A 110331-nucleotide genomic window follows, 5' to 3' on the forward strand; every position below is an offset into this window, starting at 1 on the left:
AGTACCTAGAAGAACCGGTTTCCGGCTGAGCAGGCAGACGCGGCCAGTGGCAGGGGTAGCTTTGCTTGCAAAGCTGCCAACCACCCGATGGAGTATCTGGGTGCCGATCACCCAAGCCATCAGCCACACCGCTGAGCATCTGCGCGCGCCTCCCTCGGGACTTGAACAGGGGCCAGCGGGCGCGGTAAGAGGCGAGCCAGAAAAGAGAGGGGCATGAGCAGATGCGCAGAGTTGTCGTGACAGGTCTTGGACTGGTGACGCCGTTGGCGGACGGGGTCGAGGCAAGCTGGAGCCGTATTCTGGACGGCCAATCGGGTGCTGGTCCAATCACGCAGTTCGATCCAGAGGGCCTGACGACGACATACGCTTGTGAAGTGCCCCGCGGGGACGGCACGGATGGGACGTTCAATGGCGATGCCTATATGGCGCCCAAGGAGCAGCGCAAGGTCGATACATTTATCATGTTTGGTCTGGCCGCAGCTCAGCAGGCGGTCGAGGATGCGGGCTGGATGCCCGAGGACACCGAGAGCCTAGAGCGGACGGGCGTTCTGATCGGCTCGGGGATCGGCGGTTTGAACTCCATTGCCAACACGGCCGTGATGATGGAAGAGAAAGGGCCGCGCCGCGTGTCGCCGTTCTTTGTGCCGGGCGCGCTGATCAACCTGATCTCGGGTCAGGTGAGCATCAAGTACGGCTTCAAGGGGCCGAACCATTCGGTGGTGACGGCTTGTTCCACCGGCGCGCACGCCATTGGTGACGCGAGCCGTTTGATCCAGCATGGCGATGCGGATGTGATGATCGCGGGCGGGGCCGAGGCGGCGATCTGCAAGATCGGGATTGCGGGCTTCAATGCGTGCAAGGCGCTGTCGACGAAACGCGCCGACGACCCGCAATCGGCAAGCCGGCCCTATGATGAGGACCGGGATGGGTTCGTCATGGGCGAGGGTGCCGGTATTGTGGTGCTTGAGGAATATGAGCACGCTGTCGCGCGGGGCGCCAAGATCTATGCCGAGGTTCGGGGTTATGGCCTGTCGGGCGACGCTTACCACATCACGGCGCCATCCGAGGACGGCGAAGGCGGTGAGCGGTCGATGCGCGCGGCGTTGCGCAATGCGGGGCTGGAGCCGTCGGACATCGACTACATCAACGCGCATGGCACCTCGACCATGGCCGACACCATCGAGTTGGGTGCGGTCGAGCGTTTGCTGGGCAATCATGCGGCGAATGTGACCATGTCCTCGACCAAGTCCGCGACCGGGCATTTGCTGGGCGCTGCGGGCGCGATTGAGGCGATATTCTCGATCCTGGCGATCCGGGATCAGGTTTGTCCTCCGACGATCAACCTGGACAATCCGGCCGTGGACACGCCCGTCGATCTGGCGCCCAATGCCAAGCGGGAACGCAAGGTGGATGTGGCCTTGTCCAACAGCTTTGGCTTTGGCGGCACCAACGCCAGCGTCATCTTTGGGAAGGTCAGCTGATGTGGCGATCCATCGCCTCGAACGCGCTGACATTCCTGATCGTTGCCCTGTTCGTGCTGGGTGGGCTGATCCTGTGGGGGCGCGGCCAGTATGAAGGCCCGGGGCCGCTGACCGAAGCCATTTGTGTGCAGGTGGACCGCGGGTCGAATTTTCGCCGGGTGAGCCGCGATCTGGAAGAGCAGGGGGCAGTGGCCCACGGTTGGATTTTCCGGACGGGTGCCGACTATGCGGGCAAGACAGGTGAGCTGAAAGCCGGGAGCTTTCTGGTTGAGCCCGGTGCATCGATGGAAGAGATCGTCGATGTGGTGACCCGCGGGGGTGCCAGCACATGCGGGACCGAAGTGGTCTACCGCGTTGGGGTGAACCGTTTGAGCGCGCAGGTGCGCGAGCTGGATCCGGCCACTAACAGATTTGTCGAGCGCGCCGAGTTTGAACCCGGTGAGGAAGAGGCGCCAGCGGCCTATACCGAGGTGCGCGCCGAGCCGGACACACGCTACCGTGTTGCGGTGGCCGAGGGCGTTACGAGTTGGCAGGTTGTCGATGCGCTGCGCAACATGGATGTATTGGCCGGAGAGGTGACGGAGATTCCGCCTGAAGGGGCGCTGGCCCCCGACAGCTACGAAGTGCGCAGTGGTGATGACCGCGCCGGTGTGCTGGCGCAGATGGCGGAGCAGCAGGAACTGTGGGTGTCAGCCGCTTGGGAGGCGCGGGATGCCGACCTGCCGCTGGAGAGCCCGGAAGAGTTGCTGACCCTCGCCTCCATCATCGAGAAGGAAACCGGTGTGGCCGAGGAGCGGGGGCAGGTGGCGTCCGTCTTTGTGAACCGGTTGAACCGGGGGATGCGGTTGCAGACTGACCCGACGGTCATTTATGGCATCACGCGGGGGCAGGGTGTGCTGGGCCGGGGCCTGCGCCGGTCGGAGCTGCGGGCGGCGACGCCGTGGAACACCTATGTCATTCTTGGGCTGCCGCCGACGCCGATTGCGAATCCCGGACGGGCCAGCCTGATGGCGGCGGCGCAGCCGGATGAGACGCCGTATGTGTTCTTTGTGGCCGACGGGACCGGCGGGCACGCCTTTGCCGAGACGCTGGATGAACACAATCGGAACGTCGCCCGGTGGCGGGAGATTGAAGCCGAGCGGGCCAATCAGAATGATGGTGGGTAAGGGATCCGGTGGTGCTGGGCTGAAGCCCGGCCCACGACCGTCCCGTGCTCAAAAATGCGACTTGAGGGATTTGTCCCCGCGGGGACACGCAAGGGTTGTTTAATGTTCTCAGTCTCTTACTGGTTGTGTTAACCATATTTTAACCAGACGAGTAAGATTTTATTAATCGCACCGTACGCTTAGCGGTCGATCCTCATCTGGATTTCGCTTGACTCTGCGAACGGTCACACGTATAACTTGTGACAAGCTAGAAGAAGTGGGCAAGCGGCCCCGGGGTGACCCGGTGGTCGCTTTTTCGTTTCGCTCGTGCGGAGACAATCCCAACGCATGAGAGGTCATAACACATATGACATTGATTACCCCGGAGGCGGAAGAGGCCCGCAGCGAGGAGCTTGTCTCTTCGATGCAGGACACTCTGAAGACGATGCGAAAGCAGTTCAAAGCCTTCATAGAAGAGGCTGGAGCCGGGGAGGATTTCAAGGAAACCGAGGTCAACAAGCAGCTTGCGGCCATGCTCCGCACAGTTGGCAACCTTGAAGGTATGGAGAAGAAGCTTGACGAGTTTCGACAAGCCCGGAGTGGCATTGCCCAAAACGGATACGCTCTCAACCTTGACTTCGCCCGAGCTGAGGTACGGTGCGCGCTTGGTCGCCTCCGCGCCTGTGGAGGCGCAGGAGCGGTTTCTGAATGAGTTGGGAGAGGGCGCCATTGGCGCCCTCCCTTTTCTGTTCGAGTTCTGGGCCATGGAGCACCAGTTGCCGCCCGAGAGCGATTGGCGGACCTGGGTCATCATGGGCGGACGTGGGGCGGGCAAGACCCGTGCGGGTGCCGAATGGGTGCGATCAATGGTCGAGGGGCCGATGCCGCTGGACAAGGGTCGCGCGCGCCGTGTGGCGCTGGTGGGGGAGACAATCGAGCAGGTCCGGGAGGTGATGGTCTTTGGCGAGAGCGGGATCGTGGCGTGTAGTCCGACGGACAGGCGCCCCAAGTTTCATGCGGGGCGGAAGATGCTGGAGTGGCCCAACGGGGCTGTCGCCACCATTCATACCGCCTTTGACCCGGAAGGTTTGCGGGGGCCGCAGTTCGATTGCGCCTGGGTCGATGAGCTTGCCAAGTGGAAGAAGGGTCAGGAGACCTGGGACATGCTGCAATTCGCGTTGCGGCTGGGCGACGATCCGCGCTGTTGTGTGACGACGACGCCCCGCAACGTGGATGTTTTGAAGGATTTGCTGGCGCAGTCATCCACCGTGATGACCCACGCGCCGACCGAGGCGAATGCCGCCAACCTGGCGGGCTCGTTCTTGAAGGAGGTGCGCCGCCGTTATGCCGGGACGCGGCTGGGGCGGCAGGAGTTGGAAGGGATCCTGCTCACGGACGTCGATGGGGCGTTCTGGTCCACCGCGATGCTGGATGCGGTGCGGCGGAAGCGGAAACCGAAGCTGGATCGCGTTGTGGTCGGGCTGGACCCTGCTGTGAGTGCGGGGCGCTCCTCTGACGCCTGCGGCATCATCGTCGCGGGGGTGTCGATGGACGGGCCGCCGCAGGATTGGCGGGCGCATGTCATTGCCGATTGCACCGTGCAGGGTGTGGGGCCGAGTGGGTGGGCCAAAGCCGCGATTGATGCGATGGACACGTACAAGGCCGACCGGTTGGTGGCCGAGGTGAACCAGGGCGGGCAGTTGGTATCGGAGGTGATCCGGCAGGTGGATCCGCTGGTGTCGTTGAAGACTGTGCATGCCTCTAAGGGCAAGGTGGCGCGGGCGGAGCCGATTGCGGCGCTGTATGAGCAGGATCGGGTGACGCACGCCCTTGGCCTTGGCGATCTTGAGGATCAGATGACGCGGATGACGCGCACCGGGTATGAGGGTGAGGGATCGCCTGACCGGGTCGACGCGCTGGTGTGGGCGTTGCATGAGTTGATGATTGAGCCTGCGAATGCGTATCGGCGGCCGGGGGTGAGGCGTTTGTGAGCCGCGCGCGGTTTGAAACCGACCCTCCGGGGGCGGTTTATTTGGCGAAATGAAGGGCTGGAACGATAGGTTCCGGCGCTGGATAGAAGAGCGACCCTTCGGGGAGAGTTTTTCTGGCAAGATGAAGGAGCAGAGCGGTGCTCTGTTCGGTGAGGCGGTTCCGGTTTGGGCCGCCTTTTTCTTTGGACGGACGGGGGATTGGCCTCTCTCGGGATCATGTGAAGGAGACAGGTGTGTTTGATTTCTTTCGGAGCCGGGCGCAGGCGGATGTGCCGGAACAGAAGGCGAGTGCGACGGGTAAGGTGGTGGCCTGGCAGACGGGAGGCCGTGTGGCATGGTCGCCACGTGATGCTGTGTCGCTGACGCGTGCCGGGTTTTCCGGGAACCCCGTTGGGTTTCGGTCGGTGAAGCTGATTGCCGAAGCCGCTGCCGCGTTGCCGCTGGTCTTGCAGGATATGGAGCAGCGGTTTGAGACGCATCCGATCCTGTCGCTGATCAAGCGGCCCAATCCGGGGCAGGGGCGCGCCGAGTTGCTGGAGGCGCTTTATGCCCAGCTTCTGTTGTCCGGGAATGCTTATGTTGAAGCAGTAGCTGGTGAGAGTGGGGCGCCGCTGGAGCTGCATGTGTTGCGGTCGGATCGGATGTCGGTCGTGCCCGGGTCGGATGGTTGGCCTGTGGCCTATGAATATGCGGTGGGCGGCGCGAAGCATCGCTTTGATGCAGCTGGCGCGGTGAGCCCGATCTGTCATATCAAGAGCTTTCATCCGCAGGACGATCACTACGGGTTTTCGCCGATGCAGGCGGCGGCCATGGCGCTGGATGTCCATACGGCGGCGTCGCGGTGGTCGAAGTCGCTCTTGGACAATGCGGCGCGGCCGTCTGGTGCCATCGTGTATCGTGGGGCGGACGGGCAGTCGCAGCTGTCGGGTGATCAGTACGAGCGGTTGGTGAGTGAGATCGAGACCAACCATTCGGGCGCGCGGAATGCGGGGCGCCCGATGTTGTTGGAAGGTGGTTTGGACTGGAAGCCTATGGGCTTTTCGCCGTCCGACATGGAGTTCCAGAAGACCAAGGAGGCTGCGGCGCGGGAGATTGCGTTGGCCTTTGGCGTGCCGCCGATGCTGTTGGGCATTCAGGGGGATGCGACCTATGCCAATTACCAGGAAGCCAACCGGGCGTTTTACCGGCTGACCGTTTTGCCGTTGGCGACACGGGTGGCGGCCGCGCTGGCCGAGTGGCTGGGGGCGCATACGGGCGAGGATGTGGTCTTGGCACCCGATCTGGATCAGGTGCCTGCCTTGGCGGCTGAGCGGGATGCGCAGTGGGCGCGGGTCGCTGGGGCCGATTTCCTGAGTGTGGCCGAGAAGCGGCGTTTGCTGGGCTTACCTGCTGTGGCCGAGGACGGTGCTGATGGATGATGCCAAGCTGTGGGAGAAGTTCGCCTGTGGGCCGGGGCTGAAGCTGGAGGCCCATGAGCGGCTGACCGAGGTACATTTTGCCAATATTTCCGACCGCTTGCAGCGTCTGGAGACGTTGATGGAGCGGTTGGAGAAGCGGTTGTGGCTGACCGTTTACGGTGTAGTGGCGGTGGTTTTGGCGACCGGGTTTCAATCCATCATGGCGGCGATCCCGCATTGAAAAGGAGTAGGCAGATGCAGGCAGAGACCGGTCTGGAGACGAAATTTGCGCGCTTTGGCGAGGGTGTCGAGGTGCAGGACGGGACGGTGATCGAGGGCTATGCGAGCCTGTTTGGCGCCTGCGATCAGGGCGGCGATGTGGTGACGAAGGGGGCCTATGCGGCGTCTTTGAAGGCCATAGCCGCTGAGGGGCGGTCCGTGAAGATGTTGTGGCAGCACGATCCGGCCTTTCCCATCGGTGTGTGGGACGAGGTGCGCGAGGATGCCAAGGGACTTTGGGTGAAAGGCCGGCTGTTGCCGTCGATTGCCAAGGGCCGCGAGGCGGCGGAGCTGATCGGGGCGGGGGCCATTGATGGCCTCAGCATCGGCTATCGCACCGTGAAAGCCACGAAGAATGACAAGGGCCAGCGGCTCTTGACCGAACTGGAGCTTTGGGAGGTGTCACTGGTGACCTTCCCGATGTTGCCCAGTGCGCGGGTGGCGGCCAAATCCGAGGAGATGACCTCGGATCAGGACGATCATTTGCGCGACATGGCGGCGGCCTTGCGGGCTGCGCGCGCGGAGTTGGCGCAGCGCTAGGGGCGAAATCGTTAGTTCGGAATCAGATTTCCCTGCCTCTCGATCGGCTGATCGCCGACCGAGAACGGGAAATTTGATGATGATCTATGTGGAAAACGATTTCCCCCGAGACGCGCAGGGCCGTTTCACAACCAACCATCAAGGACATGCTGATGAGCAAGACCGAGATCAAGGCTCGGGCCGGGGAAGGTTTGTCCCCAGCCCAGGACGTTGCCGATGCCATGAGTGGTTTCGTCAATGAACTGAAAGGCTTCAAGGCCGACATTCAAACCAAACTTCAACAAACGGAAGAGCGACTGACCATGCTGGATCGGAAAAACATGACGGCTGCACGCACCCCTCTGGCTGGTGCGGTTGAGACGGGTGCCCCCCATCAGAAGGCGTTCAACGCCTATCTGCGTTCGGGCGAAGATGACGGCCTGCGTGGCCTGGAGCTGGAGGGCAAATCGCTGTCCACGGCGGTGAACTCGGATGGCGGCTACCTCGTCGATCCGGCCACGTCGGAGTCGGTGAAATCGGTTCTGAACGCAACCGCGTCGATCCGCTCCATCGCGTCGGTCGTGAATGTCGAGGCGACATCCTATGACGTCCTCGTGGACCACACCGATGTGGGCGCAGGCTGGGCCACCGAGACCGGCACGCAGGCCGAGACCGACACGCCCACCATCGACCGCATCACCATTCCGCTGCACGAGCTGTCGGCTTTGCCCAAGGCGTCGCAGCGTCTGCTGGATGACAGCGCATTCGATATCGAAGGTTGGCTGGCCGGTCGCATCGCCGACAAGTTTGCCCGTGCCGAGGCTGCGGCCTTCATCAACGGCGATGGTGTGGACAAGCCGCATGGTTTCCTGACCCACACGTCTGTCGACAATGATGTCTGGACCTGGGGCAACCTTGGCTACGTGCCGACTGGTGTGGACGGTGACGTGACCGCAGAAGCCATCATCGACGTCGTCTATGCCCTGGGTGCGGAGTACCGTGCCAACGCGACCTTCGTCATGAACTCGAAGACCGCTGGTCTGGTGCGCAAGCTGAAGGACAATGACGGTCGCTTCCTGTGGTCCGACGGTCTGGCCGCCGGTCAGCCCGCAACTCTGATGGGCTACCCGGTTATGATCGCCGAGGACATGCCGGATGCGGGCACAGGTGCCGACGCGATTGCGTTTGGCGACTTCAACGCTGGCTACACCGTGGCTGAGCGCCCCGATCTGCGTGTGCTGCGTGATCCCTTCAGCGCCAAGCCCCACGTTCTGTTCTATGCCACCAAGCGCGTGGGCGGCGACGTGAGCGATTTTGCCGCGATCAAACTGCTGAAATTCGCTGTCGCCTAAGGGCTGATAGCGGATGGCCGGGGGTGGGTGACTGCCCCCGGTTCCCGGGTGCGTGCTGATCAAGTGCGCCGTGTTGTCTAGCTGCTCCCCTCCGTCCGAGCAACGCGGACTGGCGCGCGCCCGGACCTTTTGGAGCCGAGGGGCAGAATTTTCCTGGAGATGTTCCATGATGTTGAACGAGGTGACCACGGTGCCCGATGGCGCGCTGCCGGTCGAAGAATTCAAGGCGCATCTGCGTCTGGGCAGCGGCTTTGGCAATGACAGTGTGCAGGATGCGGTGCTGATCAGCTTTTTGCGGGCTGCTGTGACTGCGATCGAGGCGCGGACAGGCAAGGTGCTGATCGCGCGTGACTTTGTTTTGTCCGTTGGATCGCTGACGGCGGTTGATGCTGTCGCGTTCCCTGTAGCACCTGTCGTTGCCGTGAATGGCGTGGCGCTTGTGGATCGTGCGGGCACCGAGACGCCCGTGTCCAGTGACGCGTTTTGGTTGGAGCGTGATATGCACCGTCCGCGCTTGCGGTCCGTGGGAGCAGCGTTGCCAACGGTGCCAACGGCCGGTGCGGTGAGCGTTTCCCTTACTGCGGGCTACGGCGCCGTTTGGTCCGAGGTGCCGGCGGATCTGGCGCAAGCGGTCATGCTGCTGGCCGCGCATTATTACGAGTTCCGGAACGAGACCAGCCTGAGTGAGGGCTGCATGCCCTTCGGCGTGACCAGCCTGATTGAGCGCTATAAGCCCATTCGTCTGGGCGGGGGTGTCCGGTGAAGACGCCGCGCCTGAACCGGCGCTTGACCCTGGAGAGCCCTGCACGTGTCTCCGATGGCGCTGGCGGCTTTTCCGAGAGCTGGTCACCGCTGGGCGTATTGTGGGCGGAGCTGACGGCGCGGACCGGCCGCGAGACTGTCGCCACAGGCGCGGCGGTGTCCGCAGTGCCTTACGCGATTGTTGTGCGGGGCGCGCCTGTTGGCCACCCGGAGCGGCCCATGGCGGAGCAGCGGTTTCGCGATGGCAATCGTCTGTTCCATGTACGGAGCGTGGCGGAGCGCGACCCTGAGGGCCGATACCTGATTTGCATGGCCGATGAGGAGATTGCGATATGAGCTACGCTGTTTCCGCCGCGCTTCAAAGCGCCGTTTTTGCCGCTGTGGCGTCAGACATCGCAGTCAGCGATGCCGTCGGTGATGCCGTTTATGATGCGCTACCCAGCGGAGCCGTTCCGAGCATCTATGTCGCCATTGGGCCCGAAACCGTGCGTGCCGCCGATGACAAAACCGGCGACGGGGCCGAGCACCGCTTTACCGTGTCCGTCGTGACCGAGGTGCCCGGTTTTTTTGCGGCCAAAGAGGTCGCGGGTCATGTCTGCGATGTGCTGCATGATGCCGATCTGTCGTTGGATCGCGGTCGCCTCGTGTCGCTGCGTTTTGATCGCGCCCGCGCCGTCAAGATCGACAAGGGCCAGGGCCGCCGCATCGACCTGACGTTCCGTGCGCGGACCGAAGACAACCAATCAACCATTTGAACGGAGAAAACCCATGGGTGCTCAGAACGGAAAGGACCTGCTTCTGAAGGTCGACATGACCTCGGACGGGCAGTTCGAAACCATTGCGGGTCTGCGGGCCACGCGCGTCAGCTTTAACGCCGAGACGGTGGATGTGACCAGTCTGGAGAGCCAGGGCGGGTGGCGTGAGCTGTTGGCCGGAGCCGGTGTGCGGTCTGCGGCGATCACCGGTGCGGGTGTGTTCAAGGACGAAGGCACGGATGAGCGGGCGCGCCAGATCTTTTTCGACGGCGAGACGCCAGACTTTCAGGTGATCATCCCGGATTTCGGCATTGTCGAGGGGCCGTTTCAGGTGACGTCGCTGGAGTATTCCGGCAGCCACAATGGCGAGGCCACATATGAGGTGTCGCTGGCATCGGCTGGCGCGCTGACATTTACGGCGCTCGTGGCCTGATGACCAATCCGTGGAGGGGAGAGGTCACGTTGCTGATCGACGGGCAGCCGCAAGTTATGCGGTTGACCCTTGGGGCCTTGGCGGGGCTTGAGGCTGCTTTGGCGGAGCCGTCGCTGGTCGCTTTGGTCGAGCGGTTTGAAAAGGGTCGGTTTTCTGGTGCGGATGTTCTGGCAGTCCTGAAGGCGGGTTTGGTTGGCGGTGGGTCCGGTTTTGATCCGGCTGCTCTGGACCATGCCGAGATCGCGGGTGGCCCGATGGGTGCCGCCCGCGCAGCCGCCGAGCTGATCGCCCGTGCGTTTGTGGTGCCCGAGGCATGACCAAGACACTGGACTGGCCCGCCTTGATGCGGGCCGGGATGCAGGGGCTGCGCCTGACGCCCGAGGCGTTCTGGGCGCTGACCCCTGCCGAATTGCAGATGATGCTGGGCACGCCCGGCCAGGCCGCACCGCTTTTGAGCGAGGGTCTGGACGCGCTGATGGTCGCCTGGCCGGACGAAAAGTCGGAAGGGGATCCCGTATGAGTGACTACAACGACGAGATCGAGAACCTTGAAGAAAACAGTGAAAGCCTGCGGTTTTCACTGAGTGCCACCGCAGACATGGTGACCGGGTTCGACAGTGAGCTGCGCCGAATGCGGGAAAGCCTGGCGGCCACCAACAAGGATGTGGCGACGCTGGAAAAGGGGTTGTCGCGTGGGTTGCGCAAAGCCTTTGACGGGTTGGTGTTTGACGGGATGAGCCTGTCGGATGCCTTGGATGGCTTGGCCAATTCGATGATCAACGCCACGTACAACGCCGCGATGAAGCCGGTTACGGATCATTTTGGCGGTCTGCTTGCGACGGGGGCGGGCAACATCTTTGAAAAGATCCTGCCGTTTGCCGACGGGGCGCCGTTCAGCCAGGGCCGTGTAATGCCCTTTGCCTCGGGCGGCGTTGTCAGTTCCGCAACCCCCTTTGGCATGCGCGGTGGGATGGGTGTGATGGGTGAGGCGGGGCCAGAAGCGATCATGCCGCTTGCGCGTGGGCCGGATGGCAAGCTGGGCGTACGCGGTGGTGGCGGCCAAAGCGGCCCGACAGTCGTGATGAATATCACGACGCCCGACGTGCAGGGTTTTGCCCGGTCACAAAACCAGATCGCAGCACAGATGAACCGCGCGCTGAGCCGCGCGAACCGGAACCGTTGAGGAATTGAAGGGGAGCCAACGCCATGAATTTTCACGAGGTACGATTTCCCGCGTCGCTGAGTTTTGGCTCGGTTGGCGGACCGGAGCGTCGCACAGAGGTTGTGACCCTCGCCAACGGGTTTGAGGAGCGCAACACGCCCTGGGCGCATTCGCGCCGTCGCTATGACGCCGGTCTGGGCATGCGGTCGCTGGATGACGTCGAGACGTTGATTGCGTTTTTCGAAGCCCGGATGGGGCAGATGTATGGGTTCCGCTGGAAGGATTGGGCGGACTTCAAATCCAGTCCTGCCAGCGTGGACCCGGATTATCTGGACCAGACAATTGCCACTGGCGACGGTGTTCAGGCGGCTTTTCCCTTGGTGAAAACGTATCGCTCTGGCGCGTTCTCGTATGCGCGGCCAATTGTGAAGCCCGTCGCGGGATCGGTGCGTGTGGGGCTGGGGCGCGACGAGATGCAGGAGGGCGTGGATTACGACGTCGACCTGGCCACCGGGCTGGTCACTTTTCAGCATCCACCAGAAGAGAATGAGGAAATCACCGCAGGTTTCGAGTTCGACGTGCCGGTGCGCTTTGACACCGACCAGATCCAGACATCGGTTGCCAGTTTTCAGGCCGGTACGGTTCCAAACGTACCCATCATCGAGGTGCGTGTGTAATGAGCGGGCAAAGCGATGCGTTTCTGGCTCATGCGGCGACAGGTATCACAACGCTGTGCCGCGCTTGGGCGATCCTGCGCAAGGATGGCAAAACTTTTGGGTTCACGGATCACGATACCGAACTGACGTTCGATGACATCACGTTCCGGGCAGACACGGGCCTTTCGGCAGCGGCGTTGGCCCAAAGCACTGGTTTGAGCGTCGACAATACAGAGGCGCTGGGCGCACTTACGGATGCCGCGGTCCGAGAAGACGAGATTGAGGCTGGCCGTTTTGACAATGCCGAAGTGCTTGCCTGGATGGTGAACTGGGCCGACACCGATGTGCGGTGGTTGCAGTTTCGGGGCACGATTGGAGAGTTGCGGCGTGCAGGCGGCGCATTTCATGCGGAGTTGCGCGGGCTGACCGAAGCACTCAATCGGCCGCTTGGGCGTATTTATCAAAAGCCATGTACCGCGGTGCTGGGTGACCGTTCCTGTGCCTTCGACCTTGATTTGCCAGGGTACCGGTATGAGGGCGCCGCTGACCGCATCGTCGATGGGCGCATCTTTGAATGGGATGAACTGGGCGGGTTTGAGCCGCAGTGGTTCATGCGCGGTCGGCTTGATGTGGTGTCGGGGTCCGCGGGCGGTCTTTGGGGCATGATCAAGCGTGACGTGTTCGAAGATGGGGTGCGCCGGATCGAGCTGTGGGAAGCGATACGCGGAGAGATCACCACGGAGGATCAGATCCGTCTGACCGTCGGTTGCGACAAACGGTTCGAGACCTGCCGTTTGAAGTTCAACAACCTGATCAACTTCCAGGGTTTCCCCGACCTGCCCAGCGACGACTGGATGATGGCGTATCCGACTTCGGGCGGGTCGAACAGCGGAGGAAGCCTGAGATGACGCGTCAAGCTTTGCTGGTGGTCGAGGAAGCGCGCCGTTGGATCGGCACGCCTTATGTTCACCAAATGGCAGTGTGCGGGGCTGGCACGGATTGCCTTGGCCTTGTGCGTGGTGTTTGGCGCGCTGTGATTGGGCAAGAGCCTGAGCGGCCCCCTGCCTACAGCATGGACTGGTCCGAGCCGCAGGGGCAGGAGTTGCTTTGGGGAGCCGCTCTGCGCCACTTGGAGCCGAAAGATCTTGCTGAGCAAGCGCTGGGCGATGTGATCCTGTTCCGTATGCGCGATGGATCTGTCGCAAAGCACCTGGGCATTCAGTCCGGGGTTGGAGATGCGCCGCGCTTTGTCCATGCGTATAGCGGGCACGGCGTTGTCGAAAGCCCGCTGAGTGCCCCTTGGGTTCGCCGTGTCGTGGCCCGTTTCCAGTTTCCTGATGTGGAGGCCAGCTGATGGCGACCGTTGTACTTTCTGCCGCTGGTGCGGCTATTGGCGGCTCGGTTGGTGGGTCTGTTCTTGGGCTGTCTTCCGTTGCGATTGGACGGGCTGTTGGTGCGACGCTCGGGCGCCTGATTGACCAACGGGTCATGGGCCAAGGCTCGGAAGTTGTGGAACATGGCAAGGTTGATCGCTTTCGTCTGTCCAATTCTGGGGAAGGCGCGGCAATCTCTCAACTCTACGGCCGTATGCGGTTGGGTGGACAGGTCATCTGGACCTCGGACTTTTTGGAAACCGTGACCGTAACTGGTGGAGGTGGCGGCGGCGGTGGCAAAGGGTCACCCTCCACTCCGCCCGAACCGGAGCGGCGTGAATACTCTTACTCGGTGAGCCTTGCGCTGGCGGTGTGTGAAGGCGAAATCACCTCGATTGGACGTGTTTGGGCAGATGGCGAAGAGCTGGCGCTGAATGATCTGAACATTCGCGGCTACACTGGGACAATGGACCAGCTTCCAGATCCGCTGATGGAGGCGATCGAAGGTCAAGGCATGGTTCCGGCCTATCGCGGCACTGCTTACGTCGTGATTGAAAATCTTGCGTTGGGTCGTTTTGGTAACCGCGTTCCGCAGTTTTCCTTTGAGGTCGTGCGACCTGAACAGCCTGAGCAGGACGATGCCGACGAGGAGATGTCACGGGCGATTGAAGCCGTTGCGCTGATGCCTGGGACGGGCGAATACGCGCTGGCAACGACGCCTGTGAATTACGTGGATGCCAATAACGGACGGTGGAGCGCCAACATCAATACGCCTGCCGGGCGACCGGATTTCAGTGTGTCGTTGGATGCGTTGCGGATCGAGTTGCCGAACTGCGATGCCGTATCGCTGATTGTATCCTGGTTTGGGAGCGACTTGCGCTGCGGAAACTGTCGATTGCAGCCGAAAGTTGAACGTTGGAATGTTGAGGGCGAAAACATGCCCTGGTCGGTCAGTGGCTTGCCGCGAACGTCGGCCCAGGCCATTTCGCAGATCAATGGCCGTCCAATTTACGGCGGGACCCCGTCCGACAGATCGGTCATTGAAGCAATCCGCGCGATGGCTTCATTCGGAAAGAAGGTGATGTTTTATCCCTTCATTCTCATGGACCAACTGGAAGGCAATGCGCTTCCAAATCCATACAATCCGGAAGAAAGCCAACCGCATTTGCCGTGGCGTGGTCGGATCACGCTGTCGACTGCGCCCGGGGTAGAAGGATCGCCCGATGGAACCGCAGCCGCTGAAGCGGAAGTCGACGCATTTTTTGGCACGGTGCAAGCCAGCGATTTCTACATCGGCAATGAGATTCAGTATACTGGACCAGCAGAATGGTCGCTGTCGCGCTTTATCTTGCATTACGCGGCTCTGTGCCGTGCCGCCGGTGGTGTCGACTCGTTCTGCATCAGTTCTGAAATGCGCGGACTGACCCAGATACGGGGCGTGGCCAATCGCTTTTACGCAGTCCAGAAGTTGAGATCACTGGCCGCACAGGTGCGTCTTCTTCTTGGGCCTGGTATCAAGATCAGTTACGCGGCTGATTGGACTGAGTATTTTGGGTATCAGCCCCAGGATGGGACCGGAGACCGCTATTTTCACCTGGATCCGCTCTGGGCCGACGACAACATCGACTTCATCGGCATCGACAATTACATGCCGATTTCTGACTGGCGCGACGGCGAGGAGCACGCAGATGCAGATTGGCGCAGCATTTATAACCTAGACTATCTGCGGGCCAACATCGAGGGAGGTGAAGGATACGATTGGTATTACACCTCGGACGAAGCACGCGTCGCGCAGATCAGAACGCCGATCACAGACGGTGCGCATGATGAGCCTTGGGTCTATCGGTTCAAGGACTTGCGGAACTGGTGGAGTCATGCGCACCACGAACGCATTGCTGGTGTGCGCTCCGAAACTCCAACAGCATGGGTGCCCCAATCTAAACCAATATGGTTTACTGAAATGGGCTGTGCCGCAATCGACAAGGGCACGAACCAACCCAACAAGTTCCTCGACCAGAAATCATCCGAAAGCAGTTTGCCGCGATACTCGAATGGTGCGCGCGATGACTTGATCCAGAAACAGTATCTGCGTGCGATGCACACCCATTGGCGTGCGCCGGAGAACAACCCGATGTCCGATGAATACGCTGGGCCGATGGTTGATATGTCGCGGGCATTCGTATGGGCCTGGGATGCGCGGCCCTATCCGTTCTTTCCAAACGCGCTGCGGCTCTGGTCGGATGGAGAGAATTATCCGCGTGGGCATTGGATCAATGGCCGCACGTCGGGTCGTTCGCTGGCGTCCGTTGTGGGAGAGATCTGCGACCGTTCCGGGTTGGTGCACTATGATACGTCCGAGCTGTACGGATTTGTGCGCGGCTATGTTGTCGATGACGTCACGGATGCACGTGGTGCTTTGCAGCCCTTGATGCTGCGCTTTGCGTTCGACGCGGTGGAGCGGGACGGGGTTCTGAAGTTCATCACGCGAACGGGTCGGAACGCTGTTGCGTTGCCACCCGATACATTGGCCCTGCACTCTGATCTGAGCGGAACGCTCGAACAAGCTCGCGAGTCCGACGCCGATCTGGCAGGCCGCGTTCGATTGAGATTTGTGCAGACCGACGGCAACTTTGATGTCTTGTCGGAAGAGGCAGTCCTGACAGATGATGCCACGCACTCGGTGTCCACCAGTGAAGTTCCGATGGCCTTGACCCGTCCTGAAGGGCGGCAAGTGGCTGAACGCTGGCTGACCGAAGCGCGGATTGCGCGGGAGGGCGTCAAGCTGGCCCTGCCGCCCTCGCTCATCGGCGTTGGTGCTGGTGATGTCATCGAAGTTGCGGCGGACAAATCCGAGGGTCCGGGGCTGTACCGGGTCGATCGGGTCGAGCAAGGTGAAATGCAACTGCTTGAAGCTGTCAGGATCGAACCCGAGGTCTACACGCCGTCTGAACTCTCTGACGAATTGGCAGGAGTCCGTGAGTTTGTGCCTCCGGTTCCGCTGACATCTGTGTTTATGGACTTGCCGCTTTTGACCGGTGATGAAGTTGAACACGCACCGCATGTCGCGGTCACAGGAACGCCGTGGCCCGGTGGGGTTGCCGTCTACCAGTCATCTTCGGGCTCGGATTTCCAGCTGAATTCCATCATTGGAGCCCGTTCAAGTATCGGTTTTCTGAACCGCCCGCTTTTGCGTGCAGGAACCGGTCTGATTGACCGCGGAGAACCGCTTGAGGTGAAGATGATCCATGGCACGCTGCAATCTATTCCGGATGCAGGGCTGTTGAACGGTCGCAATCTGGCAGCGATTGGCGATGGTTCGCCCGAGAATTGGGAGCTTATCCAATTCCGGGATGCGGAGTTGATCGCCGAGGACCAATACTTGCTATCTCACAGGTTGCGCGGCCAAGCAGGCACTGATGCTTTCATGCCCGAAGAATGGCCTATTGGCTCTTGGTTTGTCCTGCTGAACGGCGCTCCGTCCCAAATCTCGCTGCAGCGTACGCTACGCCGCATATCTCAGACCTTTCGTATCGGACCATCTCGTCGCAGCTATGATGACCCGTCCTACACCGAGGTTCAGCACGCATTTAACGGCAATGGTTTGCGTCCCTATTCGCCAGTTCATTTGAAGCTGTCGCGTGGATCAGATGGTGTGAACGCGTCGTGGATCAGGCGGACGCGACTTGATGGTGATGATTGGGACTTGCCTGACGTGCCGCTTGCGGAGGAGAGCGAGAGTTATACCGTCCGTGTTTTACAAGCGGGCCAGGTCTTGCGTGAAGCAACGGTTCCTACGCCAAACTGGGTGTACTCGACTGCTATGCAGCAGGCTGATGGCGTGTCGAGAGCGTTCGCAGTCGCTGTCGCGCAGAATTCTGCCCGTTTTGGTCCGGGGCCGTTCACCACTGCAAATTGGGAGGAAGCCAGTGCGTGATTTGCTGGGTGATCGCGCCATCAATCGTGTTTCGGAATACGGGTCATCACGGCTTTGCGTTTGGAGAATTGGCCTTATGTAGGTTAGGGAGAGCGTGAAAGGACGCATCATGGCTGACCTACGTACGAATGTCTCTTCCATTGATCCGGTTTGGGATCAGATCACAGAAGAAGCGCGACAGGCCGTCTCGGACGAGCCCCTTATCGGTGGATTTGTCCACGCGTGCATCCTGCATCACAAGTCGGTTGAAAAGGCACTGTCTTACAGGATTGCCGCGAAACTGGCGTCAAATGAGATGTCGATGGTTGTTGTCCGCGAGATTGTGGAAGAAGCGTACCAAACATCGCCTGCCCTGGTTCAAGCGGCGCGCGCTGATCTGGTCGCGGTTTACGAGCGCGATCCGGCGTGCCATCGTTTGCTGCAGCCTATCCTTTATTTCAAAGGGTACCAGGCGATGCAGGCCTACCGTGTTGGCCATTACCTGTGGACGGAAGGGCATCGGGATCTTGCATATTTCTTTCAGATGCGGGTGTCAGAGATTTTTGGCGTCGACATTCATCCGGCGGCCCGCATTGGCAAAGGCATTATGATTGATCACGCCCATTCCATTGTCATCGGTGAGACTGCGGTTGTAGGTGACAACGTGTCGATGCTGCATTCGGTGACATTGGGCGGGACCGGCAAAGAGGAAGAAGATCGTCATCCCAAAATCGGTAACGGTGTTCTTATTGGTGCGGGCGCAAAAGTTCTCGGCAACATCAAGGTTGGCAACTGCAGCCGCATTGCTGCGGGGTCTGTCGTGTTAGAAGAAGTGCCGCCGTGCAAGACGGTTGCGGGCATCCCGGCCCGGATCGTGGGTGAAGCCGGATGCGATCAGCCGTCGGTTTCAATGAACCACATGCTGGGCAAAGATCACTGAAACGTACGAATGCTTAAAAAAGGCCGGAGCAAAGCTCCGGCCTTTTTTCGTTCGTTTTTCGTTGTTTTACGCCAGCATTGTCAATGGGTTTTCCAGGTTGTCCACGATTGCCTGCAGCAGTTGTGCGCCAAGCGCCCCGTCGATGACGCGGTGATCTACGGACAAGGTGACAGACATCACTGTCGCGACGCCCAATTCCCCGTCCTGGCCCACCACCGGTTTCTTGACGCCTGCGCCAACGGCAAGAATGGCGCCATGAGGTGGGTTGATGACGGCGTCGAAATTGTCGATGCCGAACATGCCGAGGTTCGAGATTGCAAAGCTGCCACCTTGGTATTCCTGCGGCGCCAGTTTTCGGTCGCGGGCGCGGCTCGCCAGATCTTTCATTTCGGCGGACAACGCTGAAAGAGACTTTTGGTGAGCGTCCTGCAACACCGGGGTGAACAGGCCCCCTTCGATAGCGACCGCAACCGCGACGTCAGACGGTGTCAATTTCAAAACCTTATCACCAGCCCAGACGGCATTGGCATCAGGCACCTGTTGTAGAGCCAGCGCGCACGCCTTGATGATAAAGTCGTTCACTGACAGCTTGACGCCGCGATCAGCGAGTTGGCCATTCAACGTGCTACGGAACTCAAGCAGCGCGTCGAGCTTGATGTCGCGGCGCAGATAGAAGTGCGGCACGGTCTGTTTGGCTTCGGTGAGGCGCGCTGCGATGGTTTTGCGCATCCCATCCAGCTTGACCTCTTCGTAGTCGCGGCCTGCATAAATTTTCACAATGGCATCGGTCGAAGGACCGCTGGGAGCTGCAGCCGCTGCTGTGGGTTGGCCCGCGTCAACGTTGGGTTCTGCCGCCGTTGCAGGTGTTGCTTCTGCCTTTTCAACGTCCGCCTTGACGATACGGCCACGTGGGCCCGAGCCCTTTATGGCGCCTAGGTCCAAGCCCTTTTGCGCGGCGATGCGGCGTGCAAGAGGGGAGGCAAAGATGCGCTTGCCGTCACTATCTTTTGGTGCGGCTGGGGCAGGCGTTGTGTCTGTTTCGCCAACACTGTGGTCTTTGGCCGGCGCGGTTGCATCCGACGCTTCGGTAGCGGCTGCAGTGCTGCTTGCCTCTTCCTTAGGGGCAGACGCCGCACCGATGTCATCCGCGCTTTCGCCATCTTCCAAGAGGACCGCGATCGGCGTGTTCACCTTGACGCCTTCAGACCCTTCCGCCACCAGGATCTTACCCACGGTGCCTTCATCGACCGCTTCGAACTCCATGGTCGCTTTGTCTGTCTCGATCTCGGCCAGCAGATCCCCGGACGATACCGTATCCCCCTCTTTCACCAACCACTTCGCGAGCGTGCCTTCCTCCATCGTCGGAGACAGCGCGGGCATGAGAATTTCTGTCGGCATGTCTGCGGCTCCTTAGCGGTAGGTGACTTGCTTGACGGCTTCGATGACCTCAGCCGTTGTGATCAGTGCGTGCTTTTCGAGGTTCGCGGCATAGGGCATTGGCACATCCTTGCCCGTGCAGTTGATCACCGGCGCGTCGAGATAATCGAATGCCTGCTGCATGATGACCGAACTGATGTAGTTGCCGACGGACCCTTGTGGCCAGCCTTCCTCGACCGTCACGCAGCGGTTCGTTTTCATCACTGAGTTGAGGATCGTGCTGGTGTCCATGGGGCGGAGTGTGCGCAGGTCGATGACCTCGGCGCTGATGCCGTCCTCGGCCAGTTTGTCCGCCGCTTCCAGCGCGTATTGCATGCCGATGCCAAAGGATACGATGGTGACGTCATCGCCTTCACGCCAGATGCGGGCTTTGCCAAAGGGCACGGTAAAGTCGTCCATGTCCGGCACGTCGAAGGTGCGGCCATAGAGGATTTCGTTTTCCAGGAAGATGACCGGGTTGGGGTCGCGGATTGCCGTTTTCATCAGCCCTTTGGCGTCCGAGGCCGAGTAGGGCATGACCACCTTGAGGCCCGGCACCTGCATGTACCATGCCGCGTAATCCTGAGAGTGCTGGGCGCCCACGCGGGCGGCCGCACCGTTGGGACCGCGGAACACCATGGGCGCGCCCATCTGACCGCCTGACATATACAGCGTCTTGGCGGCAGAGTTGATGATCTGATCGATCGCCTGCATGGCGAAGTTGAAGGTCATGAACTCGACGATGGGGCGCAGACCGCCGAACGCCGCACCTACACCGATCCCGGCAAAGCCGTGCTCGGTGATAGGGGTGTCGATCACGCGCTTGGCGCCGAACTCGTCCAGCAGCCCTTGGGACACCTTGTAAGCACCCTGATATTCGGCCACTTCCTCACCCATCAGGAACACGGTGTCGTCGGCGCGCATCTCTTCGGCCATGGCGTCGCGCAGTGCCTCGCGGACGGTCTGTTCCTTCATGGCCGTGCCTTCAGGCCAGTCAGGCGTCAGATCCACCTGTGGTGCGGCAGGCGCTGCCGCGACAGCGGTCGGCGCAGGGGCTTCTGCAGCGGGGGCTTCGGCTGCTGGGGCAGGGGTAGCGGATACGTCGCCAACCTCTTCACCTTCCTCAACCAGAATTGCGATAGGCGTGTTGACCTTCACCCCCTCGGTGCCTTCCGCGATCAGGATCTTGCCGACGATCCCCTCATCGACCGCTTCGAACTCCATCGTGGCCTTGTCGGTTTCGATCTCGGCCATGATGTCACCGGACGACACCGTATCGCCCTCTTTCACCAGCCATTTCGCCAGCGTACCTTCCTCCATCGTGGGGGACAAGGCGGGCATCAGAATTTCGGTTGCCATGTCAGTGTCTCCCTTCAGGCGTTCTGCGGCGCCGCGTCGGCGTAAATGTCAGTCCAAAGCTCGTCGAGATGCGGCTCCGGGCTCTCCTTCGCGAACTCGGCGGACGCGTTCACGATTTCCTTGATCTCCTTGTCGATGGCCTTCAGGTCATCTTCGCTGGCGTGCTTGCCGGTCAGCAGCATCGACCGCACCGCCTCGATCGGGTCACGTTCATCGCGCATCTTCTGCACCTCTTCGCGGGTCCGGTACTTGGCCGGATCGGACATGGAGTGGCCGCGATAGCGATAGGTCTTGATCTCCAGGATATACGGGCCCTTGCCAGCCCGGCAGTGGGCAACAGCTTTCTCGCCCGCGGCCTTCACCGCCAGCACATCCATGCCGTCCACTTCTTCACCCGGAATGCCATAGGCGGCACCACGCTCCCAATAGCTTGGGGACTTCGTTGACCGTTTGGTCGACGTGCCCATGGCGTACTGGTTGTTTTCAATGACAAACACGACAGGCAAATCCCACAGCTCAGCCATGTTGTAGGACTCGTAAACCTGCCCCTGGTTTGCCGCGCCATCGCCGAAATAAGTGAAGGTCACGCGCCCGTTCTCAAGATACTTGTCGGCAAAGGCCAAACCCGCACCCAGCGGTACCTGCGCCGCGACAATCCCGTGCCCCCCATAAAAATGCTTCTCTTTCGAGAACATGTGCATCGAGCCGCCCTTGCCCTTGGAATAGCCGCCCTCGCGGCCCGTCAGCTCAGCCATCACGCCATTGGGGTCCATGCCACAGGCCAGCATGTGGCCGTGATCGCGATAAGAGGTGATGCGCTTGTCGCCTTCCTCGGCGGCCGCTTCCAGGCCGACAACCACGGCTTCCTGCCCGATATACAGGTGACAGAACCCGCCAATCAGACCCATACCGTAAAGCTGCCCCGCCTTTTCCTCGAACCGGCGGATCAAAAGCATGTCGCGGTAGTAGCCTTTCAGCTCCTCCGCCGACACGTTCGGTTTACTTGCGGCTTTGCGTGCGGCCATGCGGCAACCTCCCGTAAATGAAATAGTTTAGCGTTAAACTATTCCCTACAGGATTCGGTTCCCATACGCGACAGTCAATTTGCCGCAACGGCAACTGCGCGCATGGCAGCCATGTTTTATTGGTAATTCAGCGAATGACGATCTCGTCGCTGCGGAGCATACCGAGGATCGACCGGGCCTGTTCATCCAGCAGATCAAGGTCCAGAAAGTCATCCGACAGCCGCCGCGTCAGGTTTTCCATCGTGGCGACTTGTGCCTGGACCTCGGCCAGTTGCCGTGACAGGTCGCGCGCCTCTGCCTCGATCTCGGCCCGGCGGAACACGCCGAAATCCCCCTGCACGGCGGCAAATGTGAAGTAGGTCGCCAGCGCGAACGCGACCGAGAAAAAGACGAATGTGCCCAATGCGGGACGTGCGGTACGGGTCATACTACTCTGCCTCTGCGCCGCCTCTCTGGGCGGTTTCCGTCACTATGACACAGGTGATTCGCGCTGTGAATCCCCTTTGTTTTATTTGGTCAAATTAGGCGGATGACGCATCCGCCTTACGGCGTAAGGCACATCCTGATGCGCCAGAGCCCTCAGTGCTTGCCCATCATCTGCGCTGCAATCCGTGTCGTGATCCCCCGCGGGCTGATGCGGGGCAGAAAGGCCATGATCTTGTTCATCACGCCCGGCACCACGATCCGCTTCCCGATCCGTGCCTGAAGCCAGCCGTCCTCGGCCACATCCTTGGCTTTCATGGGCTTGGTCATCTTCAGCAGGCGCACGCCATCCATACCCGCGTCTTCAAAGAAATTCGTGGCGGTCGCACCGGGGCAAAGGGCAGTGACGGTCACCTTTGAGCCGCGCAATTCCTCAGCCACCGCCTCGGACAGCGACAGGACATACGCCTTGGTGGCGTGATACACCGCCATGTTTGGACCGGGGGTAAAGCTCGCCACAGACGCGACGTTCAGAATGCGTCCCTTGGGCAGCGCATTCATATGCGGGATCGCCAGCTTCATCAGCCGCGTCAGCGCCAGCATGTTGACGTTGATTGAGGTCAACTCGCGGGCCCATCCCTGACCCTCGTCAAAGGGGCCATTATAGCCAAGGCCCGCATTGTTCACGAGCACGTCGATCTCGCGCCCGTCCGTGGCCTCAGCCCACAGCCGCTCCACCTCGTCCATGTCCGACAGATCGGCGGGGATGACCACGACGTCGACACCCCGCGCGCGCACCTCGTCCGCGACGGCGTTCAGCTTGTCTTCGGACCGCGCTGTCAGGATCAGGTTGCGCTGTTCCTTGGCTGCGATGCGCGCAAATTCCACGCCCAAGCCTTCGGATGCGCCGGTGATAAGTGTCCAGGCCATGTGATGATCCCCGTATTTACTGCCTCAATATGGGGTCATATGGGGCCGGGGTGTCACGCCGCCAAGCGGCGCGCGCGCTTATTGCATCAATGCCGCAACGCCGGGCAGTTCCTTGCCCTCCATCCATTCCAGGAAGGCCCCCCCGGCGGTGGAGATATAGGTAAAGTCGTCGGCCACGCCCGCCTGGTTCAACGCCGCCACGGTGTCACCGCCGCCGGCAACTGTGACCAGCTTGCCCGCTTTCGTCAGCTCTGCCGCCGCTTTGGCAGCGGCCATGGTTGCGGTGTCGAAGGGCGCAATTTCAAAGGCCCCCAGCGGCCCGTTCCAGATCAAGGTTTCCAAATCGTCAAAGCACCGCGCGATGGCCTCCGCCGCTGCATCGCCCGCATCCAGAACCATTTGATCTTCGGCCAGCGCAGTGTCTTGCCCAAGGGCAATCACCTCATGTGCTGCGCCCGCCTTGAACTCCCGCGCGACACGCCCGTCACTGGGCAGGATCACCTCGCACCCGGCCTCTTTCGCCGCCGCCATGATGTCCCGCGCGGTGTCATGCAAGTCCGCCTCTTGCAGCGACGCCCCAAGGTCCGCACCCTGCGCGGCAATGAACGTGTTGGCCATACCGCCGCCAATGATCAGCACGTCGATCTTCTTCACAAGGTTCTGCAGCAGGTCCAGCTTGGTCGACACCTTGGCTCCGCCGACTACAGCACCAACGGGGCGCTTGGGCGTGGACAGCGCCGCCTCCAACGCCTCCAGTTCGGCCTGCATCAACCGGCCTGCACAATTGGGCAGCAGATGCGCGACCCCAGTGGTCGAGGCATGCGCCCGGTGCGCGGCCGAGAAGGCATCGTTGCAATAGACGTCGCCCAGCGTCGCGAGAAACTGCGCCATCTGCGGATCGTTGGCTTCTTCCATTGCCGAGAAGCGGGTGTTTTCCACGAGGATCACCGCGTCGCTTGGCTGCTGATCAATCCAGTCCCGGCTGGGACGCTCAACGAAAGTGACGGGGCAGCCAAAGGCTGCTTCGAGGGCAGGGACCAAAGGCTGCAAGGACATCTCCGGATTGGGCTTCCCCTTGGGCCGTCCGAAATGCGCCAGCAGCACCGGGCTTCCGCCTTTGGCACGGATGTCGGTGATGGTTGGCACGATCCGTTCGATCCGCGTGGCGTCCGTGACGCGGCCGTTCTCCATGGGGACGTTGATGTCCACACGGGTCAGCACGCGTTTGGACTTGAGGTCCATGTCGTCCAGCGATTTCCAGCCCATCTCGCGCACTCCTCCATTCAGCGGTCGGCCCTTCCATCGCGGCAAATGCCCCTTGGGTCAACCGGGTGACTTGTCCCTCGGCGTCCACAGGCTTAGGTAGGTGCCCAACCTGAACGGAAAGAGGCAGATATGGCCGAGATCAAAGACCCCGAAAACACGATCCTGATGGAGCTGAAGGGCGGCACCGTCACCATCCAGCTGCTGCCCGACGTGGCCCCGCAGCACGTGGAGCGGATGAAGGAACTGGCCCGTGCGGGCGAGTATGACAACGTCGCCTTCCACCGCGTGATCGACGGCTTCATGGCGCAGACGGGCGACGTGCAGCACGGCGACATGGAAGACGGGTTCAACATCCGCATGGCGGGCACCGGTGGCTCGGACAAGCCCGATCTGCCAGCCGAGTTCTCCAAGATCCCGCACGCCCGCGGCTCGCTGGGTGCAGCCCGCTCGGCGAACCCGAACAGTGCCAACTCGCAGTTCTTCATCAACTTCAAGGACAATGATTTCCTGAACGGGCAGTACACAGTCTACGGCCAGGTGATCGAAGGCATGGAACATGTCGACGCCATCACCCGCGGCGAGCCGCCAGCCGAGCCCGACCGGATGATCAGCGTCAAGGTGGCCGCCGATGTGGCGTAACCTGATCGCCGCTGCAGCCCTCGCTGTCCCGGCGGGGACAGCGCTGGCGTCGGGACTTGAGATCGACGTGGCGGGGGAGGCCAATGGCACCATCGCCATTGATCTGCTCGAGGATACGGCGCCGCAACACGTCGCGCGCATCACGGCCTTGGCCGAGGGTGGCGAGTATGATGGTGTGGCCTTTCACCGCGTGATCGACGGGTTCATGGCGCAGACGGGGGACGTGCAATTTGGTGACACGACTGCCGACTATAATGGCCGTCGTGCGGGGACTGGTGGGTCGGATCAACCCGATCTGCCTGCGGAGTTTTCGGACATCACCTTTGACCGTGGTGTCGTGGGCATGGCCCGCTCCCAGAGCCCGAACAGTGCCAACAGCCAGTTCTTTATCATGTTCCAGCCGGGGCCGTTTCTGGACGGGCAATACACCGTGGTGGGCCGCGTGACATCGGGGCTTGAGGTGCTGGATCAGATCAAGCGGGGGCATCCTCGTTCCGGGGCCATTACAGGCGCGCCGGATGTGATGACGAAGGTCACTGTTACCGAATAAAAATCTGTCCCCGCGGGGACAGATTTGGAGGGCGCGAGTTTTTCGCGCCCTTTTTTGCTGTCAGAGCAGACTCTTATCTGGCGATCTTCACCTTACTCGCAAATTAACGAAGGTTAGGATTTGGTTACGCCACGGGTCAGCCAGCCGAGGGCGGAGCTGATCAGGGCGAGCGCAGTGGCGACCCAGGCGAGGCCGGAAAAGGCTGCTGTCATGGCTGCGCCATGCCCGGCCGTATCGCTGTCTATCCCGAAGCTCGCCAACCCACCGGCACCCGTATAAAGCGCGGCCACGACCCCGCCCACAGCCGCGACGGAGATCAGGCCCGCCATGCGGGTAACGGCGTTATTGATGCCTGAGGCTATGCCGGATTGATCCTCTTCCACTGCGCCCATGACGGCGGTGGAGAGGGGGGCGACAACCGCGGCCATGCCGAGGCCCACAAGGCACATGGCGGGCAGCACGTGGGCCCAGAAGTTCTGATACGGCGCGAGGAGGGCCATGGTGGCGTAGCCCATGGCCACGACGAGCGAGCCGCCCATGAGAAGCGGTGCGGGGCCGATGCGGTCGGCGAGTTTGCCCGCGCGTGCAGAGAGCAGGGAGATGAACACGGACATTGGCGCGAAGGCGGCGGCGGTTTCGATCTCGGTCAGGCCCCAACCGGCGATGAAGGTCATGGGCATGAAGAAGAACATGATCGAGAGCGCGGAATAGAGCGTGAAGCTGAGCGCGTTCGCGGCAGAGAAGGAGCGGGACGCGAAAAGCGTGAGCGGCATCATGGGATGGTCGCTGCGGCTTTGGCTCCAGAGGAAGACGAGGAGCATCGTGCCGCCGCCTGCGAGCCAGAGGGTGGCGTCGCCGCCATGGTCGAGCGAGGTGAGGCCCCAGGCAAGGGCGAGGAGGGCGACGGTTGCCGTGAACGCACCCGGAATGTCGACGCGTGCGTCGTTCTTTGTCGGGTCATCGCCCAGATGCCGCCAAAGAAGGTAGAGCGCGAAGCCGCCAAGAGGCAGGTTGATGGCGAAGATCCAGCGCCACATTTCCGGCCCGCCGATGGTCAGGGCAAGCCCTCCGATAATGGGTCCGGCGGCGGTTGTCAGGGCCGAAGCCGCAGCCCAGATGCCGATGGCGCGACCGCGGCTTTCGCGGGGGTAGGCGCGGGCGATCAAGGCCAGTGAGCCCGGCACCATAATGGCGGCCCCGATGCCCTGCACGGCGCGGGCGATGACCATGAACCACGCGCCAGGTGCTACGGCGCAGAAGATGGAGGCCACCACAAAAAGCGCGATCCCGAGGCCAAAGACGCGGCCCAGTCCAAAGCGGTCGCCCATGGCTCCGCCGACCAGGATCAGCGCGGAGAGTGTGAGCATATAGGCGTTGTGGATCCACTGCGCCTGCACCAGATCCGCGCCGAGACTGTCGCGCATGGCAGGCAAGGCGATGGCAACGACAGTGCCGTCGATGAAGCCCAGGGCAGAGGCGAGTATGGCGGCGACAAGGATGTAGGGACGGCTGCGTTCGGCGCAGAACCCCGCATGAAAAACGGGCGCCGCAGAGGTCTGGGGCGCCCGTGTTTCGGTCATGTCGGAGACCTTAGCCGTTGTTTGGCTGCGGGGCCGGTGCCGGTTGGTGCTGTGGCTTGGGCTTGGCGCCGCCCGCGTTCAGCGGATCGTCCTGACGTTGCACGGAGCCTTCGAAATGGGCGCCGGATTCGATGGCGATGGTCTTGTGGATGATGTCGCCTTCGACCCGTGCGGTCGAGGTTAGGCGCACCTTGAGGCCACGCACGCGGCCCACGATGCGGCCGTTGATCACGACATCGTCGGCGACAACTTCGCCCTTGATCGTGGCGCTTTCGCCGATGGTCAGCAGGTGGGCGCGAATGTCGCCTTCGACCGTGCCTTCGACCTGGATGTCGCCGGTGGTTTTCATGTTGCCGGTGATGTGCAGATCAGCCGACAGCAGCGAGGCGGGTGGTTTCGCTTTGGGCGCGCTGGCCTTGAATTCGCTTTGCGGTTTGGAAGCTGCGGGGGCAGGGGCGGCCGGTGCCGCAGGTTTGGCCGCGTCCGTGCTCGGGCCAGGTTCGTTGATTTTGCTCTTAGAAAACATCGTTGGCTGCCTTGATATAGATCATCGGGTTGACGGCTTTTCCGCCGACGCGGACTTCGTAGTGCAGGTGCACGCCAGTGACCCGTCCAGACGCTCCCATATCACCTATCCGGTCCCCGCGCGAGACCTTTTGACCAACTTTCACACGAAGCCGTGAGAGGTGCGCGTAGCGGGTTTCAATCCCGAATTCATGTTGAATTTTGACAAGTCGTCCGTAGCCCGATTGCCAGCCTGCATGGGTGACGACGCCGTCAGCTGTAGCATAAAGCGGGGTGCCGACCGACGCGGCGAAGTCGACGCCGTTGTGCATCCGCCGCCCGCCGGTTTTGGGGTCGCGGCGGAAGCCGAAGCCGGATGTGAAGCGGAAGGAATCCTTGACCGGTGTTGCGAATGGCGCCTTTTGCGCGGCAATCCGGTAGAGGTTGAGCGTGTCCATCTGGTTCAGCAGACGGTTGGCGCGGCGTGTGTCTGGGCTGGGCTCTTCGCCGCGGGTCGAGAACGACAGGGGCGTGAGCGGGCCGCCCTGGCCGGAATAGCCGCGCCGCACCTCTTCGATGATCCGGTCGGTCGGCATGCCTGCGGCGCGGAACATCTTGTCGAGCGGTGCGACCGAGACGGTCATCGCCTCTTCCAGCTGGCGGAAAATCTGGTCGTTCTGCTCTTTCATGAGCGCAATCTCGGTCGCCATCTCGTCGGCGGCGAGCAGGGCGTCTTGCGCGTCTTTCTCGATTTGGTCGCGTTCGGCTGCGGTTTTGGCGAGCGCCTCGGCCACGAAATCTATGGGTGCGCCACCAGAATTTGCGGCCAGCGCTGTGCCGCCCCCTCCGCTTTCGACCTGCTCTTGCAGTTCGGCAAGCTGGTTTCGGGCGGCTTCGCGGTCTTTCATGGTGCCGCGCAGGGTGGACTGGATCACCTCGATCCCCGTCTCAAGTTCGCGACGGCGGGTTTCGGACGCCAGCAGTTCGGACTGCATGACCGAGATCTGTTCGAGGGCTGCGTTGAAGCGGTTCTGGGCGGCGAGCGCTTCTTCGGCGCGGGCGTCACGCTGGCCGGCAAGGTCGTTCAGACGTGCCTCGTAGGTGCGTTGATCGCGCTTGGCCTGTTCGCGGAAATTGCCCGACCCGATGCTGTCCATCAGCAGGATGGCGGTGGCGATGATGGCCCAGGCGACGAGGAAGGAGCTGCCAGTGAATGCGATCAGTTGCGTGCCGGGACGCAGGCGGATGAACCGGGTGTCATTGTCCGATTTCAGGAAAACGCGCCGTTCGGGAAAATAATGTTCCAGCAGGCCGTGCCATTTGATCGCGAGGCGTGTTCGCAAGATCCTCGTCCTTTGTCCCATCCCAATCGCGGCGTTCATATCCCCAAACACGACGCCTTGACGCCTGTGCATAAAGTCACAGCGCATTGGCGGCAAGTCTGACGTGGCGATCTGGCGGAAAGCGGTGCGGAAATGTACCAGATTGGCGGAAATCCGCCCATCTTGCCATACGTTTACGTCTGGTCAGTCGGCAACCGCGAGGGGCCAGTAGAAATCGGGCGGCAAGCCTGCCTCGGCCCTCTTTTCCTCGTTGAAGGGAGGTTTGAGGGGGCTGTGGAAGTAGCGTTGGACGAGGCTGTGAAAGGCGTCCTTGGGGTCGAGGTTGTCGCGGCCGCACAGGAAGTGGAACCATTTTGAGCCGTAGGCGACGTGGGCGACTTCTTCGGCGTAGATGGTTTCGAGTGCGGCGACGGCGCTGTCAGCGCCTGCCTTGCGGAAGATGTCGATCATACCCGGCGTGACGTCGAGGCCGCGGGCTTCGAGCACCATGGGCACGACGGCGAGACGGCCCATGAAGTCCTGCGCTGTGTCTTCGGCGGCACGCCACATGCCCGCGTGGGCGGGCAAGGCGCCGTAGTGGCTGCCCAGCTCTTCGAGGCAGTCGCACATCAGATTGAAGTGCTTGGATTCTTCGTCTGCCGCCTTCACCCAGTCGTCGTAGAAGCCCATGGGCATTGGCACGTGGGTGAAGCGGGCGATGATGTCCCAATGCAGGTCAACCGCATTGAGTTCGATATGCGCCACCGCGTGCAGCAGGGCGATGCGGCCCTGGGGTGAGCCGGGGCGGCGGCGGGGGACGTCGCGAGGGCTGAGCAGCTCGGGCTGATCGGGCCGTGCGGGGTGCAAGGGCGGATCGGCGGTGCCGATGTCGGGCGTCTGACCATCGGCGCGGGCGTCTTTCCATTCGGCTGCGAGTTTGCGCGACAGGGCGGTCTTTTCCCGACCATCCGCGGTGCGCAGCACGGCCTCGGCCATTTGAGCGAGCGGCATCATGGTGCTGGGGTGGGCAGGTTGGCCCTGGACGTTGCGGAGGTGTGTTCGAGCTTTGGCATGTGTCCTGATCCCGGCAATTCCGTCAGCGGTGGCCCGCTCATGACTTTTAGCATAGGCGTCCACGGTTCAACGGTATCCACGGATCGTGGGTGTCCTACAAGGGGGATGGTGTTGTGGGCCCGGTTAGGCTGCTTCTTGAATGCCGTTGTTCGGGGCGCGTCAGATTGGGTGAACTGAGTGCGGAAGGCAGTAGGCGTCGGGCGGTCGCGGCATAGGGATGCGCGGTGTGTCATATTGTTCTTGTGCGCATGCGGTGGATGGCGGGTTGGAGCCTGTTTTTGCCAGTTCCGCGGCTTGGGTGAAGGCCGATCCTTCCAAGATTGAGACGTTTTAGGTCACGCAAACAAACGAAGTTTTTATGTGCGGTGAAGAGGTCCAGGCGACCTCGCGTGAGGCAGCGAGAGCGCTCAATATTTCTCTTTTAAATCAGGGCAGCGTCGCATTGGGAGCGATCAACTAAAGCTGTTTAATCTGTTAAGTCGACGTGATTGGCAAATACTTGAGAACGATTGCGAAAATCTAATTTTTATTCCGTGCCCTGTCAGAAAACCAACTCAAGTTTTGATTGGGCCGACCTGAACCAACTCGACTGACACCAACTGGAGGAAGACTATGACGTTTCTGAAAAAAGTGGGACCTGCGGCACTCTTCGCGACCGTTTTCGCAGCAAGCGGCGCTTTTGCAGCGGATGAAGTGTTCATCTCGGACGCTGACAAAGGGATTGCGATCAACGGGTACGATCCCGTCGCTTACCACACGGATGGGAAGCCGGTGAAAGGCAGTGCCGACTGGAAGTACGAACACGAAGGTGCGGTCTACAAATTCTCCTCGGAAGCAAACAAGAAAGCCTTCAAAGCTGAGCCTGCAAAGTTCGCGCCGGCATTTGGCGGTTGGTGCACAGTAGGCACGAGCAAAGGCAAGAAAATCGCGACCCAGCCTGAGCTTTTCGCGATCGTCGACGGGACGCTTTACCTGAACTCGTCTGACGGCGCGCACAACCTGTTCAAGAAGGACAAGCCCGGCACAATCGACACGGCAGAGTCGAAATGGACCAAAATTGAAAGCACGCCTGCCGCAGAGCTCTGACGATACGGTTTTACCTTTTTTGGGAGCGCGAGTTTTCTGCGCTCCCATAACGAATTGCGATGCGCGGGCAATCTGTAAGTGAAAAATGGTCGGTTTTGATTTCGGGATGGGTCGTCACCGAAACTGGCCATTGCAGTAGCGTTGGCTTTCGCCACTTTTTTCATTGAGATGAGATTTTAGCTGAGAACCCAAGGTCAGCGTCGGGTTGGCCGCAGCTAGGGTTTCCAGTCCATCGCAAGGCAGAAAAATCCGCACATCAGACGCCACCCTCTGGGCGACCCGATGACCAAGAAGCGGACCAGTCCTGAACTTCACCGCTGGTTTGTTCAGTGATACCTAGTGCTGAATGGCCGACGAAGTCACACCAACACTCTACTCAACTGTATCACGCCAGTTCATCGCAGATTGGCTGTCCGCGTTGCGTCCCCTTTGTACGGGCGCCGAATACCGCTCATTCTTGGATCGCGCTGATCTAATGGTGGAGCGCATGCCGTCGCAAGGCCGGGTGACGTTGGATCAAATCGTTTGTCTGTACCAACTTACAGCGATTGAGACCGGCGATGAAATGATGGGGCTTTGGTCGCGCCCCATCCGTCCGCGCGCTTTGCAGCATCTTCTGGCGTCGGTCCGCGAAGCGACATCTTTGGCCTCTGCACTGTTTCGGTTTTCGACGTTCTGGAACCTGCTGCTTGATGACTATCAGTTCGAATTGATTGAAAATGAGGCGGAGTTGGCACTGGCGCTCATGCCAAAAGGTGATCAGACGGCACAGCGTTTTGGGCATATGCTGATCCTTAAGCTGGCACATGGTCTGCTGTCTTGGCTCGCGCGGCATGAGGTGCCTGTAAAACAGGTAGGTTTTGCCTTTGAGCGACCTGAGTTCGAAGAAGACTATGCCGTCGTCTTTCCCGCGCCTGTTCGGTTCAGCCAACCGGCAACTTCGATTTCCTTTTCACACGATGTGTTAGGACAGGTTCAGGCGCGCAGTTCGGCAGATCTGGATCGCTTTCTGGAAAACGCGCCGCGCGATTGGATCTTCACACGGTCCCAGCAGCATACACAGTCTTTGCGTGTCCGGACCTACCTGAGCCAGACAGCGTGGGACAAAGCCAACCTTACGGGCGCTGCAACTGCGATGCACATGACCCCGCGCACGTTGATCCGTAAGTTGGAGGCTGACGGGACGACGTTTCAGTCCATCAAGGATGCCTTGCGTCGCGATATCGCGATTCGCCATCTGCAAATGGGCCAGCACAGCATCGAGGCCATCGCCCATGAGGTCGGGTTTTCGTCGGCTGCCAATTTCCACAAAGCGTTTCAAAGGTGGACTGGAAACACGCCGAGTTCGTATCGGCGCGCTCTTTCACCAGATGGTTGATTTGTCACTTCTCGACAATACTCTGTCACCTCGAGAGAAAGACGCAGTCGATCCAAGTTGCTACAGTGGCAGCAGAAATATCGACCCCAACCTCTTGTACGCACCTTGCGCGCTTCGCGTCGTTTTACCTTAGAACGGCAGAATACGACAGCGTACGCCTCTCAGAAGGATGAATGCCATGTCGGACAAACTAGACGCTATTCTCGCAGCAGCCCGTAGTCACGCCACCAATGTCATCGCGCCCAACGTGGATGCCTGGAACGCCTCAAAGTCATGGCCCCGCGACGCATCGGACAAGGCGGGGGCCGCTGGTCTGACCGGGCTTTATGCCCCCGAGGAATGGGGCGGGCAGGGCTTGTCTTTGTCGGAAGGTATTCAGGTTTACGAACAGCTGGGGCTTGGGGATGGCGCCTATGCCTTCGCCCTTTCGATGCACAATATCTGCACCTTTGCCGGCTGCGGATATGGCACCGAAGCGTTCAAGGAAAAATGGGCGCGCGATTTGACCTCGGGTCGCAAGCTGGCGAATTTTGCACTGACAGAGCCTCAATCCGGCTCGGACCCGATGAAGATGTACACACGTGCCACGATCAATGACGATGCCACCTGGACAATCAGCGGCTCGAAAGCGTGGGTCAGCTTGGCGACCGAGGCGGATGTTTACTTTACCGTCGTCAAGACCAGTGATGCCCCCGGCCACAAAGACATGGCAATGATCGCCATTCCCGCAGACGCGCCAGGGATCAGCTTTGGCCCGCTTTATGACACCCCGTCTTACAACTTCCTGCCGATGTCCGAGATGTACCTCGACAAGGTGGTGGTCAGTGAGGAAAACATCATCCTCTCCATCGGTCAGGGTCTACAAGGATCTCTGATGGCGATCGACATTGCGCGGGTCTCCATCGCGTCCGGCTGCTGTGGTTTGATGCAAGCCGCTCTTGATACTGCGCTGTCTTATTCCAAAAACCGTAAGATGTTTGGGGGTAAAAACCTCGACCTTGATGGAATACAGTGGATGCTGGGCGAAGTAGCAACGGACCTCGAAGCATCCAAGCTGCTCTACCGCAAAGCCGCCGAGGCGCTTGGCACACCAGAGGGCCCTTTGATGGCTGCCCATGCCAAACGCTTTGTCCCCGATGCTGCTGTGAAGGCCGCCAACACCTGCACGCAGGTGCTGGGTGGGATGGGGCTTTTGCAACCCTACGGATTGGACCGTCTTTCCCGGCTAGCTCAGATGCTACGGATTGTTGACGGCACGACCGAGATCAGTCGCGTCGTTATTGGGCGCGCTTTGCAAAAGCGTGCAGCAAGCCTGCCGGATTTGACGGTACCTCGAGGGTTTGGTGAGAAGGCAACAGCTCCTACCGCTGTTGCGGCTGAGTGAACCGCTTTTATTGGCAGAGACTAGTAACGGTCGTTTATAGTTCAGCTTTAAACGGCCGTTTAGCCTTGTAAATCCGCCGTTGGCGAAAACCGGCAAAACGGGGCTCGCCATTGCCCAAGGCTCGGTTTCGGATTGCTGGGAGCTGGCGTTGACAGTGTTCCAGACGGCGAGCTTGGCGGCTGCTTTCGATGTGCGGCGCTCGCGTGACCGCAAGCGCCGCATTGTTCTGTGCGCAGCAGGGAAGGCACGTTCCGCAGCACTCTCCCACACGAATACGCTTGCCGATACGTTGGAACGCATCGGCAGGCTGCAGTGGATCACAAGGCTTTGACCGCGGCCAGAACGGCCTCGGCGTGGCCGGGGACCTTTACCTTGGGCCAGGTCATTGCCACGTTGCCCGCCGCGTCGATCAGGTAGGTGGTGCGTTCGATGCCCATGTACTTTTTGCCGTACATGTTCTTTTCCTTCCACACGCCGTAGTCCTCGCAGACCGAGCCGTGTTCGTCCGACAGAAGCCCCACGGTCAGCTCGCGTTTCTTGGCGAATTTGGCGTGGCTGGCGACGCTGTCCTTGGAGATGCCGAAGATCTTGGCACCGGCGGCCTGGAATTCGGACAGGTGTTCGGAAAAGGCGATGGATTCCTTGGTGCAGCCGGGCGTGTCGTCGCGCGGATAGAAATAGAGGACAACCGGGCCGCCCTGGAGTGCCGAGAGCGTCACGTCGTTGCCGTCCGCGTCGGGCAGCGTGAAATCAGGGGCGGGCGAAGCGATGTCGAGCATGTTTTGGCCTTTTCATTACTCTTGGGAAAGATGTGACTGGCATGATAGGGCTGAGCGGACAAGAATAAAGACATGAGCAGTGCCGACCCCGTAACCGACCCGCCGCCCGCGCGGAAAAAGAGCCTGTGGCGCCGCCTTGGGTTGGGGAGCATGTGTGCCAGCCTGGTGTTTGCCGGGGTGATGGGCGCGTTGATTTACGTGTTGATCGGGCAGCCTGTGATGGCCCCCGGTTGGTTGCGCGACCGGATCGAAACACGGGCGGGTGAGGCGCTGGGGGCGGCATCGCTGCGCTTTGACGCGCTGGATCTGGTGGTTGAGGACAGCACGAAGCCGCGGGTGCGCATGACCAATGTGCAGGTGCTGAACGACGCGGGCGTCGAGATCGTTGGCTTTTCCGAGATGCGGATTGGTCTGTCGGTGGCCGATCTTGTGCAGGGGGAGTTCCGCCCGACGGAAATTGGCATAACGGGCGTGTTTGCCAAGCTGCGCCGGGAGATCGACGGATCGGTGATCCTGTCGGGGGGGCTGGACCTGGGTGCGCCATCGCAACAGGCGGACACATTTGCCAAGCTGATCGAAGGCATAGACGATCTTTTGTCGATCCCCGGTCTGTCTGCGCTGACGCAGGCCGATGTGCAGGCGCTGACCCTGGAGATCGAGGATGTGCGGTCCGCCCGTGCCTGGACTGTCGATGGCGGGCGGATGCGACTGACCCGCGCGGGCGAGATGCTGCGTGTTACGTCGGACCTTGCCTTGCTGAGCGGCGGGCAGGGGGTGGCCACGCTGGAGGCCAATTATGAGAGCCTCGTGGGTGCCTCTGCCGCGACCTTTGGTGTGTTGGTCAACGACGTGGATGCGGGCGACATCGCCGTGCTTGCGCCAGCCTTTGAGTGGCTCGACGTGGTGCGTGCGCCAATCTCTGGCGCGGTGCGTGGTGTGTTTGGCGTCGACGGGACGCTGGCCCCGATCAATGTAGCGCTGAATATCGGCGAGGGCGTTATTCAACCCAACGACGCGGCCCGTCCGGTGCCCTTCCGGTCGGCCCGCAGCTATTTCAGCTATGATCCGCAGGGCACTGTGCTTGTGTTTGACGAGTTGTCGGTGGACAGCGCCTGGATTACCGCGCAGATCGACGGGCAGGCGGTGCTGGGCATTGATGCGCGCGGTGGGCTTGATGATCTGGTGGGGCAGTTCCGCGCCTCGTCCCTGCGGGCGAACCCGGATGATCTTTATCCCGAGCCCATCACGATGGAGGCGGCACAGCTGGATTTTCGGTTGCGCCTGGATCCGTTCCGATTGGACATCGGCGAGGCGCTGTTTCAGGACGAGGGGCAGGATCTGATTGCGCAGGGCGCGTTGCTGGCGGATGCGGACGGGTGGAGCTATGAACTGGACGCCCATATGGCGGGCATGGCGCCCGACCGCCTGCTTGAGTTGTGGCCGGATCGCTACGCGCCGAAGGCCCGCAAGTGGGTGCTTGAGAACCTGCTTGGGGGGCAGATGCGCGACCTTGCGCTTGCGTTGCGCGACACGCCGGGCAGCGATGTCGTCGCCTATACCAGCTTTGCCTACGAAGACGCGACGGTGCGGTACCTCAAGACCTTGCCCCCGGTGGAGAAAGCGCATGGCAGTGCCAGTCTGCTGGATGGTCGGTTCGTGGTGTCGGTCGACCAGGGCCATGTGACAGCACCTCAGGGCGGCCGGATTGATGTGAGCGGGTCGTCCTTTATCCTGCCGGATGTCCGCGCGCGGGAAGGCGTGCCTGCTGTGGTCCGGCTTGCCACCGACGGCACGGTGACCGCAGGTCTGTCACTGCTGGATCTGCCGCCGCTGAATGTGATGGAGCGGGCGGGGCTGTCGCCGCGCATTGCGGACGGGCGGCTGGCGGCGGAGGGCACGCTGGCCTTTGCGATCAAGAAGGGATTGACGCCGAAAGATGTGCAATATGACGCCACGGGCACAGCCCGCGATGTGCTAAGCACCGCGCTGATCGAAGGGCGGCGGCTGGCGGCGGAGCGATTGCAGGTCGTGGCCTCGCAATCCGGTGTCGCGGTGTCGGGGCCGGGCACGCTCGACGGTGTGCCCTTTGACGTGACCTGGGCCCAGCCATTGGGACAGGGGCCGCAACCAAGCACGGTGCGCGGGTCCATCGAGTTGTCGGAGCGAACGATTGACGCCTTTGAACTGGGCCTGCCTGCGGGGCTCGTGTCGGGGCGGGGCAGCGGGGATATCGAGATCACCTTGCCTGCGGGCGGCGATGGTGTGCCTGCCTTCGCACTGACGAGCAATCTGCGCGGTGTGCGGCTTGCCGCTTTGCCGCTGGGCTGGTCGAAACCGGCCTCTGCGCCTGCGGCGCTGTCGCTGACCGGGGCGCTTGGTCCTGCGCCGCGTGTGGACCGGATGCTTCTGGACGCGCCTGGCTTGCGCGCCGAGGGTGCCATCATCGCTGCGCCCGGCCGTGGGCTGGAGCGGGCGACCTTCAGCAATGTGCGCGTCGGCAACTGGATGAACGGGCCGGTCGATCTGGTGGGGCGGGGCCTGGGGGCGCCGCCTGCGGTTGTGGTGCGCGGCGGAACGCTTGATCTACGCGAGGCAGATTTTGGCGGCGCAAGCGCGGGCACAAGCGGGCAGCAGGGCGGTGGGCCGCTGAGCCTGACGCTGGACCGTTTGCAGATCACCGACACGATTGCGCTCGACGGGCTGTCGGGTGAGTTCAACATGTCGAACGGCCTTGATGGCGCCTTTACCGCGCGGGTCAACGGTGCGACGCCCATTCGCGGGCAGGTGCTGCCGCAAAGCGGGCGCAGCGCCATTCGCATCACGTCAAGCGATGCGGGTGGAGTTGCGGCGTCGGCGGGGATCCTCAAGCAGGCGCGGGGCGGAACGCTGGATCTGACGCTGCTGCCTGTGGGTGCCGCCGCATTTGACGGCACGTTGTCTGTGAGAGAAACGCGCATTCAGGATGCTCCGGCCATCGCCGCACTGTTGAACGCGCTGAGCGTGGTGGGCCTGCTGGAACAGATGGGCGGCAGCGGCATTCACTTTCAGAACGTGAACGCATCCTTCCGGCTGACGCCATCGACCATGACATTGACCGAAGCGAGCGCCACGGGGCCCTCCATGGGGCTGTCGATGGATGGCATCTATGACGTGGCAGGGGGGCGGTTGGACATGCAGGGCGTGATCTCGCCCCTGTTTCTGATCAACGGGATCGGCAGCATCTTTACCCGGCGGGGTGAGGGGCTGATCGGCTTCAACTACACCTTGCGCGGACCGGCTGTGGATCCGCGTGTGCAGGTCAACCCGCTGTCGGCGCTGACGCCGGGTCTGTTCCGCGAGATTTTCCGTGCGCCGCCGCCCGATCTGCCGAGGGTCGAGGGCGAAACGCAGCCGCCGGTCACGCCCGAAGCCTTTGCCCCGGTGGACCCCGGACCCAGCGAAACGGACCAGCGGCGCATAGAACGTCAGCAACGTATTGATGCCCGCTGAGCGTGCCGGTAGAGGGCGCGCATGAAACTGGATGATTTCGATTTTGATCTGCCCGAACGCCTGATCGCGACCCGCCCTGCATCGCCGCGGTCGTCCGCGCGTCTTTTGGTGGCTGAGGGCGATACGATCCATGACCAGAGGGTCACCGACCTTGTATCCTGGCTGCGCCCTGGCGACCTGCTGGTGCTGAACGACACCCGTGTCATCCCGGCACGCCTGTTTGGCACGCGGGCGCGGGAAAGCGCGCAGGGCCTGACCGAGGCGCGGATCGAGGTAACGCTGCTGGAGCCGCGCGCCGATGGCAGCTGGACGGCGCTGGTCAAGCCGTTGAAGAAGGTGAAGCCAGGCGAGGTTGTCCGCTTTTCCGATGACTTGTCAGCGACGCTGGAGGGCAGTGCTGACGGGCAGGGGCATTTGCGGTTCAACCTGACAGGCGATGATTTCGATGCCGCATTGGCCGAGGCGGGGGCGATGCCCTTGCCCCCCTATATCGCTGCCAAACGTGCCGCTGATGACAAGGACAAGACCGACTACCAGACGATCTGGGCCAGGAATTCGGGTGCTGTTGCCGCCCCCACGGCGTCCCTGCATTTTGACGAGGCGTTGATGGCGGCGCTGGCGGAACGGGGTGTTCAGACCACCTATGTCACCTTGCATGTTGGGGCGGGGACGTTCCTGCCGGTGAAGGTCGATGATGTGACCCAGCACAAGATGCACGCGGAATGGGGGCAGGTGTCGGAACAGGCAGCAACGGACATTGCCGAGGCCAAGGCGCGTGGCAATCAGGTGATTCCCGTTGGCACGACCGCACTGCGGCTGATCGAGACGATGGCGCGCGATGGCGGGATTGCCCCGTGGGAGGGCGAGACGGACATTTTCATTTATCCCGGTTTCGTCTTTGGCGTGGCAGACGGGCTGATGACCAACTTTCACCTGCCCAAGTCAACGCTGATGATGCTGGTGTCGGCCCTGATGGGGCAGGACCGGATCAAGGCGATTTACGACCATGCGGTGCGATCCGAGTACCGCTTTTTCTCTTACGGCGATGCGTCGCTTTTGTTGCCGCAAACGTGACACCGGAAGCCGACATTTGAGCGTAGCACAGATCTGCGACTGCCACCCAAGACCCGGATGATACCGGTCCTACAGATCCAAGGAGGTCAGCGATATGTTCCAGGTACTGACAAGCGCGTGGGCCCTGCTGTTTGGCATGGGATTGCTGATGATCGGCAACGGGATGCAGGGCACGCTGCTGGGCATCCGGGGCGAGATCGAAGGGTTTTCGACCGCCGAGATGTCGATCATCATGTCCGCCTATTTCCTTGGGTTCCTGGGCGGCAGCCGGTTGGCGCCCCGCATGATCCAGCGCGTAGGGCATGTGCGGGTGTTTGCAGCACTTGCCTCGCTGATCTCTGCCGTGATGATCATGTACCCGACCTTTGCCGATCCGTGGGCGTGGACCGTCGGGCGGGTCGTGATCGGGTTCTGTTTTTCCGCCGTTTACGTGACGGCCGAGAGCTGGCTGAACGATGCCGCCGACAACTCGAACCGTGGCAAGGCGCTCTCGCTCTACATGATCGTGCAGACGACGGGCATCGTGGTCAGCCAGTACCTGCTGCTAACGGCTGATCCTTCGGGCTTTATCTTGTTTGTGATTCCGTCGGTGCTGGTGTCGCTGGCGATCACGCCCATCCTTTTGTCCATCTCTCCGGTGCCCGCCTTTGCAACAACCAAGCCCATGACCCTGCGCGAGCTGGTGGGCTATTCGCCGCTGGGCTGCGTGGGCATGTTCCTGCTGGGCGGTGTGTTCGCTGCGCAATTCGGGATGGCAGCGGTGTACGGCACGGCGGCGGGCCTGAGCGTGGCGCAAATCTCGGCCTTTGTGTCGACCTTCTTTATTGGAGCGGTGCTGCTGCAATATCCCATTGGCTGGATTTCGGACCGGATGGACCGGCGGGTGCTGATCCTGATCGTGGCGGCCATTGGCGGAGTGGGGTCGGTCATCGGTCTCATCCTGGGCGGTAATTTCGTGATGCTTCTGGTGTCGGCTTTTGTGGTGGGGGGCATGTCGAACCCGCTCTATTCGCTGCTGCTGGCGCACACGAACGACTTTCTGGAACATGACGACATGGCTGCGGCGTCGGGCGGGCTGGTGTTCATCAACGGGCTGGGCGCCGTGTTCGGCCCGTTGATCGTGGGCGCGTTGATGGAGTCTGTGGGGCCGTCGGGCTTTTACATGTTCACCGGTGTTTTGTTTGCCGCGCTTGTTGCCTATGCCGCCTATCGGACGACGCAACGTGCCACGATCCCTGTGGACGAAACGGGGGCGTACGTCGCCATGTCGCAGGCCACGACCACACCTGTCGCCATGGAAATTGCGCAGGAATACGCCATTGAGACCGATTTGGAGGGCGAAGACGACAACAACCGTGCCGCGTAATGTGTCGCACCTGTTGTATTTCGTGATTTGGGACCCAACGTAAACTGTGTAACGCTTTTTGGTAGGACATGGGCAGGGAGATTAAACGCCATGATGGGTCCGGATGATATATTGAGTTTTTGGTTGGACGAGTGCAGTCCGGAGGATTGGTTCAGATCCGATCCTGATTTTGATCAAACCATACGCGACCGTTTTGGCGCGACATGGAAGGCGGCGACCGAGGGCAAGTTTGCCTTGTGGTTGACCTATCCGTCCGGGGCGTTGGCCTATATCATCCTGACGGACCAGTTTTCGCGCAATATGTTCCGCGATGATGCGGCGGCGTTTTCGACCGACAAGGCAGCGCTGGCCGCTGCCAAATCCGCCATCGCCAAGGGCTGGGACATGCGTATCGACCCGCCCGCGCGGCAGTTTTTCTACATGCCGCTCGAGCATTCCGAGAACCTGTGTGACCAGGACCGCGCCGTGCGCCTGATTTGCGAGCGGATGGAGGACGAAACCTTCCTGCTGCACGCCCGCGCGCATCGTGAGGTGATCCGCCAGTTCGGGCGCTTCCCGCACCGCAACGCGGCACTGGGCCGGGCCACGACAGGCGCCGAAAGGGCGCATCTGGACGCCGGTGGCTATGGTGAGGTGGTTCGTGGCTTGCAGGCAACCGAAGCCGCCTGAAAGCATTTTCTATCTTGGCACGTTGATGGCGCAGGGGCTTCCCCTGCGTCAGTCGATTTGTCGCGCTCGGCCGTCGTTGAGAGTTGTCTGAAAATAGTTTAACGGTAAACTAAATCTGACGCAGTGCTTTTTGAGGAGCTTGATATGGCAGCGAAATCCTTTGACCTCGTGATTATCGGCTCTGGACCCGGTGGGTACGTGGCGGCAATTCGGGCCGCGCAATTGGGGCTGAGCACCTGCGTGGTCGAGCGTGAGCATCTGGGCGGTATCTGTTTGAACTGGGGCTGCATCCCGACGAAGGCGATGCTGCGGTCGTCCGAGGTCTTTCACCTGATGCACCGGGCGAAAGAGTTTGGGCTGAAGGCGGATGGCATCGACTATGATCTGGACGCTGTTGTGGACCGGTCCCGCAAGGTGGCGGGGCAGCTGTCGGGCGGCGTGCAGCACCTGCTGAAGAAGAACAAGGTGACCGTCATCATGGGTGAGGGCACGATCCCCGCCAAAGGCAAGGTCAGCGTCAAGACCGACAAGGGCACCGAAGAGCTTAGCGCAAAGAACATCATCCTAGCCACCGGCGCGCGGGCGCGCGAACTGCCGGGGCTGGAGGCGGATGGCGAGCTGGTCTGGACCTACAAGGCGGCGCTGACGCCGAAACGGATGCCGAAGAAGCTGCTCGTCATTGGATCGGGCGCCATCGGCATCGAGTTCGCCAGCTTCTACAATACGCTCGGCGCTGACACGACGGTGGTCGAGGTCATGGACCGGGTGCTGCCGGTTGAGGATGAAGAGATCAGCGCCTTTGCCAAGAAAGCCTTTGAAAAGCAGGGCATGAAAATCATGCAGAAGGCGATGGTCAAGCAGCTGGACCGGGCCAAGGGCAAGGTCACAGCCCATATCGAGGTGGGCGGCAAGGTCGAGAAGCACGACTTCGACACCGTGATTTCCGCCGTGGGCATCGTTGGCAATGTCGAGGGGCTGAACCTTGAGAAGTTGGGCGTGAAGGTGGATCGGACCCACGTGGTGACCGATGAGTTCTGTCGGACCGGGGTCGAGGGCATCTACGCCATCGGCGACATCGCGGGCGCGCCGTGGTTGGCGCACAAGGCGAGCCACGAAGGCGTCATGGTTGCCGAGTTGATCGCAGGCAAGAACGACGTGCACCCGATCAAACCTAATTCCATCGCAGGCTGCACCTATTGCCACCCGCAGGTTGCGAGCGTTGGTCTGACCGAGGCGAAGGCCAAGGAGGCGGGTTACAAGATCAAGGTCGGCAAGTTCCCCTTTATCGGCAATGGCAAGGCGATTGCGCTCGGCGAGCCGGAGGGCATGATCAAAACGGTGTTCGACGAAAAGACCGGCGAGTTGCTTGGGGCGCATATGATCGGGGCCGAGGTGACCGAGCTGATCCAGGGTTATGTCGTGGGCCAAGCGCTGGAGACGACGGAAGAAGATCTGATGCACACCGTCTTCCCGCACCCGACGCTGTCTGAAATGATGCACGAGAGCGTGCTCGATGCCTATGACCGTGTGATCCACATGTAAAAGACGCACGCTTCACGAAAGCGCCGGTGCCCGCTATTCTGCGGTCACCGGCTTTTTTTGGAGTGATTTTCATGACGTCTTTGTTCATGCGCCTCGGCGCAGCAGCCATTGCGTTGACCTTGAATTTCGGCCCTGCGCAGGCACAGCAATTAATCGCGGAATACTACACCCTGCTGACGGGCGCGGATCTGCGCAATTCGCGCGGCGTGCCGATCGGGGATTTCTGCGGCATCGTTCAGCAGGACCGCGCCAACCATCACCGGTTTGGGATCCGCCACGATGGTGATCAGTGGGACCCTATCTTTGCTGACCGCGCGGCGCGGGCGCAGATTGCATCCACCTGTCAGCTTGCTGCCGGGTCCGAATATATACCGTCGATGATCGCGCAATATGGAACGCGATATGTCTGGGTGCGCGTTTACGGCAGCGGTGGATGGCCGACGCTTGTGCTGGTGTCTGAAGGCGCCGGCTGAGGGGGGCTGGGCCTGCTCCACAGGTCCGCCGTCTGACACGCACAGAACACCGGGTTGCGGCCCCTGCGGTTCAGGCATAGCCGGGAGGGATGACCGACCGCACCTCATTCCCGCTTGTCTTCGCCCTTTGGGGGGCGGGCCTTGGTGCGGCTGGGCAGTACGCCAAGATTTCGGTGATCTTTGACCAGCTTCCGAGCGTCTACCCGGATGCCGGTGCGGCGCTCGGGTTCATCGTGTCGCTGGTTGGGTTTGTTGGCATCGTGCTGGGTGTAGTCGCAGGGCTGGTTGTGGCCCGCATCCGCTATCGCCGGGCGATGCTGTGGGCGCTGTGGACCGGGGCGGGTCTGTCGTTGTTTCAGGCGACGCTGCCGAGCTTGCCGTGGATGCTGGTGAGCCGTGCGCTGGAGGGTGTGTCGCATCTGGCGATGGTGGTGGCTGCGCCGACCCTGATTGCGCAATTGAGCGCAGAGCGGCATCGCGGGTTTACCCTAACGCTCTGGAGCACGTTTTTTTCGGTCGCTTTTACGCTGCTTGTGGTGCTGGGCTTGCCATTGGTCAATGCGATGGGCCTGTCCGCGTTGTTCGTGGCGCACGCGATCTGGCTGGCGGTATTTGCCGTGATCCTGGGCCTGTTCCTGCGCCCGCTTGAAGTGCCAGCGGAGGGGCGGCTGACGTTGGGCGGCATTCTGCGTGATCACGTGACCATCTATGCCTCACCGCGGATCGCTGCGCCGGGGGCGGGCTGGATGTTCTACACGTTCTGTTTTCTTGCGATCCTGACGGTGCTGCCGCCCTACATTGCGCCCGAGTGGCGGGCTTGGGTCATTGGGGCGATGCCTTTGGTGTCCATTGGCGTGTCGCTGACGTTTGGCGTGTACATGCTGCGCCATATCTCGGCCGTGATGCTGGTGCAGATCGGTTTTGCCTTGTGCATCGCGTCGCTGTTGTGGCTGTGGATGACGCCGGGCCTGCCCGTCGCCTGTTTGGCGCTGGCGGGTGCCTTGGGGCTGGTGCAGGGGGCGAGCTTTGCCGCGGTGCCTCAGTTGAACGACAGCGCTGCGCATCAGTCACAGGCCTATGGCGGGCTGGCGCAGACGGGCAATCTGGGCAATACGCTGGGCACGCCTGCCTTGCTTGCGGTGCTGAGCGTGGCGGGGTTTCCGGGCCTTGTCTGGACCTGCATCGCCGTCTTTTTGTGCGGGATCGCGGCGCATGCGTGGATGGCGGCGCGCCGCTCCTGACAGGTTGCGGCAGCAAGCGACATGTTCACGCCTTGTTCTTATTTTTCCGTTGGCTGTTTCGGCCATCTGACCTATGTACAGATCGTTAATCCGGGGGGCTAACATGGCCGAGCAAAAGAACATCGAGGTGCGCGGCGCGCGCGAGCATAACCTCAAGTCCATTGACGTGGACATCCCGCGCGACCAACTGGTTGTGATCACTGGGCTTTCGGGATCGGGCAAGTCGAGCCTCGCCTTCGACACGATCTATGCCGAGGGGCAGCGCCGCTATGTAGAATCGCTGTCGGCCTATGCGCGGCAGTTCCTGGACATGATGCAGAAGCCGGATGTTGATCATATCTCCGGCCTGAGCCCCGCGATTTCCATCGAGCAGAAGACGACGTCGAAAAACCCCCGGTCAACCGTCGGCACCGTGACCGAGATTTACGACTATATGCGGCTGCTCTTTGCCCGCGTGGGCACGCCGTATTCCCCCGCCACCGGCAAGCCGATTGAGGCGCAGCAGGTGCAGGACATGGTGGACCGTATCATGGCGATGGAGGAGGGGACGCGCGCCTATTTGCTCGCCCCCATCATCCGCGACCGGAAGGGCGAGTACCGCAAGGAGTTTCTGGAGCTGCGCAAGCAGGGCTTTCAGCGGGTGAAGGTCGACGGGTCGTTCTACGAGCTGGACGAGCCGCCGACGCTGGACAAGAAGTTCCGCCATGACATCGACGTGGTGGTGGACCGTATCGTGGTGCGCGAGGGACTGGAGACGCGGTTGGCGGATTCGTTGCGCACGGCGCTGGATCTGGCGGACGGGATTGCGATCCTAGAGACCGCGCCGAGTGAGGGTGATCCTGAGCGGACGACCTTTTCCGAGAAATTCGCCTGTCCTGTCAGCGGTTTCACTATCCCCGAGATCGAGCCGCGTCTGTTTTCTTTCAACGCACCCTTTGGCGCGTGTCCGTCCTGTGATGGGTTGGGGCACGAGCTGTTCTTTGATGAACGCCTCGTGGTGCCGGATCAGAACCTGAAGGTCTATGATGGCGCTTTGGCCCCGTGGCGGAAGGGGAAAAGCCCGTACTTCCTGCAGACCATCGAAGCCATTGCAAAGCACTACGAGTTTGATCCCCAGACCAAGTGGAAAGACCTGCCTGCCCATGTGAAGCAGGTGTTCCTCTATGGCTCGGGCGATGATGAGATCCCGTTCCGCTACGACGAGGGCGGCCGTGTGTACCAGGTGACACGGGTGTTCGAGGGGGTCATCCCGAACATGGAGCGCCGCTACCGCGAGACCGACAGCAACTGGATCCGCGAGGAGTTCGAGCGCTATCAGAACAACCGGCCCTGCGGCGATTGTGGCGGGTATCGGCTGCGGCCCGAGGCGCTGGCGGTGAAGATCGGGCCGCGGGATGATCCCGACCGCCTGCTCCACGTGGGGCAGGTCGTCGAGATGTCGATCCGCGAGGCTTATGCTTGGTGTCAGGAGGTGCCAGAGCATCTGAGCGACCAGAACAACGAGATCGCGCGCGCCATTCTGAAAGAGATCCGTGAGCGGCTCGGGTTCTTGAATAACGTGGGTCTTGAGTATCTTACGATGTCACGTTCAAGTGGCACGCTGAGTGGTGGCGAGAGCCAGCGCATCCGTTTGGCGTCGCAGATCGGATCGGGCCTGACCGGCGTGCTGTATGTGTTGGACGAGCCTTCCATTGGCCTGCACCAGCGCGACAATGATCGGCTGCTCGGCACGCTCAAGAACCTGCGCGATCAGGGCAATACCGTCATCGTGGTTGAGCATGATGAAGAGGCCATTCGCGAGGCCGACTACGTGTTCGACATCGGTCCTGGCGCGGGTGTGCATGGCGGCCAAGTCGTGGCCCACGGGACGCCGGACAAGCTTGCTGTAAGCGGCTCCATCACGGGCGATTACCTGTCGGGCAAACGTGAGATTTCCGTGCCGCTGGAGCGGCGCAAGGGCAAGAAAGGCAAGAAGAAGCTCACTGTCGTGAAGGCGACGGGCAACAACCTACGGAACGTGACGGTGGACTTTCCTCTGGGCAAGTTTGTGTGTGTGACGGGTGTGTCGGGCGGCGGCAAGTCGACGCTGACCATCGAGACGCTGTTCAAGACGGCGTCCATGCAACTCAACGGTGCGCGTCAGACGCCTGCGCCCTGCGAGACGATCAAGGGCCTCGAACATCTGGATAAGGTGATCGACATCGACCAGCGGCCCATTGGGCGCACGCCTCGGTCGAACCCGGCCACATATACCGGCGCCTTCACACCCATCCGTGACTGGTTCGCCGGTCTGCCCGAAGCCAAGGCGCGCGGCTACAAGCCGGGGCGCTTCAGCTTCAACGTGAAGGGTGGGCGCTGCGAGGCGTGTCAGGGCGACGGGGTCATCAAGATCGAGATGCACTTCTTGCCTGACGTCTATGTCGAATGCGAGACGTGCAAGGGCGCGCGCTACAACCGCGAGACGCTTGAGATCAAGTTCAAGGGCAAGTCCATTGCCGATGTGCTGGATATGACTGTCGAGGACGCGCAGGAGTTCTTTCAGGCGGTGCCGTCGATCCGGGAAAAGATGGACGCGCTGATGCGGGTCGGCCTTGGCTATATCAAGGTGGGCCAGCAGGCGACGACCCTGTCCGGGGGTGAGGCGCAGCGGGTGAAGCTGTCGAAGGAGTTGTCGAAACGGTCAACAGGTCGGACGCTCTATATTCTGGACGAGCCGACGACCGGTCTGCATTTCGAAGATGTGCGCAAGCTGTTGGAAGTGCTGCATGAATTAGTCGATCAGGGCAATTCGGTTGTCGTGATCGAACACAACCTCGACGTCGTGAAAACCGCAGACCATATCATCGACATCGGTCCCGAAGGCGGTGATGGCGGCGGGCAGGTTGTTGCGACAGGCACGCCTGAGGATGTGGCCGAGGTCGCGGAAAGCCACACCGGTCGCTACCTCAAGCCGATGCTGACGCCGCGCAAGGTGGCAGCAGAGTAATTCCCGTTTTCCGTCTTGAATGTGAATCGGATTAACACCATCTCATCTTCACAATCACGTCAGGAGAGTGAAGATGAGACCATCTTGTTTAGCCGCGTCAGTGCTGTGCGCTGTCGCGTTGACCTCCCCCGTGGCCGCGCACGAAACCGTGCATGACCTGACCGGGTTTTCAAAAATCGTTGCCTCAGATCACGTGAAGGTCGAGGTGTTTTCCGGCTCTGATTTCAGCGTTGTGTCGGACGTGTCGGGCACCGGACGCGCCCACAAGCTGGTCATCGAACAGGATGGCGACACGCTGATCGTCTCGCGCAAGGGGCGGTCGTCGATGATTTTGATGGGCATGGCGGACTACTATACGGTCACCGTTCACCTGCCCGAATTGTCGGCGCTGACCGCCAATCGCGGGGCCTATGTCGAGGCCTCGGGCATGTTCCCCGATGTCTTTCAGGCGCGCACGAGCAGCGGGGTCGAGGTTGATATCGACGGGTTGGAGGCGGCAAATGTGATCCTCACCTCGAGTTCAGGGTCCGACATGGATGTCCGCGGCACATGCGGATCGCTGTTGATTGAAGCGTCAAGCGGTTCTGATATTGATGCCGAGGATTTCGAGTGCAAGGACATCGAGGCCAAGGCCTCCAGCGGGTCCGACATCGAAATCCATGCGACGGGCAGCCTTGTGGCGCGGGCGTCCAGCGGTGCGGATATCGACGTGGATGGCACACCGGTCGATGCGAAAATCACCGAAAGCTCGGGGGGTGATGTGAGCTTGCCTGGCTCGTAAAGCCGGGAACGCGGCGCGCACCATGTACCTGCGTCAACCTGTCTGACCGCATCGCCGGTTTCGGTCAGAATGCCGCATTCAATCCCGGGGCAGGGCGCTTACCTGATGCGAAACTTGCATAAAGGGCCCCGATCCATGACCACGACCAGCACGCATGTCCCACCACGAACGTCCATCCTGCGCGGTGGACTTGAGGCAGCGAAAGATGTTGCCAAGACGATCACGCCTGCGTTGATCGGAACGGAAGCGCGCATTCTTTACGCCATCCTCGCGCTGGTCACCCTGTGGGGATTGGCGATTGCCACGTGGGGTTATCCGGCGCTGATCATCGTCGCTGTCGGCCTTGTGCCGGTGATGTTTGCTGTTTTGCTGTTGATCACGGTTGGGAAGTAGCCGTCAATTGCGCCCACGGGCGGAGAATCGGGGCAGCATGGCGCTGAAGTCCCTGCCTTTTCCGCCTTCGTCCTCGACGAACTGGCGGTAAAGCTCCAGCGCGCGTTGGCCCATTGGCGTGTCCGCGTTCACCGCCTCTGCTGCTTGCTGGCTGAGGCCGAGATCCTTGAGCATCAGTTCTGCAGCAAAGCCCGGCTGGTAGCCATTGTCCGCAGGGCTTTGCGGGCCGACGCCAGGGGCAGGGCAGTAGGCGTTCATGGTCCAGGAATAGCCCGAGGATGTGCTGACCACGTCAAACATCTTTTGCCGGTCGAGGCCGAGCTTATCCGCCAGCGCGAAGGCTTCACATGTGGCGATCATGGTGGCGCCGAGGATCATGTTGTTGCAGATTTTGGCCGCTTGACCGGCGCCTGCGTCGCCGCAATGCACGGCCTTTTGGCCCATGATGTCGAAGAGCGGTTTGGCGGCTGAGAAGGCCTCCGTGCTGCCGCCTGCCATGAAGGTGAGCGTGCCGCCTGCTGCGCCGCCGATCCCGCCGGAGACAGGGGCGTCAACGCAGCCCAAGGCAGCCGCGTCAGCCTGCGCCGCCACGGCGCGGGCGCTTTCGACATCGACGGTGGAGCAGTCGATGAGGGTCGCGCCGGGTTTCATCGCCGGGATCACGTCGTTCGCCACGGCGCGCAGGATATCACCGTTGGGCAGCATGGTGATAACGATGTCCTTGTCTGCCGCAGCCACTGCCGCGCTGTCCGCATCCGCGACGCCTTCCGCCGTCGTGCCTGCGACGTCGAAGCCCGTCACGTCATGTCCTGCTTTGGCAAGGTTTGCGGCCATGGGCGCACCCATATTGCCCAGCCCGATAAATCCGATCTTCATGCCTGTTCCTCCCAGCTCAAGCGCCATTTTGCCCAGTGGTATCAGCATCTTGCTGACGGCCATGGGCGGGACCGACCCGTCGGCGTATTGCCATTGTGGATTGCGGTCCTTGTCGATGATGGCGGCGCGGATCCCTTCCAGGAAATCGCCATGTTCCATCGACCGCGCGGTAAAACGGTATTCGAGGTCGAGCGCCTTTTCCAGCGTCAGGGAGGGGCCGCGCAGGCGGTTCAGAGCCTCGATCGTGCAGGCCATCGCCAGCGGGCTGTTGCGGCCCATGCGTTTGAGCGTGTCGCGGGCAAAGTCGCTGTCTTCGCCTTTGAGCGTTGTGAAGACGTCGCCGAGTGACACGCCGTGAAAGTGTCTGTCGATGTCCGCCATCGCATTTTGCAGAGGGCCGGGGGCAGGGGTGACGGCTGCGTCAACAATGTTGTTGGTGTCGCCGTTTGTTTCAAGCGTTGCGATCAGGTCGGGCCATTGCGCTTCGGGGATGTAGTGGTCTGCGAAGCCGGCAAAGATAGCGTCGGAGGCGTTCATACGGGCCGCCGTCGTGCCCAGGTATTCGCCCAAGCGTCCGGGGGCGAGGGCCAGCATCAGCGAGCCGCCGACGTCGGGGATAAGGCCGATGCCGCATTCAGGCATGGCGATCTGGCTGCTGTCGCCCACGATCCGGTGCGATCCATGGCAGCCGATGCCGACACCGCCGCCCATGGTGAAGCCCTGCAGGAAGCTGACAACGGGTTTGGGGTAGTGAAAGATCTTGTGGTTCAGGCGGTATTCGTCGGCCCAGAACTTCTGGCCGTAGGCGTAGTCGCCCTTGGTGCCGGTTTCGTAGAGTTCCGCGATGTCGCCGCCGGAACAGAAGGCGCGGTCGCCTTCGGCGTCAAAGACCACGAGTTTGACAACATCGTCAGTGGCCCACTCATCCATGGCTGCCTCAATGGCGAGGCACATGTCGTAGGTCATCGCATTGAGCGCTTCGGGGCGTTGCAGCGTGATGCGGCCCGCGTGGCCAGTGATGCGAATGGAGATGTCAGTCATTGCCCTGCGCCTCTTTGTTCCAAATCCCGGACGACAGATGACAAACGTGCGCGTGCTGCGTCTGGGTTTCCCGACCAAACCTTTGCCGCTGAAAGCAAACCATCAAAAAAAATTACGGTTGCGCTAAGGACAATTGGTGCAACGGCAATCACATAGCCAAACACAAACAACGGCAGCATGTCTAAGAAGTCTGTTGAATGCAGTAAGAGCGTCAAAACGAGTAACAGGAAAAATGCGATAATTATCGGAACAGCAACCCAAGTCAGGATCACGGAACCAACAACAAACGGCGCCAAAACAGGAACCCTCAGCATTGTCGTCCACATCCACTTCAAATGCCGCAAAAACGCGAGATAGATCGAACTCCGATACAACCAGCCGTACATCACCTGTTCTTCAGCATATCGCGCGCCACAATGACCCGCATAATCTCGTTTGTGCCTTCGAGGATCTGGTGGACGCGCAGATCACGCACCAGCTTCTCGATCCCATAATCGGCCAGATAGCCGTACCCGCCGTGCAATTGCAGGCATTGGTCGACCACTTTCGATCCGGCCTCCGTCACGAACTTCTTGGCCATGGCGCAGAACTTGGTTGCATCCGGTGCCCCGTTGTCCAGCTTCCACGCGGCTTGACGGAGGAAGGTGCGGGCGGCTTGCAGCTCGATCTCCATATCCGCGAGGCGGAATTGCAGCCCCTGGAACTGGTCGATGGGCTGGCCAAAGGCTTTACGCTCACCCATATACGCCAGCGTCGCGTCGATGGCTGTCTGCGCCGCGCCCAATGAGCAAGCCGCGATGTTCAGGCGACCACCATCCAAGCCCATCATCGCATATTTGAAGCCAGATCCCTCTTCGCCCACCAGATTGCCGCTGGGAATGTTGCAATTGTCGAATTGCACTTGCGCTGTGGGTTGGCTTTTCCAGCCCATCTTGTCTTCAAGTCCGCCAAAGGACAGCCCTTCGGTGCCGTCTTCGACATAGACTGTGGAGACGCCTTTTGGTCCGTCTTCGCCCGTGCGGACCATACAGACATACGCATCGGAATAGCCGCCGCCCGAGATGAACGCCTTGGTTCCGTTTAGCACATAGCCCTCGTTGGTGCGCTCCGCACGGGTGCGCAGGGCTGCGGCGTCAGAGCCGCTGCCGGGTTCGGTCAGGCAGTAGCTGAGCACGGTGTTCATGCTCAGCACGTCTGGCATCACACGCGCCTTGAGGTCGTCATCTGCAAAGCTGTCGAGCATCTTGGCGCACATGTTGTGGATCGACAGGAAGGCGGCGACTGAGGGGCAGGCCATCGACAGCGCCTCGAACACCAGCGTTGCATCGAGCCGCGACAGACCCGCGCCGCGTGCCTCTTCGGAGACATAGAGGGAGGCGAAGCCCAGTTCGCCCACCTTGGGCCACAAATCCTTGGGTATTGTGCCCGCCGCTTCCCACTCGCGGGCGTGGGGGGCAATCTCGGATTGGCCAAACGCGTGGGCCACGTCGAAGATTGCCGTCTGTTCCTCGGTCAGTGCGAAATCCATGGTCCCTCCCGTCGTACCACGCCTTGAATTGAACGCACGTTAAATTCCGATGTTTGCAGGACTATTGCAAGGCTTGTCGGCCAGCCGCAGGTGTCAGCAAAGTTTCGACGGTCTCGTCCGCTTCGCCCAGCAGTGTCAGTGCCTCGATCTCGCAATCCTGAACAATCGGGACAACGTTGTGCACGTCGTTCCAGGACTTGAAGAAAAGCGATGCCAACTCCTGACTGATCGCGGTGGGCGCGATGTAGACAACAAGCGATTGCGTGCGCGAACTGGCAAAGCGCCCGGCCTTTTCGGCCTGCATCTGCATGAAGCGAACATAGTCTTTTTCGTATCCGGTGATCGGACCGAAATCGACCAGCTGTTTTTGACCGGGCGCGTAATGCGGATGGCTGACATAGGCGCGTGTGGCGCGCATCGTGTCGTCAATGGCCACATGGCCCGAATACCGAACCACGACAAGGCCGCGGTCCGGCAGGATACGAAAACGTACTGGCATTTTACTCCATAACGGGGATCGAGAATTCTCCGCCTTCCTTGATACCTGACGGCCAGCGTGCCGTCACTGTCTTGGTGCGCGTATAGAACTTAAATGCGTCAGGACCGTGTTGATTCAGGTCCCCAAATACGGATTTTTTCCAGCCACCGAACGTGTGATAGGCCAATGGCACCGGAATGGGAACATTGATCCCCACCATCCCGATATTAATGCGATTGGCAAAGTCGCGTGCCGTGTCGCCATCGCGCGTGAAGATGGCAGTGCCGTTGCCGTATTCGTGGTCCATGGCGAGGCCGATGGCCTCTTCGTAGGTCTGGGCACGTACGGTGGTCAGGACAGGGCCAAAGATTTCCTGTTTGTAGATGTCCATGTCTGGCGTGGCGCGGTCGAACAGGTGCGGGCCGACGAAATAGCCGTCTTCATAGCCCTGCAGTTTGAAATCCCGCCCGTCCACGACCAGTTCGGCGCCCTGGTCGATCCCGGTTTGCACCAGCCGTTCGATGTTGGCCTTAGCCGCACCCGTCACAACGGGGCCGTAGTCCACGTCATTGCCGGCCGTATAAGGGCCGACCTTCAGCTTTTCGATACGCGGCACCAGCTTTTCGATGAGCCGGTCGGCGGTTTCATCCCCCACCGGTACGGCAACTGAGATGGCCATGCAGCGTTCGCCAGCGGCCCCGTAACCTGCACCGACCAAAGCGTCGGCGGCCTGATCCATGTCCGCATCTGGCATGACGATCATGTGGTTCTTGGCCCCGCCAAAGCACTGCACGCGTTTCCCGTTCGCGCATCCTGTGGCGTAGATGTATTCGGCGATAGGGGTGGAGCCGACAAACCCGATGGATTGCACGACACCGTGGTGCAAGAGCGCATCGACCGCTTCCTTGTCACCGTTGACGACCTGCAGGATGCCTTTGGGCAGACCCGCTTCCTCCATCAGCTCTGCCAGCATCAGCGGCACCGATGGGTCGCGTTCGGACGGTTTGAGGATGAAGGCGTTGCCGCACGCGATGGCAGGGGCGAACATCCACATCGGGATCATGGCGGGGAAGTTGAAGGGCGTGATACCAGCCGTCACACCCAGCGGCTGGCGCATGGAATACATGTCGATGCCGGGGCCTGCGCTGTCGGTGTATTCGCCCTTCAGTAGGTGCGGGGCGCCGATGCAGTATTCGACCACCTCAAGCCCGCGTTGTACGTCACCGGCTGCATCTGGCAGCGTTTTGCCATGCTCGCGGCTGAGCGCTTCGGCCAGCTTGTCCATGTCGCGGTTCAGCAGGCTCACAAACTTCATCAGCACACGGGCGCGGCGCTGCGGGTTGGTGGCGGCCCATGCGGGTTGGGCTTTGGCCGCGATCTCGATTGCCTTTGCGACCTCTTCCGTAGACGCGAGCGGCACTTTGGCCTGCACCTCGCCGGTGGCAGGGTTCATCACGTCGGCGAAACGGCCCGAGGTGCCGCTGACATGGGCGCCGTCGATATAGTGGGAAAGCTCTTGCATGGGATCCTCCTGATCGCTGTTGAGTGCAGGATAGTCTTGCAAAATAGTGTGCAAAAGGGGCAGTTGGGCAAAATGGATCTGCATTTTTGCATGATGGAGGGGGCATGCTGCCGCATTGGGATGATCTGCGCCTGTTTCTGGCGGTCGCACGGGCCGAGACGCTGTCGGCTGCGGCTAAAACCACGCGCAAGGATGCAGCGACCCTCGGGCGGCGGGTCGCGCGGTTGGAGAGGGATCTCGATACCGTTCTGTTTCGCAAGTCACCGCAAGGGTATGCGCTGACCGAGGCGGGGCTGCGATTGCGCGACAGGGCCGAGGCGGCCGAGGCTGCGATGCGCGCCGCGACCGAAGGCATCAGCGGGACAGGGCGGCCAGAGACGGATGCGGGTCTGACCGGTCAAGTGCGGATCGGTGCGCCCGATGGCTGCGCCAACTACGTGCTGCCGCAAGTGTGCGCCGCACTCGGTCGCGCGCATCCAGGCCTGGACATCCAGATCGTGGCCTTGCCGCGCGTGTTCAACCTGTCACGGCGCGAGGCCGATCTGGCCATCGGGGTCAGCGCACCGACCGCAGGGCAGTTGACGGTGCAGCGCATGACCGACTACCGGCTGCATTTCGCGGCCAGCGAAAGCTATCTTGCGGAGGCGCCGCCGTTGCGCGCGCTCGCGGACCTGCAGCAGCATCGGGTCGTGGGGTATATCCCGGACATGATCTTTGATCGCGAACTGGACTATCTGGCGGATGCCGGCGTGGCGCGTGTGGCGCTGGCGTCGAACTCTGTCGCGGTGCAACTCAACTTGCTGCGGCAGGGCGGCGGGGTCGGCGTTGTCCACGATTTTGCCTTGCCCTTTGCGCCCGGTTTGCGCCGCGTGCTGCAGGATCACCTGTCGCTGTCACGCAGCTTTTACCTCATCCGTCACCAGTCAGATACGCGGGATGCGCGGTTGAACCGCTTTGCCGAATTGCTGGTGCAGGCGGTGCGGACGGAGTTAGCGCGACTTGAAGGTAAAGTATCCTTGTAAAACAATAATCTGAGATGCAAAGCTCACGTCATACTCGGGCATTGCTCCCGCCTAAATGTGACCCAATTTCAACTGGCGGTAGATTGCCGCAAGGCCTTCATACTCTTGACATGAGGGCGGTTGGCGGCGGACGCTGCATTACACCCCATCGTTGAGAGGCCCACACCCATGCTTGTGCACCAGATCCTCAAGTCCAAATCGGACGACGCCGTTGTCACTGTCCAGCCCGGCACAAAAGTGTCCGACGCGGCCAAGATCCTGGCGGAACGCAAGATCGGGACGGTCGTGGTGTCGGGCGATGGGCAGACAGCGGATGGCATCCTGTCAGAACGCGACATTGTCCGCGTCCTGGCGCAAAAGGGCGGGTCCGTACTGACCGATCCGGTCGATACCTACATGACGACGCAACTGGTCACGTGCGGGCGGCAGGACGATGCTGATGCCATTCTGGCCACGATGACGGAGAAGCGGTTTCGCCATATGCCGGTGGTCGAGGATGGGCATCTCGTGGGCCTGATCACCATCGGTGACGTGGTCAAGGCGCGCCTCGCGGAACTGTCGATGGAGAAGGATGCCCTGCAGGGTATGATCATGGGGCACTGACCAGACGCCTGCGTTCTGCCCGCTTGCAATCGCGGGCGTGAAATGCTGCATTGCGGCCACGACGACTGACGGAGCCGCCCCATGCGCATCGGCCTTTACCCTGGCACCTTTGATCCCATAACGCTGGGGCATATCGACATCATCCGCCGCGCGAGCCCAATGGTCGACAGACTGGTCATCGGCGTGGCCATCAATCGCGACAAGGGGCCGTTGTTCGCGCTCGAAGAACGTGTCGCCATGATCGAGGCGGAATGCGCCAAGCTAAGCGGGCAGACCGGGACCGAGATTGTCGTGCACCCCTTCGAAAACCTGCTGATTGACTGCGCGCGTGATGTGGGTGCGCAATTCATTTTCCGCGGGCTGCGGGCCGTGGCGGACTTTGAATACGAATTCCAGATGGTCGGCATGAACCGGCGGCTCGATGACAGCATCGAAACTGTGTTCCTGATGGCCGAAGCGGAGCATCAGGCGATTGCGTCGAAACTGGTGAAAGAGATCGCGCGGCTGGGCGGTGACGTCAGCGAGTTCGTGACGCCCCTGGTGAACGACGCGCTGAAAAAGCGGTTCGGTTCGTAAGCGGCTGATCTACGGCAGGTTTTTCAACTTCTGTGCGGTTTCCGGCATGCGTGTCAGCGTCGCATCGATCCGTTGTCGCCAACGCGGACCCCGTTCCAGCGCGTCGGTGTATGCATCCGCTAAGTCCTCCGGTCGGTCCTGCGCCAGAACGTCGATCAAAAACGCCGCCTGCGCCCGGTCCTTGCGCGCTTTGAATTGGTCCGGACCGTCCCGGCGACGGTCTGCCACGATCAGCTTGTGAATGGCATATTTCTCGGGTCGCGGCACTTGGACAAGGATGCCCGATCGGTAGAGTGCAACCGCGTGAATAGGGTCCGCAATCAGGTAGTTGAGGTAATTCAGCGCCTGTGCGCTGACGCCAAGCGCGGGCAGCGCTTTGACCGTTTCATCGCCGAAAGCGGGGGTCAGGAATTCGACCATCGCCGTCCCATGGCTTTGCCGCCAGCGCCAGACCTGCGTGTCTGTCACGCCGGGTACGGGGTCGAATTTCAGCGCGCTCAGGATGTCGTTCGGCGCTGCGTCGACCCGGTCATCCAGTGCCACGGACAGCCGTTCAAAGCTGGCAAAGTCGATGTCGCCGGTCTGCGCCAACTCGTCCGTGTCAAAGCGTACGCCCAATTCACCCTGATAGAGCGCATAGGCGCCCGTTCCGATCATCGTACCGCCCAGACGGAACAGGCCCGCCCGCGCAAAAGCGCCCAGCAGCGATCCGGTGTCGCGATCGGTGGTGATAAACCCTTCGGCCCGCAGCATCCGGGCGAGGCGCGCCATGGCTTTGCGCCGGGTGTCGCCCTCGGCCTTCAGCGCTGCAGCGCGGTCGAGGCGCGCACGCAGCTCGGGCGTGTCTTCGCCCAGATAGCGCGCCTTCATCTCGGTCCCGATGCGGAAGCGGTCGTACAGATAGGTGCGCCCATTGCGCGTACGCGCTTCAACACTGCCGATCAGGTCTGCGGCGCGGTCATCACGGTGCAAGCGCAACAGATCCTGATAGGCGACCTGCGCCGCGCGCGAATGAGACATGATGAGCATGTGCATCAAATATATTTTTGCTGCATACAGCGCAAGGTGTGCATCAGAAAATTATTTGCTGCACACGAGGAGCGACAAATAACAAAGGGCGCCTGAAAAGACGCCCCTTTTTCAATGGTTTCAGTGGGTCAGAGGTATTTGCCCATCTCAACGGCCGTGTCGGCCATGCGGTTGGAAAAGCCCCATTCGTTGTCGTACCACGACAGGATGCGGACCATATTGCCGTCCATCACCTTGGTCTGATCGGTGGCAAAGATCGACGAATGCGGGTCGTGATTGAAGTCCATGGACACCAGTTTCGCGTCCGTCACACCCAGCACGCCCTTTAGCGGGCCAGAGGCAGCTGCCGCGGTCATCGCCGCGTTGATCTGGTCAGCGGTCACGTCGCCATCCACCTCGACCGTCAGGTCGACGCAGGACACATTCGGGGTGGGCACGCGGATCGCCACACCATCGAGCTTGCCGTTCAACTCCGGCATCACCAGTCCCACGGCCTTGGCCGCACCGGTGGAGGTGGGGATCATGCTCATCGCGGCAGCGCGCGCTCGGTAGAGATCCTTGTGCATCGTGTCGAGCGTCGGCTGGTCGCCGGTGTAGCTGTGCACGGTGGTCATAAACCCACGCTTGATGCCAAACTGGTCATGCAGGACCTTCGCCACAGGCGTCAGGCAGTTCGTCGTGCACGAGGCGTTGGAAACAATCACGTCGTCACCGGTCAGCGCGTCATGGTTGACGCCATAGACGATGGTCTTGTCCGCATCCTTGCCGGGGGCCGAGATCAGCACGCGGCTTGATCCGTTTTCAAGATGCGCCTGGCACGCTTCTTTCGAGGTGAAGATGCCGGTGCACTCCATCACGATGTCCACGTCGCTCCAGGGCAGGTCTGCCGGATTGCGTTCTGCCGTGACCTTGATGGGGCCGTGGCCTACGTCGATGCTGTCGCCTGAGACCGTCACCTTTGCTGGGAATCGGCCATGCACGCTGTCATATTGCAGCAGGTGAGCGTTCGTTTCGACTGGCCCGAGGTCATTGATCGCAACCACCTCGACATCTGTCCGGCCGCTTTCCACGATCGCGCGCAGCACATTGCGCCCGATGCGCCCGAAGCCGTTGATTGCTACTTTGATGGCCATGGTGTCCCCCATGTCTGGTGTCAGAAGTCTGTCTGAGCGCAGCCCCGTCATCCGGATGTGCGCCGTTACCGCTAACAAAGGCAAACCAACGCCGTTGTCAACCGTGAACGCCGGTCACGGTTGCGTTGCGTTTGGGGCAGGGATCAGCGCCAGAAGGCGATCCACTCCAGCAATTCGGCGAATTTCTTGCCCAGAAAAATCAGGTGTTCGGTGCCATAAAGCATGACGTCTGCCGCAATGGCGCCCAGGATCAGCAGGGCAAGAACAAGGGCGATGCTGTTGGTCATTCGGGCGTCACACAAGAAAAGGGCAGGGCTGTTGTGACAGCCCCGCCCGATGCTTGCAAGTTGTGCGCTGGGTCAGTTCAGGCGGCCCATGGCGACGGCTACATCTGCCATGCGGACCGAGAACGCCCATTCGTTGTCGTACCAGGCCAGCACGCGCACCAGCCGGTTGCCCACCACCTTGGTCTGGTCGGGGGCAAAGATGGACGAATGTTCGGTGTGGTTAAAGTCGATGCTGACCTTCTGCTCATCGTCATAGGCCAGCACGCGACCCATGGGGCCTGCGGCAGCCTCGGCCACGGCGGCGTTGACCTCTTCGGCGGTCACATCACGGCTGGCCTCGAATGTCAGGTCCACGGCACTCACGTTCGGCGTAGGCACGCGCATCGCGGTGCCGTCGAGCTTGCCCGCAAGGTTGGGCAGCACTTCACCGAGCGCCTTCGCAGCCCCTGTCGAGGTCGGGATCATCGCCATTGCCGCCGCGCGCGCGCGGTAAAGGTCGTCATGGCGGCGGTCGAGCGTCGGCTGGTCGCCGGTGTAGCTGTGGATCGTGGTCATCACGCCACGCTCAATGCCCACGGCGCGGTCCAGCACCTTCGCCAGCGGGGCAAGGCAGTTCGTTGTACAAGACCCGTTCGAAATCATCCGGTCATTGGCGGCCAGCTGTTCGTCGTTCACGCCGAAGACAACCGTCTTGTCCACGTTCTTGCCGGGCGCGGAAAGCAGCACTTTCTTGGCGCCGCGTTCAAAGTGCACCTTTGCCTTTTCGCCGTCGTTGAACTTGCCGGTGCATTCCAGCACCACATCAACGCCGGTCCAATCAAGCTCGTTCATGTCGTAGGTCGACATCATGCGGATCGGGCCGCGGCCGAGATCCATCGTGTCGTTGGTCAGCTTCACTTTGTTCGGGAAGCGGCCGTGCACGCTGTCGTATTTGATTAGGTGGGCTGCAGTCTCAAGCGGGCCAGTGGCGTTCACGGCGACAACGTCGATGTCGTTGCGCAGGGAGGTGGCGATGTGGCTGAGCGTGCAACGCCCGATGCGTCCAAACCCGTTAATTCCGACTTTGATGGTCATGGTCCCGGTTGTCCTTCCGCTGGGGCAGTTAAACTGTTGCCTGCTAGATAGCCGCCGCACCGCAGCGTGAGAAGGGGGAAATCGTCAGAAAATCAGAGTGTTAGCGATAAACGTGTTCCATCGTATGCAGTTCGCGCTAACAGTATGCGGAACGATCGGGCTGTGTTATGCGCTAACGTAACAACACTATGAAGGGACAGGCGGAATGAGCGGGCTTCTTGCGCTTTTGGATGATGTTGCGGGAATCGCCAAAGTGGCCGCCGCATCGGTCGATGACGTGATCGGGCAGGCGGCCAAGGCCGGGTCTAAGGCGGCGGGCGCCGTGATCGACGATGCAGCCGTGACGCCGAAATATGTCGCCGGATTTTCCGCAGATCGCGAATTGCCGATCATCTGGCGCATCACCAAGGGCTCGCTCAAAAACAAGCTGGTGTTCCTGTTGCCCATCGGCCTCCTGCTGGCGAACTTCGCGCCCTGGGCCATTCCGCCGCTGCTGATGCTCGGCGGTGCGTATCTGTGTTTCGAAGGGGCCGAAAAGGTCGCCCACGCCTTGGGGTGGGGGCACGGGCACGAGGATTACGCGGGCAAAGAGACCGAGATCGAGGATCCCGCGCATCTGGAAGAGCAGAAGGCGCAAGGCGCGATCAAGACCGACTTTATTCTGTCGGCCGAAATCATGACCATTGCGCTGTCCGCCATTCCGAAAAGCAATTTCTGGATGGAGGCCGCTACCCTGGCAGCGGTGGCCATCATGATCACGGTGGCCGTTTATGGCTCGGTTGCGCTGATCGTGAAGGCGGATGATGTCGGCCTCGCACTGGCCACCCGTGGGCAGATCGGCCCGGTCCGCGCATTCGGGCGCGGCCTAGTCAAAGTCATGCCGGGTTTCATGAAGCTGCTCACCATCGTCGGCACGGCTGCCATGCTTTGGGTCGGAGGCGAAATCATTGTGCATGGAACGGCGCAGATGGGTTGGCACGGGCCAGAGAACTGGATTTACGGCGTTGGCAAAAACATCGGCAGCGAATTTGTCAGCGGAAGCGGCTTTGTCGCGTGGCTGATCAAAGCAACCTTGCACGGGCTCATGGGCCTCGCCATTGGCTTTGTTCTGATCCCGGTAGGCGAGCGGGTGATCACGCCCATCTGGCGCTCGGTCGCACCCAAAGCCGTTTGATCCTGTCGCACCGCAAGTGACGTTTTCCCGCGCCGCGCGCCTTGAACTTCGGTGGTGAAGCGCTGCGCAGGGCGTGAAGCCTCACAGGATGCAGGCGGTATACCCACTGCCCACCTTGGTCTATGCAGACAGGATCACACGTCTGCACAGGATGCTGAGGGCACAATAATGGTGTCGACCACGAACCCAAATTGGTCGGCAGCACCGCGTTCAGCCAAGCTGAAAGCCCGTGCCCGCCCTCAGGTTACAAACGGTCTGCCTTGCGGGCGAGTACTGAGGCGCCGCCACTTTGCCCTGGATCCTGACGTTTCAACTGCGGATCCGACGCTGAGGCGCCACCCGCGCTGGCGGACAGATGGTCAGTTGCACTCTGCGGGGACATGAAATCATCAATATCTGTCGCAGCTCCCGAGCCGTTGCGTTTTGCGATGATCCAGGCAAACAGGAACGTCAGAACCGTTCCACCACCCGCGTAAATCGCCAGAGCCAGCCACCAGCTGCCGCCCAGAAGCAGTGCGATGACTGCGGCTGCCGCTGCGATCACTGCGGCCAGAATAAGAATACCAAGCAAATTTGGCCTTTGGCTACTCTCTACGATTCCCCTTTGGATATAGCGCATTCGCGCTTGGAACACAGTAAATCTATGTGTTGCATTGTCAGGAGGGCATGCGCTGCCCTCCCATGATCACAAAAGCGCCTTGGCTTTTTCGACCACCGCGTTCGCCGTGATCCCGAACTTTTCGAACAGCACGCCAGCCGGGGCAGATGCGCCAAAATCGTCCATGCCGACGAAATCCGCCTTGTTCGCCTTGCCACGCTCGCCCAGTAGCCACCGGTCCCAGCCTAGGCGCACGGCCGCCTCGATCCCGATGCGGACGGGCCCCGCAGGCAGTACCTTGCGCCGATAGCTTTCGTCTTGCTCCGCAAAAAGCTCCATGCACGGCATCGACACGACGCGGGTGCCAATCCCGGATTCTTGCAGGGCGGCCCGCGCGTCCATTGCAACCGACACTTCGGACCCGGAGGCGATCAGGATGACCTGCCGCTTGCCTTCGGCTTCGGCAAGAACGTAAGCGCCCTGCGCCGTCATGTTCTTCAGCTTGTGCTCGGTCCGCACAGTGGGCAGGCCCTGACGGGTCAGGGACAGCACCGACGGCGTCTCGGTCGAGGACAGCGCCAGTTCCCAGCTTTCCGCTGTTTCCACGGCATCCGCAGGGCGGAACACGTGGGTGTTGGGCGTGGCCCGGCTGATCGCCAGATGCTCGACCGGCTGGTGGGTCGGGCCATCTTCACCCAGGCCGATGCTGTCGTGAGTCATGACGAAGACCGTTGGGATCTTCATCAGCGCAGCCAGGCGCATGGCCGGGCGGGCATAGTCGGTGAAGCACATGAACGTGCCGCCATAGGGGCGCAGGCCGCCGTGCAAGGCCATGCCGTTCATGGCCGCCGCCATGCCGTGCTCGCGAATGCCCCAGTAGATGTAGCGCCCACCGCGATTGTCGATATCAAACACACCCAGATCGGTCGTCTTGGTGTTGTTGGACCCGGTCAGATCGGCCGAGCCGCCGACGGTTTCGGGCATGATCGGGTTGATGACCTCCAGCGCCTTTTCAGATGCAGCCCGTGTCGCCACCTTCGGCGCACTTTCGGACATCTGCTTTTTGAACGCCTTGACGGTGGCCGACAGCTTCTTGGGCACCTCGCGGGCGAGGGTACGGTTGAACAATGCCTGCTTGTTGCCCGAGATCGACGCGAACCGGTCTTCCCAGGCCTTGCGCTCGTCTGCACCACGGATGCCAATGGCCTCCCACGCAGCCTTTACGTCAGCGGGCACATCGAAGGGGCCCGTGGTCCAGCCGTAGCCAGCCTTGGCCTCGGCCATCTGGTCTGCGTCTGTCAGCGCACCGTGGCCCTTGGATGTATCTTGTGCCGCGTGTCCCAGTGCGATGTGGGTCTTGCAGGCGATCATCGTCGGTTTGCCCTGGCTTTTCGCCTTGGTGATCGCTGCATCAATGGCGTCGGGGTCGTGCCCGTCAATCTCGATCACGGCCCAACCTGCGGATTTGAAGCGCTGCGGCTGGTCGGTCGTGTCGGCAAGGGTCACTGGCCCGTCGATGGTGATGTTGTTGTTGTCCCAGAACACGATCAGCTTCGACAGCTGGTGGCGCCCGGCCAGCGTGATCGCCTCCTGGCTGACACCTTCCATCAGGCAGCCGTCACCGGCGATGACGTAAGTGTAGTGATCGACAATCTTCTTGCCGTACTGCGCGCGCAGAATCTCCTCTGCCATGGCAAAGCCTACGGCGTTGGAAATGCCCTGGCCCAGCGGCCCGGTTGTCGTCTCGATGCCTTTGGCATGGCCGTATTCGGGGTGGCCTGCGGTGATGGACCCCCATTGGCGGAAATCCTTGATCTGCTGCAACGTCATGTCCTCGTACCCAGTGAGGTGCAGCAGGGAATAAAGCAGCATGGAGCCGTGGCCCGCCGATAGAATGAATCGGTCGCGGTCGGGCCAGTCGGGGGCTTTTGCGTCGAATTTCAGATGCTTTTCGAACAGCACGGTTGCCACGTCCGCCATCCCCATGGGCATGCCGGAGTGGCCGGAATTGGCGGCAGCGACGGCATCGAGGGTCAGGGCACGGATAGCGGTGGCCTTGGACCAGTGGTCAGGGTGGGCGGTGCGAAGAGCAGTAAGATCCAGGGGCATGATCGTCCTTTGGAATATGGGTTTGGCGCTGCATATCAGGCAAAAGCCAAAGATCAAGGTGATCCCGACCGGCGAAAAGGCGCACATGGGCGTCGGCGGTGATGCGCGACTTCAACGCCGCCCGCCAAGTGGTTGATCGTAAAGGGGGGCGCATTTCAGAACTGCTTTGGCTAGACTTGAGCGCAACCAGACGGGAAATCGATTCGATCTTCCCGGTCAGTGGATGGGAAAGCGCTGGCGCGCCATAAGAAAAAGGGGACAGGCACCGCACATGAGTGACATTGACGGATTGCAACAGCGGCTCACCGCCGCGATGGACCGGATCGCCACGGGCCTTGGCGGCCTGGATGCTGCGGGTGCTGATGATACGGCAGCCCTGCAAGCAGCACTTGATGATGAGAAGGTGGTCAACGCGCAGTTGACCGAACGGGTGCGGCAGCTGTCCGAACGGCAAGAGAGCGCGGCCGCAGAAGCCAAGGCCACGGCTGATGCCGCCCGCGCCCGGGTCGAGGAACTGGACCTGGAATTGCAGCGCCTGCGCAAGGCCAACGACCAATTGCGCGCGTCCAATGTCGCCTTGCGCACCGCAAATGAAGAAGGGGTGGGCGAACCGCATCTGATCAACAATTCTATGATGGCCGAGCTTGAGGGCCTGCGCGCCGCCCGCGCTGCCGATGTCGCCGAAGCCAGCAGCATTATCTCGGCGCTCACGCCCCTGCTTGATCAGTTGGAAGCCCCGGAAGAGGAGGATGCCGATGCCTGAGGTCACCATTTCTATCGGCGGTCGCCCGTTCCAGGTGGCCTGCCAGGCGGGCGAGGAAAGCTATCTGCACGCAGCCGCCAAGATGCTCGATGACGAGGCGCAGGTGCTTGCTGATCAGGCGGGGCGCATGCCCGAGGCGCGTATGCTGCTGATGGCGGGCCTGATGCTGGCTGACAAAACGGCGAGCGTCGAGGATCGCGTGGCCGAGGTCGAAGGCAAGTTGGCCGAGCGTGAGGCCGAACTGGAGGGCCTGCGCAACATGGGCGCGCCCGAGCCTGAACGGATTGAAGTGCCGGTTGTGCCGCAGGCGGTGACGGAAACGCTGGCCGAGCTTGCCGCACGAGCCGAAGCGCTGGCGGCAGAGGTCGAGGAAAAGACCGCCAGCTAGGCGCGCGGTTCAACTCTGATCCGAAGGAAAGCCGCGCCCCCATGGGACGCGGCTTGTTTCATTCTTTATAAGGCGCAGGTGCCCTGCGCGGCACCCGGCCTCAGCCGTTGGCTTCGCGGATCTTGTCGGCGGCGTCCTTGTCATAGGTCACGCCGTTCTCGTCGAAGAGAGTGTCCAACTCGCCCGACAGTGTCATCTCGGTGATGATATCGCAGCCGCCCACGAACTCGCCCTTGACGTAAAGCTGCGGGATGGTGGGCCAGTCCGAGAAGTCCTTGATCCCCTGGCGGATCTCTTCATCGGCCAGCACGTTCACATCGGCAAAATCGACGCCCATATAGTTCAGCACACCCGCGACCCGGCTGGAGAAGCCGCATTGAGGCATGGACTTGGTGCCTTTCATGTATAGCACCACGTCGTTGGTCTTGTTGGTTTCAGTGATCCGGCTTGCGGCGTCGGTCATGTCATTTGCCTTTCTTCTGGAAGGCGCGGTGGAACCGCGCGGCATAGGTTTCGTCTTCGGGCATCGCGTCCACGTGGGTGCTCGCTTGTGCCGTGTACGTTTCATGTTTTGCGTCGGAGATGCGCACCGCATTTACACGCTCCAATGCGTCATTCTTGCGGTTTACGCGGTTGACCAACGCCATGTTCGTTGCCTCCATGCCAAGTGGCACGGATCCGGTTTGCCCCATCTCGTTCCGTCCAGGGCGCCGCGCAGCCAAAGGCCGCCGTGGCTGGCGTGTGAACGCACGCTTGATAAGGGCAAACAGCGCCATCAGGGCGCCTTGGTCGTCAGGGCCAGCGCGTGCAGCTCACCATGGCTGCCATCCATCTTGCCCTTGAGCGCCTTGGTCACCGCCCGGTGCTGCTGCACCCGGTTCAAGCCTTCGAACGAGGCGTCAATGACCTCCGCAGAATAGTGGTTCCCGTCACCGGCCAAGTCGGTGATGGTGATCTTGGCATCGGGAAAGCTCTCGCGGATCAAGTCTTCGATCTCTTGCGCTTGCATGGGCATGAATGGTGTCTCCGGCAGGTCTTGATCCAAGATGTAGGCCGCAGGTCGGGGGCGTGCAAGCACTAGCGCGCGCAAGGGCATGTGCTTAAGGCGGGGTTGTCTTCTTTCCGGCGGCATGACTACCTTTCAGGCGGGAGACAATCAGCAAAAAACGGAGCCCCATATGCCGTCGGTAGAAACCGCACCGGAACAGGCGCTTGAGTGGGTCAACGCAGGCAAGGGCGCGGCCCTTGCCACGGTGATCGAGACCTGGGGCAGCGCGCCGCGCCGTGCCGGTGCCCAGATGGTGGTGTCGGGGGATGGCGACATGATGGGTTCCGTGTCGGGCGGATGCGTCGAAGGCGCTGTGGTGGTCGAGGCGATGGAGGCGCTGGAGGACGGCGCGCCGCGGTTGCTGGAATATGGTGTCAGCGATGGCGATGCCTTCGCCGTGGGCCTCGCCTGCGGCGGCACGATCAAGATCCTCGTGGAACCCATTGGTGCCGCCATGCCGGGCGCACTCCTCGAAGATCTCGTCGCCGCGCGGGCTGGCAGGGATCAGGTGGCCTATGTCGTAGACACCGAAACCTGGGATCGGCGGCTCGACCACGACGGCCATGCCGCCCGCTTCGCCAAGGACCGGACGGGGATGGAGGAGGACGGCAAGACCTTCGTCGCCATCCACAACCCGCCGCTGCGCCTCGCCATCGTCGGCGGGGTCCACATCGCCCAAGCATTGGTGCCCATGGCGAAACTCGCAGGCTACGACCCCTACATCATCGACCCGCGGGAGGCGTTCGGCTCCGAAGCCCGCTTCCCGGGCGAGCCCGTGATCAACGACTGGCCGGATGACGCGCTGGCCCAAGTGGGCGTGGACGCCCGCACGGCGCTTGTCCTGCTCACCCACGATCCCAAGCTGGACGATCCGGCGCTGCACATCGCGCTCAACTCCGACGCCTTCTATATCGGCGCGCTCGGCTCCACCCGCACCCATGCCAAACGGGTCGCTCGACTGGAGGAGGCTGGGTTCAGCGCGGACCAGATCGCCCGGATCAAAGGGCCTATCGGCCTCGACATCGGCGCTGCAAGCCCGCCCGAGATCGCCGTGTCGATCCTCGCCCAGATGATTTCGATCCTCAGGCAAGGCGCATGAAGTTCGGCCCACAGCCCGCGGATGACGCGGTTGGCACCATCCTTGCCCATTCGCTGGCCGGGAACACGGGGCGCGTGCCCAAGGGCACGGTGCTCACCAAAGAAGACATCGCCAACCTGCAAGCCGCGGGGCACGAGACGCTCACGGTGGCCGCACTGGATCACGGCGACGTCGAAGAAAACACCGCCGCCCAAAAGCTCGCCGCCGCCGTGGCACCGGATCCCGGCGCGCAGGGGTTGCGCATCAGCGCAGCCGGGGCAGGGCGGGTGAACCTCTACGCCACCGGGCCGGGGGTCGTGGCACTCGACGCCGACCGCATCGCCGCCATCAACAGCGTCGATCCGATGATCACCATCGCGACGGTCCCCCCGTTCCACCGCGTGGACGAGGGCACCATGATCGCCACGATCAAGATCATCGCTTATGCAGTGGCCGAGACGGCGCTGGACGCTGCGACCGCACATGCCGCACACACGATCCGCGTCCTGTCCCCGCGCTACGCCACCGCCACCCTGATCGAAACTCAGGTGGGCAACGCCGAACCCGCCGGCAAAGGGCGCGCGGCGCTGACCGGGCGGCTCGACCGGATGGGCATCAACCTGTCGCCTCGCGTGATCGTGCCCCACCGTGACGCCCCGCTGGCGCGAGCGATGGCAGAGGCCACGGGCGATTTCATCTTCATCCTGACGGCCTCCGCCACCTCCGACACCCACGACGTGGCCCCCAACGCGGTGCGTGACGCCGGGGGGACCGTCACCGCCTACGGTATGCCCGTCGACCCCGGCAACCTGCTGTTTTTCGGTGCGTTGGGCGACAAGCCGGTCATCGGTCTGCCCGGTTGCGCTCGCTCACCCGCGCTCAACGGGGCTGACTGGGTGATGGAGCGGCTGATCTGCGGCATCGCTTTGACGCAAGCCGACATCTCGCACATGGGCGTCGGCGGTCTGCTGAAGGAAATCCCAACCCGGCCCCGCCCGCGCGACGGTTGAGCCGCTGCAACATCGTGCACTTCGCGGATGTGGCGAAAATTTCTGTTCTCAAGTGCCGTGCCCCATGCTTAACTCCCTGCAAAACAAGTATGCCAATAGGGAGGATGCCATGGCACAGGTCTCGATGACCGTGAACGGAAAGGCTGCGTCTGGCGAGGTTGAGGGGCGCACATTGCTGTCGTCCTTCCTGCGCGACCAGCTGATGCTGACAGGAACCCATGTGGGCTGCGACACGTCGCAATGCGGGGCCTGCGTGGTGCATGTGGACGGGCAGGCGGTCAAAGCCTGTACGATGCTGGCGATGGAGGCTGACGGCGCCGATGTCGCGACCATCGAAGGGCAAGCGAATGCCGACGGCTCACTGAACGTCATCCAGCAGGCATTCCAGGATCACCACGGCCTGCAATGCGGCTTCTGCACACCCGGCATGGTGATGTCGGCAGCAGCACTTCTCAAAGAGAATCCCAAGCCGTCCGAGCAGGAAGTGCGGGAGTACCTTGAGGGGAACATCTGCCGCTGCACGGGATACCACAACATCGTCAAGGCGATCATGGCGGCATCCGGTCAGGACGTAACGGCCATCGCCGCCGAATAGCCTCAAGAATTCCGCAGTCCGGATATCCTTCCGGGCTGTCAGTCAGCAGGCGCGCGGGGAGGCGCGCCACGCCAACAGGGAGGAATAGATATGCCAAAAGACGGAGGCATCGGCGCCAGCAGCAAGCGGCGCGAGGACGTACGGTTCCTGACAGGGGCCGGAAACTACACCGACGACATCAACATGCACGGGCAGGCTTACGTGCATTTCCTGCGCTCTGACATCGCGCACGGAACGATCACCAACATCGATACGAGCGCTGCGGCGGGAATGCCCGGTGTGGTGCGCATCTTCACAGGATCGGATTTCGAAGGTGTGGGCGGCATGCCCTGCGGCTGGCAGGTCACTGACAAGCACGGCCAACCGATGCAGGAACCGGCCCATCCGATCTTGGCACAGGGCAAGGTCCGCCACGTAGGCGAACCCATCGCCGCCGTGGTGGCCGACACGCTCGAACAGGCGCGTGACGCAGCAGAAGCCATCGTGCTGGACATCGACGAACTGCCCGCCGTCGTGGACATGAAAGACGCGCTGCAAGACGGTGCCACCAAGGTGCACGACGATCTCAACGACAACCTCTGCTATGACTGGGGTTTCGTCGAAGAGAACAAGGACGCCGTGAACAAGGCATTCGAGGATGCAGCGCACGTGACGTCGCTCGAACTCGTCAACAACCGCCTCGTCGCCAACCCGATGGAGCCGCGCGTGGCCGTCGGCGACTACGCTCGCGGTACGGACGAAAGCACGCTCTACACCACGTCCCAGAACCCCCACGTGATCCGACTGCTCATGGGTGCATTCGTTCTCGGTATCCCGGAACACAAGCTGCGCGTCGTGGCGCCAGACGTGGGCGGCGGCTTTGGCACCAAAATCTTCCATTATCAGGAAGAAGCCTTCTGCACCTTCGCAGCCAAGGCGTGCAACCGTCCGGTCAAATGGACGTCGAGCCGGTCCGAGGCGTTCATCTCCGACGCCCATGGCCGCGATCACGTCACCAAGATCGAACTGGCGCTGGACGCGGACAACAACTTCACCGCGATCCGCACGGAAACCCACGCCAACATGGGCGCGTATCTGTCCACCTTCGCGCCGTCGGTGCCGACATGGCTGCACGGCACGTTGATGGCCGGGAACTACAAAACTCCGCTGATCTACGTGAACGTCAAGGCGGTGTTTACCAACACAGTGCCCGTGGACGCCTATCGCGGCGCGGGCCGGCCAGAGGCGACGTTCCAGCTGGAGCGCGTCGTGGACAAGGCCGCGCGGGAGTTGGGTGTCGATCCCATCGCGCTCCGCCGCCAGAACTTCATCACCGAGTTCCCCTATGCCACGCCGGTCGCCGTCGAATACGACACCGGCGACTACCACGGCACCATGGACAAGCTCGAAGAGATGGGCGACTTCGAAGGCTTCGCCGCCCGCCGCGCTGAAAGCGAAAAGAATGGCAAGCTGCGGGGGCTTGGCGTCAATTGCTATATCGAGGCGTGCGGCATCGCGCCCTCAAACCTCGTTGGCCAACTCGGCGCGCGCGCGGGTCTCTATGAGAGCGCAACCGTTCGGGTGAATGCCACCGGAGGTTTGGTCGTGATGACCGGCTCTCACAGCCACGGGCAGGGGCACGAGACGTCTTTCGCTCAAGTGGTGGCCGAGATGATCGGCATCGACGAGAACATGGTCGAGATCGTGCATGGCGACACCGCCAACACGCCGATGGGCATGGGCACCTACGGCTCCCGCTCCATCGCGGTGGGCGGGTCCGCCATGGTACGCGCGACTGAAAAGATCATCAACAAGGCCAAGAAGATCGCGTCCCACCTGCTCGAAGCGTCCGAAGCGGACATCGAGTTGAAGGACGGCGCATTCTCCGTCGCGGGCACCGACAAGTCCGTGGCCTGGGGCGATGTGACCCTCGCGGCCTACGTGCCCCACAACTACCCGCTCGAAGATATCGAGCCGGGGCTGGAGGAAACAGCCTTCTACGATCCATCGAATTTCACCTACCCGTCAGGGGCTTATGCCTGTGAAGTTGAAGTGGACCCGGACACAGGCAAAGTGACCATCGAACGGTTCGCCGCGGCAGATGATTTCGGCAACATCGTCAACCCGATGATCGTGACCGGACAGGTGCATGGCGGGCTTGCGCAGGGGATCGGGCAGGCGCTGCTTGAAAACTGCGCCTATGACGAAAACGGCCAGCTTCTGAGCGCGTCCTTCATGGACTACGCTATGCCGCGCGCCGATGATCTGCCGATGTTCGATGTGGATCACTCGTCACAGACACCCTGCACCCACAATCCTCTTGGGGTGAAGGGCTGTGGTGAGGCCGGGGCCATCGGCTCACCCCCAGCTGTCGTGAATGCCGTTGTGGATGCGCTGCAATCGGCGGGCAAAGATGTGACCCATATCGACATGCCTTTGTCGCCGGATCGCGTTTGGGCGGCGATGAACGGTTGAATGGAAATGGCGGTACCGGGGGCCAGCCCCCGGACCCCCGGGATTTTTTGAAACAGGGAAGAGGGAACCTCGTTCTCTGTTTCGGATGAAAGGACCACGAGATGTACAACTTCGAATTTGAAAAGCCGGGCTCTGTCGCCGATGCGATCGCAGCGCTGGGGACCGAGGACGCGCAAGCGCTGGGGGGCGGGCAGACTCTGATCCCCACGCTCAAGCAGCGTCTGGCGCAACCATCGAAACTGGTGAGCCTCAAAGGCATTGCCGAGATGCAGGGGGTTTGCACCGGCGATGACGGTGCGATCTGCATCGGTGGCGCAACCAATCACGCGACCGTCGCGTCGGAGGCTGGGGGCTATCCGGCGCTTGCCGCGACAGCGGCGCATATCGGTGATCCGGCGGTGCGCAACCGGGGCACGATCGGCGGCTCGCTCGCCAACAACGACCCCTCCGCTTGCTATCCCGCAGCGGCGCTTGGATCAGGGGCGACCATCGTGACCAACACGCGCGAGATTGCCGCCGACGACTACTTCCAGGGCATGTTCACCACCGCGCTGGACGAGGGGGAAATCATCACCGAGGTCCGCTTCCCCGTGCCGGAAAAGGCGAACTACCAGAAATTCGTCCAGCCTGCCTCGCGCTTTGCACTGGTGGGTGTGTTCATTGCCAAATACGCCGATGGCGTGCGCGTGGCGATCACGGGGGCGAGCAACGACGGTGTGTTCCGCTGGGCGGAGGCCGAGGCGGCGTTGTCGTCGAACTTCTCTCCCGACGCCATCGACGGTCTCAGCCTGAGCGGGGACGACATGATCAGCGACCTGCACGGTACCGGTGACTACCGTGCGCATCTCTGCGGCGTGATGACCAAGCGGGCGGTGGCTGCTGCCGCCTGACATTCGCTTAGAACAATCGCAAGGCTCGGGCATGCCCCGGGCCTTTTGCATGTCTGAGGAAGGATAAAATGCCGCCACATAAGGATATTCAACGCTGGCACGCCCCGGTGTGGGGGCGCAGCCTAACCGTTGCGCATGGCGGGCTGGTCTACGCCGTGGCCTACGACCCAGACGCCGCGCAGAGCATGGCGGCGCAAACTACCAACGCTTTGGCATTTCTAGACGACCGTCTGGCCGAGACGGGCAGCGACAAATCCCGGCTTTTGCAGGTGACCATCTATCTGCAGGACATGAGCATGAAACAGGACATGGACGTCGTATGGACCGAATGGATCGGCCCACCGGAGAACTGGCCGCAGCGGGCGTGCATGGGCGCCGATATTGGCGACAACGGTACCACCTTGATTGAAATCGTGGCCATCGCCGCGCAAGCCTAGCGGGTCAGATCGAGCCTGCCTCGACCATAAAGTTGTTCGCCGTACACATCGCCGCATCATCCGAGGCCAGCCACAGCACCATCCGCGCCACATAAATCGGATCGATCAGATCAGGCAGGCACTGGCGCGCGCGGTGCGCCTCCAAAGCTTCGGGCGTGGCCCACAACTCCTTCTGCCGGTCCGTCATGATCCAGCCGGGCACCACCGTGTTCACTCGAATGCGGTGATCGCCCAGATCGCGGGCCATGGTGCGGGTCAATCCGTGCACCGCCGCCTTGGCGGTGGTGTAGGCCGGGAAACCGCCGCCAGCTTCCCACCAGGAATTGGAGCCGAGGTTGATGATCGACCCACCGCCAGCCTTGATCATGCCCGGCGCCACGGCCTGGATGGCAAAGAACATGTGGCGCAGGTTGGTCTGCATCCGCTCGTCCCAGTATTCGGGCGTCACGTCCTGCCAATTGTGGCGGTCATCGCGGGCGGCATTGTTGACCAGCACGGCAAACGGACCCGTCTGCGCGGCAAGATCCGCAATGGCCGCGCGCGTGGCGTCGATGTCGCGCAGATCGCACAATGCGTGAGTCGCCCCCGTGGCAGCGCTCACGTCTGCCGAAGCCTCCGCATCCCGATCCAGAAAGGCGACCTTCGCCCCTTGCTCGGCAAACGCCTCGACCGTCAATCGACCGATCCCCGACGCGCCGCCGGTGATCAGGACCGGCGTGCCCTCCAGGCTGGGATAACGTGCAAAATCTGGCATGGCTCACCTCCGGTTGATGCGTCCTCACCTTGTCTTGCGCCCCCACACAGAGGTCAAGACACAGACAATTGCACAAGATGTCAGCATGTGATCGCCGCGCTCCGCTCAGGTTGAGGACGATCAACAAGAATCGCGCGCAGACGTGGTATCATTCAACCTTCAGTGGAGGAGACATCATGGCTCAGACAACAGTCACCAAATCCAAATCGAAAGAGACATCCAACGCCACCGGGACGATGATCAACGCAATGGCAAATTGGCAGGCGGCGGGACTGGGCGCGCTGAACTGGTTCAGCGCCTCGACCGTCGAACGCATGGGCGACATGGGGGCGGAATGGATGACGTTTGTCGCCGAACGCGTGCGCGAGGACGTGGCGCTGCAACATGCGCTCATGCACGCCAAATCGCCGGGGGAGGTGCAACAGGTGCAGATGCGTTTCCTGCAGACGGCGATGGATCAATACACGGCAGAGACCGGCAAGATGATCGAACTCAGCTCAAAGCTGTTCGACACGGTCGAAGAGGATGAAGCACCTAACGAGAACGTCAACGTCTGACCTCGGGCGGGAGACGGAGGAGGCAGCGCCGCCCGGTCGCGCTCCGGCACAGCATCCAGCCAAAGAAAAAGGGGCGCAGCCAGTGCCACGCCCCTCTGGAATACTACGGTCCGTCCATCACTTCTGCGGCAGCGGCCCGATCATCATGACCATCTGGCGGCCTTCCATCTTGGGGAAGTTCTCAACCTTGCCGATGTCCTTGGTGTCGTCGGCGACCCGTTCCAGCAGCTCGCGGCCCAGGTTTTGGTGCGCCATCTCACGGCCCCGGAAACGCAGTGTGACCTTCACCTTGTCGCCGTTTTCAAGAAACTTGAAGACGTTGCGCATCTTCACGTCATAGTCGTTGGTGTCGGTGTTGGGGCGGAACTTGACCTCCTTCACCTCGATGATCTTCTGCTTCTTGCGGGCTTCGGCTTCGCGCTTTTGCGTCTCGTACTTGAATTTGCCGAAATCCATGATCTTGCACACGGGCGGATTGGCATTCGGCGAAATCTCGACCAGGTCCAGCCCGGCATCGTCGGCCATATCCATGGCGCGGCTCGGGCTGACCACGCCGACATTCTCGCCGTCGGCGCCGATCAGGCGGATTTCAGGGGCACGGATCTTGTCGTTGACGCGCGGGCCGGTGTCGCGTTGCGGCGGCGCGTTGTGAGGTCTGCGAGCGATGGTGGTTGTCCTTTGATCGTTCCAAAATGTGAGGCCGGAAAATACCCTTTGGACTGGTTTTCTTCAACCCTATGAATCGGCCATCCTGCGCCGAAATCGACGATTTTCCCCCTTGAACCTTTCCATCGGCCCCCGCATCTGAAAGCGGGAACCCATCAAGCGGTCACAGCGTTGATCGTCAGACGTACAAAGGATAGGGCAATGAGAAATCTGATCTGGATCATCGTGGCAGTTGTCATCGCGGGTGGGGCGTATCTGCTCTACTCGGGCCAGACCCCGCAAGAGGTCGCAACCCAGGCCGCCGATGCCGTGAACGCGCCCGAAGCGCTTGACAGCGCCAGCGACGCCGTTGGGGACGCGGTAGACGCCACCGAAGACGCGGTTACCGAAACTGTCGATGCTGCCACCGCCGCCGGGGAAGAGGCCGCCGCGGTGGTCGAAGATGCTGCCACAGCTGCAACTGACGCCGCCTCCGACGCGGTCGAAACCGCAACCGAAGCTGCCTCTGATGCCGTGGAAGGCGCCCAGAACCTCGCCGAAGATGCCGCAGCCGCTGCGGGTGACGCAGTGGACGCCGCGACCGACGCCGCAAGCGCTGCGGTCGATGACGCAACCGACGCGGTAAGCGATGCGGTCACCGCGCTGACAGAGGGTGCCACTGACGCAGCCGAGACGGCGACAGACACCGCAACGGATGTCGCAGCGGCAACCGCAGACGCCGCAAGCGATGCTGTTGATGCCACAACCGAGACAGCAACAGATGCGGCCGAAGCCACCGCCGATGCGGCGACAGATGCAGCGGATGCGACCACCGACGCCGTAGAGACTGGGACAGACACAGCGACCGAGACCACCACCGAAACCACAACCGAAGAGGCCGTAGACCAAGCTGCCGAAACCGCAACCGACGGCACGGAAGAGGTCGCAAGCGCAGGTGGTGTGGCGGATCTGCTGACCGTTGACGGGTTCGACTTCGACCGCGTGGCCGAGATGATCGACAACTCTGACGCCCTGAGCATCGTGCAGAAAACCACGCTCAAGGCCGGGATCGAAGAGGCGCGGAACAACCCCGAGGTCCTGCAAGGGCTGCTGGATCAGCTGAAGCAGGCAATGGGTCTCTGATCCACCACGATACACCCAAAAAGGCCGCGTTCCTCTTAGGAGCGCGGCCTTTTTCATGCCTGTCCGTTGGCAAGCGTAAGCGCGTCAGGTAACGCAACAGCCACTGTGACACCGTCCCCCGATCTTCTACGCGCCTTCGCGTGCACCGACCCACACCTGGTGGCCGAAACCGAGCGCGCCCATGTGTGGCGCGTCGCGCAAGCGGACGGCACCCCGGCCTGCCTCAAACAGTACCGCGCCGCGCTCCATGCGCAGGACGAAGCCCCCGGTCTTGATCTGCTTGAGGCCTGGAATGGTTCCGGGGCGGTCAAGGTGTACGCGCGTCACGCCGATGCCGTTCTGATGGAGTGGTTGCCCGGTCCCGATCTCGGCGATCTGGTCCGCGCGGGTGACGACGCCCAAGCCACGGCGCGTCTTGCCGAGGTGGTGATGCAGTTGCGGACGCACCCCGATGCGGTGCCGAGCAGCCTGCACAGGCTGGAGGTGCGGATGCAACCGCTTCTGCATGTGCGCTTTGACGCAGATGCGTCCGAGGACATCCGGCGCACGATACGCGCCGCGCAGGATTTGGGGCAAAAACGGCTCAGTGACGGGGCGGAGCACAGTCCGCTGCATGGCGACCTGCATCACGACAACATCCGGGGCAGTGCGCGCGGCTATCTGGTCATAGACCCGAAGGGCGTACTTGGTCCGCTCGGCTACGAATTCGCCAACGCATTTCGCAACCCACTCGGGGCCGAAGATGTCTTTGGCTCTCCGCAGGTCATTGCCCGGCGGGCGCAGCACTGGGGCGCGGAGAGTGGTCTGGCGCCGTCACACCTGCTGGACTGGGCCGTTGTGCAAACCGGCATGTCCGCCACGTGGCGACACGGCGGATGTATCGGCGCTTCTGCCGCACAGGACGCAGCGCTGATCGACACGTTTCTGTCGGTGCGCTCTAAATTTGGATGATCTACGCGGCAGCCCCGGCGAAAGTGGCGGGGTAAACGCCGCCTTACGAAAAATGGTCGTAAGGCGGAGGTGTCCTCCGCCCCTGCGGGATCAATCCAAGAACGCTTTTTCCACGACGTAATGCGCGGGCTTCGAATTCGCGCCTTCCTCCAGCCCATACTCTTCGAACATGTCCTTCAGTTCGAGGTTAAAGGCCAGGTTCCCGCAGATCATCGCGCGGTCGCTTTCCGGGTTCAGCGGTTCCACACCCAGATCGGCAAACGCTTCACCGGATTTCATAAGATCGGTGATGCGGCCCATCTTCGGGCTCTCTTCACGGGTGGTTGTGGGGTAGTACTTGATCTTCTTCCAGAACCCTTCGCCGATCAATTCGTTCAACAGCTCGTCGTGCTTCAGGCTCTCGATTAGATCACGGCCATAGGTCAGCTCGCCCACCTCGCGGCAGGTATGGGTGATGATGACCTCGTCATAATCCTCGTAGGTCTGCGGCTCGCGCAGCAGGGACGCAAAGGGCGCAAAGCCGGTGCCCGTCGCAAAGAACCAGATGCGCTTGCCGGGCAGCAAGGCGTCATGCACCAGCGTGCCCACGGGCTTTGGGCGCAGGATAATCTCGTCGCCCGGCTGGATGTGTTGCAGTTTCGAGGTCAGCGGCCCGTCCTGCACCTTGATCGAGTAGAACTCCAACTCCTCGTCCCACGATGGCGACGCGATGGAATAGGCGCGCAAGAGCGGCTTTTGCTTGCCGGTCTCGGGGTGCGGATCACCCATCAGGCCGATCATCACGAACTCACCCGAGCGGAAACGCAATGACGCAGGCCGCGTGCAGCGAAAGCGGAACAGGCGATCGGTGTAATGCTCGATCTCCGTCACCGTCTGGGCGTCGGGCAGGGTGGGGGTGGCCTTGACGGCGGTTGTCTCGTTCACGGGGCTTTGCTCGGTCATGAATATGTCAACGCAGGCTTACACCTACGCCTCTCTATTTGGGAAGGATTTTTGTGGATGGTAAGCGCGCGAATGGTCGCGCGCCTTGATCTGGCTCAGATGCGCTTAGTGATTGGACGCACCGCGCAGCCGAGCCTGATAGTCGTGGCTCTGCCAGTCGGCGCGGAACTGCCATTGGTCCTCGGGCTGACGCGCGGCGAGCGCCTGGCTGATCTCAACCTCGTCAAAGCCCGACCGGCGCGCCATGGCGTACTGATCCGAAATCACATGCCCCTTGGCCCGCAGACGCCCCTGATAGCCGCGCAAGCGAAGCATCCGCGCAATGGTAAAGCCCCGCCCATCGGCAAAGCTGGGGAAATCCACGCGGATGATGTCCGCGTTCAGCGGGATCTGGTCCGGGTCGGCATCGCTCGGCACATCCAGCGCGACCGCATCATTCGCCGCCTCACCCAGCGGGGTATAGCCGCGCTCCCATGTGTCGGGGCCAAAGCCCTGATCGGTCACTACGATTGTCATGTCTCTTGTCCTACTCGTACAAGTTTTCCGTCAACGAAGTGGATCCCACATTCGTCCTTGTCCTGATCGCGCCAGCGCCCGGCACGTTGGTCTTCGCCCTCTGTGACGGGCGAGGTACACGGCGCGCAGCCGATGCTGGGATAGCCCTTGGCCACCAGCGGATGCCGGGGCAGGCGGTTCTCATCCATGTAGTCGCGTACATCTTCAGGCGCCCAACGGGCCAGAGGGTTCACCTTGATCCGCCCGGTGGCGTCCTCGACCTCGAAGAATTCGAGGCTCGTCCGCCCTGCGGATTGATACCGCTTCCGCCCGGTCATCCAGCCGCCATAGGGTGCCAACGCCTTTTGCAGCGGCACCGTCTTGCGCAACGCACAGCACGCATCGGTGTCGCGCTGATGCAGCGTGCCATCGGGATCATGCGCTGAAATGTCATCCGCCCGGATCACAGTCACGTTTTCCAGCCGCAACCGCTCTGCCACCTCCTGCTGATAGACCAGCGTCTCGGCGAACAGCATCTCGGTGTCGATAAAGATAACCGGCACGTCCCGCTTCACCATCGCCGCTAGGTGCAAGAGCACCACCGATTCCGCCCCAAAGCTGGACACCAGGGCGATGTCCGGCACCGCGTCAAAAGCGGCGCGCAGCACATCCGTGGCGCCGTGATGAGTCAGCCGCGCGTTCAGCGCGCTGACCATCACGTCGGCTTCCGGGTGGGCGGGCCCTCCGGGGGTGAGCGACGTCTCGGAAACGCTCTGGGAGAGCGTTTCAGTCGCGAACGGGCGGAGCCCTTTCTTGGCGAAATGAAGCATGGATGCTTACTCCGCTGCCACCTTCGTCTCTGGGTAGAGGGCGGCTTTGAACGGAGCGAGCCCTGTGCGGCGGTAGGTGTCGATGAACGCCTCGTCTTCGTCGCTGCGGAGTTCCAGATACGTGTCCACGATCCGCTCGACCGCGGGCACGACCTCATCGGCTGAGAAGCCGGGACCCACGCGGTCGCCCACTTTGGCCTGCTCGGTGTGATCGCCACCCAGCGTGATCTGATAGTTCTCGACACCAGCACGGTCGAGACCAAGGATGCCGATATGGCCCACATGATGGTGCCCGCAGGCGTTGATGCAGCCCGAGATCTTGATCTTCAGCTGACCGATATCATGCTCGCGCTTCAGGTCGTCAAAAGCCGTCGCGATCTCTTGCGCAATCGGGATCGACCGGGCTGTGGCCAGCGCGCAGTAGTCCATGCCCGGGCAGGCGATGATGTCGCTGATCAGCCCGATATTGGCGGTCGCCAGCCCCTCGGCTTTCAGAGCCGAATAGATCGACGGCAGCGATGCCTTGTGCACATGCGGCAGGATCACGTTCTGCTCGTGGCTGATGCGGATCTCGTCATAGCCATAGGTCTCGGCGAGGTTCGCGATCAGGCGCATCTGCGCGGCAGAAGCGTCACCGGGCGTTTCGCCATGTTTCTTGAGGCTGATCGTGACGATAGCGTGGTCCGCGTCGCGGTGCTCGGTCACGTTGGTGTCGGTCCAAGCCCGGAAGGCCGGGTAGTGTTGCAGGGCCTGCGTGTAGGGGGCGGTATCCGCTTGCACAAAGGCGGGCGGCGCAAAATGCCCCTCGATCTCGCGCAGCATCTGCTGGTCCACGCCCGAGAACGCCTTGCGCGTCTCGACAAACCGCTCTTCGACCAAACGGCGGATCTCATCAATGCCATGCTCATGCACGGTGATCTTGATCCGCGCCTTGTACTTGTTGTCGCGGCGGCCGATTTGGTTCCAGACAGACACGATGGCCTCAAGATAAGGTAGCAAGTCAGCTTCGGGCAGGAAGTCGTTGATGACCTTGCCGATCATCGGCGTGCGGCCCAGACCACCGCCCACGATGATCTCATAGCCACGCACGCCATCGCGCTCGACCATACGGATGCCGATGTCATGCGCCTTGGTCACGGCGCGGTCATTCGGGCTTCCGGTGATGGCGATCTTGAACTTGCGCGGCATGAACTGGAACTCGGGGTGATCCGTGGACCACTGGCGCAGCAATTCCGCCACGGGGCGCGGGTCTGCAATCTCGTCCGCGGCAGCCCCAGCAAAATGGTCGGCGGTCACGTTGCGGATCGTGTTGCCGGAGGTCTGGATGGCGTGCATCCCCACCTCCGCCAGCGCGTCCAGCATGTCCGGCACGTCCTTCAACTCGGGCCAGTTGTACTGGATGTTCTGGCGCGTGGTGAAGTGGCCGTAACCCTTGTCCCACCGCTCTGCGATGTCGGCCAGCTTGCGCATCTTGGCGGACGACAGCGTGCCATATGGGATCGCCACGCGCAGCATGTAAGCGTGCAGTTGCAGGTACAGACCGTTCATCAGGCGCAGCGGCTTGAACTCGTCCTCGGTCAGCGCGCCGGAGATGCGGCGCTCCACCTGGGCACGGAACTGACGGTTGCGTTCGGCCAGAAAGGCGGTGTCGAACTCGGAATAGCTATACATCACTGCAGCTCCACTTGCTTGCCATGGGCGTAGTTGCTGGGGCCTTTGGCCCGGAAATCTTCGCGGAAGTGGGTGGGGACCGGCTTGCCATCCTCGACGGCGACATCGGCCAGATAGGCGCCCACGACTTCATCCACTTGCTGGGAGGCTTCGATCAGACGCAGATCGGCATCAGCCTCATCAGTCAGCACCTCGGCCTCTTCCAGCTTGCGGGTCCAACCATCAGCGGTCTGGTAGATCACGTCGCCCGCGAGCAGGTGGTTGGCGGTGACGACTTTGGGGGTAAAGGCTTTGGGCATCACTGTGCCTCCTGCATGTGGGGCATGGGAATCTCGGGGAGTGCGGCAAGTGCGGCGCGGGGTGCCAGGCCGATGAAGGTCAGGGCAGGGCCGCCAAGACCGGCTTCCGTCAGCGTCGGCTCCATCTCGGCCACGGTGGTGGACAGGACCTGCTGATCGGCACGGCTGGCGTTTTCGACAAAGGTTACGGGTGTCTCGGGATCAATCCCGTGCATCATCAGGCGGCCCTGAATGAAGCGGGCGGACTTCTTGCCCATATAGATCGCGGCCACCTCACCGGCTTGGGCCAGCGCCTTCCAATCGTGATCCGCAAACCCACGCGTGTCATGGCCGGTCAGCAAGCGGACGGAGGAATTGCGGCCCCGCCGCGTCAGCGACTGGCCAATGGACGCAACGGCAGCAGAGGCGGCGGTGATGCCCGGCACGATGTGATACTCTACACCGGCCTCGGTCACGGCCTCGATTTCCTCGTCGAGACGGCCAAAGACGGTGGCATCGCCGGATTTCAGACGCACAACCTGCGCACCTTTGACGCCATGTTCAACGATCAGGTCGTTGATGGTCTCTTGCGGGGTCGAGGGGCCAAACGCCTCCTTGCCCACATCGATCATGGTCGCCTCGCGGCGGGCCAGTTCGAGGATTTCCTTGGAAATCAGACGGTCGTAGATCACCACATCCGCCTCATCCAGCGCCTTGCGCGCCTTCAACGTCAGCAGTTCGGGATCACCCGGACCGGCGCCGACAAAGGCGACATGACCCTTGCGCGCATCACGCATCAGGTGATCGGCCAGCAGATCATCAAGTGCAGGCTGCACAGCCTCTTCGCCTGCGCTCATCGCCTTGGGACCGGCGTTGAAATAGTAGTCGCGCCAGAAGTCACGGCGCGGGCGGCCAAAGGGCAGTGCGTCTGCGGCCTTGCGGAACGCCTTGCCGATGCGGGCGAGGGTGCCGAGCGACGTGGGCAAACGCTCTTCCAGATCGGCCTTGATCGCGCGGGCCAGAACGGGGGCGGCCCCTTCGGTGCCGATGGCAACAGTGACGGGGTCGCGGTCCACGATGGCGGGGGTGATGAACTGGCTGTCGGCGAGATTGTCGACGATGTTCACCAGCGCGCCGTCCGCATGGGCGATGGCCGCGGTGCGCTTGTCTTCGGCGTCGTCCTCATCCGCGGCATAGAAGAGGGCGGCGCACAGCGCATCACCCGGCTCCATCGCGCGGTTGATCAGGCGCAGCTTGCCTTCGCTGGCCCATGCCTTGATCTGATCATCGGCCTCAGGCGCGAACACCGTGATATGCGCCGTCGTCTTCATCAGCAGGCGCAACTTGGCCAAGGCCGCATCGCCGCCACCGGACAGCACGATCCGGCGGCCTGCCGTGTTCAAGAAGATGGGAAAGTGGTTCATCTGGGCCTCGATCCGCGAAAACTGACCCTCAATATAGGAAAATTTCCCCCTTTGACGCTAGACAGCGGCGCAGATAAGGATGATTGTTCTGTCTCAATGCAGGTGCAGAACGCCTGTTTCCTGAATCGGAGCGCTTTGGAATGTCTGTTCGCATCGACGACGTGGATCGCAAAATTCTGGCCGAGCTACAGCGCGACGCCAGCCAATCACTGGACGATATCGCCAAGGCGGTGGGGTCGTCGAAGACGCCCGTGTGGAACCGGATTCGCAAGTTGAGAGAGGCCGGTGTGGTGGGCCAGCAGACGGTCGTTCTGGACGCCGAGGCGCTGGGGTTCGAGGCCTGTTTCTTTGTGCTGATCCGCACGTCCGAACACGAGGCGGACTGGCAGGCCAAGTTCCTGCAGGCCCTGCGGGACAGGCCCGAGGTGCAGGAGGCGCACCGCCTTGCAGGCGACATCGACTACATCCTGAAGGTCCGCGTGAAAAATGCCCGCGCCTATGACGCCTTCTATCAGGCCCTTATCTCCGAGGTCCGCGTGCACAACGTCACCGCGCTTCTGTCGATGGAAGAGATCAAGTCCACCACGATGCTCCCGCTGGAGACGTGATCCAATTGCGCGCTGCCGCGCATGATTTATTCAGCCAGTGGTAAAGCGACGCTTTGTTTTTAGCGCTGTGTTGGTTGTGCCGTTTGGATGTTCTGCTGAGAGGTCGTTTAGGGCGCAATGCGTCCTAAACAGACTTGTTCGAGGGTGAGGTGAGTCGCGCCCGCATCAAGGACAAGCGGCGCACAGCGCCGTCGCTGCGCGATCCTTGACCCGGTCACGACTCACGCGGTCGACACGATCAGCCGGTCGAGTTTGTGGAAGTGGTAGCTGTCGGCGTAGACGGGCGGCTCTGTGATCTTGAGGTCCGGCAGCGCCTCAAACAGCATCGGCAGCGCGATCTGCATCTCAAGCCTTGCCAGTGGAGCGCCCACGCAGAAGTGCAAGCCTCCGCCAAAGGCCACATGCGCGTTCTTCACTCGGCCCGGATCGAACTGATCAGGCCGGTCAAAAACAGCAGGATCACGCCCAGCAGCCCCCAACATCAGCGCAATCTCGTCGCCGGGACCAAGGCTATGCCCACCCACCTCGATCGGCTCATAGACATGCCGCGTGAACATGTGCAGCGGCGGGTCAAACCGCATGACCTCCTCGACACACCGCTCCGGGTTGGCCAGTGCCTTGGCAGGGCCGTAGTCCGCCAGCGCCTTCACCGCATTGCCCAGGGAATGCACCGTCGCCTCGTGCCCCGCATTCAAAAGCAGCACACAGGTCCCGATCATCTCTTCCCGGCTGAGCGTCTCGCCCCCATCCTCTGCCGCGATCAACTCGGTGATCAGATCGTCGCGGGGGTCCCCACGCCGCTCTTCGATGTAGCCGCTCAGGAAAGCCGAGAACTCCCCCGCCGCCGCATTCGCCGCCTCCTCGATGACCCGATCACGCCCCGCCTGATACATCGCCACCATCGCCGCCGACCAGCGCAGCAGGTCCGGCCCCATCTCCTCCGGTACGCCCAAAAGCCGCGCGATCACGCGCACCGGCACCAGCTGGCAATAAGTCGGGATCAGGTCAAACGGCCCCTCCGGCAAGCCCGCCAGCAACTCCGCACAGATGGCACGAATATCCCCCTCCAGCCCAGCAATCCGGCGCGAGGTAAAGGCATGCAGCACCAAGCGGCGCAAGCGCGTATGCTCCGGCGGCTCCAACTCCAAAAGCGAATACCGCTCCACCGCATCGAAATCTGCCAAGTGCGGCGCAGCCGCCCCACGCCCCGGCACAGCCCGGCCCAACCGACGATCCCGCAACAACGCATGCACCGTCGCATGATCAAAGGCCGCGTGCATCCCGTAGTCCTGCCAATACGTGACCGGCCCCTCCGCCCGCGCACGGTCGTAAAAGGTATAGGGATCCTGAACAAAGGCGGGGTCGTGGGGGGACTGGATCAACATCGGCCAACATGTCTCAGGCCCGCGCCGCCTTGGCAAGCGGCAAGGGGCGGGGCTAGGGTGCGCGCCATGTCGAACGGGTATGTCAGACGGATCAGCGTTGTGCTGGGCTTCATTGCGCTTGTCGCCGCCGCCTCGGCGGGGGTCTGGCGCTACGGCTACTTCCAGGCGCTCGACCAACTGGCGCGCCAGGGGCAATCCGACCTGGCCCTCGCCTCCGACCGGCTGACGGGGCAACTCCAACGCTACCGCGAACTGGCAGTACTTGTGGCCGACCACCCCCGCGTCGCCGCGGCCCTTGCGGGCGAGGATACTTCCCAAACCGAAGAGCTGTTCCTGACCATCGCGGACAAGACGGCAGCGCAGGACATCCGGCTGACGGATGCAAACGGCCTGATCCTCGCCGCCGCACGGCCTGGCGTGCCGGGGCTCGACATCGGCCCGCTGGTCCAGCGCGCGGCTCAGGGCGCACTCGGCTGGGGCAACGGACGGACGGGGCAGGGCACACGGGTCTTCGCCTATGCCGCGCCCGTCTTCAACAACCGGTCCGACGTGGTGGGTACGGTGGTCGTCACCGTCGACCTCGCCGGCATCGAATGGGACTGGGTCGGCTCCAACCCGGCCGTCTTCTTCACCGACGCACGCGACCGTGTCTTCATCACCAACCGCTCCGAAATCGTCTATTGGCAACGCTCCGAAACGGGGGCCGAACTCAAGCCCACTGACGGCCCGGCATTGCCCTTTGACAGCTACGAACTTGGGCGGCACGAGGTCTGGCAACTGGGCTGGGGGCCGTACCTGCCGCAAAACGCGCTGCACCTTGTCCGCCCGCTCCCGGTCATCGGCATGACGGGCGAGGCGCTGGTGGACGTCGCCCCCGCCCGCCGCCTCGCCACGCTACAGGCCGCTGCGGTCGCCGGGCTCTGCCTCGCCTTCGGCGCGCTCCTGTTCCTCGCCACCGAACGGCGGCGCACATTGGCCGAGGCCAACGCCTTGCTCGAAGCCCGCGTGACCGAACGCACAGCGGAACTCTCGGACACCAACGCAAGGCTGAGACGCGAGGCCGAGGAACGGGAAGAAGCCCAAACCGCACTCGCACGCGCCCAAGCCGACCTTGTCCAGGCGGGCAAACTCAGCGCGCTTGGCCAGATGAGCGCGGGGCTTAGCCACGAACTCAACCAGCCGCTCATGGCCATCCAGACCTATGCGGACAACGCGCAGGCGTTCCTCGACCGCGACAAACCCGACCGTGCAGGCGACAACCTGAACCGCATCGCCGACATGGCCCGCCGCATGGGCCGCATCATCAAGAACCTGCGCGCCTTCTCGCGGCAGGAAAGCGAGCCAGCGGTGCGTGTGGACCTTGTCCACGTGATCCAAAGCGCCGTCGAACTCACCACGCCCCGCATCCGCAACGAAGACGTCACACTGACCCTCGACTTGCCTCAAACCCCCATCTGGGTCTCGGGCGGCGAGGTGCGGCTGGGCCAGGTTTTCGTCAACCTCATCTCCAACGCCATCGACGCCATGGCGGGCCGCGACACACGCCACCTGACGATCACGGTCCAAAACACCTCCGTCACCATCGCCGACACCGGCCCGGGCATCGAAACGCCCGACCGCGTCTTCGACCCGTTCTATTCCACCAAAGAGGTCGGCGCGTCCGAAGGCATGGGGCTGGGCCTTTCCATCTCCTACGGCATCATCCAGGGCTTCGGCGGCGAGATCCACGGGGTCAACGGCCCGCATGGCGCTGTTTTCACGGTAGATCTGCAACCCTGGACGCAAGAGGTCGCTGCATGACCACCAAGGTGCTGCTGGTCGATGACGACGCCGCCGTGCGCGACGCGCTGGCCCAAACGCTGGAACTGGCGGACTACGAACCGATCCCGGCGGGCAGCTTCATCGTCGCCAAGGACCACATCGCAAGTGACTTCGACGGGGTGATCCTGTCCGACATCCGCATGCCCGGCCGCGACGGCTTCCACCTGCTGGCCCACACCCGCAAGATCGACGCCGACCTGCCCGTGATCCTGCTCACGGGCGAGGGCGACATTCCCATGGCGGTGCAGGCGATGCGCGACGGCGCGTTCGGTTTCCTCGAAAAACCCTGCGCCCCCAATGAATTATTGGCTGTCCTTGAACGCGCGCTCAAAACCCGCGCCCTTGTCCTCGAAAACCGCCGCCTGCGCCAACTGGTCGAAAGCGGCGACCCGGCGGCGCGCATGCTGTTCGGCGAATCCGAACTGGCCGAGGGCCTGCGCGACCGCGTCCGCCTGCTCGCACCACTGGAGACCGAAGTCCTCGTCACCGGCGCCCCTGGCTGCGGCATTTCCAAAGTGGCCGAGGTTATTCACCTCTCCTCTCTCCGCTCCAAAGCCCCCTTCGTCAAACGCGCCGCCGCCGATCTGCGCCCCGGCGCATTGGCCGAGGCGATGGACACGGCCAAGGGCGGCAGCCTGTTCCTCGACGAGATCACCCAACTGCCCCACGCCAGCCAGCTTGCCCTGCTCGAAGCGTTGGAGGCCAGCACCGACCCGCGCCTCATCGCGGGCAGCACGCGCAATCTCGGCTCCGCCGTGGAAGAAGGCGCGCTGAACGCCGATCTCTACTACAAGATCGAACTCTTCCCGATCCGCATACCATCCTTGCGCGAACGGCCCGAGGACATCCCGATCCTCTTCCGCCACTATGTCGCCCAAGCCGCCGAGCAGGCCGGGCTTACCGCGCCCGAGGTGGCACCGGATCACATGGCCGCCCTCATGGCGCGCGACTGGCCCGGCAACGCCCGGTCCCTGATGAGCGCCGCCATGCGGTTCGTGCTGGGCATGCCGGAAGATGCGTCCAAAGCCGTGGATCTCGGCCTCGCCGAACAGATGGCCCGCGTGGAACGCTCTTTGCTTGTCGCAGCACTTGGGCGGCAGAATGGTCATGCCAGCGCCGCGGCAGAGGCGCTGAAGCTGCCGCGCAAGACGTTCTACGACAAGCTGAAGAAATACGGGATTCGGGCAGAAGACTACCGGCGCTAACACTGTGTGGAAATCCGCACAGTGTTGCGTGGTGCAGTGCGAAAATCCGCACAAAGCCGTGATGCGCAACACCTAAGTCACTTTAAGTACAAGTTCCAGGGGTCTGAAAAGGTACTAAAAGTATGCCCTTCCGAAACGTAAACAAAAAGAAAACGTGAACCCCACCGTACGGTCTGCTTTTCTCCGGATCGCTGTCCCCGCGGGGACACCACCTGACGTCCCCGCGGGGACAGCGATAAAAACACGACCTCTGGGAGGAGACAGACCATGAAATTCCTGACCGCCGCCGCATTGGCCCTGACCGTCAGTGCGGGCGCCGTGGCCGCTGCCTGTGACGATGGCGAAATCGTCATCAAGTTCAGCCACGTCACCAACACCGACAAGCACCCCAAAGGCATCGCCGCCTCGCTACTGCAAGAGCGCGTGAACGAGGAAATGAACGGCAAGGCCTGCATGGAGGTCTTCCCGAACTCGACCCTCTACAACGACGACCAGGTGCTCGAAGCGCTGCTGCAAGGCGACGTCCAGATGGCCGCGCCCTCGCTGTCGAAATTCGAGCAATTCACCAAGCAATTCCGCATCTTCGACCTGCCGTTCATGTTCAAGGACATCAACGCCGTTGATGCCTTCCAGGCGTCCGAAACAGGTCAGGCGATGAAGGAAAGCATGACCCGCCGCGGCCTCTTGGGCCTCGCATTCTGGCACAACGGCATGAAGCAGATGTCGGCCAACACGCCGCTAAACTCGCCCGCTGATGCAAGTGGCCTGAAGTTCCGCGTCCAGAACTCTGACGTGCTGAAGGCGCAGATGGCCGCCCTTGGTGGCTCGCCCCAGCCGATGGCATTCAAGGAAGTCTATGGCGCGCTGCAAACCGGCGTTGTGGACGGCCAAGAGAACACCTGGTCCAACATCTACGGCCAGAAATTCTTTGAGGTTCAGGACGGCATCACAGAAACCAACCACGGCATCATCGACTACCTCGTCGTGACCGGCACCGACTTCTGGGACGGTCTGCCCGACGACGTGCGCGACCAGCTGTCGACCATCCTCGCCGAAGTGACCGAGATGCGGAACGGCGAGTCGACCCGCGTGAACGAAGAGGCCAAGCAGGCCATCATCGACGCCGGTGGCGTGGTCCGTCAACTCGACGCGGCACAGCGCGAGGAGTGGGTCGCGGTGATGAAACCCGTCTGGGACCAGTTCAAGGATGACGTCGGTCAGGACAACATCGACGCAGCACAGGCGTTCAACGCCGCTACGAACTAAGGCACACGCCTGACGTTCCCGCGCCTCGGGACTTTGACCCCGGGGCGCGTATTTCCCAATAAAACCTGAGGTTTCCGTGATGTCCGGGGCGTATGTACCCAAAGGGCCTGTGGGCCGCTTTGTCCATGAATTCGAGGAAACGATGATCGCCCTGCTGCTCGCGGGCATGACCATCGTGACCTTCATCAATGTCGTGCTGCGCTACGGCTTCAACACCGGGCTCATCTGGGGCCTCGAGATGGTGACGTTCCTGTTCTCGTGGCTGATCCTGTTCGGTGTGTCCTACGCCGTGAAGATCACCGCGAACCTCGGCGTGGACGCGGTCACAAACCTGTTTTCCAAGCCGGTCCGTCGCATCCTCGCACTGATCGCAGGCGCCATCTGCATCATCTATGCTTTCCTACTGCTGAAAGGCGCGTGGGACTACTGGGCCAACTTCGCCAACCTGCCACAGACGACCGGGCGCTGGTTCCCAACGGGGTTTGAAGAGATGAAACGCACGTCCTTCCGCGGCTGGTACGAGGTGGTGGACATCCCCATGCCCGAGTGGCTGCGCTGGATTGAGCCGCTGATGAATGAGGGGGAGGAATACGAGAAAATCCCGCGTTTCATCCCGTATTTCATCCTGCCCTTCGGCATGGCGCTGCTGCTCTTTCGCTTTGTGCAGGCCTTTTTCCGGGTTTGGAGGGGGGAAAACACCTCCTTCATCGTCAGCCACGAAGCCGAGGACGCCATTGAAGACGTCCGCCACATGAACGCCGGAGACTGAACCCATGGAAGTCGCTATTCTTTTTGCGCTCGTCATCGGGCTGATGCTGATCGGCGTGCCGATTGCGGTGAGCCTTGGTTTTTCGTCGATCCTGTTCCTCTTGGTGCTGAGTGACACCTCGCTCGCCTCCATCGCGCAGACATTGTTCCAGGCGATGGCGGGGCATTACACGCTGCTCGCGATCCCGTTCTTCATCCTGGCGTCGACCTTCATGTCGACGGGCGGGGTGGCCAAGCGGATCATCCGGTTTTCCATTGCCATTGTGGGGCATTTCCCCGGTGGTCTGGCGATTGCGGGCGTGTTTGCCTGTATGCTGTTTGCCGCTTTGTCCGGATCCTCACCGGCTACAGTGGTCGCCATCGGGTCCATCGTGATCGCGGGGATGCGGCAGGTGGGGTATACCAAGGATTTCGCGGCCGGTGTGATCGCCAATGCGGGCACGCTGGGCATTCTGATCCCGCCGTCCATTGTGATGGTGGTTTATGCTGCCGCAACAGACGTGTCCGTAGGGCGCATGTTTCTTGCCGGCGTCATTCCGGGCCTGATGGCCGGGACCATGCTGATGGTCATCATCTATGTCATGGCGAAGGTCAAGAACCTGCCGAAAGGCGAGTGGCTTGGCTGGGGCGAGGTTTGGGAGTCGGCCCTGCACGCGAGCGGCGGTCTGTTCCTGATCGTGATCATTCTGGGCGGCATCTATGGCGGTATCTTTACGCCGACTGAAGCTGCGGCTGTGGCCGCTGTCTATGCGTTCCTGATTGCTGTCTTTGTCTACCGGGACATGGGGCCGCTGGCGACGCCGGAGGGGGAGCGGAACCATTCGTTGTTGTCCAAGCCCTGGGCCATCGTCACCGCCTTTGTTCACCGCGACACCAAGAATGCGCTGTTTGAGGCGGGCAAGCTGACCGTGACGCTGATGTTCATCATCGCCAATGCGTTGATCTTGAAGCATGTTCTGACGGATGAGCAGATCCCGCAGCAGATTGCCTCGGCGATGCTGGATGCGGGCTTTGGCCCCGTGGTGTTTCTGATCATCGTGAACGTGATCCTGCTGATTGGCGGGCAGTTCATGGAGCCGTCTGGCCTGTTGGTGATCGTCGCACCGCTGGTCTTTCCTATCGCCATCGAGTTGGGGATCGACCCCATTCACCTCGGGATCATCATGGTGGTGAACATGGAGATCGGGATGATCACGCCGCCTGTGGGGCTGAACCTGTTCGTGACCTCCGGCGTTGCGGGCATGCCGATGATGCGGGTGGTGAAGGCGGCACTGCCGTTTCTGGCCGTTCTCTTCGTCTTCCTGATCATGGTGACCTATATTCCGGCCATTTCGACCTGGCTGCCGACCCTGATGATGGGACCGGAGGTGATCATCAACTGATCTGAATGACGCCTTTGGCGACACGATTCATTTTTTCTGACGAGGGGGCTCCGCCCCCTCGAACTCCCCCGCGGTTTAGTGGGCGAAATGAAGTGGATCAGGACGCGGCGAGGGCGTCGATGATAGGCTGGAAATCCGACGCTTTCAGAGAGGCGCCGCCGACAAGGGCACCGTCGACGTTTTCGGCCTCGAAGATCTCGGCTGCATTGGTGGGTTTGACCGAGCCGCCGTAGAGGACGCGCATGTTTGCACCTGCGTCGCCGAAGCGGGCGGTGAGCTTGGCGCGGATCATGTCGTGGGTTTCCACGATCTGTTCCATGGTGGGGATGCGGCCGGTGCCGATGGCCCAGATGGGTTCGTAGGCGATGACTGTGTTGTCGGCGGTGGCCGTGTCGGGCGTGGAGCCGTCGAGTTGCGCTGCGATGATGTTGAGGCAGTCGGGGCCGAGGCGTTCCTCTTCGCTTTCGCCGATGCAGATGATGGCGGTGAGCCCTGCGGCGTAGGCGGCTTCGGCCTTGGCCCGGACCTGGGCGTTGGTCTCGGCGTGGTCGGCGCGGCGTTCGGAGTGGCCGACGATGACGGACGTCGCGCCTGCGTCCTTGAGCATGGAAGCGGCGATATCGCCGGTGTGGGCTCCAGAGGCGTTGGCATGGCAATCCTGGCCACCGATTTCGACCGCGCTGCCCAGGGTGACGTCGGCGGCGCGGGTGAGCAGAGGCGCAGGGGGGCAGATGAGGATTTGCAGGCTGTTCTCGCCGCCGGTGAGCGTGGACAGTTCTGCCAGCATCTCGGGCGTGCCGTTCATCTTCCAGTTGCCTGCTGCCAATTTGCGCCGCATCGTCATCCCTTTCCTTGGTTGGGTTGGTCCTAGCATCGGGGCATGGGCTGCGCTAGGGCTGCGCCAAAATGGAGTGTGTGACATGATCCCACGGTTGGATGCGGCGGCTTTGGCAGCAGGCGATGCGGAGAGTCTTGCCGCACTTGGTGAGGCGGCGACGGGGGTTGGCTTTGCCACTGTTTACAGCACCGCGCTGTCGGCAGAGCGGGTGGAGGAGGCGATTGAGACCTATCGTGCGTTCTTTCATTTGCCCGAGGCGGAGAAGCGGGCCGTGGACATGGCCCGGACCGGGTCGAACCGGGGCTGGGGCGCGCCGGGATCGGAGCAGGTCGATCCGGAGGCGAACCCGGATTACAAGCAGTTCTTTGATGTGGGGTTTCAGCTGCCTGAGGGACATCCCCTTGGGGACAAGCGATTTTATGCGCGGAACCTGTGGCCGGAGGAGCCCGCGTTTAAGCGTGTGATTTCAGAATATTACGGCGATGCGCTGGATGTGGCAAAGGGGCTGCTGCGCGCCATTGCGCGGTCCATCGGGGCGGATGCGGCGCATTTTGACGGGGCGTTTGAGACGCCTATGGCGCTGTTGCGCGGCAACTTTTATCCGGCGCGGCCCGATTGGGCGGGGGCTAAGGATTTCGGGATCGCGACCCATACGGATTATGGGTGTTTGACCCTCTTGGCGACGGATGGGTCGCCGGGGTTGGAGGTGCGCAAGCGTGGCGGAGGGTGGATCCCGGTGAGTGCGCCGCCGGGGGAGTTCATCATCAACTTTGGAGAGATGCTGGAGTTTTGGACGGCCGGTCGGGTCAAGGCGACGCCGCATCGGGTTGTCGGTGGGCTGGCCGAGCGCATCTCGATCCCGATGTTTTTCAATCCGACCTATGATGTGAATGTGGCGCCGGAGGGGTCGGGGCAAGTGATGCTGGCGGGGGATCACTTGTCGGCGCGGTTTGAAGAGACCTATGTGCATTTGCAAGGGAAGTCATAGAGTTATGGTGCGCAGTGAATGCGCACCCTACAGATGGGTGAGCGCTTCGCGGGCGAGGTTGGAGGCTTCTTCGGCGTCTTCGAGGGCGCTGTCGGGCATGATCCAGTAGGGCATCGCGGTTTCGGACTTGCCGGGGCGCTGGTAGGTCCAACGCTCCATGCCGAGGGCGTCATAGCGGTCGATCATGTCGCCCTGGCCCTTCAGCATCAGGCGGCCGTCGCGCATCATCACGGCAAAGATCGTGCCGCCGGAATAGACGCCGATGCCGCCGAACATCTTGCGGGTGGTGAGATCTGGTACGCCGGAGAAGAGGTCGAGGACGTGGTCGATCTCTTCGTCCGTGAGGGCCATGTCAGCCTGCGTTTTGTTCGGCTTGCAGTTCTTCGACGTCTTTGAACGAGATCGACTCGCCGCAGCCGCAGGCATCGGTGACGTTGGGGTTGTTGAACTTGAACCCGCTTTCGAGCAGCGAGGTTTCGTAGTCGATTTCCGTGCCGAAGAGGAACATCTGGGCCATGGGCGCGATCATCACGCGCGCGCCATCCTGTTCGACGGTCTCGTCGTTGGGGTCGGCTTCGTCGACGTATTCCATGGTGTATTCCATGCCTGCGCAGCCACCCTTTTTCACGCCGATGCGGAGGCCGGAATGGCCCTCTTTCTCCATCAGTTTGGAGATTTGCGCGGCGGCGCGGGGGGTTATGCTGACGGCGTTTTTGCCGGGGATGGAAAACATGGGAACCTCCGGGGTTATCCGACCGATAAGGTAGGGCTTTCGGCGGCGTCCCGCAAGGGGCGGGGGCGTTTGAGAAAGCCGCTGATGGCGTCGAGGGCGGCGCGGATGGCGGGGTCGTGGCGCGTGTCCTGGTGGCAGACGAGCCATTCTTCGGATGTCAGCGCGTCGACGATGCCGGAGACGCGGACGAGGCCGGGGGCCGTGTCGGCGGCGAAGGTGGGCAGGACGACGCGGCCCACGCCGCTTTGCGCGAGCGCCATGCGTACTTGCGGGTCGTTCGAGACGGCGACCATGTCGTCGCCGTGGTGGGCTATGGTCCACGCTTCGGAGGGCAGGGTGGCGGTGTCGTCGCTGGGGCCGATCCAGCCCTTCACGTTCGCCGAGGTGGCGTAGATGGCGTGTTCGACATGACCGGTGCGGCGCCCCGCCAGCCAGTCGTGGTTTGGGCGGCGGTTGCGGATGCCGATGTCGACCTCGCGCCGTTCGATGTCCATGTCGAGGTTGCAGCTGACGAATTCGGGGGTCCAGCGGTCACCCTGGCGCCAGTAGGTGTCGAGGTGGCGCGCGAGGTATAGCATGGTCCAGGTGCCCGCCGAGATGCGCACGCGGGGCGGGCCGGACTGGGCGGCGGACCAGTGGGCGATGCCGCGGGCGGCGGCCTCCATCTTTTTGGCCTGTTCCAGTAGGGCGCGCCCTTCGGTGGTGGGGGTGTAGCCCGCCGCGCCGTGGGCAAAGAGCCTGCGGCCGGTGCGCTGTTCGAGGGCCGTCATGCGGCGCGAGAGGGTGGCCTGGCTGAGACCTGTCTCGTGCGCGGCACGGGCGAGCGAGCCGTGGCGGGCCACGGCGGCGAAGAGCCCGTAATCTGTCCAGTCGGTGATTTGCATGATTGCAAGTGTAGGTGCGGAACCGGGGTCTGACAATGCGGATCGCACTGCGCCATATAGGGTGCAGAACGAAAGGACATCCTATGCTACATCCTTACAAGTCCTTGGAAACGCAAAGTATTTATACACAAGAGCAACGCATATTTACAGAAATGCAAGAGGCAGAGCAAAATCGCAAGCGCAGGCGGCGTCGTCGCCGGATGCTGATGTGGGTTCTGCGCCGTCTGTGAGCCGAGAAAAAAGGGCCGCCGGGGAAACCGGCGACCCTTTCGAGCCTGTGGCGCGCGGGGATGGCGCGGGGGTACGGGTTACAGGCCCATGCAGTTTGCGTAGTAGGTGACCGTGGCAGGCCAGTCGGAGAAGACGCCCACGACGCCCACGTCCTGCGCCAGCACATCCAGCAATTCGTAGTAGACGCCGTCATGTGTGGTCGCCTCGGCAATGGACTGGAAGTACCAGCCGCCGCCCGAACCTAGTGGGCCGGAGCGTTCGAGCGTCCACGTGATGATGTTCAGACCGGCGGCCTTGGCTTCCTTGGCGTAGGCCGAGGGAACGATTTGGCCGTTTTCCATCGTGACCAGCATCCAGAGCGGCGGGGCCACGTAGCGCACGCCACGCTCGTAGAGGCTCTCCATGCTGTCGGGGTAGGTGGCGGGGTCGTTGGCGTCGAACCCGTCGATGTTGTAGCTGTCATCGAGATAGACGGCCTGTGCGCCGAATTCGGGCTCGGCCTCGATCCAGTAAAGCACGTCTTCGAGATTGAAGCTTTGCAGCCAGACGTCGGAGGCGGGGATGCCTGCGGCCTTGTATTCATCGACCAGCTTTTGCGCGTAGTCTTCCTGGCTGAAGCCGTTATGGGGCATCTCCACCGAGGGGGTCTTGAGTTCGGGCGTGAACTTGGCGCCAAGGGAGGCGAAAAGCTCGATCGACTCCGCGTGCGTCATCAGCGTGGCGCCATCGGTGTAGAGGTCGGTGCGCCAGTCGGCGATGCCGCCCTGAAACTCCTCGGCCGTGGTGGCAGAGGCGTCTGAGCTGTCCATTTTCGGTGTCAGTGTCTGGAATTCGGCGAGCGTCAGTTCCGATGTGCGGCACTCGGCTGTCGCATCGGTGTCGCCGCTGGCGGGCGAGAAGGGCGTGACGCAGGTGTCGGCCAGATCGGTGAGCAGGATGTTCGTGGTCGTGTGCAGGTCGTTCTGCGCGTGGCGGCAGACCAGTTCGTGATCTTCGGTAAAGGTCACGTCACATTCGAGGATGCCTGCGCCCATACGCGCCGCCGCCACGTTCGATTCAACCGTGTGTTCGGGAAACAGTAGGGGCGCGCCGCGGTGGCCGATGGAGAAGTCGGATTTGGCGGGCGTCTGGCCCTGGCAGCTTTGCAGCTTGGACTTCAGCTCGCCCTCGGGCAGCTTGTCGATGAGGAAGGCCGGACGGGGGCCGTAGTCGATGGCAACGGGTGCCGTTTCGGCGAGAAGGGCAGCAGGGGCCGACGCGAGCAGCAGGCAGGCAGCGGTAAGGCGCATTTTTCGTATTCCTTGCAAGGGTCTTGACCCAGACAAGATGACGATACCGTGTGACGGTTTCTCAATGCGTTGATGATGGTTTTGTGACGGTGGGCGATCGGCCGCCGATTACATGAAACCCAGTTCGAGCCGCGCCTCGTCCGACATCATCTCCATGCCCCAGGGCGGCTCCCACGTGAGTTCCACGTCGACCTGTTTGACGCCTGGCAGCGGTTCGACCGCATCGGCGACCCAACCGGGCATTTCGCCCGCGACGGGGCAACCTGGGGCTGTGAGTGACATGATCACCTTGACCTCATTCTCGGGCGAGATGTCGATCGTGTAGATCAGGCCGAGTTCATAGATGTTCACCGGGATTTCAGGGTCATAGACCGTGCGGCACGCTTCGACCACCGCCTCGTGCAGCGGGTGGTCGGTGGAGGAGGGCGCGATCAGCGGCGTGCCTTCCATCTGGTCTGTGGGCTGGTTCATGGTGACCCCGTACTGGTTCCTGACCGTTTATATAGGGAAACGGGATCAGGGGGTAAAGGGTTTGGATGTCGGCTGCACCCAACTGGCGGTGGTCCAGCCGACACCCGGTCCGGCACGCCTGCCGGAACTCTGCTTACGCGTCTGCGGGTTCTTCAGGCGTAAACGGAATAGAGGAGTGATGCAGGACGATCTTCATCTCGCCATCGTCCATGTGCTGGATGCCAAAGGTGTATTCGACCTTGATCTCTTCGCCGTCGGTCGTTGTGAAGAAGTAGTTGCCCATCGCCATGGCTGTGTCACCGATGATGGTCGTGCCTTCGTTTTCCCAGCGCACGGCGGTGTAGGGTGCGATGGCAAAGCCGCCGTCTTCTTCGATGCTGCCGCCGACGAAGTAGGACAGCGCCTCGTCAAAGGTGCCGCGGAACTGGTCTTCGCTCGCGAGGGTGGGTTTGAAGAGGACGTCCGCGTCGCCGTAGGCATAGAAGGTTTCGATGTGCTCGCGCGCGGCGGCTTCGTAATCGCCACCATCGGTGTGGACCTGGCCGATATTCACGATCCCTTCGCCCCAGGCGGTTTTGAATTCGGTGACCTTTTCCGGGGTCAGTGCGTGTTTGTCGGCGGATCCGGCGACGCCCGCGGTGGCGGCGATGGCAAGGGCGGACGTGAGGGTCAGTGTCTTCAGCATACGGCTCTCCTTGGGTTGGGTGTGCCCGGCGTTGGGCGCAGTAGCCAAGATGTGGGAGGGCGGTGTGTGCGAAACCAATCGAAAGAAGCGTGATTTCCCATAGCTTTTCTGTATGGAGCGGGTGTGGCCGACATGTGTGCCGACGAAAATGGGCGCATCCGATGTGGATGCGCCCGCCCTCCGTGAGTGGTCGCAAAGGGTCGTTAATGCAGTCCGGCGTGAATTTCCCAAAGCACAGATCTGTGCGTGCCGGACTGCGGGGTGGTGACGGGTCGGTCGCATTGGGTGCTGCCGAAAGATGGAAAAGAGGTGCAGCGCGTCGATAGCGGGAGGTGCGCGGCTGCCGATGTGCTTTGATCCCGTGTCCGGGCGATGCCGGTCGTGACGTGGGCGCGCGACAGGGGGTGTCTGATGACCTGTCCTGCAGGATCGGACACATGAGGGAAGATGCCGGGTGCGAGACAGGGTGTGCTTGGCCCAAAGGACGGGGACGCAACGGCAAATGATGGCTCTCGCGCATCAATGTCCCGGCCTGTGGGCATCTTGCTGGTCTCCTAAAGTCGCATTCAAAAAGGTCTTGGTGTGGGAACACGCAATAAGCGTCGTGGCTTGACGTTGTGTCAGCAACCCCGGCAAAGGCGGGCTGGCGGAGCTTTGCCTGTGTGCTGGCGGTGCTTTGCCGAATGGCGTCAATTCTACCAGAAAACGTGAACGCAGTCGGTGTTTGATGCGCAATGCGCCGCCGCATTTGAGGCAGCGGTGCCCATTTATTGTGCACGCGGAGCGGGTGCCGGATCTTTGCGTTGGCGGGCTACCGGGCGATATGTCCGCCTGTTGCAAGGGCAGCGAGGCACGCATTTCCGTCCGGCCAACGGTGTTTAGGAGGCCAAGCCGGTGCCGTTTGGCAGATGTGGCAAAGCGCGGGCGCGCGACCGCATTTTCCGCCGTGTGCGTGGACGCGCAGCAGGGGCTTGGCATTTTCGCGTCTGCGCGGCATGAGGGCGCATGAGCAGTTTCTCCTTTGATCTTCAGGCGACCGATGGGCGTGCGCGCACCGGTGTGATCTCGACCCCGCGGGGCGAGATCCGCACGCCTGCCTTCATGCCTGTGGGCACGGCCGCCACCGTCAAGGCGATGATGCCGGAAAGCGTGCGCGCCACGGGTGCGGACATTCTGCTGGGCAACACCTATCACCTGATGCTGCGCCCGACGGCCGAGCGGATTGACCGCTTGGGCGGGCTGCATAAATTCATGAACTGGGAGCGGCCCATTCTGACCGACAGCGGCGGGTTTCAGGTGATGAGCCTTGCGGGGCTGCGCAAGCTGACCGAAGAGGGCGTGACGTTCAAATCCCACATCGACGGCTCCAAACACGCCCTCACGCCGGAGCGGTCGATGGAGATCCAGCGCCTCTTGGGATCCGACATCGTGATGTGTTTTGACGAATGCCCGGCGCTGCCTGCGGACCGGACCCGTATTGCCGACAGCATGCGCCTGTCCATGCGGTGGGCACAGCGGTCGCGCGATGCCTTTGGTGACAGGCCGGGCCATGCGCTGTTTGGCATTCAGCAGGGCGGGCTTGAACAGGATCTGCGCGAGGAAAGCGCCCAGGCGCTGAAAGAGATCGGGTTCGAAGGCTATGCGGTGGGCGGCCTGGCCGTGGGCGAGGGGCAGGAGGCGATGTTCGGTTGCCTCGACTATGCGCCGGATCAGTTGCCCGTAGACAAGCCGCGCTATCTGATGGGCGTGGGCAAGCCGGACGACATCGTCGGTGCGGTCGCGCGCGGCATCGACATGATGGATTGTGTGCTGCCGTCACGGTCAGGGCGCACGGGACAGGTGTTCACCCGGCGCGGGGTCATCAACATCAAGAACGCGCGCCATGCTGACGATCCGCGCCCTCTGGACGAGGCGTGCACCTGTCCGGCCTGTTCCAATTATTCCCGAGCCTATTTGCATCACGTGTTCCGGGCGCAAGAGATGATTTCGGGGATGCTGCTGACCTGGCACAACCTGCATTACTATCAGGAGATCATGCAGGGCATGCGCGACGCGATCGCGGCGGGCACCTTCGAGGCGTGGCAGGCAGAATTTCATGCGATGCGCGCGCAGGGCGATATAGACCCCCTTTGACAGGGTCTAACAGCGCATGGTTTTCCAACATTTGATCGCGTAGCAATTGAGAGGTGCGTCATGATCCTGAAACGGCTGCTGCAAAAACTTGGCGATGTAATCGGGCGGCCGCGCGCCGAAGCGCCCTGGCTGGACATGCTGAACAGCGGCACCTTTCCGATGGGTCATGAGGAGGCGTTCAAGTACACGTCGGGTCAGATTCCGATCCCGAACGAAGTGTTGCGCCAGACGGTCAGCCGCCCTGATCTGGGCGGGTTCTATTTCATCGGCGAAAGCTGGTCGTTGGTTATTTCACAGCTGTTGCAGGGCCTGCCGGGGCCGCACTTCAACGTGCTGGATGTGGGATGCGGTGTTGGAAAGACGGCGCGTTTTCTAACGCTGGATCCCCGGATCAATTATATCGGCTTTGACATCTTCAAACCGGCCATCGACTGGGCGAACGATGCCTTTTCGCCAGTTGTGGGCAGGCGGTTTCAGTTCGTGCATTTCGACGGCATTTCCAAGTTCTACAATCCCGGCGGCACGATCCCCGCGACAGAATACCAGTTTCCTGCCGAGGATGAGACTGTCGATCTGGCCTTTGCCGCAAGTCTGTTCACGCATCTTTATGAAGATGACATGCGGGCCTATCTGCGGCAGACGGCCCGCGTGCTGACACCGCATGGTCTTGCGCTTTACTCGATCAAGGAGGTGCGGGGTGATCAGGCGCAGGAACCCATCAGCGGAACGGAGCAGAGCATCGAGATGACCCGCGACTTCTTTGTGCAATGCGCACGGGAGGAGGGATTGGAATTGCATGACCCCGGGCGCGTCATCTGCGGGCAAAGGGCTGTTGTCCTGCGCAAAGCCTGAGGTTTCGCAGTCAGGGTCAGGAATACCTCCATCGTGTGTCGTGGGCGGCGCTGCTAGGGTCAGCCCAGTCACGCACCCTGGGGGGGACCGCCATGCAATTTGCCGTGTTTTCGTTTGTCTGGTTTTCAGTATCTGCTCTGGCGGTCCTCACTCTGGTGTGAGTGGCGGGGTTGGTGCGTTTCGCGCGTGCCAGCCCTTCGCTTCATCGGAATTACGCTGCAATCAGCGCCAGCGCCCATCCCGCCATGCCGATCTGCGCAAGCTGGATCACGACGCTGACCCCATGCAGCATCTTGAACCGTCCCGCATTCTCCGCATCGGTCGCCGCGTTGATCTGAAGCATCAGCATCTGGCGCGCATAGACTGTGCTGAGCGCGATGCCGATCAGCAACCAGGCGGCCAACGTGCTGACAAAGTAGGCGACAATCCCGGTTATGGCAGCCGTGCCGATCACCCACAGGTAATAGTGCGGAAACGTGTTGCGGATGCCGCGCCGCGCGTCGTCCGGGCCGTAAACGGCAAAGAGCACGGCGGCAAAACCGAAGGAAAACAGCGTCATCCCGCCAAAAAGCAGGGCGGTGAGCAGCAGCGCGAACGTGGTCATAAGTCAAATCCTCCTGAGCGATGGGATTTAGGCCGTCTGCCCACGGATCAAGCAGTGTGCGGAGGCGCAGATTGCCGCACAGTCATGTGCTTTTTCAGGTATCTTGGGGGTGTTGTGGCGCGGACCACGACAATTTGTGCCAAAAAACTGGGGACAGTTTGCCCGGCCCCATTGCACCCTTGCCCCGTGCGCGTCAGGATACACCTTGAAACCCGAGGGCTGGGATCACAGATCAGACAGTCCGAACCACGGAGACAGCCAACGGTTGCCGCAAAGCGGGGCCACGCTGTCTTGCCAATGATAAGGAACTTTTGAGCATGCAAGAGCCACTCAACGCCTCTTACCCGGTGCTGCCGTTACGCGACATTGTGGTTTTCCCCCACATGATCGTGCCCCTGTTCGTGGGCCGCGACAAGTCGGTGCGCGCGCTGGAAGAGGTCATGGCAGACGACAAGCAGATCCTGCTGTCGAGCCAGATTGATCCGTCCGAGGACGACCCCGAAGCCTCCGGCATCTTCAAGGCTGGCGTGCTGGCCAATGTGCTGCAACTGCTGAAATTGCCCGACGGCACCGTGAAGGTGCTGGTCGAAGGGCAGGCGCGGGTGCGCATCACCGAATACCTGGACAACGACAACTTCTTCGAGGCGCGCGCCGAGTATCTGACCGAGATGCCGGGTGACGTCGCCACGACCGAGGCGCTGCTGCGGTCCGTCGCCGACGAGTTCGAGCGTTATGCCAAGGTGAAGAAGAACATTCCCGAAGAGGCGCTGGCCGCTGTCGGAGAGACGACCGAGCCTGCGAAACTGGCCGACCTGGTGGCCGGGCATCTGGGCATCGAGGTCGATCAAAAGCAGGACCTGCTTGAGACGCTGGCGGTGAGCGAGCGTTTGGAGAAGGTCTATGGCCTGATGCAGGGCGAGATGTCTGTGTTGCAGGTCGAGAAGAAGATCAAGACCCGCGTGAAGTCGCAGATGGAGCGGACGCAGCGCGAGTATTACCTGAACGAACAGATGAAGGCGATCCAGCAGGAGCTGGGCGATGGCGAGGACGGCAAGAACGAAGTTGCTGAACTTGAAGCGAAAATCGCCGAGACCAAGCTGTCGAAAGAGGCCAAGGAGAAGGCCGAGGCGGAGCTGAAGAAGCTCAAGAACATGTCGCCGATGTCTGCCGAGGCCACTGTGGTGCGCAACTATCTTGACTGGATGCTGTCGATCCCGTGGGGCGTGAAATCCCGCGTGAAGAAAGATCTGGGCCGGGCGCAGAACATTCTGGACGCCGACCACTATGGCCTTGAGAAGGTCAAGGAGCGGATCGTCGAGTATCTTGCGGTGCAGCAGCGCTCGAAGAAGATGAAGGGCCCGATCATGTGCCTGGTCGGTCCTCCGGGTGTGGGTAAAACCTCGCTCGGGAAGTCGGTTGCAAAGGCGACGGGGCGCGAGTTTATCCGCATCTCTTTGGGTGGTGTGCGCGATGAGAGCGAGATTCGCGGCCACCGGCGGACATATATCGGCTCGATGCCAGGCAAAATCATTCAAGCGCTGAAAAAGGCCAAGACGACGAACCCGCTGATCCTGCTCGATGAGATCGACAAGATGGGGCAAGACTTCCGGGGCGATCCGGCTTCGGCGATGCTTGAGGTGCTGGACCCGGAGCAGAACGGCACGTTTGTGGACCACTATCTTGAGGTCGAATACGACCTGTCGAACGTGATGTTCCTGACCACGTCGAACAGCTACAATATGCCTGGGCCACTGCTGGACCGGATGGAGATCATTCCGCTGGCCGGCTACACCGAGGATGAAAAGCGCGAGATTGCGAAGCAGCATCTGATCGCCAAGCAGGTCAAAAACCATGGTCTGAAAGCCAAGGAGTTTGAGCTGCAGGACGAAGCGCTGAGCGACATCATCCGCTACTACACGCGGGAAGCTGGCGTGCGGAACCTGGAGCGTGAGATCGCCAAGGTGGCACGGAAATCGCTGACCAAGATCGTCAAGAAAGAGGTTGAGGAAGTTGTTGTAACCTCTGAAAATCTTGATGATTTTCTTGGTGTGCGGAAACACCGTTACGGGTTGGCCGAGCAGGACGATCAGATCGGTGTGGTGACCGGGCTGGCGTGGACATCGGTGGGCGGTGATTTGCTGCACATCGAGGCGCTGAAGCTGCCGGGCAAGGGTCGGATGAAGACCACCGGTAAGCTGGGCGATGTGATGAAGGAATCCATCGACGCGGCGTCGTCCTATGTGCGGTCAATCAGTCCCGAGATCGGGGTGAAGCCGCCGCAGTTCGACAAGATCGACATCCACGTACACGTGCCGGATGGTGCAACGCCCAAGGATGGGCCGTCTGCGGGCCTCGCTATGGTGACGTCGATTGTGTCGGTGCTGACTGGCATTCCGGTCCGCAAGGATATCGCCATGACCGGCGAGGTATCCTTGCGCGGCAACGCGATGCCCATCGGTGGCCTCAAGGAGAAGCTGCTGGCGGCGCTGCGCGGCGGGATCAAGACCGTTCTCATTCCCGAAGAGAACGAGAAGGACCTGGCCGATATTCCGGACAATGTGAAGGACGGGCTGGAAATCATCCCCGTCACCCACGTGACAGAGGTGCTGAAGCGCGCGCTTGTGTCGAAACCCGACGCCATCGAGTGGGACGAGGCAGCCGAAGAAGCGGCGGCGGCCGCTGCGGCGACTGCGCGTGACACGGGCACGGGTGCCACGGCACACTGAGCTGGATGAAATCGAGAAAGGCGCGTAAGCAATTGCTTGCGCGCCTTTTTTTGTGGCAGCGGCCCTGGCGCAGTGAGCAGGATCGCGTAGAGGTGGCGCAGCACCGCAACCGGATGTCACGGTTGTGGAATAGGAAAGGGTTTCACGGTAGGGTCGCGCGCAAGCAGTCCTGATAAATGAGGCCGAAAATGGCGACCCGCACCACAAAGTCCACAACCAAGACAACGAGCAGCCGCACGCGCAAGCCGCGTGCGACATCGACAAAGACCAAGACGTCGACAACCTCCCCGACATCGAAAACCGAAACGACGACGACATCTAAAACCACGGTCGTCGTCGACGCGCCGACACCGGTCGTGTCCGGCCCGATGATGCGCAAGAAAGAGTTGGTCGAGGCGGTCGTCGCGCGCAGCGGATTGAAGAAGAAGGATGTCAAACCGGCTGTCGAGGCAACCCTGGCCGTGCTGGGGGAGGCGTTGAAAGAGGGGCGTTCGATGAACCTGGAGCCCATGGGCAAGGTCAAGATCAATCGCGAAAAGAAGCTGGCATCGGGCCGCATGATGGTGGCGCGCATCCGGCAGCGTGAGCCGAAACTGAGAGATCTGGCAGAGACGCCTGACAGCCCTGCGGCACCCGATCCTGCGGCGGACTAGTTTTTGGCGCAGCCCCTCTTGCATGGGTCCGCGCAGTTGGCTAAGACGCGCGAACTTGGGTGATTAGCTCAGTGGTAGAGCGCTTCGTTCACATCGAAGATGTCAGGAGTTCGAATCTCTTATCACCCACCATTTACACCCGATGTGCTGAGCGGAACCGGGCCGAGTTTTGAGAGCCTGACCGACGCGCGCCGCCTGTGGCGGCACTTTGGGTCAGGCGTTCAGATCTCTTGTCTCCCACCGTCAAAAGCAGACCAAGCGGTGTGCTTTTGTTGTTTTTGAAGGGGCACAGAAGGGGGCACCGTGGCTTTTCAACCGATCTACGTGATGCGTCATGGCGAGACTGTCTGGAACGCCGAGGGGCGCTTTCAGGGCGCACTGAATTCACCGTTGACAGACACGGGCCGCGCGCAGGCGCAGCAACTGGCCGATACGCTGGCCAACCATGACCTGACCGGGTTTGATGTGCGCGTCAGCCCGCAGGGCCGCGCCTTTGAGACAGCGGCGATTGCGCTCGCACGGCAGGTTCTTGAACTGCACACTGACACCCGCCTGTGCGAGATCGGTGTCGGGCTCTGGTCCGGCAAGCTGAGAAGCGAGGTGGGGCCGGTCGGTGCCGTACTTGAGGACACGCCGGACGGCCCGCTGGCCTTGTACGAACATGCGCCGGAGGGCGAGGGCTTTGCCGCCCTGCGCGTGCGGTGCGAGGCATTTCTGGGCAGCTTGACCGCGCCCACGCTGTGCGTAACCCACGGGATCACGTCGCGCATGTTGCGCGCCGTTGCGTTGGGCGCGCCATCGGCCAGTCTGGGTGATCTTCCGGGCGGGCAGGGCATGGTCTATGTGGTCGAAGACGGGGTGCATCGGCGCTTGTGACATTGCACTTGCGAACCGGGTGCCCCTTGTCCTAAAAACGCGTCGGACGGGTCGTTAGCTCAGTTGGTAGAGCGCTTCGTTTACACCGAAGATGTCGGGAGTTCGAGCCTCTCACGACCCACCATAGTTCGCTCTGTTCCACTTGGTTCCATTGCTGCGCTTCGTTCGTAGGCCCGACCGACGCGCGCCGCTGTCCGGTACTGTTGGTCGGGACTGGGATACTTCATCACTTTGAAGATCGCACTCGCCCTGAGGCGTGTTTTTGAGCGGTATTGGACACCTGTTGCACAGATTGCGGGACTTGGGTGACCGTGGAGTGTTCCTTCTGCCTATCAGGGTCACGTTGTGGCAATTCTGGGGGGCAGGCGAGACATTTTGTGATATACTATAACCCATACCTGGGGGTTGGTTATGAGTTTGGACGTTCTGGAGGCCATTCGCGCCGAAACGGATACGGGTGCGCTGTGGAGGCTGATGCAGCGCTATTTCAATGACCGTGGCATCACAAAGATCAGTTACCACCACTTTGCAGCCAATGCGCAGGCAGAGCATGCGGTCAACGTGAATGCGAGCGGGTTCTCCAACGAGTGGGTCTGCCACTATATCGAGCAAAAGCTCTATACCATTGATCCCATCACCGAGTTTGCCCAAGCCTCCACCACGCCGTTTCTTTGGTCGGACATACGGGCGCTGGCGCGGCTGACGCCGGAACAGGCGACATATCTCAATGACATGCGCGAGGCAGGTGTCGGGGACGGGCTGGCGTTCCAGGTTTTCGGGCCGGGGTTGCGCAACGGGTATGTGGGTCTTGGAGTTGACAACCCGCGGGACTTGCCGACCGAGGCGGAGGTGTTGGATTTTCAGGTCGTGGCACAGGTTGGGCATGTGCGGTACTGCGAGTTGAACCCGCTGCCGGTGTCGCCCGGTGATCTGTCTCCGCGCGAGCGGCAGATCCTGCGCTGGATCGCACGCGGCAAGTCCAACAGCAGCATCGCCGATATCCTGCTGGTGTCCCCGCACACGGTCGACACGCTGGTGCGCCGCATCTTCGGCAAGCTGGGCGTGGCCGACAGGACCACCGCCGCCATTCAGGGGGTGGGCGCGGGGCTGATCCTTCCTTGACCAAGAACGCTGTCACGTAAGCGCGTGACATGACAGCGGCACATCCCGGCGCGTAGGTGGTGCCCAGTGTCAGTGCGGAGTGCTTGCTCATGATCCCGAACCCCATCGCGCAGAACGCCATGCTTGAAAGTCATGTGCAAAGGTTGTTGCAAGAACTGGATGCGATGCCGCAAGCAGTTCGGGCCAGTGCGGCCCTCGCCATCACCGCAAGCCTGTTGGAATATGCCGCCTACGAGATGGCGCAGTCGGACGAGGCACGGCAGGTGGCCCGTCTGATCCTGTTGGCGGCGGACATGGAGCGCACGGCACAGGACCTGTCCAGTACGCCCAATACATCCGAGCCGCACTGACTGGCCTTAGGGGCGCTTGCTGTTGTGAATTGATGCACAGGGTTGGTGATTGCGCGGCGGTTGTGTGCGCGGCCTCTTGGCTTATCTTGGTCGGTATCACGTCCAAGGAGACACACCGTGAGCTGGAACCCTGCCCTTGATCCGCATTGCCCAAAGGGTGATGCCGTCGATGCCATCGAAACCGTGATCGTACCCCGCGCCCGCGACCTAGGCGGGTTCGAGGTGCGCCGCGCCTTGCCTGCACCGCGCCGCCAGATGGTGGGGCCGTTCATCTTCTTTGATCAGATGGGCCCGGCGGAGTTCGTGACCGGCAAGGGCATCGACGTGCGCCCACACCCGCATATTGGCCTCGCGACCGTCACGTATCTGTACAAGGGCAAGATCCATCACCGCGACAGCCTGGGCACCGATCAGTGGATCGAGCCCGGCGCCGTGAACTGGATGGTGGCAGGCCACGGCATCACCCATTCCGAGCGCGCGGATGGCGAGATACGGACGAAGCCGCACAGCCTGTTCGGCATTCAGACCTGGGTGGCGCTGCCCAAGGATCACGAGGATCATGCGGCGGATTTTCAGCACGCACCTAAGGACACGCTGCCGGTGCTGGAGGGCGAAGGCAAGGAGGTGCGCCTGATCCTGGGCGACGCGTGGGGGGAACGCGCGCCAGTCGAGACCTTTTCCGAGATGTTCTATGCCGATGCCGTGTTGGAGGCGGGCGCCCGCATTCCGTTGCCCGACAACCACGAGGACCGCGGGGTTTATGTTGTCGACGGCTCGGTGTCTGTCGGGGGTGAGGTCTATGACGCGGGTCAAATGATGGTGTTCCGCCCCGGCGACGCGATGTCCCTGACCGCCGGTGATCAAGGTGCCCGACTGATGCTGCTGGGTGGGGCGACGCTGGAGGGCTCGCGCTATATCTGGTGGAACTTCGTGGCCTCATCTCAGGACCGGATTGATGCGGCCAAGGAAGCCTGGCGCGCAGGGGACTGGGCGCATGGTCGGTTTAATTTGCCGCCGGGGGATGACGAAGAGTTCATTCCGCTGCCGGAGAAATGACTGTTTCTGTCCGTGATGCGGAACCGGCAGATGCGCGGGCGCTTGCCGCCTTGCATGCCAAAAGCTGGCGGGCATCTTACGGTCCCTATGTGCCGAAAGCCGCCCTCGGCGCGCCGCTTGATGCCAATATGCGGGCGCGGTGGGAAACGTGGCCTTCTGATCGCTTGATCCTGCTGGCTGAGGATGCGGGTGCTGTGCAGGGATTTGCAGCTGTTGTGCGGGGCGCGGTGCCGCTGCTCGACAATCTGCACGTGGACCCGGATGCGCGCAGTACGGGGATCGGCGCGCGGCTTTTGTCCATGGTGGCCGCCAGGTTGCAGGGCGAGGGTGTCAACGCACTGCGCCTGATCGTGATCGCAGACAATGCCCGTGCGCGACACTTCTATGTCCGGATGGGTGGGCAAGAGGGGCCTGCGCTGGATGACACGTTGCTGGGTGCGCCGGTGCGCATGGTGCCGTTCCGCTGGTCTGGTGCTGCCTTTGACGCCTTGGCAGCAGAATTCGACGGCCAAGCCGGAAAAGACGCTTGACGGGGCGGGGGGCTGATCATAAACCCGCGAAACGCAGCGGGCGGTTGTAGCTCAGTTGGTTAGAGTACCGGCCTGTCACGCCGGGGGTCGCGGGTTCGAGCCCCGTCAACCGCGCCACTGCTGCCCTCTGGTCCCGGAGAAATGGGCGCGCCGAAAGGCAAAATGCGCGGTTGTAGCTCAGTTGGTTAGAGTACCGGCCTGTCACGCCGGGGGTCGCGGGTTCGAGCCCCGTCAACCGCGCCACTTCTCCTTACATCGCTGGATGGTTTGCGTCGGAACGAGGGGCCGGCCCCTCGCGCTCCCCGCGGTTTATTTTGCGAATTGAAGATGGATCAGTAGCGGTAGCCAAGCTGCGCTTCGAGCTCTGTGTCGATTTCTGTGCGCAGGTGGTTCATGTCTGCGTTCGTCCACGTATCGGGTAAGGCGGGACGATCTGGCACGGCCGCTTTGAATTTGGATCCCAGACGTTTGACAACGGGTCGATATGCGGCATTCGGCGGCGCGGTGCCAAAGGCTTTGGTGATGGCTTCAAGCGTTTCCTCGGGCCGGGCTTGGGCGTCTTCCATGCGGATCACGGCGCAGGTGCAGTCGCGTTTGATCAAGGACAGCATGGCCTGCAGTTTGGCTGTGCGCAGTTTGAACAGGTTGTCAAAGCGCGCGCCCGTGACCGGGTGGCGGTCATGTTGGAGGGGCGTGCCGATGCTGCCGTTTGGGATGAGCCCTTCGAAATAGCGGGGGCGGTCGATGATCGTGTCCCATGGGGCGCGGATGAAGTCGGAGAAGGGCAGGGCCTGCATCGCGGGCGTCGTGTGCCAGGGTTTGGAGAACATTGAGCGTGCCCAGGTGTCGGCGCTGCGCACTACGAGGATCACGGCCATGTCGGCAGGTATGGCGATCATGTGGGGGAAGCCGTGTTTCCAGCCGAGCGCTTCGGTCGGCTTTAGCTCGGTGTTCCGCCCAAGCAGGCGCTTGACGAAATTGGTGCCCGAGGACCGTTCGCCGATGACCTGGTAGCGTGTGATCGCCGTGTCGCCTGTGCGCACCACGTGCAGTCCGGTTTTGGCGAAGTCTGGGGGCAGGGGCATGCGCAGCCTTTGCGGCAAATTAACGATTCTCTTGGCAGGGTGCTTGCGGTAGGGTGCGCAAAAAGAACCCGTTTGGCAGGACCTTAGCAGATGCAGACAGTGGCCGCTGTGACGATGGTGCGCGATGACGCGTTTTTCCTCAAGGCGTGGCTGCGCCACTACGGTGATATGTTCGGGCGCGAGAATTGCTATGTCATCAACCATGGGCGCGGGGACGAGGTGGCTGAGCTGGCCGCCGGGTGCAATGTCATCGGTATTCCGGGCGATCCGCATAAGAATTTCGACATCAAGCGCTGGGGGTTGCTGAACAATCTGGTCGGCGGCCTGCGGCGCTACTACCGCCACGTGATCGTGGGCGATGTGGATGAGTTGGTGGTGCGCGACCCGGAGGCGGGTGGCGATCTGCTGGCGTTTCTGGAGAGTGCGCCGGAGGGGCGCGTACTGACGCCGCTGGGGCTTGAGGTCATTCACCGGATTGATGTGGAGGCGGAGGAGATCACCGATCACATCATCGGCCCGCGTCGCCACGTGCGCCCGGCGCCGCATTATTCGAAGCCGTGCATCATCTCGACCCCGGTCAAGATTGCGCGCGGGGGGCATTTTACCCAGGCAGACAAGCTGTTCACGCCGGATGAGCTGTATCTTTTGCACCTCAAGTTCTGTGATTTCGGTGCTTACGTTGGTGTGATGGATCATCGGAACGCTGTTACCAATGAGGTGAATGCGCCGGTCAAGGAGGCCTCGATCGGGCGCCATTGGTTTGCGGAAGCGCGGGGTGAGGATCGGGCTGTATTCGATGATTTTGCCACGCTGGAGATGGTGGACGGCTTTGACATGCGCCCGCTGCGCCGCAAGATGCAGCGCACGTTCAAGCCGCGCGGTGACACCGGGTACTACCATTTCGACCGGCCGGATTATGGCACCCAATATGTGCTGCCAGAGCGGTTTGTTGGCGTGATCTGAAAGGGGCGCAGGACACCTGCGCCTTACGATTGAGCCGTCAGGAAGTCTTTTAGTGCCTGCACTGTTTCTGCTGGGTGGGTGTCTGGGAAGAAGTGACCGCCGGGCAGCCCTTTTGCCTGCATGTGTGTCAGCCTGTCTGCCCATGTGGTGGGGACGTTATAGGCGCGGCCCATGATGCCGTCAGCGCCGTAGAGGACGAAGGCCGGGCAGTCCACGGTGCGGTTCAGATCTGCGGCGTCGAGGTCGAAGTCCACGTCGATGGCGGCGCGGTAGTCGTTGCACATCGTGCGGATGCAGTCAGGGTCGCGCCAGGATGTGCGGTAGGCGTTGAGCGCGTCGGCATCGAACCCGTCCATCCTGCCACCCCAACCGGCGAGGCAGCTTTCGAAGAAGGCGTCGGGGTCGTGGCCGATCATGGTTTCGGGCAGTGGTTCAGGTTGGGCGAGGAAAAACCAGTGATAGTAAGCCTTTGCGACATGTTGTGAAAGTTGATCGAGCAGATGGTGGGTGGGCACGATGTCCATGAGTGTGAGCGACA

The 110331-nt window shown here is 61.8% G+C and carries 113 protein-coding genes, 4 tRNA genes and 1 pseudogene (1 of these 118 cut by a window edge); 73 read left to right on the top strand and 45 right to left on the bottom strand.

Annotation, left to right across the window (positions count from 1 at the left end):
- Window positions 1–221 precede the first annotated feature (221 nt).
- The 20 genes from fabF (at window position 222) to cysE (ending at window position 18157) form a co-directional block, all read left to right on the top strand.
- Window positions 222–1481, top strand: a complete 1260-nt coding sequence (gene fabF / locus FD715_RS01350) for a beta-ketoacyl-ACP synthase II (RefSeq protein ID WP_147104078.1) — start codon at window positions 222–224, stop codon at window positions 1479–1481.
- A complete protein-coding gene (mltG, locus tag FD715_RS01355; RefSeq protein WP_147104080.1) occupies window positions 1481–2647 on the top strand; it encodes an endolytic transglycosylase MltG in 1167 nt (388 codons plus the stop codon). Before fabF ends, mltG begins: the two co-directional genes overlap by 1 nt.
- Before the next feature lie 346 nt (window positions 2648–2993).
- Window positions 2994–3338, top strand: coding sequence for a hypothetical protein (locus FD715_RS01360; protein WP_147104083.1), 345 nt, complete (start codon window positions 2994–2996; stop codon window positions 3336–3338).
- Between the two features lie 52 nt (window positions 3339–3390).
- On the top strand, window positions 3391–4617 hold the full coding sequence (locus FD715_RS01365) for a DNA-packaging protein (protein ID WP_147105135.1): 1227 nt from the start codon (window positions 3391–3393) through the stop codon (window positions 4615–4617).
- A 233-nt stretch (window positions 4618–4850) separates the two neighbouring features.
- A complete protein-coding gene (locus FD715_RS01370) occupies window positions 4851–6035 on the top strand; it encodes a phage portal protein (protein ID WP_147104085.1) in 1185 nt (394 codons plus the stop codon).
- A complete protein-coding gene (locus FD715_RS01375; RefSeq protein ID WP_039687529.1) occupies window positions 6028–6255 on the top strand; it encodes a hypothetical protein in 228 nt (75 codons plus the stop codon). The genes FD715_RS01370 and FD715_RS01375 overlap by 8 nt, the downstream gene beginning before the upstream one ends.
- Before the next feature lie 14 nt (window positions 6256–6269).
- Window positions 6270–6833 carry an HK97 family phage prohead protease gene (locus tag FD715_RS01380; RefSeq protein WP_147104087.1) on the top strand — a complete coding sequence of 188 codons (564 nt, stop codon included), beginning with the start codon at window positions 6270–6272 and terminating at the stop codon, window positions 6831–6833.
- Window positions 6834–6985: 152 nt separating this feature from the next.
- On the top strand, window positions 6986–8164 hold the full coding sequence (locus FD715_RS01385) for a phage major capsid protein (RefSeq protein WP_147104090.1): 1179 nt from the start codon (window positions 6986–6988) through the stop codon (window positions 8162–8164).
- A gap of 166 nt (window positions 8165–8330) precedes the next feature.
- Window positions 8331–8927, top strand: coding sequence for a head-tail connector protein (locus FD715_RS01390; protein WP_147104093.1), 597 nt, complete (start codon window positions 8331–8333; stop codon window positions 8925–8927).
- Complete coding sequence (locus FD715_RS01395; RefSeq protein WP_147104095.1) at window positions 8924–9262, top strand: head-tail adaptor protein; 339 nt, start codon at window positions 8924–8926, stop codon at window positions 9260–9262. The genes FD715_RS01390 and FD715_RS01395 overlap by 4 nt, the downstream gene beginning before the upstream one ends.
- The gene (locus tag FD715_RS01400) at window positions 9259–9681 is read left to right on the top strand and encodes a DUF3168 domain-containing protein (RefSeq protein ID WP_147104098.1); all 423 of its coding nucleotides are present in this window, start codon (window positions 9259–9261) and stop codon (window positions 9679–9681) included. Before FD715_RS01395 ends, FD715_RS01400 begins: the two co-directional genes overlap by 4 nt.
- A 13-nt stretch (window positions 9682–9694) precedes the next feature.
- Complete coding sequence (locus tag FD715_RS01405) at window positions 9695–10114, top strand: phage major tail protein, TP901-1 family (RefSeq protein WP_147104101.1); 420 nt, start codon at window positions 9695–9697, stop codon at window positions 10112–10114.
- Window positions 10114–10431, top strand: a complete 318-nt coding sequence (locus tag FD715_RS01410; protein ID WP_147104104.1) for a gene transfer agent family protein — start codon at window positions 10114–10116, stop codon at window positions 10429–10431. The genes FD715_RS01405 and FD715_RS01410 overlap by 1 nt, the downstream gene beginning before the upstream one ends.
- Complete coding sequence (locus FD715_RS01415) at window positions 10428–10634, top strand: rcc01693 family protein (protein WP_147104107.1); 207 nt, start codon at window positions 10428–10430, stop codon at window positions 10632–10634. The genes FD715_RS01410 and FD715_RS01415 overlap by 4 nt, the downstream gene beginning before the upstream one ends.
- Entirely contained in the window at window positions 10631–11296 is a 666-nt protein-coding gene (locus FD715_RS01420) for a phage tail tape measure protein (RefSeq protein ID WP_147104110.1), read from the top strand. The genes FD715_RS01415 and FD715_RS01420 overlap by 4 nt, the downstream gene beginning before the upstream one ends.
- 23 nt (window positions 11297–11319) lie before the next feature.
- Window positions 11320–11952, top strand: coding sequence for a DUF2460 domain-containing protein (locus tag FD715_RS01425; RefSeq protein ID WP_147104113.1), 633 nt, complete (start codon window positions 11320–11322; stop codon window positions 11950–11952).
- Window positions 11952–12839 carry a DUF2163 domain-containing protein gene (locus FD715_RS01430; RefSeq protein ID WP_147104116.1) on the top strand — a complete coding sequence of 296 codons (888 nt, stop codon included), beginning with the start codon at window positions 11952–11954 and terminating at the stop codon, window positions 12837–12839. Before FD715_RS01425 ends, FD715_RS01430 begins: the two co-directional genes overlap by 1 nt.
- On the top strand, window positions 12836–13285 hold the full coding sequence (locus FD715_RS01435; protein ID WP_147104119.1) for an NlpC/P60 family protein: 450 nt from the start codon (window positions 12836–12838) through the stop codon (window positions 13283–13285). Before FD715_RS01430 ends, FD715_RS01435 begins: the two co-directional genes overlap by 4 nt.
- The gene (locus tag FD715_RS01440; RefSeq protein WP_147104122.1) at window positions 13285–17238 is read left to right on the top strand and encodes a glycoside hydrolase/phage tail family protein; all 3954 of its coding nucleotides are present in this window, start codon (window positions 13285–13287) and stop codon (window positions 17236–17238) included. The genes FD715_RS01435 and FD715_RS01440 overlap by 1 nt, the downstream gene beginning before the upstream one ends.
- Before the next feature lie 109 nt (window positions 17239–17347).
- Window positions 17348–18157: a serine O-acetyltransferase gene (gene cysE / locus FD715_RS01445; RefSeq protein ID WP_147104125.1), complete on the top strand. Its 810-nt coding sequence runs from the start codon at window positions 17348–17350 to the stop codon at window positions 18155–18157.
- 66 nt (window positions 18158–18223) lie between these two features.
- On the opposite strand, the gene FD715_RS01450 is transcribed toward cysE, so the two are convergent.
- The 6 genes from FD715_RS01450 to pgk all read right to left on the bottom strand — a co-directional run bounded on the left by FD715_RS01450 (window position 18224) and on the right by pgk (window position 24576).
- Complete coding sequence (locus FD715_RS01450; RefSeq protein ID WP_147104128.1) at window positions 18224–19555, bottom strand: pyruvate dehydrogenase complex dihydrolipoamide acetyltransferase; 1332 nt, start codon at window positions 19553–19555, stop codon at window positions 18224–18226.
- 12 nt (window positions 19556–19567) lie between these two features.
- Window positions 19568–20932 carry a pyruvate dehydrogenase complex E1 component subunit beta gene (locus FD715_RS01455; RefSeq protein WP_147104131.1) on the bottom strand — a complete coding sequence of 455 codons (1365 nt, stop codon included), beginning with the start codon at window positions 20930–20932 and terminating at the stop codon, window positions 19568–19570.
- 14 nt (window positions 20933–20946) lie between these two features.
- On the bottom strand, window positions 20947–21957 hold the full coding sequence (gene pdhA / locus FD715_RS01460; protein ID WP_147104132.1) for a pyruvate dehydrogenase (acetyl-transferring) E1 component subunit alpha: 1011 nt from the start codon (window positions 21955–21957) through the stop codon (window positions 20947–20949).
- Window positions 21958–22084: 127 nt separating this feature from the next.
- Entirely contained in the window at window positions 22085–22384 is a 300-nt protein-coding gene (locus tag FD715_RS01465) for a septum formation initiator family protein (protein ID WP_147104135.1), read from the bottom strand.
- A 152-nt stretch (window positions 22385–22536) separates the two neighbouring features.
- Window positions 22537–23310 (bottom strand): SDR family oxidoreductase, encoded by a 774-nt coding sequence (locus FD715_RS01470; protein ID WP_147104138.1) that lies wholly within the window; start codon window positions 23308–23310, stop codon window positions 22537–22539.
- Window positions 23311–23388: 78 nt separating this feature from the next.
- Window positions 23389–24576, bottom strand: a complete 1188-nt coding sequence (gene pgk, locus FD715_RS01475) for a phosphoglycerate kinase (protein ID WP_147104140.1) — start codon at window positions 24574–24576, stop codon at window positions 23389–23391.
- 129 nt (window positions 24577–24705) lie between these two features.
- On the opposite strand from pgk, the gene FD715_RS01480 reads away from it, so the two are divergent.
- Complete coding sequence (locus FD715_RS01480) at window positions 24706–25215, top strand: peptidylprolyl isomerase (RefSeq protein WP_039687495.1); 510 nt, start codon at window positions 24706–24708, stop codon at window positions 25213–25215.
- On the top strand, window positions 25205–25765 hold the full coding sequence (locus tag FD715_RS01485; protein ID WP_147104143.1) for a peptidylprolyl isomerase: 561 nt from the start codon (window positions 25205–25207) through the stop codon (window positions 25763–25765). Before FD715_RS01480 ends, FD715_RS01485 begins: the two co-directional genes overlap by 11 nt.
- Before the next feature lie 113 nt (window positions 25766–25878).
- Here the strand turns inward: FD715_RS01485 and FD715_RS01490 are convergent, their stop codons facing one another.
- From FD715_RS01490 to FD715_RS01505, 4 genes are all read right to left on the bottom strand, one after another.
- The gene (locus tag FD715_RS01490; RefSeq protein ID WP_147104146.1) at window positions 25879–27345 is read right to left on the bottom strand and encodes an MFS transporter; all 1467 of its coding nucleotides are present in this window, start codon (window positions 27343–27345) and stop codon (window positions 25879–25881) included.
- A gap of 10 nt (window positions 27346–27355) precedes the next feature.
- Complete coding sequence (locus FD715_RS01495; protein ID WP_147104149.1) at window positions 27356–27871, bottom strand: polymer-forming cytoskeletal protein; 516 nt, start codon at window positions 27869–27871, stop codon at window positions 27356–27358.
- The gene (locus FD715_RS01500; protein ID WP_147104152.1) at window positions 27861–29192 is read right to left on the bottom strand and encodes a M23 family metallopeptidase; all 1332 of its coding nucleotides are present in this window, start codon (window positions 29190–29192) and stop codon (window positions 27861–27863) included. The genes FD715_RS01495 and FD715_RS01500 overlap by 11 nt, the downstream gene beginning before the upstream one ends.
- Window positions 29193–29375: 183 nt before the next feature.
- Complete coding sequence (locus FD715_RS01505; RefSeq protein WP_147104156.1) at window positions 29376–30185, bottom strand: ferritin-like domain-containing protein; 810 nt, start codon at window positions 30183–30185, stop codon at window positions 29376–29378.
- A 672-nt stretch (window positions 30186–30857) separates the two neighbouring features.
- Here FD715_RS01505 and FD715_RS01510 point away from each other — a divergent pair.
- The 4 genes from FD715_RS01510 (at window position 30858) to FD715_RS01525 (ending at window position 34424) form a co-directional block, all read left to right on the top strand.
- Window positions 30858–31331 carry a YHS domain-containing (seleno)protein gene (locus FD715_RS01510; protein ID WP_147104159.1) on the top strand — a complete coding sequence of 158 codons (474 nt, stop codon included), beginning with the start codon at window positions 30858–30860 and terminating at the stop codon, window positions 31329–31331.
- A 346-nt stretch (window positions 31332–31677) separates the two neighbouring features.
- Window positions 31678–32709, top strand: coding sequence for an AraC family transcriptional regulator (locus FD715_RS01515; protein ID WP_147104162.1), 1032 nt, complete (start codon window positions 31678–31680; stop codon window positions 32707–32709).
- 178 nt (window positions 32710–32887) lie between these two features.
- Window positions 32888–34093, top strand: coding sequence for an acyl-CoA dehydrogenase family protein (locus tag FD715_RS01520; protein WP_147104165.1), 1206 nt, complete (start codon window positions 32888–32890; stop codon window positions 34091–34093).
- Between the two features lie 79 nt (window positions 34094–34172).
- A complete protein-coding gene (locus FD715_RS01525; protein ID WP_147104168.1) occupies window positions 34173–34424 on the top strand; it encodes a hypothetical protein in 252 nt (83 codons plus the stop codon).
- Here the strand turns inward: FD715_RS01525 and bcp are convergent.
- A complete protein-coding gene (gene bcp, locus FD715_RS01530) occupies window positions 34411–34872 on the bottom strand; it encodes a thioredoxin-dependent thiol peroxidase (protein ID WP_147104170.1) in 462 nt (153 codons plus the stop codon). The genes FD715_RS01525 and bcp overlap by 14 nt on opposite strands.
- Before the next feature lie 72 nt (window positions 34873–34944).
- On the opposite strand from bcp, the gene FD715_RS01535 reads away from it, so the two are divergent.
- The 10 genes from FD715_RS01535 (at window position 34945) to FD715_RS01580 (ending at window position 48886) form a co-directional block, all read left to right on the top strand.
- The gene (locus tag FD715_RS01535) at window positions 34945–38361 is read left to right on the top strand and encodes a hypothetical protein (protein ID WP_147104173.1); all 3417 of its coding nucleotides are present in this window, start codon (window positions 34945–34947) and stop codon (window positions 38359–38361) included.
- Window positions 38362–38382: 21 nt separating this feature from the next.
- Entirely contained in the window at window positions 38383–39435 is a 1053-nt protein-coding gene (gene queA, locus FD715_RS01540) for a tRNA preQ1(34) S-adenosylmethionine ribosyltransferase-isomerase QueA (RefSeq protein WP_147104176.1), read from the top strand.
- A 94-nt stretch (window positions 39436–39529) separates the two neighbouring features.
- Window positions 39530–40801: an MFS transporter gene (locus FD715_RS01545; protein ID WP_147104179.1), complete on the top strand. Its 1272-nt coding sequence runs from the start codon at window positions 39530–39532 to the stop codon at window positions 40799–40801.
- 90 nt (window positions 40802–40891) lie between these two features.
- Window positions 40892–41470, top strand: coding sequence for a DUF924 family protein (locus FD715_RS01550; RefSeq protein WP_147104182.1), 579 nt, complete (start codon window positions 40892–40894; stop codon window positions 41468–41470).
- A 144-nt stretch (window positions 41471–41614) separates the two neighbouring features.
- Window positions 41615–43012, top strand: a complete 1398-nt coding sequence (lpdA, locus tag FD715_RS01555) for a dihydrolipoyl dehydrogenase (RefSeq protein ID WP_147104185.1) — start codon at window positions 41615–41617, stop codon at window positions 43010–43012.
- Window positions 43013–43083: 71 nt separating this feature from the next.
- Window positions 43084–43485, top strand: coding sequence for a hypothetical protein (locus tag FD715_RS01560; RefSeq protein ID WP_223274694.1), 402 nt, complete (start codon window positions 43084–43086; stop codon window positions 43483–43485).
- Window positions 43486–43574: 89 nt separating this feature from the next.
- A complete protein-coding gene (locus FD715_RS01565) occupies window positions 43575–44726 on the top strand; it encodes an MFS transporter (protein WP_147104188.1) in 1152 nt (383 codons plus the stop codon).
- 103 nt (window positions 44727–44829) lie between these two features.
- On the top strand, window positions 44830–47712 hold the full coding sequence (uvrA, locus tag FD715_RS01570; protein WP_147104191.1) for an excinuclease ABC subunit UvrA: 2883 nt from the start codon (window positions 44830–44832) through the stop codon (window positions 47710–47712).
- A gap of 73 nt (window positions 47713–47785) precedes the next feature.
- Window positions 47786–48493: a GIN domain-containing protein gene (locus FD715_RS01575; RefSeq protein ID WP_147104194.1), complete on the top strand. Its 708-nt coding sequence runs from the start codon at window positions 47786–47788 to the stop codon at window positions 48491–48493.
- A 135-nt stretch (window positions 48494–48628) separates the two neighbouring features.
- Entirely contained in the window at window positions 48629–48886 is a 258-nt protein-coding gene (locus tag FD715_RS01580; protein WP_223274695.1) for a hypothetical protein, read from the top strand.
- Between the two features lie 3 nt (window positions 48887–48889).
- Here the strand turns inward: FD715_RS01580 and mmsB are convergent, their stop codons facing one another.
- From mmsB to FD715_RS01605, 6 genes and pseudogenes are all read right to left on the bottom strand, one after another.
- The gene (gene mmsB / locus FD715_RS23010; RefSeq protein ID WP_370455331.1) at window positions 48890–49762 is read right to left on the bottom strand and encodes a 3-hydroxyisobutyrate dehydrogenase; all 873 of its coding nucleotides are present in this window, start codon (window positions 49760–49762) and stop codon (window positions 48890–48892) included.
- A 102-nt stretch (window positions 49763–49864) separates the two neighbouring features.
- A pseudogene (locus FD715_RS23015) lies at window positions 49865–50803 on the bottom strand (enoyl-CoA hydratase/isomerase family protein); the annotation flags it as partial.
- Window positions 50800–51189, bottom strand: a complete 390-nt coding sequence (locus tag FD715_RS01590) for a hypothetical protein (protein WP_147104203.1) — start codon at window positions 51187–51189, stop codon at window positions 50800–50802. The pseudogene FD715_RS23015 and the gene FD715_RS01590, both read right to left, overlap by 4 nt.
- Window positions 51189–52331: an acyl-CoA dehydrogenase family protein gene (locus FD715_RS01595; protein WP_147104206.1), complete on the bottom strand. Its 1143-nt coding sequence runs from the start codon at window positions 52329–52331 to the stop codon at window positions 51189–51191. Before FD715_RS01595 ends, FD715_RS01590 begins: the two co-directional genes overlap by 1 nt.
- 61 nt (window positions 52332–52392) lie before the next feature.
- The gene (locus FD715_RS01600) at window positions 52393–52830 is read right to left on the bottom strand and encodes a hypothetical protein (RefSeq protein ID WP_147104209.1); all 438 of its coding nucleotides are present in this window, start codon (window positions 52828–52830) and stop codon (window positions 52393–52395) included.
- Between the two features lies 1 nt (window position 52831).
- Window positions 52832–54331 (bottom strand): CoA-acylating methylmalonate-semialdehyde dehydrogenase, encoded by a 1500-nt coding sequence (locus tag FD715_RS01605; RefSeq protein ID WP_147104212.1) that lies wholly within the window; start codon window positions 54329–54331, stop codon window positions 52832–52834.
- Between the two features lie 104 nt (window positions 54332–54435).
- On the opposite strand from FD715_RS01605, the gene FD715_RS01610 reads away from it, so the two are divergent.
- The 3 genes from FD715_RS01610 to coaD all read left to right on the top strand — a co-directional run bounded on the left by FD715_RS01610 (window position 54436) and on the right by coaD (window position 56532).
- Complete coding sequence (locus FD715_RS01610; protein ID WP_147104215.1) at window positions 54436–55353, top strand: LysR family transcriptional regulator; 918 nt, start codon at window positions 54436–54438, stop codon at window positions 55351–55353.
- 168 nt (window positions 55354–55521) lie between these two features.
- Window positions 55522–55956: a CBS domain-containing protein gene (locus tag FD715_RS01615; protein ID WP_147104216.1), complete on the top strand. Its 435-nt coding sequence runs from the start codon at window positions 55522–55524 to the stop codon at window positions 55954–55956.
- Window positions 55957–56037: 81 nt separating this feature from the next.
- On the top strand, window positions 56038–56532 hold the full coding sequence (coaD, locus tag FD715_RS01620; protein ID WP_147104219.1) for a pantetheine-phosphate adenylyltransferase: 495 nt from the start codon (window positions 56038–56040) through the stop codon (window positions 56530–56532).
- A gap of 9 nt (window positions 56533–56541) precedes the next feature.
- On the opposite strand, the gene FD715_RS01625 is transcribed toward coaD, so the two are convergent.
- From FD715_RS01625 to gap (FD715_RS01635), 4 genes are all read right to left on the bottom strand, one after another.
- Complete coding sequence (locus FD715_RS01625) at window positions 56542–57561, bottom strand: GSU2403 family nucleotidyltransferase fold protein (protein ID WP_147104222.1); 1020 nt, start codon at window positions 57559–57561, stop codon at window positions 56542–56544.
- Window positions 57562–57689: 128 nt separating this feature from the next.
- Entirely contained in the window at window positions 57690–58694 is a 1005-nt protein-coding gene (gene gap / locus FD715_RS01630; RefSeq protein ID WP_147104224.1) for a type I glyceraldehyde-3-phosphate dehydrogenase, read from the bottom strand.
- Window positions 58695–58837: 143 nt separating this feature from the next.
- Window positions 58838–58981: a hypothetical protein gene (locus FD715_RS22425; protein ID WP_172839358.1), complete on the bottom strand. Its 144-nt coding sequence runs from the start codon at window positions 58979–58981 to the stop codon at window positions 58838–58840.
- 72 nt (window positions 58982–59053) lie between these two features.
- Complete coding sequence (gene gap / locus FD715_RS01635; protein WP_147104227.1) at window positions 59054–60055, bottom strand: type I glyceraldehyde-3-phosphate dehydrogenase; 1002 nt, start codon at window positions 60053–60055, stop codon at window positions 59054–59056.
- A 205-nt stretch (window positions 60056–60260) separates the two neighbouring features.
- On the opposite strand from gap (FD715_RS01635), the gene FD715_RS01640 reads away from it, so the two are divergent.
- On the top strand, window positions 60261–61229 hold the full coding sequence (locus tag FD715_RS01640; RefSeq protein ID WP_147104231.1) for a DUF808 domain-containing protein: 969 nt from the start codon (window positions 60261–60263) through the stop codon (window positions 61227–61229).
- Between the two features lie 244 nt (window positions 61230–61473).
- Here FD715_RS01640 and FD715_RS01645 read toward each other — a convergent pair whose 3' ends face one another.
- Both FD715_RS01645 and tkt read right to left on the bottom strand, forming a co-directional pair.
- Entirely contained in the window at window positions 61474–61848 is a 375-nt protein-coding gene (locus tag FD715_RS01645) for a hypothetical protein (protein ID WP_147104234.1), read from the bottom strand.
- 66 nt (window positions 61849–61914) lie between these two features.
- Window positions 61915–63930, bottom strand: a complete 2016-nt coding sequence (gene tkt, locus FD715_RS01650) for a transketolase (protein ID WP_147105145.1) — start codon at window positions 63928–63930, stop codon at window positions 61915–61917.
- 4 nt (window positions 63931–63934) lie between these two features.
- On the opposite strand from tkt, the gene FD715_RS22430 reads away from it, so the two are divergent.
- The 3 genes from FD715_RS22430 (at window position 63935) to FD715_RS01660 (ending at window position 65087) form a co-directional block, all read left to right on the top strand.
- Window positions 63935–64072, top strand: a complete 138-nt coding sequence (locus FD715_RS22430) for a hypothetical protein (RefSeq protein WP_189799384.1) — start codon at window positions 63935–63937, stop codon at window positions 64070–64072.
- A 135-nt stretch (window positions 64073–64207) separates the two neighbouring features.
- A complete protein-coding gene (locus FD715_RS01655) occupies window positions 64208–64699 on the top strand; it encodes a hypothetical protein (RefSeq protein ID WP_147104237.1) in 492 nt (163 codons plus the stop codon).
- Window positions 64692–65087 (top strand): cell division protein ZapA, encoded by a 396-nt coding sequence (locus tag FD715_RS01660; RefSeq protein ID WP_147104240.1) that lies wholly within the window; start codon window positions 64692–64694, stop codon window positions 65085–65087. The genes FD715_RS01655 and FD715_RS01660 overlap by 8 nt, the downstream gene beginning before the upstream one ends.
- Window positions 65088–65187: 100 nt before the next feature.
- Here the strand turns inward: FD715_RS01660 and grxD are convergent, their stop codons facing one another.
- Genes grxD through FD715_RS01675 form a run of 3 tightly spaced genes read right to left on the bottom strand, consistent with a single transcriptional unit; the run spans window position 65188 to window position 66102 of the window.
- On the bottom strand, window positions 65188–65550 hold the full coding sequence (gene grxD / locus FD715_RS01665; protein ID WP_147104242.1) for a Grx4 family monothiol glutaredoxin: 363 nt from the start codon (window positions 65548–65550) through the stop codon (window positions 65188–65190).
- A gap of 1 nt (window position 65551) precedes the next feature.
- The gene (locus tag FD715_RS01670) at window positions 65552–65863 is read right to left on the bottom strand and encodes a hypothetical protein (protein WP_147104245.1); all 312 of its coding nucleotides are present in this window, start codon (window positions 65861–65863) and stop codon (window positions 65552–65554) included.
- Window positions 65863–66102, bottom strand: coding sequence for a BolA/IbaG family iron-sulfur metabolism protein (locus tag FD715_RS01675; RefSeq protein WP_147105148.1), 240 nt, complete (start codon window positions 66100–66102; stop codon window positions 65863–65865). Before FD715_RS01675 ends, FD715_RS01670 begins: the two co-directional genes overlap by 1 nt.
- Window positions 66103–66265: 163 nt before the next feature.
- Here FD715_RS01675 and FD715_RS01680 point away from each other — a divergent pair, with 163 nt between their 5' ends.
- The 6 genes from FD715_RS01680 to FD715_RS01705 all read left to right on the top strand — a co-directional run bounded on the left by FD715_RS01680 (window position 66266) and on the right by FD715_RS01705 (window position 72599).
- The gene (locus FD715_RS01680; RefSeq protein WP_147104248.1) at window positions 66266–67234 is read left to right on the top strand and encodes an XdhC family protein; all 969 of its coding nucleotides are present in this window, start codon (window positions 66266–66268) and stop codon (window positions 67232–67234) included.
- A complete protein-coding gene (locus FD715_RS01685; protein ID WP_147104251.1) occupies window positions 67231–68223 on the top strand; it encodes a molybdopterin-binding protein in 993 nt (330 codons plus the stop codon). Before FD715_RS01680 ends, FD715_RS01685 begins: the two co-directional genes overlap by 4 nt.
- 109 nt (window positions 68224–68332) lie before the next feature.
- Window positions 68333–68818: a (2Fe-2S)-binding protein gene (locus FD715_RS01690; protein ID WP_147104254.1), complete on the top strand. Its 486-nt coding sequence runs from the start codon at window positions 68333–68335 to the stop codon at window positions 68816–68818.
- Between the two features lie 90 nt (window positions 68819–68908).
- Window positions 68909–71272: a xanthine dehydrogenase family protein molybdopterin-binding subunit gene (locus FD715_RS01695; RefSeq protein WP_147104257.1), complete on the top strand. Its 2364-nt coding sequence runs from the start codon at window positions 68909–68911 to the stop codon at window positions 71270–71272.
- Between the two features lie 101 nt (window positions 71273–71373).
- Window positions 71374–72162, top strand: coding sequence for a xanthine dehydrogenase family protein subunit M (locus FD715_RS01700; RefSeq protein ID WP_147104260.1), 789 nt, complete (start codon window positions 71374–71376; stop codon window positions 72160–72162).
- Window positions 72163–72230: 68 nt separating this feature from the next.
- Window positions 72231–72599: a RidA family protein gene (locus FD715_RS01705; RefSeq protein ID WP_223274696.1), complete on the top strand. Its 369-nt coding sequence runs from the start codon at window positions 72231–72233 to the stop codon at window positions 72597–72599.
- 4 nt (window positions 72600–72603) lie between these two features.
- Here the strand turns inward: FD715_RS01705 and FD715_RS01710 are convergent, their stop codons facing one another.
- On the bottom strand, window positions 72604–73353 hold the full coding sequence (locus FD715_RS01710; protein ID WP_147104263.1) for an SDR family NAD(P)-dependent oxidoreductase: 750 nt from the start codon (window positions 73351–73353) through the stop codon (window positions 72604–72606).
- A gap of 176 nt (window positions 73354–73529) precedes the next feature.
- Between FD715_RS01710 and FD715_RS01715 the strand changes: the two genes are divergently transcribed.
- Entirely contained in the window at window positions 73530–73910 is a 381-nt protein-coding gene (locus tag FD715_RS01715; RefSeq protein ID WP_189799385.1) for a phasin family protein, read from the top strand.
- A 117-nt stretch (window positions 73911–74027) separates the two neighbouring features.
- Here FD715_RS01715 and infC read toward each other — a convergent pair whose 3' ends face one another.
- Window positions 74028–74576: a translation initiation factor IF-3 gene (infC, locus tag FD715_RS01720; protein ID WP_147104268.1), complete on the bottom strand. Its 549-nt coding sequence runs from the start codon at window positions 74574–74576 to the stop codon at window positions 74028–74030.
- A 201-nt stretch (window positions 74577–74777) separates the two neighbouring features.
- Between infC and FD715_RS01725 the strand changes: the two genes are divergently transcribed.
- Both FD715_RS01725 and FD715_RS01730 read left to right on the top strand, forming a co-directional pair.
- Window positions 74778–75698: a translation initiation factor 3 gene (locus FD715_RS01725; protein WP_147104271.1), complete on the top strand. Its 921-nt coding sequence runs from the start codon at window positions 74778–74780 to the stop codon at window positions 75696–75698.
- A 105-nt stretch (window positions 75699–75803) separates the two neighbouring features.
- A complete protein-coding gene (locus tag FD715_RS01730) occupies window positions 75804–76649 on the top strand; it encodes an aminoglycoside phosphotransferase family protein (protein ID WP_189799386.1) in 846 nt (281 codons plus the stop codon).
- Between the two features lie 90 nt (window positions 76650–76739).
- Here the strand turns inward: FD715_RS01730 and FD715_RS01735 are convergent, their stop codons facing one another.
- The 6 genes from FD715_RS01735 to cysG all read right to left on the bottom strand — a co-directional run bounded on the left by FD715_RS01735 (window position 76740) and on the right by cysG (window position 82289).
- Window positions 76740–77591, bottom strand: coding sequence for a ferredoxin--NADP reductase (locus FD715_RS01735; protein ID WP_147104276.1), 852 nt, complete (start codon window positions 77589–77591; stop codon window positions 76740–76742).
- A 105-nt stretch (window positions 77592–77696) separates the two neighbouring features.
- Entirely contained in the window at window positions 77697–78107 is a 411-nt protein-coding gene (locus tag FD715_RS01740) for a DUF934 domain-containing protein (protein WP_147104279.1), read from the bottom strand.
- The gene (locus tag FD715_RS01745; protein ID WP_147105155.1) at window positions 78104–78802 is read right to left on the bottom strand and encodes a phosphoadenylyl-sulfate reductase; all 699 of its coding nucleotides are present in this window, start codon (window positions 78800–78802) and stop codon (window positions 78104–78106) included. Before FD715_RS01745 ends, FD715_RS01740 begins: the two co-directional genes overlap by 4 nt.
- A 120-nt stretch (window positions 78803–78922) precedes the next feature.
- Complete coding sequence (locus FD715_RS01750; RefSeq protein ID WP_147104282.1) at window positions 78923–80587, bottom strand: nitrite/sulfite reductase; 1665 nt, start codon at window positions 80585–80587, stop codon at window positions 78923–78925.
- Entirely contained in the window at window positions 80587–80886 is a 300-nt protein-coding gene (locus FD715_RS01755) for a DUF2849 domain-containing protein (protein WP_147104285.1), read from the bottom strand. The genes FD715_RS01750 and FD715_RS01755 overlap by 1 nt, the downstream gene beginning before the upstream one ends.
- Entirely contained in the window at window positions 80886–82289 is a 1404-nt protein-coding gene (cysG, locus tag FD715_RS01760) for a siroheme synthase CysG (RefSeq protein ID WP_147104288.1), read from the bottom strand. The genes FD715_RS01755 and cysG overlap by 1 nt, the downstream gene beginning before the upstream one ends.
- Window positions 82290–82429: 140 nt before the next feature.
- Between cysG and FD715_RS01765 the strand changes: the two genes are divergently transcribed.
- Window positions 82430–82897, top strand: coding sequence for an Lrp/AsnC family transcriptional regulator (locus FD715_RS01765; protein ID WP_039687413.1), 468 nt, complete (start codon window positions 82430–82432; stop codon window positions 82895–82897).
- 221 nt (window positions 82898–83118) lie between these two features.
- Here the strand turns inward: FD715_RS01765 and FD715_RS01770 are convergent, their stop codons facing one another.
- Window positions 83119–84282, bottom strand: a complete 1164-nt coding sequence (locus tag FD715_RS01770) for a cytochrome P450 (protein ID WP_147104290.1) — start codon at window positions 84280–84282, stop codon at window positions 83119–83121.
- A gap of 66 nt (window positions 84283–84348) precedes the next feature.
- Between FD715_RS01770 and FD715_RS01775 the strand changes: the two genes are divergently transcribed.
- From FD715_RS01775 to FD715_RS01795, 5 genes are all read left to right on the top strand, one after another.
- Window positions 84349–86082: an ATP-binding protein gene (locus tag FD715_RS01775; protein WP_147104293.1), complete on the top strand. Its 1734-nt coding sequence runs from the start codon at window positions 84349–84351 to the stop codon at window positions 86080–86082.
- Window positions 86079–87308: a sigma-54 dependent transcriptional regulator gene (locus FD715_RS01780; RefSeq protein WP_147104296.1), complete on the top strand. Its 1230-nt coding sequence runs from the start codon at window positions 86079–86081 to the stop codon at window positions 87306–87308. The genes FD715_RS01775 and FD715_RS01780 overlap by 4 nt, the downstream gene beginning before the upstream one ends.
- 267 nt (window positions 87309–87575) lie before the next feature.
- Window positions 87576–88574: a DctP family TRAP transporter solute-binding subunit gene (locus tag FD715_RS01785; protein ID WP_147104299.1), complete on the top strand. Its 999-nt coding sequence runs from the start codon at window positions 87576–87578 to the stop codon at window positions 88572–88574.
- A gap of 79 nt (window positions 88575–88653) precedes the next feature.
- Window positions 88654–89343, top strand: a complete 690-nt coding sequence (locus FD715_RS01790) for a TRAP transporter small permease (RefSeq protein ID WP_147104302.1) — start codon at window positions 88654–88656, stop codon at window positions 89341–89343.
- A 4-nt stretch (window positions 89344–89347) separates the two neighbouring features.
- Entirely contained in the window at window positions 89348–90724 is a 1377-nt protein-coding gene (locus tag FD715_RS01795) for a TRAP transporter large permease (protein WP_147104305.1), read from the top strand.
- Window positions 90725–90821: 97 nt separating this feature from the next.
- Here the strand turns inward: FD715_RS01795 and tpiA are convergent, their stop codons facing one another.
- On the bottom strand, window positions 90822–91562 hold the full coding sequence (gene tpiA / locus FD715_RS01800) for a triose-phosphate isomerase (protein WP_147104308.1): 741 nt from the start codon (window positions 91560–91562) through the stop codon (window positions 90822–90824).
- An 82-nt stretch (window positions 91563–91644) separates the two neighbouring features.
- Between tpiA and FD715_RS01805 the strand changes: the two genes are divergently transcribed.
- Window positions 91645–92550 (top strand): isopenicillin N synthase family oxygenase, encoded by a 906-nt coding sequence (locus FD715_RS01805; RefSeq protein ID WP_147104311.1) that lies wholly within the window; start codon window positions 91645–91647, stop codon window positions 92548–92550.
- Between the two features lie 27 nt (window positions 92551–92577).
- On the opposite strand, the gene FD715_RS01810 is transcribed toward FD715_RS01805, so the two are convergent.
- From FD715_RS01810 to FD715_RS01835, 6 genes are all read right to left on the bottom strand, one after another.
- Entirely contained in the window at window positions 92578–92901 is a 324-nt protein-coding gene (locus FD715_RS01810) for a TfoX/Sxy family protein (RefSeq protein WP_147104314.1), read from the bottom strand.
- 1 nt (window position 92902) lies between these two features.
- Window positions 92903–93283 carry an iron-sulfur cluster assembly accessory protein gene (locus FD715_RS01815; RefSeq protein ID WP_147104317.1) on the bottom strand — a complete coding sequence of 127 codons (381 nt, stop codon included), beginning with the start codon at window positions 93281–93283 and terminating at the stop codon, window positions 92903–92905.
- Window positions 93284–93297: 14 nt separating this feature from the next.
- On the bottom strand, window positions 93298–94203 hold the full coding sequence (locus FD715_RS01820) for a LysR family transcriptional regulator (RefSeq protein WP_147104320.1): 906 nt from the start codon (window positions 94201–94203) through the stop codon (window positions 93298–93300).
- Between the two features lie 272 nt (window positions 94204–94475).
- Window positions 94476–95687, bottom strand: coding sequence for a glycerophosphodiester phosphodiesterase family protein (locus tag FD715_RS01825; RefSeq protein WP_147104323.1), 1212 nt, complete (start codon window positions 95685–95687; stop codon window positions 94476–94478).
- A 108-nt stretch (window positions 95688–95795) separates the two neighbouring features.
- Complete coding sequence (locus FD715_RS01830) at window positions 95796–96158, bottom strand: SUF system Fe-S cluster assembly protein (protein WP_039687393.1); 363 nt, start codon at window positions 96156–96158, stop codon at window positions 95796–95798.
- A gap of 133 nt (window positions 96159–96291) precedes the next feature.
- The gene (locus FD715_RS01835; RefSeq protein ID WP_147104326.1) at window positions 96292–96843 is read right to left on the bottom strand and encodes a phosphoribosyl-AMP cyclohydrolase; all 552 of its coding nucleotides are present in this window, start codon (window positions 96841–96843) and stop codon (window positions 96292–96294) included.
- Between the two features lie 1005 nt (window positions 96844–97848).
- Here FD715_RS01835 and tgt point away from each other — a divergent pair.
- Window positions 97849–98976 (top strand): tRNA guanosine(34) transglycosylase Tgt, encoded by a 1128-nt coding sequence (gene tgt, locus FD715_RS01840; protein ID WP_147104329.1) that lies wholly within the window; start codon window positions 97849–97851, stop codon window positions 98974–98976.
- A gap of 60 nt (window positions 98977–99036) precedes the next feature.
- A complete protein-coding gene (locus FD715_RS01845) occupies window positions 99037–99828 on the top strand; it encodes a class I SAM-dependent methyltransferase (RefSeq protein ID WP_147104332.1) in 792 nt (263 codons plus the stop codon).
- A gap of 211 nt (window positions 99829–100039) precedes the next feature.
- Here the strand turns inward: FD715_RS01845 and FD715_RS01850 are convergent, their stop codons facing one another.
- Window positions 100040–100432 (bottom strand): DUF4149 domain-containing protein, encoded by a 393-nt coding sequence (locus FD715_RS01850; RefSeq protein ID WP_147104334.1) that lies wholly within the window; start codon window positions 100430–100432, stop codon window positions 100040–100042.
- 317 nt (window positions 100433–100749) lie between these two features.
- Here FD715_RS01850 and lon point away from each other — a divergent pair, with 317 nt between their 5' ends.
- The 11 genes from lon to FD715_RS01905 all read left to right on the top strand — a co-directional run bounded on the left by lon (window position 100750) and on the right by FD715_RS01905 (window position 107988).
- Complete coding sequence (gene lon, locus FD715_RS01855; RefSeq protein ID WP_147104337.1) at window positions 100750–103158, top strand: endopeptidase La; 2409 nt, start codon at window positions 100750–100752, stop codon at window positions 103156–103158.
- Window positions 103159–103346: 188 nt separating this feature from the next.
- Window positions 103347–103811: an HU family DNA-binding protein gene (locus tag FD715_RS22700; protein WP_223274698.1), complete on the top strand. Its 465-nt coding sequence runs from the start codon at window positions 103347–103349 to the stop codon at window positions 103809–103811.
- 57 nt (window positions 103812–103868) lie between these two features.
- Window positions 103869–103943: transfer RNA gene (locus FD715_RS01865), tRNA-Val, on the top strand.
- Between the two features lie 171 nt (window positions 103944–104114).
- Window positions 104115–104687, top strand: a complete 573-nt coding sequence (locus tag FD715_RS01870; RefSeq protein WP_147104340.1) for a histidine phosphatase family protein — start codon at window positions 104115–104117, stop codon at window positions 104685–104687.
- Window positions 104688–104735: 48 nt separating this feature from the next.
- Window positions 104736–104811: transfer RNA gene (locus FD715_RS01875), tRNA-Val, on the top strand.
- A 287-nt stretch (window positions 104812–105098) separates the two neighbouring features.
- Window positions 105099–105809, top strand: coding sequence for a LuxR family transcriptional regulator (locus FD715_RS01880; protein ID WP_147104343.1), 711 nt, complete (start codon window positions 105099–105101; stop codon window positions 105807–105809).
- 89 nt (window positions 105810–105898) lie between these two features.
- The gene (locus tag FD715_RS01885; protein ID WP_147104345.1) at window positions 105899–106159 is read left to right on the top strand and encodes a hypothetical protein; all 261 of its coding nucleotides are present in this window, start codon (window positions 105899–105901) and stop codon (window positions 106157–106159) included.
- 117 nt (window positions 106160–106276) lie between these two features.
- Window positions 106277–107215: a pirin family protein gene (locus FD715_RS01890; protein ID WP_147104348.1), complete on the top strand. Its 939-nt coding sequence runs from the start codon at window positions 106277–106279 to the stop codon at window positions 107213–107215.
- Window positions 107212–107745 carry a GNAT family N-acetyltransferase gene (locus FD715_RS01895; protein WP_147104350.1) on the top strand — a complete coding sequence of 178 codons (534 nt, stop codon included), beginning with the start codon at window positions 107212–107214 and terminating at the stop codon, window positions 107743–107745. The genes FD715_RS01890 and FD715_RS01895 overlap by 4 nt, the downstream gene beginning before the upstream one ends.
- A 40-nt stretch (window positions 107746–107785) precedes the next feature.
- Window positions 107786–107862: transfer RNA gene (locus FD715_RS01900), tRNA-Asp, on the top strand.
- 49 nt (window positions 107863–107911) lie between these two features.
- Window positions 107912–107988: transfer RNA gene (locus tag FD715_RS01905), tRNA-Asp, on the top strand.
- A gap of 89 nt (window positions 107989–108077) precedes the next feature.
- Here FD715_RS01905 and FD715_RS01910 read toward each other — a convergent pair.
- Entirely contained in the window at window positions 108078–108830 is a 753-nt protein-coding gene (locus FD715_RS01910; protein ID WP_223274699.1) for a hypothetical protein, read from the bottom strand.
- Window positions 108831–108920: 90 nt separating this feature from the next.
- Here FD715_RS01910 and FD715_RS01915 point away from each other — a divergent pair, with 90 nt between their 5' ends.
- The gene (locus FD715_RS01915; protein ID WP_147104353.1) at window positions 108921–109793 is read left to right on the top strand and encodes a glycosyltransferase family 2 protein; all 873 of its coding nucleotides are present in this window, start codon (window positions 108921–108923) and stop codon (window positions 109791–109793) included.
- A 23-nt stretch (window positions 109794–109816) separates the two neighbouring features.
- On the opposite strand, the gene FD715_RS01920 is transcribed toward FD715_RS01915, so the two are convergent.
- On the bottom strand, window positions 109817–110331 hold the 3' portion of the coding sequence (locus FD715_RS01920; RefSeq protein WP_147104356.1) for an alpha/beta fold hydrolase. It continues 340 nt past the right edge of the window; the window shows 515 of its 855 coding nt (coding positions 341–855); the start codon falls outside the window, past its right edge; the stop codon is at window positions 109817–109819.

The organism is Tateyamaria sp. syn59 (genome assembly GCF_007995245.1).
Taxonomy (GTDB): Bacteria; Pseudomonadota; Alphaproteobacteria; order Rhodobacterales; family Rhodobacteraceae; genus Tateyamaria.

What these genes read in the sequence shown, in the direction of transcription:
- FD715_RS01420 (WP_147104110.1), top strand. Translation starts at nt 10,631, where the DNA reads ATGAGTGACTACAACGACGAGATCGAGAACCTTGAAGAAAACAGTGAA.
- bcp (WP_147104170.1), bottom strand. Translation starts at nt 34,872, where the DNA reads ATGCTCGACATCGCTTCGCCCGCCCCTGATTTCACGCTGCCCGACGCG.
- FD715_RS01520 (WP_147104165.1), top strand. Translation starts at nt 32,888, where the DNA reads ATGTCGGACAAACTAGACGCTATTCTCGCAGCAGCCCGTAGTCACGCC.
- FD715_RS01825 (WP_147104323.1), bottom strand. Translation starts at nt 95,687, where the DNA reads ATGCGCCTTACCGCTGCCTGCCTGCTGCTCGCGTCGGCCCCTGCTGCC.
- tgt (WP_147104329.1), top strand. Translation starts at nt 97,849, where the DNA reads ATGAGCAGTTTCTCCTTTGATCTTCAGGCGACCGATGGGCGTGCGCGC.
- FD715_RS01810 (WP_147104314.1), bottom strand. Translation starts at nt 92,901, where the DNA reads ATGGCCCTCACGGACGAAGAGATCGACCACGTCCTCGACCTCTTCTCC.
- queA (WP_147104176.1), top strand. Translation starts at nt 38,383, where the DNA reads ATGAAACTGGATGATTTCGATTTTGATCTGCCCGAACGCCTGATCGCG.
- FD715_RS01785 (WP_147104299.1), top strand. Translation starts at nt 87,576, where the DNA reads ATGAAATTCCTGACCGCCGCCGCATTGGCCCTGACCGTCAGTGCGGGC.
- FD715_RS01815 (WP_147104317.1), bottom strand. Translation starts at nt 93,283, where the DNA reads ATGTTTTCCATCCCCGGCAAAAACGCCGTCAGCATAACCCCCCGCGCC.
- FD715_RS01645 (WP_147104234.1), bottom strand. Translation starts at nt 61,848, where the DNA reads ATGCGCTATATCCAAAGGGGAATCGTAGAGAGTAGCCAAAGGCCAAAT.
- FD715_RS01770 (WP_147104290.1), bottom strand. Translation starts at nt 84,282, where the DNA reads ATGTTGATCCAGTCCCCCCACGACCCCGCCTTTGTTCAGGATCCCTAT.
- FD715_RS01375 (WP_039687529.1), top strand. Translation starts at nt 6,028, where the DNA reads ATGGATGATGCCAAGCTGTGGGAGAAGTTCGCCTGTGGGCCGGGGCTG.
- cysG (WP_147104288.1), bottom strand. Translation starts at nt 82,289, where the DNA reads ATGAACCACTTTCCCATCTTCTTGAACACGGCAGGCCGCCGGATCGTG.
- FD715_RS01495 (WP_147104149.1), bottom strand. Translation starts at nt 27,871, where the DNA reads ATGTTTTCTAAGAGCAAAATCAACGAACCTGGCCCGAGCACGGACGCG.
- FD715_RS01580 (WP_223274695.1), top strand. Translation starts at nt 48,629, where the DNA reads ATGACCACGACCAGCACGCATGTCCCACCACGAACGTCCATCCTGCGC.
- FD715_RS01505 (WP_147104156.1), bottom strand. Translation starts at nt 30,185, where the DNA reads ATGATGCCGCTCGCTCAAATGGCCGAGGCCGTGCTGCGCACCGCGGAT.
- FD715_RS01515 (WP_147104162.1), top strand. Translation starts at nt 31,678, where the DNA reads ATGGCCGACGAAGTCACACCAACACTCTACTCAACTGTATCACGCCAG.
- FD715_RS01535 (WP_147104173.1), top strand. Translation starts at nt 34,945, where the DNA reads ATGAGCAGTGCCGACCCCGTAACCGACCCGCCGCCCGCGCGGAAAAAG.
- gap (WP_147104224.1), bottom strand. Translation starts at nt 58,694, where the DNA reads ATGGCCATCAAAGTAGCAATCAACGGCTTCGGGCGCATCGGGCGCAAT.
- FD715_RS22700 (WP_223274698.1), top strand. Translation starts at nt 103,347, where the DNA reads ATGGCGACCCGCACCACAAAGTCCACAACCAAGACAACGAGCAGCCGC.
- FD715_RS01725 (WP_147104271.1), top strand. Translation starts at nt 74,778, where the DNA reads ATGAGAAATCTGATCTGGATCATCGTGGCAGTTGTCATCGCGGGTGGG.
- FD715_RS01830 (WP_039687393.1), bottom strand. Translation starts at nt 96,158, where the DNA reads ATGAACCAGCCCACAGACCAGATGGAAGGCACGCCGCTGATCGCGCCC.
- FD715_RS01450 (WP_147104128.1), bottom strand. Translation starts at nt 19,555, where the DNA reads ATGCCGACAGAAATTCTCATGCCCGCGCTGTCTCCGACGATGGAGGAA.
- pgk (WP_147104140.1), bottom strand. Translation starts at nt 24,576, where the DNA reads ATGGGCTGGAAATCGCTGGACGACATGGACCTCAAGTCCAAACGCGTG.
- FD715_RS01895 (WP_147104350.1), top strand. Translation starts at nt 107,212, where the DNA reads ATGACTGTTTCTGTCCGTGATGCGGAACCGGCAGATGCGCGGGCGCTT.
- FD715_RS01380 (WP_147104087.1), top strand. Translation starts at nt 6,270, where the DNA reads ATGCAGGCAGAGACCGGTCTGGAGACGAAATTTGCGCGCTTTGGCGAG.
- FD715_RS01640 (WP_147104231.1), top strand. Translation starts at nt 60,261, where the DNA reads ATGAGCGGGCTTCTTGCGCTTTTGGATGATGTTGCGGGAATCGCCAAA.
- fabF (WP_147104078.1), top strand. Translation starts at nt 222, where the DNA reads ATGCGCAGAGTTGTCGTGACAGGTCTTGGACTGGTGACGCCGTTGGCG.
- lon (WP_147104337.1), top strand. Translation starts at nt 100,750, where the DNA reads ATGCAAGAGCCACTCAACGCCTCTTACCCGGTGCTGCCGTTACGCGAC.
- FD715_RS22425 (WP_172839358.1), bottom strand. Translation starts at nt 58,981, where the DNA reads ATGACCAACAGCATCGCCCTTGTTCTTGCCCTGCTGATCCTGGGCGCC.
- FD715_RS01485 (WP_147104143.1), top strand. Translation starts at nt 25,205, where the DNA reads ATGTGGCGTAACCTGATCGCCGCTGCAGCCCTCGCTGTCCCGGCGGGG.
- FD715_RS01595 (WP_147104206.1), bottom strand. Translation starts at nt 52,331, where the DNA reads ATGGATTTCGCACTGACCGAGGAACAGACGGCAATCTTCGACGTGGCC.
- FD715_RS01415 (WP_147104107.1), top strand. Translation starts at nt 10,428, where the DNA reads ATGACCAAGACACTGGACTGGCCCGCCTTGATGCGGGCCGGGATGCAG.
- FD715_RS01805 (WP_147104311.1), top strand. Translation starts at nt 91,645, where the DNA reads ATGATCCCACGGTTGGATGCGGCGGCTTTGGCAGCAGGCGATGCGGAG.
- FD715_RS01845 (WP_147104332.1), top strand. Translation starts at nt 99,037, where the DNA reads ATGATCCTGAAACGGCTGCTGCAAAAACTTGGCGATGTAATCGGGCGG.
- FD715_RS01675 (WP_147105148.1), bottom strand. Translation starts at nt 66,102, where the DNA reads ATGCCCATGCAAGCGCAAGAGATCGAAGACTTGATCCGCGAGAGCTTT.
- pdhA (WP_147104132.1), bottom strand. Translation starts at nt 21,957, where the DNA reads ATGGCCGCACGCAAAGCCGCAAGTAAACCGAACGTGTCGGCGGAGGAG.
- FD715_RS01590 (WP_147104203.1), bottom strand. Translation starts at nt 51,189, where the DNA reads ATGTACGGCTGGTTGTATCGGAGTTCGATCTATCTCGCGTTTTTGCGG.
- FD715_RS01850 (WP_147104334.1), bottom strand. Translation starts at nt 100,432, where the DNA reads ATGACCACGTTCGCGCTGCTGCTCACCGCCCTGCTTTTTGGCGGGATG.
- FD715_RS01885 (WP_147104345.1), top strand. Translation starts at nt 105,899, where the DNA reads ATGATCCCGAACCCCATCGCGCAGAACGCCATGCTTGAAAGTCATGTG.
- FD715_RS01695 (WP_147104257.1), top strand. Translation starts at nt 68,909, where the DNA reads ATGCCAAAAGACGGAGGCATCGGCGCCAGCAGCAAGCGGCGCGAGGAC.
- mmsB (WP_370455331.1), bottom strand. Translation starts at nt 49,762, where the DNA reads ATGAAGATCGGATTTATCGGGCTGGGCAATATGGGTGCGCCCATGGCC.
- FD715_RS01565 (WP_147104188.1), top strand. Translation starts at nt 43,575, where the DNA reads ATGACCGACCGCACCTCATTCCCGCTTGTCTTCGCCCTTTGGGGGGCG.
- FD715_RS01545 (WP_147104179.1), top strand. Translation starts at nt 39,530, where the DNA reads ATGTTCCAGGTACTGACAAGCGCGTGGGCCCTGCTGTTTGGCATGGGA.
- FD715_RS01700 (WP_147104260.1), top strand. Translation starts at nt 71,374, where the DNA reads ATGTACAACTTCGAATTTGAAAAGCCGGGCTCTGTCGCCGATGCGATC.
- FD715_RS01880 (WP_147104343.1), top strand. Translation starts at nt 105,099, where the DNA reads ATGAGTTTGGACGTTCTGGAGGCCATTCGCGCCGAAACGGATACGGGT.
- FD715_RS01740 (WP_147104279.1), bottom strand. Translation starts at nt 78,107, where the DNA reads ATGACAATCGTAGTGACCGATCAGGGCTTTGGCCCCGACACATGGGAG.
- FD715_RS22430 (WP_189799384.1), top strand. Translation starts at nt 63,935, where the DNA reads ATGATCGTCCTTTGGAATATGGGTTTGGCGCTGCATATCAGGCAAAAG.
- FD715_RS01910 (WP_223274699.1), bottom strand. Translation starts at nt 108,830, where the DNA reads ATGCCCCTGCCCCCAGACTTCGCCAAAACCGGACTGCACGTGGTGCGC.
- FD715_RS01440 (WP_147104122.1), top strand. Translation starts at nt 13,285, where the DNA reads ATGGCGACCGTTGTACTTTCTGCCGCTGGTGCGGCTATTGGCGGCTCG.
- FD715_RS01490 (WP_147104146.1), bottom strand. Translation starts at nt 27,345, where the DNA reads ATGACCGAAACACGGGCGCCCCAGACCTCTGCGGCGCCCGTTTTTCAT.
- FD715_RS01660 (WP_147104240.1), top strand. Translation starts at nt 64,692, where the DNA reads ATGCCTGAGGTCACCATTTCTATCGGCGGTCGCCCGTTCCAGGTGGCC.
- FD715_RS01655 (WP_147104237.1), top strand. Translation starts at nt 64,208, where the DNA reads ATGAGTGACATTGACGGATTGCAACAGCGGCTCACCGCCGCGATGGAC.
- FD715_RS01685 (WP_147104251.1), top strand. Translation starts at nt 67,231, where the DNA reads ATGAAGTTCGGCCCACAGCCCGCGGATGACGCGGTTGGCACCATCCTT.
- FD715_RS01605 (WP_147104212.1), bottom strand. Translation starts at nt 54,331, where the DNA reads ATGCAAGAGCTTTCCCACTATATCGACGGCGCCCATGTCAGCGGCACC.
- uvrA (WP_147104191.1), top strand. Translation starts at nt 44,830, where the DNA reads ATGGCCGAGCAAAAGAACATCGAGGTGCGCGGCGCGCGCGAGCATAAC.
- FD715_RS01405 (WP_147104101.1), top strand. Translation starts at nt 9,695, where the DNA reads ATGGGTGCTCAGAACGGAAAGGACCTGCTTCTGAAGGTCGACATGACC.
- FD715_RS01755 (WP_147104285.1), bottom strand. Translation starts at nt 80,886, where the DNA reads ATGCCCAAAGCCTTTACCCCCAAAGTCGTCACCGCCAACCACCTGCTC.
- FD715_RS01715 (WP_189799385.1), top strand. Translation starts at nt 73,530, where the DNA reads ATGGCTCAGACAACAGTCACCAAATCCAAATCGAAAGAGACATCCAAC.
- gap (WP_147104227.1), bottom strand. Translation starts at nt 60,055, where the DNA reads ATGACCATCAAAGTCGGAATTAACGGGTTTGGACGCATCGGGCGTTGC.
- FD715_RS01765 (WP_039687413.1), top strand. Translation starts at nt 82,430, where the DNA reads ATGTCTGTTCGCATCGACGACGTGGATCGCAAAATTCTGGCCGAGCTA.
- cysE (WP_147104125.1), top strand. Translation starts at nt 17,348, where the DNA reads ATGGCTGACCTACGTACGAATGTCTCTTCCATTGATCCGGTTTGGGAT.
- coaD (WP_147104219.1), top strand. Translation starts at nt 56,038, where the DNA reads ATGCGCATCGGCCTTTACCCTGGCACCTTTGATCCCATAACGCTGGGG.
- FD715_RS01710 (WP_147104263.1), bottom strand. Translation starts at nt 73,353, where the DNA reads ATGCCAGATTTTGCACGTTATCCCAGCCTGGAGGGCACGCCGGTCCTG.
- FD715_RS01835 (WP_147104326.1), bottom strand. Translation starts at nt 96,843, where the DNA reads ATGCTGAAGACACTGACCCTCACGTCCGCCCTTGCCATCGCCGCCACC.
- FD715_RS01470 (WP_147104138.1), bottom strand. Translation starts at nt 23,310, where the DNA reads ATGGCCTGGACACTTATCACCGGCGCATCCGAAGGCTTGGGCGTGGAA.
- FD715_RS01385 (WP_147104090.1), top strand. Translation starts at nt 6,986, where the DNA reads ATGAGCAAGACCGAGATCAAGGCTCGGGCCGGGGAAGGTTTGTCCCCA.
- FD715_RS01615 (WP_147104216.1), top strand. Translation starts at nt 55,522, where the DNA reads ATGCTTGTGCACCAGATCCTCAAGTCCAAATCGGACGACGCCGTTGTC.
- FD715_RS01705 (WP_223274696.1), top strand. Translation starts at nt 72,231, where the DNA reads ATGCCGCCACATAAGGATATTCAACGCTGGCACGCCCCGGTGTGGGGG.
- FD715_RS01430 (WP_147104116.1), top strand. Translation starts at nt 11,952, where the DNA reads ATGAGCGGGCAAAGCGATGCGTTTCTGGCTCATGCGGCGACAGGTATC.
- FD715_RS01575 (WP_147104194.1), top strand. Translation starts at nt 47,786, where the DNA reads ATGAGACCATCTTGTTTAGCCGCGTCAGTGCTGTGCGCTGTCGCGTTG.
- FD715_RS01790 (WP_147104302.1), top strand. Translation starts at nt 88,654, where the DNA reads ATGTCCGGGGCGTATGTACCCAAAGGGCCTGTGGGCCGCTTTGTCCAT.
- FD715_RS01560 (WP_223274694.1), top strand. Translation starts at nt 43,084, where the DNA reads ATGACGTCTTTGTTCATGCGCCTCGGCGCAGCAGCCATTGCGTTGACC.
- FD715_RS01465 (WP_147104135.1), bottom strand. Translation starts at nt 22,384, where the DNA reads ATGACCCGTACCGCACGTCCCGCATTGGGCACATTCGTCTTTTTCTCG.
- mltG (WP_147104080.1), top strand. Translation starts at nt 1,481, where the DNA reads ATGTGGCGATCCATCGCCTCGAACGCGCTGACATTCCTGATCGTTGCC.
- FD715_RS01435 (WP_147104119.1), top strand. Translation starts at nt 12,836, where the DNA reads ATGACGCGTCAAGCTTTGCTGGTGGTCGAGGAAGCGCGCCGTTGGATC.
- FD715_RS01550 (WP_147104182.1), top strand. Translation starts at nt 40,892, where the DNA reads ATGATGGGTCCGGATGATATATTGAGTTTTTGGTTGGACGAGTGCAGT.
- FD715_RS01480 (WP_039687495.1), top strand. Translation starts at nt 24,706, where the DNA reads ATGGCCGAGATCAAAGACCCCGAAAACACGATCCTGATGGAGCTGAAG.
- FD715_RS01780 (WP_147104296.1), top strand. Translation starts at nt 86,079, where the DNA reads ATGACCACCAAGGTGCTGCTGGTCGATGACGACGCCGCCGTGCGCGAC.
- FD715_RS01455 (WP_147104131.1), bottom strand. Translation starts at nt 20,932, where the DNA reads ATGGCAACCGAAATTCTGATGCCCGCCTTGTCCCCCACGATGGAGGAA.
- FD715_RS01600 (WP_147104209.1), bottom strand. Translation starts at nt 52,830, where the DNA reads ATGCCAGTACGTTTTCGTATCCTGCCGGACCGCGGCCTTGTCGTGGTT.
- FD715_RS01750 (WP_147104282.1), bottom strand. Translation starts at nt 80,587, where the DNA reads ATGTATAGCTATTCCGAGTTCGACACCGCCTTTCTGGCCGAACGCAAC.
- FD715_RS01745 (WP_147105155.1), bottom strand. Translation starts at nt 78,802, where the DNA reads ATGGTCAGCGCGCTGAACGCGCGGCTGACTCATCACGGCGCCACGGAT.
- FD715_RS01775 (WP_147104293.1), top strand. Translation starts at nt 84,349, where the DNA reads ATGTCGAACGGGTATGTCAGACGGATCAGCGTTGTGCTGGGCTTCATT.
- FD715_RS01680 (WP_147104248.1), top strand. Translation starts at nt 66,266, where the DNA reads ATGCCGTCGGTAGAAACCGCACCGGAACAGGCGCTTGAGTGGGTCAAC.
- FD715_RS01510 (WP_147104159.1), top strand. Translation starts at nt 30,858, where the DNA reads ATGACGTTTCTGAAAAAAGTGGGACCTGCGGCACTCTTCGCGACCGTT.
- FD715_RS01410 (WP_147104104.1), top strand. Translation starts at nt 10,114, where the DNA reads ATGACCAATCCGTGGAGGGGAGAGGTCACGTTGCTGATCGACGGGCAG.
- FD715_RS01690 (WP_147104254.1), top strand. Translation starts at nt 68,333, where the DNA reads ATGGCACAGGTCTCGATGACCGTGAACGGAAAGGCTGCGTCTGGCGAG.
- FD715_RS01915 (WP_147104353.1), top strand. Translation starts at nt 108,921, where the DNA reads ATGCAGACAGTGGCCGCTGTGACGATGGTGCGCGATGACGCGTTTTTC.
- FD715_RS01425 (WP_147104113.1), top strand. Translation starts at nt 11,320, where the DNA reads ATGAATTTTCACGAGGTACGATTTCCCGCGTCGCTGAGTTTTGGCTCG.
- FD715_RS01610 (WP_147104215.1), top strand. Translation starts at nt 54,436, where the DNA reads ATGCTGCCGCATTGGGATGATCTGCGCCTGTTTCTGGCGGTCGCACGG.
- FD715_RS01400 (WP_147104098.1), top strand. Translation starts at nt 9,259, where the DNA reads ATGAGCTACGCTGTTTCCGCCGCGCTTCAAAGCGCCGTTTTTGCCGCT.
- FD715_RS01735 (WP_147104276.1), bottom strand. Translation starts at nt 77,591, where the DNA reads ATGACCGAGCAAAGCCCCGTGAACGAGACAACCGCCGTCAAGGCCACC.
- FD715_RS01390 (WP_147104093.1), top strand. Translation starts at nt 8,331, where the DNA reads ATGATGTTGAACGAGGTGACCACGGTGCCCGATGGCGCGCTGCCGGTC.
- tpiA (WP_147104308.1), bottom strand. Translation starts at nt 91,562, where the DNA reads ATGCGGCGCAAATTGGCAGCAGGCAACTGGAAGATGAACGGCACGCCC.
- FD715_RS01625 (WP_147104222.1), bottom strand. Translation starts at nt 57,561, where the DNA reads ATGCTCATCATGTCTCATTCGCGCGCGGCGCAGGTCGCCTATCAGGAT.
- grxD (WP_147104242.1), bottom strand. Translation starts at nt 65,550, where the DNA reads ATGACCGACGCCGCAAGCCGGATCACTGAAACCAACAAGACCAACGAC.
- FD715_RS01670 (WP_147104245.1), bottom strand. Translation starts at nt 65,863, where the DNA reads ATGGCGCTGTTTGCCCTTATCAAGCGTGCGTTCACACGCCAGCCACGG.
- FD715_RS01365 (WP_147105135.1), top strand. Translation starts at nt 3,391, where the DNA reads ATGGAGCACCAGTTGCCGCCCGAGAGCGATTGGCGGACCTGGGTCATC.
- FD715_RS01360 (WP_147104083.1), top strand. Translation starts at nt 2,994, where the DNA reads ATGACATTGATTACCCCGGAGGCGGAAGAGGCCCGCAGCGAGGAGCTT.
- FD715_RS01795 (WP_147104305.1), top strand. Translation starts at nt 89,348, where the DNA reads ATGGAAGTCGCTATTCTTTTTGCGCTCGTCATCGGGCTGATGCTGATC.
- lpdA (WP_147104185.1), top strand. Translation starts at nt 41,615, where the DNA reads ATGGCAGCGAAATCCTTTGACCTCGTGATTATCGGCTCTGGACCCGGT.